Annotated in this window: 96 protein-coding genes, 3 pseudogenes and 1 riboswitch; of the genes and pseudogenes, 66 read left to right on the forward strand and 33 right to left on the reverse strand. The window is 65.6% G+C overall.

What is annotated here, in order from left to right; all coding sequences use genetic code 11:
• Window positions 1-147 (forward strand): transposase (locus tag HNE04_RS23385; RefSeq protein WP_172218143.1); only part of this gene is annotated, 147 nt, incomplete at its 5' end.
• A 169-nt stretch (window positions 148-316) separates the two neighbouring features.
• Here HNE04_RS23385 and phhA read toward each other — a convergent pair.
• The 4 genes from phhA to HNE04_RS23405 all read right to left on the reverse strand — a co-directional run bounded on the left by phhA (window position 317) and on the right by HNE04_RS23405 (window position 4308).
• Window positions 317-1144 carry a phenylalanine 4-monooxygenase gene (phhA, locus tag HNE04_RS23390; RefSeq protein WP_172224807.1) on the reverse strand — a complete coding sequence of 276 codons (828 nt, stop codon included), beginning with the start codon at window positions 1142-1144 and terminating at the stop codon, window positions 317-319.
• Between the two features lie 11 nt (window positions 1145-1155).
• Complete coding sequence (gene hppD / locus HNE04_RS23395) at window positions 1156-2274, reverse strand: 4-hydroxyphenylpyruvate dioxygenase (RefSeq protein ID WP_172224810.1); 1119 nt, start codon at window positions 2272-2274, stop codon at window positions 1156-1158.
• Window positions 2275-2407: 133 nt separating this feature from the next.
• Entirely contained in the window at window positions 2408-3376 is a 969-nt protein-coding gene (locus HNE04_RS23400) for a lipase secretion chaperone (protein WP_172224813.1), read from the reverse strand.
• Window positions 3373-4308, reverse strand: coding sequence for an esterase/lipase family protein (locus HNE04_RS23405; protein WP_172224816.1), 936 nt, complete (start codon window positions 4306-4308; stop codon window positions 3373-3375). The genes HNE04_RS23400 and HNE04_RS23405 overlap by 4 nt, the downstream gene beginning before the upstream one ends.
• A 127-nt stretch (window positions 4309-4435) precedes the next feature.
• On the opposite strand from HNE04_RS23405, the gene HNE04_RS23410 reads away from it, so the two are divergent.
• The 4 genes from HNE04_RS23410 (at window position 4436) to lnt (ending at window position 8258) form a co-directional block, all read left to right on the forward strand.
• Window positions 4436-4915 (forward strand): Lrp/AsnC family transcriptional regulator, encoded by a 480-nt coding sequence (locus tag HNE04_RS23410; RefSeq protein WP_207717702.1) that lies wholly within the window; start codon window positions 4436-4438, stop codon window positions 4913-4915.
• A 155-nt stretch (window positions 4916-5070) separates the two neighbouring features.
• Window positions 5071-5730, forward strand: coding sequence for a GNAT family N-acetyltransferase (locus HNE04_RS23415; protein ID WP_172224819.1), 660 nt, complete (start codon window positions 5071-5073; stop codon window positions 5728-5730).
• An 85-nt stretch (window positions 5731-5815) separates the two neighbouring features.
• A complete protein-coding gene (locus HNE04_RS23420; protein ID WP_172224822.1) occupies window positions 5816-6694 on the forward strand; it encodes an HlyC/CorC family transporter in 879 nt (292 codons plus the stop codon).
• Window positions 6695-6752: 58 nt separating this feature from the next.
• Complete coding sequence (gene lnt / locus HNE04_RS23425) at window positions 6753-8258, forward strand: apolipoprotein N-acyltransferase (protein WP_172225082.1); 1506 nt, start codon at window positions 6753-6755, stop codon at window positions 8256-8258.
• Here lnt and HNE04_RS23430 read toward each other — a convergent pair.
• Complete coding sequence (locus tag HNE04_RS23430; RefSeq protein WP_172224825.1) at window positions 8221-9138, reverse strand: LysR family transcriptional regulator; 918 nt, start codon at window positions 9136-9138, stop codon at window positions 8221-8223. The genes lnt and HNE04_RS23430 overlap by 38 nt on opposite strands.
• A 136-nt stretch (window positions 9139-9274) precedes the next feature.
• On the opposite strand from HNE04_RS23430, the gene HNE04_RS23435 reads away from it, so the two are divergent.
• From HNE04_RS23435 to HNE04_RS23465, 7 genes are all read left to right on the forward strand, one after another.
• A complete protein-coding gene (locus HNE04_RS23435; protein WP_172225084.1) occupies window positions 9275-10315 on the forward strand; it encodes a type II asparaginase in 1041 nt (346 codons plus the stop codon).
• A 42-nt stretch (window positions 10316-10357) separates the two neighbouring features.
• Window positions 10358-11263 carry a glycine--tRNA ligase subunit alpha gene (glyQ, locus tag HNE04_RS23440; protein ID WP_172224828.1) on the forward strand — a complete coding sequence of 302 codons (906 nt, stop codon included), beginning with the start codon at window positions 10358-10360 and terminating at the stop codon, window positions 11261-11263.
• Window positions 11264-11267: 4 nt separating this feature from the next.
• Complete coding sequence (gene glyS / locus HNE04_RS23445; protein WP_172224831.1) at window positions 11268-13370, forward strand: glycine--tRNA ligase subunit beta; 2103 nt, start codon at window positions 11268-11270, stop codon at window positions 13368-13370.
• Window positions 13371-13380: 10 nt separating this feature from the next.
• Complete coding sequence (gene gmhB / locus HNE04_RS23450; protein WP_172224834.1) at window positions 13381-13953, forward strand: D-glycero-beta-D-manno-heptose 1,7-bisphosphate 7-phosphatase; 573 nt, start codon at window positions 13381-13383, stop codon at window positions 13951-13953.
• A 4-nt stretch (window positions 13954-13957) separates the two neighbouring features.
• Window positions 13958-14725 carry a lysophospholipid acyltransferase family protein gene (locus HNE04_RS23455; RefSeq protein WP_172224837.1) on the forward strand — a complete coding sequence of 256 codons (768 nt, stop codon included), beginning with the start codon at window positions 13958-13960 and terminating at the stop codon, window positions 14723-14725.
• 11 nt (window positions 14726-14736) lie between these two features.
• A complete protein-coding gene (locus HNE04_RS23460) occupies window positions 14737-15663 on the forward strand; it encodes a M48 family metallopeptidase (RefSeq protein ID WP_172224871.1) in 927 nt (308 codons plus the stop codon).
• A 78-nt stretch (window positions 15664-15741) separates the two neighbouring features.
• Window positions 15742-19161: a PAS domain-containing protein gene (locus tag HNE04_RS23465; RefSeq protein WP_172224874.1), complete on the forward strand. Its 3420-nt coding sequence runs from the start codon at window positions 15742-15744 to the stop codon at window positions 19159-19161.
• Here the strand turns inward: HNE04_RS23465 and HNE04_RS23470 are convergent.
• Window positions 19158-20213 carry an MBL fold metallo-hydrolase gene (locus tag HNE04_RS23470; RefSeq protein WP_172224876.1) on the reverse strand — a complete coding sequence of 352 codons (1056 nt, stop codon included), beginning with the start codon at window positions 20211-20213 and terminating at the stop codon, window positions 19158-19160. The two genes, HNE04_RS23465 and HNE04_RS23470, sit on opposite strands and share 4 nt — an antisense overlap.
• A 113-nt stretch (window positions 20214-20326) precedes the next feature.
• On the opposite strand from HNE04_RS23470, the gene HNE04_RS23475 reads away from it, so the two are divergent.
• From HNE04_RS23475 to HNE04_RS23520, 10 genes are read left to right on the forward strand one after another with little or no spacing between them, the layout of a single operon-like run.
• Window positions 20327-20734: a MerR family transcriptional regulator gene (locus HNE04_RS23475; protein WP_172224879.1), complete on the forward strand. Its 408-nt coding sequence runs from the start codon at window positions 20327-20329 to the stop codon at window positions 20732-20734.
• A gap of 44 nt (window positions 20735-20778) precedes the next feature.
• Window positions 20779-21240 carry a PaaI family thioesterase gene (locus HNE04_RS23480; RefSeq protein WP_172224881.1) on the forward strand — a complete coding sequence of 154 codons (462 nt, stop codon included), beginning with the start codon at window positions 20779-20781 and terminating at the stop codon, window positions 21238-21240.
• A gap of 23 nt (window positions 21241-21263) precedes the next feature.
• On the forward strand, window positions 21264-22442 hold the full coding sequence (locus HNE04_RS23485) for an isovaleryl-CoA dehydrogenase (protein ID WP_172224884.1): 1179 nt from the start codon (window positions 21264-21266) through the stop codon (window positions 22440-22442).
• A 37-nt stretch (window positions 22443-22479) separates the two neighbouring features.
• Window positions 22480-23136 carry a carbonate dehydratase gene (gene can, locus HNE04_RS23490; protein WP_172224887.1) on the forward strand — a complete coding sequence of 219 codons (657 nt, stop codon included), beginning with the start codon at window positions 22480-22482 and terminating at the stop codon, window positions 23134-23136.
• Window positions 23137-23141: 5 nt separating this feature from the next.
• Window positions 23142-24974 (forward strand): bifunctional isocitrate dehydrogenase kinase/phosphatase, encoded by a 1833-nt coding sequence (aceK, locus tag HNE04_RS23495; RefSeq protein ID WP_172224890.1) that lies wholly within the window; start codon window positions 23142-23144, stop codon window positions 24972-24974.
• On the forward strand, window positions 24971-25468 hold the full coding sequence (locus tag HNE04_RS23500; protein WP_172224893.1) for a hypothetical protein: 498 nt from the start codon (window positions 24971-24973) through the stop codon (window positions 25466-25468). The genes aceK and HNE04_RS23500 overlap by 4 nt, the downstream gene beginning before the upstream one ends.
• A 12-nt stretch (window positions 25469-25480) precedes the next feature.
• Window positions 25481-26662, forward strand: coding sequence for an acetyl-CoA C-acyltransferase (locus HNE04_RS23505; protein ID WP_172224896.1), 1182 nt, complete (start codon window positions 25481-25483; stop codon window positions 26660-26662).
• Window positions 26662-27789 carry an acyl-CoA dehydrogenase family protein gene (locus HNE04_RS23510; protein WP_172224899.1) on the forward strand — a complete coding sequence of 376 codons (1128 nt, stop codon included), beginning with the start codon at window positions 26662-26664 and terminating at the stop codon, window positions 27787-27789. The genes HNE04_RS23505 and HNE04_RS23510 overlap by 1 nt, the downstream gene beginning before the upstream one ends.
• Window positions 27711-28094, forward strand: coding sequence for a YchJ family protein (locus HNE04_RS23515; protein ID WP_407926621.1), 384 nt, complete (start codon window positions 27711-27713; stop codon window positions 28092-28094). The genes HNE04_RS23510 and HNE04_RS23515 overlap by 79 nt, the downstream gene beginning before the upstream one ends.
• Window positions 28095-28096: 2 nt before the next feature.
• Complete coding sequence (locus tag HNE04_RS23520; RefSeq protein WP_172224902.1) at window positions 28097-28777, forward strand: HAD family hydrolase; 681 nt, start codon at window positions 28097-28099, stop codon at window positions 28775-28777.
• Window positions 28778-28786: 9 nt separating this feature from the next.
• Here the strand turns inward: HNE04_RS23520 and HNE04_RS23525 are convergent, their stop codons facing one another.
• On the reverse strand, window positions 28787-29194 hold the full coding sequence (locus tag HNE04_RS23525) for a hypothetical protein (RefSeq protein ID WP_172224905.1): 408 nt from the start codon (window positions 29192-29194) through the stop codon (window positions 28787-28789).
• Between the two features lie 69 nt (window positions 29195-29263).
• Window positions 29264-30037 (reverse strand): ferredoxin--NADP reductase, encoded by a 774-nt coding sequence (locus HNE04_RS23530; protein ID WP_172224908.1) that lies wholly within the window; start codon window positions 30035-30037, stop codon window positions 29264-29266.
• Between the two features lie 125 nt (window positions 30038-30162).
• Here HNE04_RS23530 and HNE04_RS23535 point away from each other — a divergent pair, with 125 nt between their 5' ends.
• Window positions 30163-30966, forward strand: coding sequence for a class I SAM-dependent methyltransferase (locus HNE04_RS23535; protein WP_172224911.1), 804 nt, complete (start codon window positions 30163-30165; stop codon window positions 30964-30966).
• Here HNE04_RS23535 and HNE04_RS23540 read toward each other — a convergent pair.
• Window positions 30926-31156, reverse strand: a complete 231-nt coding sequence (locus tag HNE04_RS23540; RefSeq protein WP_172224914.1) for a hypothetical protein — start codon at window positions 31154-31156, stop codon at window positions 30926-30928. The genes HNE04_RS23535 and HNE04_RS23540 overlap by 41 nt on opposite strands.
• Window positions 31157-31293: 137 nt before the next feature.
• On the opposite strand from HNE04_RS23540, the pseudogene HNE04_RS23545 reads away from it, so the two are divergent.
• A pseudogene (locus tag HNE04_RS23545) lies at window positions 31294-32586 on the forward strand (MFS transporter).
• A 10-nt stretch (window positions 32587-32596) separates the two neighbouring features.
• Here the strand turns inward: HNE04_RS23545 and HNE04_RS23550 are convergent.
• Window positions 32597-32932: a GYD domain-containing protein gene (locus HNE04_RS23550; protein WP_172224917.1), complete on the reverse strand. Its 336-nt coding sequence runs from the start codon at window positions 32930-32932 to the stop codon at window positions 32597-32599.
• 209 nt (window positions 32933-33141) lie between these two features.
• Between HNE04_RS23550 and HNE04_RS23555 the strand changes: the two genes are divergently transcribed.
• Together HNE04_RS23555 and HNE04_RS23560 are read left to right on the forward strand one after the other, a co-directional pair.
• Window positions 33142-33753: an LPXTG cell wall anchor domain-containing protein gene (locus tag HNE04_RS23555; protein WP_207717703.1), complete on the forward strand. Its 612-nt coding sequence runs from the start codon at window positions 33142-33144 to the stop codon at window positions 33751-33753.
• Complete coding sequence (locus HNE04_RS23560; RefSeq protein WP_172224920.1) at window positions 33750-34118, forward strand: hypothetical protein; 369 nt, start codon at window positions 33750-33752, stop codon at window positions 34116-34118. Before HNE04_RS23555 ends, HNE04_RS23560 begins: the two co-directional genes overlap by 4 nt.
• Here HNE04_RS23560 and HNE04_RS28365 read toward each other — a convergent pair.
• From HNE04_RS28365 to HNE04_RS23575, 4 genes and pseudogenes are all read right to left on the reverse strand, one after another.
• Entirely contained in the window at window positions 34000-34434 is a 435-nt protein-coding gene (locus HNE04_RS28365) for a hypothetical protein (protein ID WP_328700403.1), read from the reverse strand. The two genes, HNE04_RS23560 and HNE04_RS28365, sit on opposite strands and share 119 nt — an antisense overlap.
• A 109-nt stretch (window positions 34435-34543) precedes the next feature.
• A pseudogene (locus tag HNE04_RS28470) lies at window positions 34544-35122 on the reverse strand (DNA topoisomerase IB); the annotation flags it as partial.
• A 57-nt stretch (window positions 35123-35179) separates the two neighbouring features.
• Window positions 35180-36196 carry a hypothetical protein gene (locus tag HNE04_RS23570; RefSeq protein ID WP_172224923.1) on the reverse strand — a complete coding sequence of 339 codons (1017 nt, stop codon included), beginning with the start codon at window positions 36194-36196 and terminating at the stop codon, window positions 35180-35182.
• Between the two features lie 408 nt (window positions 36197-36604).
• Window positions 36605-37366, reverse strand: a complete 762-nt coding sequence (locus tag HNE04_RS23575) for a YecA/YgfB family protein (protein WP_172224926.1) — start codon at window positions 37364-37366, stop codon at window positions 36605-36607.
• Between the two features lie 101 nt (window positions 37367-37467).
• Here HNE04_RS23575 and HNE04_RS23580 point away from each other — a divergent pair, with 101 nt between their 5' ends.
• From HNE04_RS23580 to HNE04_RS23595, 4 genes are read left to right on the forward strand one after another with little or no spacing between them, the layout of a single operon-like run.
• Window positions 37468-37821, forward strand: a complete 354-nt coding sequence (locus HNE04_RS23580) for a hypothetical protein (protein WP_207717704.1) — start codon at window positions 37468-37470, stop codon at window positions 37819-37821.
• Window positions 37822-37852: 31 nt separating this feature from the next.
• Window positions 37853-39190 carry an acyclic terpene utilization AtuA family protein gene (locus tag HNE04_RS23585; RefSeq protein WP_172224929.1) on the forward strand — a complete coding sequence of 446 codons (1338 nt, stop codon included), beginning with the start codon at window positions 37853-37855 and terminating at the stop codon, window positions 39188-39190.
• Between the two features lies 1 nt (window position 39191).
• Window positions 39192-39518, forward strand: coding sequence for an AtuA-related protein (locus HNE04_RS23590; RefSeq protein ID WP_172224932.1), 327 nt, complete (start codon window positions 39192-39194; stop codon window positions 39516-39518).
• Between the two features lie 31 nt (window positions 39519-39549).
• Window positions 39550-40518, forward strand: coding sequence for a Bug family tripartite tricarboxylate transporter substrate binding protein (locus HNE04_RS23595; protein WP_172224934.1), 969 nt, complete (start codon window positions 39550-39552; stop codon window positions 40516-40518).
• Between the two features lie 27 nt (window positions 40519-40545).
• Here HNE04_RS23595 and HNE04_RS23600 read toward each other — a convergent pair whose 3' ends face one another.
• Entirely contained in the window at window positions 40546-41337 is a 792-nt protein-coding gene (locus HNE04_RS23600; protein WP_172224937.1) for a hydroxyacylglutathione hydrolase, read from the reverse strand.
• A 116-nt stretch (window positions 41338-41453) separates the two neighbouring features.
• Here HNE04_RS23600 and HNE04_RS23605 point away from each other — a divergent pair, with 116 nt between their 5' ends.
• Both HNE04_RS23605 and HNE04_RS23610 read left to right on the forward strand, forming a co-directional pair.
• On the forward strand, window positions 41454-42098 hold the full coding sequence (locus HNE04_RS23605; protein ID WP_172224940.1) for a 2OG-Fe(II) oxygenase family protein: 645 nt from the start codon (window positions 41454-41456) through the stop codon (window positions 42096-42098).
• 63 nt (window positions 42099-42161) lie between these two features.
• Window positions 42162-42479, forward strand: coding sequence for a hypothetical protein (locus tag HNE04_RS23610; protein WP_172224942.1), 318 nt, complete (start codon window positions 42162-42164; stop codon window positions 42477-42479).
• A gap of 32 nt (window positions 42480-42511) precedes the next feature.
• Here the strand turns inward: HNE04_RS23610 and HNE04_RS23615 are convergent, their stop codons facing one another.
• Entirely contained in the window at window positions 42512-42880 is a 369-nt protein-coding gene (locus HNE04_RS23615) for a DsrE family protein (protein WP_172224944.1), read from the reverse strand.
• A gap of 133 nt (window positions 42881-43013) precedes the next feature.
• On the opposite strand from HNE04_RS23615, the gene HNE04_RS23620 reads away from it, so the two are divergent.
• Window positions 43014-43973: an AraC family transcriptional regulator gene (locus tag HNE04_RS23620; RefSeq protein ID WP_172224946.1), complete on the forward strand. Its 960-nt coding sequence runs from the start codon at window positions 43014-43016 to the stop codon at window positions 43971-43973.
• On the opposite strand, the gene HNE04_RS23625 is transcribed toward HNE04_RS23620, so the two are convergent.
• Together HNE04_RS23625 and HNE04_RS23630 are read right to left on the reverse strand one after the other, a co-directional pair.
• Window positions 43965-44312, reverse strand: coding sequence for a hypothetical protein (locus HNE04_RS23625; RefSeq protein ID WP_172224948.1), 348 nt, complete (start codon window positions 44310-44312; stop codon window positions 43965-43967). The genes HNE04_RS23620 and HNE04_RS23625 overlap by 9 nt on opposite strands.
• A 111-nt stretch (window positions 44313-44423) precedes the next feature.
• Window positions 44424-44771 carry a hypothetical protein gene (locus tag HNE04_RS23630; protein ID WP_172224950.1) on the reverse strand — a complete coding sequence of 116 codons (348 nt, stop codon included), beginning with the start codon at window positions 44769-44771 and terminating at the stop codon, window positions 44424-44426.
• 93 nt (window positions 44772-44864) lie between these two features.
• Between HNE04_RS23630 and HNE04_RS23635 the strand changes: the two genes are divergently transcribed.
• On the forward strand, window positions 44865-45350 hold the full coding sequence (locus HNE04_RS23635; protein WP_172224952.1) for a Mut7-C RNAse domain-containing protein: 486 nt from the start codon (window positions 44865-44867) through the stop codon (window positions 45348-45350).
• A gap of 7 nt (window positions 45351-45357) precedes the next feature.
• On the opposite strand, the gene HNE04_RS23640 is transcribed toward HNE04_RS23635, so the two are convergent.
• Together HNE04_RS23640 and HNE04_RS23645 are read right to left on the reverse strand one after the other, a co-directional pair.
• The gene (locus HNE04_RS23640; protein WP_172224954.1) at window positions 45358-47412 is read right to left on the reverse strand and encodes a S8 family serine peptidase; all 2055 of its coding nucleotides are present in this window, start codon (window positions 47410-47412) and stop codon (window positions 45358-45360) included.
• Between the two features lie 104 nt (window positions 47413-47516).
• Window positions 47517-48566, reverse strand: coding sequence for an AraC family transcriptional regulator (locus HNE04_RS23645; protein WP_172224956.1), 1050 nt, complete (start codon window positions 48564-48566; stop codon window positions 47517-47519).
• A 110-nt stretch (window positions 48567-48676) separates the two neighbouring features.
• On the opposite strand from HNE04_RS23645, the gene HNE04_RS23650 reads away from it, so the two are divergent.
• From HNE04_RS23650 to HNE04_RS23695, 10 genes are all read left to right on the forward strand, one after another.
• A complete protein-coding gene (locus HNE04_RS23650) occupies window positions 48677-50284 on the forward strand; it encodes a carboxyl transferase domain-containing protein (protein WP_172224959.1) in 1608 nt (535 codons plus the stop codon).
• 85 nt (window positions 50285-50369) lie between these two features.
• Window positions 50370-51509 (forward strand): acyl-CoA dehydrogenase family protein, encoded by a 1140-nt coding sequence (locus tag HNE04_RS23655; protein ID WP_172224962.1) that lies wholly within the window; start codon window positions 50370-50372, stop codon window positions 51507-51509.
• A gap of 10 nt (window positions 51510-51519) precedes the next feature.
• Window positions 51520-52299: an enoyl-CoA hydratase/isomerase family protein gene (locus HNE04_RS23660; RefSeq protein ID WP_172224965.1), complete on the forward strand. Its 780-nt coding sequence runs from the start codon at window positions 51520-51522 to the stop codon at window positions 52297-52299.
• Window positions 52300-52308: 9 nt separating this feature from the next.
• On the forward strand, window positions 52309-52944 hold the full coding sequence (locus tag HNE04_RS23665) for a DUF4126 domain-containing protein (protein ID WP_172224968.1): 636 nt from the start codon (window positions 52309-52311) through the stop codon (window positions 52942-52944).
• Between the two features lie 7 nt (window positions 52945-52951).
• Window positions 52952-54940 carry an acetyl/propionyl/methylcrotonyl-CoA carboxylase subunit alpha gene (locus HNE04_RS23670; protein WP_172224971.1) on the forward strand — a complete coding sequence of 663 codons (1989 nt, stop codon included), beginning with the start codon at window positions 52952-52954 and terminating at the stop codon, window positions 54938-54940.
• Window positions 54941-54952: 12 nt separating this feature from the next.
• On the forward strand, window positions 54953-55873 hold the full coding sequence (locus HNE04_RS23675) for a 2-hydroxyacid dehydrogenase (RefSeq protein WP_172224974.1): 921 nt from the start codon (window positions 54953-54955) through the stop codon (window positions 55871-55873).
• A gap of 6 nt (window positions 55874-55879) precedes the next feature.
• Window positions 55880-56788: a hydroxymethylglutaryl-CoA lyase gene (locus HNE04_RS23680; RefSeq protein ID WP_172224977.1), complete on the forward strand. Its 909-nt coding sequence runs from the start codon at window positions 55880-55882 to the stop codon at window positions 56786-56788.
• A gap of 85 nt (window positions 56789-56873) precedes the next feature.
• Window positions 56874-57389: a YbaK/EbsC family protein gene (locus HNE04_RS23685; RefSeq protein WP_172225093.1), complete on the forward strand. Its 516-nt coding sequence runs from the start codon at window positions 56874-56876 to the stop codon at window positions 57387-57389.
• Window positions 57389-57619, forward strand: coding sequence for a DUF1289 domain-containing protein (locus HNE04_RS23690; RefSeq protein ID WP_172224980.1), 231 nt, complete (start codon window positions 57389-57391; stop codon window positions 57617-57619). The genes HNE04_RS23685 and HNE04_RS23690 overlap by 1 nt, the downstream gene beginning before the upstream one ends.
• Window positions 57616-58254: a 2-hydroxychromene-2-carboxylate isomerase gene (locus HNE04_RS23695; protein WP_172224982.1), complete on the forward strand. Its 639-nt coding sequence runs from the start codon at window positions 57616-57618 to the stop codon at window positions 58252-58254. The genes HNE04_RS23690 and HNE04_RS23695 overlap by 4 nt, the downstream gene beginning before the upstream one ends.
• 1 nt (window position 58255) lies before the next feature.
• Here the strand turns inward: HNE04_RS23695 and HNE04_RS23700 are convergent, their stop codons facing one another.
• The 5 genes from HNE04_RS23700 to HNE04_RS23720 form a co-directional block, all read right to left on the reverse strand.
• Window positions 58256-58756, reverse strand: a complete 501-nt coding sequence (locus tag HNE04_RS23700; RefSeq protein WP_172224985.1) for a pyridoxamine 5'-phosphate oxidase family protein — start codon at window positions 58754-58756, stop codon at window positions 58256-58258.
• Between the two features lie 107 nt (window positions 58757-58863).
• Complete coding sequence (locus tag HNE04_RS23705) at window positions 58864-60051, reverse strand: ATP-binding protein (protein ID WP_172224988.1); 1188 nt, start codon at window positions 60049-60051, stop codon at window positions 58864-58866.
• Window positions 60048-61607, reverse strand: coding sequence for a PAS domain S-box protein (locus tag HNE04_RS23710; RefSeq protein ID WP_172224991.1), 1560 nt, complete (start codon window positions 61605-61607; stop codon window positions 60048-60050). Before HNE04_RS23710 ends, HNE04_RS23705 begins: the two co-directional genes overlap by 4 nt.
• Window positions 61608-61617: 10 nt before the next feature.
• A complete protein-coding gene (locus tag HNE04_RS23715; RefSeq protein ID WP_172224994.1) occupies window positions 61618-64608 on the reverse strand; it encodes a PAS domain S-box protein in 2991 nt (996 codons plus the stop codon).
• Between the two features lie 4 nt (window positions 64609-64612).
• On the reverse strand, window positions 64613-65779 hold the full coding sequence (locus tag HNE04_RS23720; protein WP_172224997.1) for an FIST signal transduction protein: 1167 nt from the start codon (window positions 65777-65779) through the stop codon (window positions 64613-64615).
• 306 nt (window positions 65780-66085) lie between these two features.
• Here HNE04_RS23720 and HNE04_RS23725 point away from each other — a divergent pair, with 306 nt between their 5' ends.
• Together HNE04_RS23725 and HNE04_RS23730 are read left to right on the forward strand one after the other, a co-directional pair.
• Window positions 66086-67747: an MFS transporter gene (locus tag HNE04_RS23725; protein WP_172224999.1), complete on the forward strand. Its 1662-nt coding sequence runs from the start codon at window positions 66086-66088 to the stop codon at window positions 67745-67747.
• Between the two features lie 79 nt (window positions 67748-67826).
• The gene (locus HNE04_RS23730) at window positions 67827-67988 is read left to right on the forward strand and encodes a hypothetical protein (protein ID WP_172225002.1); all 162 of its coding nucleotides are present in this window, start codon (window positions 67827-67829) and stop codon (window positions 67986-67988) included.
• Between the two features lie 16 nt (window positions 67989-68004).
• On the opposite strand, the gene HNE04_RS23735 is transcribed toward HNE04_RS23730, so the two are convergent.
• Together HNE04_RS23735 and HNE04_RS23740 are read right to left on the reverse strand one after the other, a co-directional pair.
• Window positions 68005-69102: an ABC transporter substrate-binding protein gene (locus tag HNE04_RS23735; protein WP_172225096.1), complete on the reverse strand. Its 1098-nt coding sequence runs from the start codon at window positions 69100-69102 to the stop codon at window positions 68005-68007.
• 97 nt (window positions 69103-69199) lie between these two features.
• Window positions 69200-69511, reverse strand: a complete 312-nt coding sequence (locus tag HNE04_RS23740) for a hypothetical protein (protein WP_172225004.1) — start codon at window positions 69509-69511, stop codon at window positions 69200-69202.
• 230 nt (window positions 69512-69741) lie between these two features.
• Between HNE04_RS23740 and uvrA the strand changes: the two genes are divergently transcribed.
• From uvrA to HNE04_RS23755, 3 genes are all read left to right on the forward strand, one after another.
• The gene (uvrA, locus tag HNE04_RS23745; RefSeq protein WP_172225007.1) at window positions 69742-75480 is read left to right on the forward strand and encodes an excinuclease ABC subunit UvrA; all 5739 of its coding nucleotides are present in this window, start codon (window positions 69742-69744) and stop codon (window positions 75478-75480) included.
• A 125-nt stretch (window positions 75481-75605) separates the two neighbouring features.
• On the forward strand, window positions 75606-76100 hold the full coding sequence (locus HNE04_RS23750) for a hypothetical protein (protein ID WP_172225010.1): 495 nt from the start codon (window positions 75606-75608) through the stop codon (window positions 76098-76100).
• Window positions 76101-76114: 14 nt separating this feature from the next.
• Window positions 76115-77161, forward strand: coding sequence for a histone deacetylase family protein (locus tag HNE04_RS23755; RefSeq protein ID WP_172225013.1), 1047 nt, complete (start codon window positions 76115-76117; stop codon window positions 77159-77161).
• 19 nt (window positions 77162-77180) lie between these two features.
• Here the strand turns inward: HNE04_RS23755 and HNE04_RS23760 are convergent, their stop codons facing one another.
• Window positions 77181-77900: a FadR/GntR family transcriptional regulator gene (locus HNE04_RS23760; RefSeq protein WP_172225016.1), complete on the reverse strand. Its 720-nt coding sequence runs from the start codon at window positions 77898-77900 to the stop codon at window positions 77181-77183.
• Between the two features lie 131 nt (window positions 77901-78031).
• Here HNE04_RS23760 and HNE04_RS23765 point away from each other — a divergent pair, with 131 nt between their 5' ends.
• Window positions 78032-78994 (forward strand): Bug family tripartite tricarboxylate transporter substrate binding protein, encoded by a 963-nt coding sequence (locus HNE04_RS23765; protein ID WP_172225019.1) that lies wholly within the window; start codon window positions 78032-78034, stop codon window positions 78992-78994.
• 34 nt (window positions 78995-79028) lie between these two features.
• Window positions 79029-79784: a gamma-glutamyl-gamma-aminobutyrate hydrolase family protein gene (locus tag HNE04_RS23770; RefSeq protein ID WP_172225022.1), complete on the forward strand. Its 756-nt coding sequence runs from the start codon at window positions 79029-79031 to the stop codon at window positions 79782-79784.
• Between the two features lie 4 nt (window positions 79785-79788).
• Here the strand turns inward: HNE04_RS23770 and HNE04_RS23775 are convergent, their stop codons facing one another.
• From HNE04_RS23775 to HNE04_RS23785, 3 genes are all read right to left on the reverse strand, one after another.
• Window positions 79789-80577: an HAD-IIB family hydrolase gene (locus HNE04_RS23775; RefSeq protein WP_172225025.1), complete on the reverse strand. Its 789-nt coding sequence runs from the start codon at window positions 80575-80577 to the stop codon at window positions 79789-79791.
• 16 nt (window positions 80578-80593) lie between these two features.
• Window positions 80594-81850, reverse strand: coding sequence for a S41 family peptidase (locus HNE04_RS23780; protein WP_172225028.1), 1257 nt, complete (start codon window positions 81848-81850; stop codon window positions 80594-80596).
• 64 nt (window positions 81851-81914) lie between these two features.
• Window positions 81915-83537, reverse strand: coding sequence for a peptide chain release factor 3 (locus HNE04_RS23785; RefSeq protein ID WP_172225031.1), 1623 nt, complete (start codon window positions 83535-83537; stop codon window positions 81915-81917).
• Between the two features lie 238 nt (window positions 83538-83775).
• Here HNE04_RS23785 and HNE04_RS23790 point away from each other — a divergent pair, with 238 nt between their 5' ends.
• The 11 genes from HNE04_RS23790 (at window position 83776) to HNE04_RS23840 (ending at window position 94942) form a co-directional block, all read left to right on the forward strand.
• On the forward strand, window positions 83776-84465 hold the full coding sequence (locus tag HNE04_RS23790) for a GntR family transcriptional regulator (RefSeq protein ID WP_172225034.1): 690 nt from the start codon (window positions 83776-83778) through the stop codon (window positions 84463-84465).
• A 120-nt stretch (window positions 84466-84585) separates the two neighbouring features.
• On the forward strand, window positions 84586-85578 hold the full coding sequence (locus HNE04_RS23795) for a Bug family tripartite tricarboxylate transporter substrate binding protein (protein WP_172225037.1): 993 nt from the start codon (window positions 84586-84588) through the stop codon (window positions 85576-85578).
• A 7-nt stretch (window positions 85579-85585) separates the two neighbouring features.
• Complete coding sequence (locus HNE04_RS23800) at window positions 85586-86728, forward strand: mandelate racemase/muconate lactonizing enzyme family protein (RefSeq protein WP_172225040.1); 1143 nt, start codon at window positions 85586-85588, stop codon at window positions 86726-86728.
• 14 nt (window positions 86729-86742) lie between these two features.
• The gene (locus tag HNE04_RS23805) at window positions 86743-87639 is read left to right on the forward strand and encodes a fumarylacetoacetate hydrolase family protein (RefSeq protein ID WP_172225042.1); all 897 of its coding nucleotides are present in this window, start codon (window positions 86743-86745) and stop codon (window positions 87637-87639) included.
• Complete coding sequence (locus tag HNE04_RS23810) at window positions 87629-88585, forward strand: hydroxyacid dehydrogenase (RefSeq protein ID WP_172225045.1); 957 nt, start codon at window positions 87629-87631, stop codon at window positions 88583-88585. The genes HNE04_RS23805 and HNE04_RS23810 overlap by 11 nt, the downstream gene beginning before the upstream one ends.
• Before the next feature lie 46 nt (window positions 88586-88631).
• Window positions 88632-89774, forward strand: coding sequence for a mandelate racemase/muconate lactonizing enzyme family protein (locus HNE04_RS23815; protein ID WP_172225048.1), 1143 nt, complete (start codon window positions 88632-88634; stop codon window positions 89772-89774).
• A gap of 26 nt (window positions 89775-89800) precedes the next feature.
• Window positions 89801-90805, forward strand: coding sequence for a 2-hydroxyacid dehydrogenase (locus tag HNE04_RS23820; protein WP_172225051.1), 1005 nt, complete (start codon window positions 89801-89803; stop codon window positions 90803-90805).
• Window positions 90802-91695, forward strand: a complete 894-nt coding sequence (locus HNE04_RS23825) for an NAD(P)-dependent oxidoreductase (protein ID WP_172225054.1) — start codon at window positions 90802-90804, stop codon at window positions 91693-91695. Before HNE04_RS23820 ends, HNE04_RS23825 begins: the two co-directional genes overlap by 4 nt.
• Window positions 91692-92840 carry a mandelate racemase/muconate lactonizing enzyme family protein gene (locus HNE04_RS23830; protein ID WP_172225056.1) on the forward strand — a complete coding sequence of 383 codons (1149 nt, stop codon included), beginning with the start codon at window positions 91692-91694 and terminating at the stop codon, window positions 92838-92840. Before HNE04_RS23825 ends, HNE04_RS23830 begins: the two co-directional genes overlap by 4 nt.
• Window positions 92841-92861: 21 nt before the next feature.
• A complete protein-coding gene (locus HNE04_RS23835) occupies window positions 92862-93836 on the forward strand; it encodes a tripartite tricarboxylate transporter substrate binding protein (RefSeq protein WP_172225059.1) in 975 nt (324 codons plus the stop codon).
• Complete coding sequence (locus HNE04_RS23840; protein WP_172225062.1) at window positions 93833-94942, forward strand: mandelate racemase family protein; 1110 nt, start codon at window positions 93833-93835, stop codon at window positions 94940-94942. Before HNE04_RS23835 ends, HNE04_RS23840 begins: the two co-directional genes overlap by 4 nt.
• On the opposite strand, the gene HNE04_RS23845 is transcribed toward HNE04_RS23840, so the two are convergent.
• The gene (locus HNE04_RS23845) at window positions 94939-96027 is read right to left on the reverse strand and encodes an ATP-dependent DNA ligase (RefSeq protein ID WP_172225065.1); all 1089 of its coding nucleotides are present in this window, start codon (window positions 96025-96027) and stop codon (window positions 94939-94941) included. The two genes, HNE04_RS23840 and HNE04_RS23845, sit on opposite strands and share 4 nt — an antisense overlap.
• Before the next feature lie 83 nt (window positions 96028-96110).
• A riboswitch (S-adenosyl-L-homocysteine riboswitch) is annotated at window positions 96111-96178 on the forward strand.
• Window positions 96179-96269: 91 nt separating this feature from the next.
• Between HNE04_RS23845 and ahcY the strand changes: the two genes are divergently transcribed.
• Genes ahcY through metF form a run of 3 tightly spaced genes read left to right on the forward strand, consistent with a single transcriptional unit; the run spans window position 96270 to window position 99286 of the window.
• Entirely contained in the window at window positions 96270-97703 is a 1434-nt protein-coding gene (ahcY, locus tag HNE04_RS23850) for an adenosylhomocysteinase (RefSeq protein WP_172225068.1), read from the forward strand.
• 6 nt (window positions 97704-97709) lie between these two features.
• Window positions 97710-98462: a TlyA family RNA methyltransferase gene (locus tag HNE04_RS23855; RefSeq protein WP_172225070.1), complete on the forward strand. Its 753-nt coding sequence runs from the start codon at window positions 97710-97712 to the stop codon at window positions 98460-98462.
• Window positions 98459-99286: a methylenetetrahydrofolate reductase [NAD(P)H] gene (gene metF / locus HNE04_RS23860; RefSeq protein WP_172225073.1), complete on the forward strand. Its 828-nt coding sequence runs from the start codon at window positions 98459-98461 to the stop codon at window positions 99284-99286. The genes HNE04_RS23855 and metF overlap by 4 nt, the downstream gene beginning before the upstream one ends.
• 3 nt (window positions 99287-99289) lie before the next feature.
• Here the strand turns inward: metF and HNE04_RS23865 are convergent, their stop codons facing one another.
• The gene (locus HNE04_RS23865; RefSeq protein ID WP_172225076.1) at window positions 99290-99952 is read right to left on the reverse strand and encodes a LuxR C-terminal-related transcriptional regulator; all 663 of its coding nucleotides are present in this window, start codon (window positions 99950-99952) and stop codon (window positions 99290-99292) included.
• A 392-nt stretch (window positions 99953-100344) separates the two neighbouring features.
• Between HNE04_RS23865 and HNE04_RS23870 the strand changes: the two are divergent.
• A pseudogene (locus tag HNE04_RS23870) lies at window positions 100345-102110 on the forward strand (hypothetical protein); the annotation flags it as partial.

Genomic DNA, 102110 nt, shown 5'->3' on the forward strand with positions numbered 1-102110 from the left:
ATTGCCGAGCCACCCAACGGCTGGATCAAAAGCGTCTTGGGGTTCAGGCAGTTCAGCCTCAGGGGACTACACCGCGTGCAAGCCGAGTGGAAACTCGTTTGCATGGCGTTGAATCTGCGAAGGATGCGCAGCTTGCAACTGCCTTGAGGGGCCAGAACACCCGGCATCGTGCATTGCCGTTCGTCTGAGCGCGGGATGGCGGCTCTAATACCCCACAAAACAGCAAACTTGCTTGCCAGCGTGGATGCCGGGTCAACCCCGGGCATGACAACTACGCTCTGCCGCGCAGACTCCTAGCCGCCCGCCATTCGCTGCCTCAGGCCGTCGCGTCCGCTTCCAGTTCCGCCATTCCCTTCACCTTGGCATAGATCGGGGTGAAGTCCGGCGCTGTCTTGTCGAAAAGCTCCTGGAAGCTCTCGATCACGAAGTAGGTCTGCTGGTAGCTGTCGATCTTGTAGCGGGTGCGCATCACGCGCTCGATGTCCAGCGGCAGGCGCTGCGGCTCGGGGCTGTCCACCGCATGCTGCAGCTCGCCGGGCGAGCTCAGGATGCCGGCGCCATAAGCGCGCAGGCCGTCCTTCTGGCGGATCAGGCCAAACTCGATCGTGTACCAGTACAGCCGGCTGAGGAGTTCGCACGATTCGAGGCGGTGCGCCTTCAGGCCGCCCTTGCCGTACTCCTGCATGTGGTCGGCGAAGATCGGATTGAACAGCAGCGGCACGTGGCCGAACAGGTCGTGGAAGACGTCGGGCTCGACGATGTAGTCGAATTCCTCGGGCGTGCGGATCCAGTCGGTGACCGGGAACTTGCGGTTGGCCAGCAGCGTGAAGAACGGCACCTCCGGTATCAGCCCGGGCACCGCCACGATCTCCCAGCGTGTGGCCTTGTACAGGCGGTCGTTGATTTCGTCGAAATGCGGGATCCTGTCCTTCACGCCCAGCGTGGGCAGGGCCGTGAGGAACTCGTCGCAGGCCCGGCCCGGAACCAACGCCACCTGGCGCTCGTAGAGGCGGCGGTAGGTGTCGTGGTCGGCCTGCGTGTAGCCCGCGTAGTTCTGCGGGCAGGTGTAGTCGGCGCCTGCGCGGGAGTAATCTCCGCGCGGCGGCCGTTCGCTCGCTCCATATACAACCGGTTCAACTGCCATCGTCAGCTCCTTCAGGCCTTGTTCGTTTCGAGCACGCCGCGGCGCATCTGGTCCAGCTCCATGGTCTCGAAGAGGGCCTTGAAGTTGCCCTCGCCGAACCCGCTGTTGCCCTTGCGCTGGATGAACTCGAAGAAGATCGGGCCCAGCTGGTTCTCGCTGAAGATCTGCAACAGCAGTTCACCGGGCTTGCCGTCCACCAGGATGTTGCGCTGCTGCAGCCCCACCAGGTCTTCGCCATGGCCCGGGATGCGCTTTTCCAGCAGCTCGTAATAGGTTTCGCTGGTCGAGAGCAGCTTCACGCCGCTCATCTGCAACGCATCGACAGTGTCGTACAGATTGGTGGAGCCCATCGCGATGTGCTGGATGCCCTCGCCATGGTAGCGGTCCAGGTATTCCTGGATCTGGCCCGGCTTCTCGTTGCCTTCTTCGTTGATCGGGATGCGGATCTTGCCGCAGGGGCTGGTCATGGCTTTGCTCTTCACGCCGGTGGACTGGCCTTCGATGTCGAAGTAGCGCACCTCGCGGAAATTGAACAGGCGCTCATAGAAGTCGGCCCACTCGTTCATGCGGCCGCGATGCACGTTGTGCGTCAGGTGGTCGATGTAGGTCAGGCCATGGCCGGCAGGGTGCAGTTCGGCGCCGGACAGGGGCTCGAAGTCCACGTCGTAGAAGCCGATGTTGCCGATCTCGCCCTCTTTCGCGCCGTTCTTGCCGCGCCAGCGGTCGATGAAATAGATGATGGAGTCGCCGATGCCCTTGATCGCGGGAATGTTCAACTCGCCCGGGCCCGCAACGCCCGCGTAGCCCCAGGCGCCCAGCGAGATGGCGCGTTCATAGGCGGCCTTGGCATCGCGCACCCGGAAGGCGATGGCGCAGACACTCGGGCCGTGCAGGCGCGCGAACCGCTGCGCGAAGGAATCGGGCTCGGCGTTGATGATGAAGTTGATCTCGCCCTGGCGATACAGCAGCACGTTCTTGTGGCGGTGCCGGGCGATGGGCTTGAAACCCATGCGCTCGAACAGCTGGCCCATGGCCTTGGGATCGGGCGCGGCGTATTCGATGAATTCAAAACCATCCGTGCCCATGGGGTTGTCCCAGGCGGAAGTCGGGGCCGGCAGCGGTGCGGTCATGGTGTCTCCAGTTTGAGCATGCGTTGCCATGCACTGTAGAACCAGGATCGATCAGTTTTCCGCCGAAGTCGGGCAGAGCCAGCCGGAGCTGCGCAGGAAAGCTGCGTTTTCCGAAGGGCAGGCGCCGTCGAGCTTAGGGCCGCGTGGGAGTGGCTCGGGCTTGCCGGCGCAGGGCCAGCGCTGCCTCTACGCGCAGCTGCTCCTCTGTCGAGAACAGCTGCTGGCGCATGCGGTTGAGTTGCGCTGGAGGCTCGTTGCGCGCCTTGCCGGCCGAGTATTCGTCCAGGCGAGCCTGCCAGTCGCGCTCTTCCCGATCCAGCTGGGCCAGCTGCTGTGCGGCGGTATCGCCGTATTGGGCGCGCCGCTGGGCGTAGCGCTCCTGTTCGCTCGCGCCGGTGGCCTCGAACGCCGCGCTTTGCGATGCAACGGCGAGATGCGCCACGGCGTCGGCGCGGGTCGCGCGCTGGCTCTCGCTCAAATCGCGTTCGGCATCGCGCACGGCCGCGGCCTTTTGCTCGGCAGACAGATCCGGATTGCGCTCGATTTCGAGGCGAGCGACGGTGAAGCGATCCAGCTCCTCCTCCTGCGCGAACAGGGCCGCGCACTCATCCGCACGGAAATGCTTCTCGCGGACGAGCCGCCGGGCGTCCAGTACGCCACGCAATGCGGCGGGGTCGCCAGGATCGGACGGCGGCTTGATCGCGCCCACCGCCACGCGGTAGTCCACATAGCGGTCCAGCAGTTCCATGGCCTGCGAAAGCTCCGCCTCGGAAAAGTATTTGGGGGCCAGCGCCGCGAGCTGCTGCTTGAGGATGGCCGGGGTGGACGCTTCCCCGGCCTCCAGCACCAGATCCTCGAGCTTGAAACGCAAGCCGCTGGCCAGGAACGCGTTGCGCGCTTCTGCGGAGGGCTGGTTCAGCGCGCCACCGGTCGCAGCGATGAGCTGATCCGCTGTAGCCGATCCGGCAGGGCGCGCATTCTCGCCAGTGCGGTGCGCGCCTTGCGGCGCGACTCCGGCTTCCGGTTGGATGAACAGGGCCAGTCCCAACACCGCAAGCCCGGCGCAGGCTGCCAGCAGGGCAAGCGGCCCGCGACTGCTCATAGGCCGTATTGCTTCAGGCGGTTGGCGTGCTGGCGGTAAAGCGTCACCGGGTCCACCGAGAACCAGTCGCGCAGGCCGACGATCTGGTTGACTTCGTCCAGGTGGTTCTGGCGGTAGTCACCCAGATGCCTGCCCAGCCGCGATGAGCAGGCCGACACCAGGCCATCGTTGGCCTCGCCGAACACCAGGCTCAGGATGCCCAGCGGTCCGTCGCTCGCATCCAGGATGTTGGTGACCGGCTGGATGCCTGCCCACGAGTAGTAGCGCACACCATTGACCAGTTCGGCGCCGCTGCCGCAGCCGGCGGGCAATGCCTGCGGAAAGCGGTTGTTGAAGGCCTGCGACCCTGCCGTCGTGAGCGAGTCGAGTGCGGCCGTGGGCATTTGCGGATTGCCGGTTCCGCCGGAACCCAGATTGATCAGCGCCACGAATGCGGTGGCGGCGCCGTTCACGATGCTCTCGGACAAGGTGCCCGGCGGCAACGTGCCGCGCACGATGTCCGCGACCCGCGAGCCGCGGTTCACGCCACCTATGGACGTGACTGACGCTACCAGCTGCGGTGCGACGCCGGCCACGTAGCGGATGGTCGGTCCGCCCTGGGAATGGCCGATCAGGTTCACCTTGCTTGCGCCGGTGATCGCCATGATGTTCTTCACCTGGGTCAGCAACTGCTCGCCGCGCACTTCGTGGCTGTTGGCCGCGGAAACCTGCGCGACGAATACGCGCGCGCCGTCCTGGCGCAATGCCGACGGAATCCCGTAGAAGTAGTCCAGACCCAGGAAGGAGTCGAATCCGAATATGCCGTGCACCAGCACGATGGGATAGCGCGTCTGCGCATAGGTCTGCGCATGAGCCGTGGCCCCGAACAGCAAGAGGGAGGCGGCCAACAACAAGCTCAATCGGCGCAGCAGGTGCGCGAGGAATCGGGACATGGTTTCTCCTGAGGTTGAAAAAAGAACGAGCGTGCTTTTCTTCAAGGAGAATTCTTTCAATTAGCTGACATGTCGCCATCGGGACAAGCCCGGTACTGATGGGTACCAGCAGTAAAATTGCGAAATTATGGAGATCAACGCACTCGACAAGCTCGACAAGGCCATCTTGCGCCGCCTGCAACAGAACGGCCGGGAGACCTACGACGTGATCGGCGAGCAGGTGGGCCTGTCGTCGAGCGCCGTGCTGCGCCGCGTCAAACGACTGGAAGAGGCCGGGGTGATCGACCGTTACGTCGCCCTGGTCAACCCGGAAGCCGTTGGGCTGGGGCTCACGGCTTATCTCAACGTACGCCTCGAGAAACACACGGAAAGCCATAAGCGCAATCCGATGGACCTGTTTCGCGCCAGTGTGCAGACCTGGCCGGAGGTAGTGGAATGCGCGGCCTTGACCGGCGAAATGGACTATTTGCTGCGCGTCGTCGTGCAGGACATGGCCCACTACAGCCGATTCATCATGGACACGCTGCTCAAGCATCCGTCGGTGGAAGACTGCAAAACCAGCTTCGTGCTCGACCGCGTGAAGGCGACCACGGCAATTCCGGTGTAGCCCGAATGCCTTAGCTTGCTACGGATAAGGTAGCGAGTTATCCATCCTGGCCAAGGGAGAGATGGTTATTTGGAAAATTAGGTAGAACTACCTGCAATGTGGCTTTCCAGCCCCTCTTGGGTTGTCTCCCTAGTGAAAACCCTTAAATTGAACGCATGACTGAAACCTCCCAAGCCAGCAAGTCGGCACCAGTGGTGGTTCCCATCCGTTCACTGGGCCCCAGCCACCGCGAACGCATCGCCACGCACCTGATGGCGCTGGACGAACACGACCGCTATCTTCGCTTCGGCTATGCAGCCAATGACGAGCAGATCCGGCGCTATGTCGAAAGCCTGGACTTCGACCGCGACGAAATCTTCGGTGTCTATAACCGCCGCCTGGAGCTCATAGCCGTGGCGCACCTGGCCTTCTCCCAAAATCCGGCGCTGCCGTCGTGCGCAGAGTTCGGCGTCTCCGTGCTGACGAAGGCCCGGGGTCGCGGCTATGGCGCGCGCCTGTTCGAGCGAGCCGTGATGCACGCGCGCAATGAAGGCGTGGAGATGCTGTTCATTCACGCCTTGAGCGAGAACACCGCCATGATCAAGATCGCCCGTAACGCGGGCGCCACGCTCGAGCGCGCCGGATCGGAAACCGATGCCTACCTGCGCCTGCCGCCCGCCACGCTCGACAGCAGAATGAGCGAACTGGTGGAAGAGCAGCTGGCGTTGACCGACTACCGCCTGAAGGTCCAGGCCAAGAACTTCTGGGACTTCCTGGCCGGTGTGCAGGAGGTGCGCCAGGGCGTGCGCGACGCGCGCCACAAGTCCGGCGGTTGAGCCTGCGGGAGGCGGGCGCGGGCTGACACCCATTTCCGCTATCCTATTGGTCCCTCCACTACCGCACGTCCTGCACCCCAAGGCTGTGTCCGACCCGCACCCAGCGCGAGCTTCCCTCGAAAAGGAAGACAAGCGCACTTTCCTGCAGAAGATCGCCGAGTTCATCCACCCCGGACCGGACTCCAAGGCAGAGCTGATAGAGACACTGGCCGATGCCGAAGACAACGACATCATCGGCCCCGAATCACGGGTGATGCTCGAAGGGGTGATCCGCATGGCCGAATTGACCGCCGGCGACGTGATGGTGGCCGCGCCGCGGATGGACCTGCTCAATATCGACTCGCCGCATGACGACATCCTGGGCGTCGTCATCGACACCGCGCACTCGCGCTTTCCCGTGTACGAGGGCGACCGCGAGAACATCATCGGCATCCTGTTGGCCAAGGACCTGCTGAAGCTGCAGCGGGCGCCCGAGCTGAACATCCGCGCCCTGCTGCGCCCGGCGGTGTTCGTTCCGGAGACCAAAGGCCTGAACGACCTGCTGCGCGATTTTCGCGGCAACCGCAATCACCTGGCGATCGTCGTCGACGAATTCGGCCGGATCGCGGGCCTCATCACGATCGAGGACGTGCTCGAGCAGATCGTCGGCGAGATCGAGGACGAGTTCGACATCGCCGAGGACGAGGGCGACATCTTCGGCCTGGCCGACCGGACCTATCGCGTCAGCGGCGACACCGCCATCGAGCGCGTCAGCGAGGCGTTCGGCGTGAAGCTGGCCCCCACCGACGCCGAGCAGGAATTCGACACCATCGGCGGCCTGATCGCCCACGAAATGGGCCATGTGCCCAAGCGCGGCGAGCATCACGTTCTGGACGGCCTGAACTTCGTCGTGCTGCATACCAAGGGCGGCGCCGTGCGCTGGTTCAAGGTTTCGCCGGTCGCCCACGACGACCGCACGGGTTGAGGCCTTGAGGAGGCTGGCACCCTTCGCGCTTGCTTTGCTGGCGGGCCTGGCACAGGCCATGTCCATCGCGGCGCCGTGGAACGGCCAGCCGCAATGGTGGCTGCAGCTGCTCTCGCTCGCGACGCTGGCCGGGCTGGTGCAGCAGGCCGGGGGATTCAGGCGCGCCGCCCTTCTCGGCTGGGCCTTCGCCATCGCCTGGCTCGCGGGCACCTTCTGGTGGCTGTTCATATCCATGCACGTCTATGGCGGCCTGCCGGCCCCGCTGGCCGTTGTCGCCGTGCTGGCGCTGGCCGCTTTTCTGGGCGGCTACTACGCCGCGGCCTGTGCAGCTTTCGCCGCGTTGCGCGGCGGGGGCTTCGTTTTTCGGGCGGTGCTTTTCGCATCGCTCTGGCTTTTCGCCGAGCTGGCGCGCATCACATGGTTCACCGGCTTCCCCTGGGGTGCCGGCGGCTATGCCCATGTGGACGGACCGCTGTCGGCGCTCGCGCCGCAGGTGGGCGTTCACGGGATAGGTTTCGCGGCAGCGCTGCTGGCCTTCGCACTGTCCCTGGTGGCGCAAAGGGGTATCGCGCGATCCTGGCGCTACTGGGCGGCGCTGGCGGCTGCCGTGGGGCTGCTGGCTGCCTGCAACATGGCAGCCGTGCCGAAGGAGGCGCCGGCGACGCAGCCGCGCCTGTCGGTGGCGCTGCTCCAGGGCAACATTCCCCAGGACGAGAAATTCGAGGGCCGCACCGGCGTCCCTGAGGCACTGGACTGGTATGGCCGGCAACTCCAGGCCAGCACGGCCAACGTGGTCGTGGCGCCGGAGACGGCGCTACCGATGTTGCCCCGGCAATTGCCCGACGGCTATTTCGAGGCCCTGCGCGCGCGCTTCGCCCAGGGGCAGCAGGCGGCGCTGATCGGCATCCCCTTGGGCAGCTCCAAGGAGGGCTATACCAACTCGGTGATCGGCCTGAAGCCCGGCGCCGAGATCTACCAGTACCACAAGCACCACCTGGTCCCTTTCGGCGAATTCGTCCCGCCGCTGTTCAAGTGGTTCACGCAGATGATGAACATCCCGCTGGGCGACTTCAACCGCGGCGCGATCGGCCAGGCCTCATTCGAGTGGCAAGGACAGCGCCTGGCGCCCAACATTTGCTATGAAGACTTGTTCGGCGAAGAAATCGCGGCGCAGTTCGCCCACCCGGCGACCGCACCTACCATCCTCGTCAACGTCAGCAACATCGGCTGGTTCGGCAACACGGTCGCGATCGACCAGCACCTGCAGATCAGCCGCATGCGCGCGATCGAATTCGAGCGCCCCATGCTCCGCGCCACCAACACCGGCGCCACGGTGATCATCGACCATCGCGGCCAGGTGACCCATTCGCTGCCGCGCCACATCCGCGGTGTCCTGGCCGGAGAGGTGGAGGGGCGAAGCGCAATCACGCCTTACGCCTGGTGGGTGTCCAGGCTGGGGCTGTGGCCGTTCTGGCTATTCGCCATCGCAATCGTCGGCCTCGCCGCGTTGCGCGGCAGGAATGGCGTCAGGTCCGGAAAGCATTCCGCGCCATCGCCTGACTGAGAAGCGCCGGCAGCATCTCCAGCATGGCTGTGGCGTGCCGTCCTGGGGGTGTCGAACTGGCGTGGTAGGCATGCAGGGGGATGGGCGCCAGGTCCTGCAGTTCCACCGCCACCATCTGCGCGGGGTCGAGGTTGCTGGCCGTGAGGAAGTCGATCACCGTCCAGCCCATGCCCAGGCGCACCAGTTCCAGCGCCAGGCGCGAGGTCTGGACCTGCACGCCCAAAGCCTTGGTCACGCCCAGCTGCACAGCCAGCTCGTCGATGGCGCGGCGCATGGGATCGTCGCCCACCAACCGGATCATCGGCGTATTGGCCAGAAAACTCATCGGGTTGTTGCGGCGCACCCGCGCCGCCCGTTGCCAGATGTCTCGCGTCACGGCCAGATAGAGGCGCCCGCTGACCAGCATCCGGCTGGCAACCTGCGGATGCGGGTGCTCGTAGTAGCCGAGCGCGAAGTCCACGCTCCGGGTCATCAGCGCCGGGGCCATCTGGTCCTGGTTGATGGTGCGCACTTCCACGTCGATGCCGGGATGGCGTGAAGCGTGCTGTTCCAGCACCAGCGGCAGGAATTCGTGCGATATCGACGGTATCGCCGCCAGCCGGACCTGACCCTTGTCGGTCTGCCGCAGGTTGATCGCGATCTTGCGCAGCTCCTCCAGCTTGCCGTGGATGGCCGCCGACTCGGCGTACAGCACCATCGCCTCCGGCGTGGGCGACAGCGCGCCCTTGGCGCGCGTGAACAGCTTGTAGCCCAGCTGCAACTCGGTATGGGCGATGGTCTTGCTCACCGCCGACGGTGTGATGCAGACCAGGCGCGCGGCGGCGCTCATGTTGCCGGTCTGCATGACGGCCTGGAAGACTTCGAGTTGCCGGAGGTTCATGGGGATGAGGGGTGTGACTTTTGTTCACACCCCGCAGCCGATTATTCCGTACTCGGACGGCCGGTACTTTCCAACAATACGCCACCTCAAACCACTGGAGACCCCCGTGCTTGCTCAACGCAAATTCAAGAACCTGATGGCCGGCCTGGCGCTGGCCGCCTGGACCGTGCTGGCCGCCGCGCAAGGCGCCAAGCCCAACGTCGTGGTGCTTGCCACCGGCGGCACCATCGCCGGCGCGGGTGCTTCCGCCGCCAACAGCGCAACCTATGCCGCGGCGAAGGTGCCGGTGGATAAGTTGCTGGCCGGCCTGCCCGAGCTGGGCAACGTGGCCAACGTCAAGGGTGAACAGGTGTTCCAGATCGCCTCGGAGAGTTTCACCAACGACAACCTGATGAAGCTGGGCAGGCGCGTCTCGGTGCTGGTCAAGCAGCCTGACGTGGACGGTATCGTGGTCACGCACGGCACCGACACGCTGGAGGAAACCGCGTATTTCCTGAACCTGGTGATCCGCACCGACAAGCCCATCGTGGTGGTCGGCTCCATGCGCCCCGGCACGGCGCTGTCGGCCGACGGCGCGCTGAACCTGCTCAATGCGGTGACGGTGGCCGGCAGCAAGGACGCCATGGGCAAAGGCGTGCTCGTCACCATGAACGACGAGATCCAGAGCGGGCGCGACGTCACCAAGACCGTGAACATCAAGACCGATGCTTTCAAGAGCCAGTGGGGCCCGCTGGGGATGGTGGTCGAGGGCAGGAACTACTGGTTCCGCGCGCCGGTCAAGCGCCACACCGCGCAGTCGGAATTCAATATCGACGAGATGAGCGACCTGGCGCCGGTGGAGATCGTCTACAGCTACGGCAACGTCCCGCGCACCTCGTTCGATGCCAACGGCAAGAACGGCGTCAAGGCCCTGATCCACGGCGGCCCGGGCAATGGCTCGGTCGCCGACCGCATCGTTCCGGTGCTGCAGGACCTGCGCGGCCAGGGCGTGCAGATCATCCGATCTTCGCGCGTGCCCGACGGCTTCGTGCTGCGCAATGCCGAGCAGCCCGACGACAAGTACGACTGGGTCGTGGCCCACGACCTCAAGCCCCAGAAGGCGCGCATCCTGGCGGCCGTGGCCCTGACCAGGACCAATGACACCAAGGAACTGCAGCGGATTTTCTGGCAGTACTGACCCGCACCGTAAAATCGGCGGTTTGCCCCTTGCGCTCCGCCGATGTTGACCTTCCAGCAAATCATCCTGAAACTGCAGTCCTACTGGGACGCGCAGGGCTGCGCGCTGCTGCAGCCCCATGACATGGAAGTGGGCGCAGGGACCTCGCACACCGCGACATTCCTGCGCGCCCTGGGCCCCGAGCCCTGGAAGGCCGCCTATGTGCAGCCCAGCCGCCGCCCCAAGGACGGGCGCTACGGCGAGAACCCGAACCGCCTGCAGCACTATTACCAGTACCAGGTGGTGCTGAAGCCGGCGCCGGCCAACATCCTGGAGCTCTACCTGGGGTCCCTGGAGGCCCTGGGCTTCGATCTCAAGAAGAACGACATCCGTTTCGTCGAGGACGATTGGGAAAACCCCACGCTGGGCGCCTGGGGCCTGGGCTGGGAGGTCTGGCTCAACGGTATGGAAGTGACGCAGTTCACCTACTTCCAGCAGGTCGGCGGCATCGACTGCAAGCCGATCACCGGCGAAATCACCTACGGCCTGGAACGGCTGGCGATGTACTTGCAGAACGTGGACAACGTCTACAACCTGAAGTGGACCGAAGACCTGAGCTACGGCGACGTCTACCTGCAGAACGAAAAAGAGCAGTCGGCGTACAACTTCGAGCACAGCGACGCCGAATTCCTGTTCACGGCCTTCGGCGCGCACGAAAAACAGGCCAAATACCTGATGGAACAACAACTGGCGCTGCCTGCCTATGAGCAGGTGCTCAAGGCGGCCCACAGCTTCAACCTGCTGGACGCGCGCGGTGCGATCAGCGTTACGGAACGCGCGGCCTACATCGGCCGCATCCGCAATCTGGCCCGCGCGGTGGCGCAAAGCTACTACGAGAGCCGCGAGCGTCTGGGATTCCCGATGGCGCCGCGCGAATGGGTGGCCAACATGCAGAAGAAGGCGGCCTGACCCCATGGCACACCAGAATCTTCTTGTCGAGCTGTTCGTGGAAGAGCTGCCGCCCAAGGCGCTCAAGAAAATCGGCCAGGCCTTTGCCGGCGTGCTGTTCGACCAGCTCAAGGCGCAGGGCCTGGCTTCGGGCGAATCCGAGCTCACTTCGTTTGCATCGCCGCGGCGCCTGGCCGCACACGTCACGGTCGTGGCCTCGCAAGGCGCCGACAAGGCCGTGTCGCAAAAGCTCATGCCGGTGAGCGTGGGGATCGATGCTTCCGGCAACGCCACACCGGCCCTGCTGAAAAAGCTCCAGTCCCTGGGCGCCGATGCCTCGGCTGTGCCCGGCCTCAAGCGGGCCATGGACGGCAAGGCCGAAGCGCTGTTCTACGACAGCACCGTCAAGGGGGCGACGCTGGCCGAGGGCCTGCAAAAGGCCTTGAACGAAAGCCTGGCCAAGCTGCCCATTCCCAAGGTCATGACCTACCAGCTGGCCGACGGCTGGAGCGACGTGAAGTTCGTGCGTCCGGCCCATGGGCTGGTGGCCTTGCACGGCAGCGAGGTGGTGGCCATCGAAGCGTTGGGCCTGAAGGCCGGCAACACCACGCACGGCCACCGGTTCGAGGCGCCCGCCGATCCGGTCCGGCTGAAAGACGCCGACAGCTACGCAAGCGCGCTGGAGAAGGATGGCGCGGTGATCGCCAGCTTCGAGGCCCGCCGCGCCGAGATCGTGCGCCAGCTCGCCGATGCGGCTGCAAAGGTCGGCATTGCCCGCGCGATCGAGGACGAAGCCCTGCTCGATGAAGTCACAGCTTTGGTCGAGCGTCCCAACGTGCTGGTCTGCGAGTTCGAGAAGGAATTTCTCGAAGTCCCGCAGGAGTGCCTGATCCTCACGATGAAGGCCAACCAGAAGTATTTCCCGCTGCTCGACGGCCAGGGCAAACTGACCAACAAGTTCCTGGTGGTCAGCAACATCCGGCCGGCCGATGCGAGTGCCGTGGTGGGCGGCAACGAACGCGTGGTCCGCCCGCGCCTGGCCGACGCCAAATTCTTCTTCGACCAGGACCGCAAGAAAACGCTGGTGTCGCGGGTCGAAGGCCTGGCCAAGGTGGTTTATCACAACAAGCTGGGAACACAGGGCGAGCGGGTCGAGCGCGTGCGCAAGCTGGCTCAGGCGATCGGCGTCAAGCTGGGCGGCGAGGCGCTGGCGAAGCAGGCCGACCAGGCCGCGCAACTGGCCAAGGCGGACCTGTTGACCGACATGGTGGGCGAGTTCCCCGAGCTGCAGGGCATCATGGGCCGCTATTACGCCCTGAACGACGGCCTGGGCCATGAGGTCGCCGACGCGATCGAGGACCACTACAAGCCCCGGTTCGCCGGCGACGAGTTGCCGCGCAACCAGGTGGGGGTGGCCACCGCATTGGCCGACAAGCTGGAAACCATCGCCGGCCTGTTCGCCATCGGCCAACTCCCCACCGGCGACAAGGACCCGTTCGCGCTGCGCCGCCATGCGCTGGGCATCGTCCGCATGCTCATGGAAAAAGACCTGCCGCTGGCACTCGACGAGTTGCTGGGCCAGGCCGTGGCGCTGTTCCCGCAGGCCGATCCCAAGACCGGCGCCTTGTTGTCCGAATTCATCTACGAGCGTCTCGCCGGTTCGCTGCGCGAGCAAGGCTACAGCGCCCAGGAAGTCGACGCCGTGCTGGCGCTGCGTCCGCAGCGGCTGGGCGACGTGGCCAAGCGGCTGGCGGCGGTGCGCGCATTCGCCGCCTTGCCCGAGGCTCCGGCGCTGGCGGCAGCCAACAAGCGCATCGGCAATATCCTCAAGAAGGCCGAGAAGGCCGACGCCCACGTGAGCGAGGGCCTGCTCAAGGAAGAGGCCGAGAAGGCCCTGTATGCGATGACGCGCAAGGTCGCCCCGCAAGCCGGCGCCCAGTTCGAGGCCGGCGACTTCACCGGCTCGCTGCAGACGCTGGCTGCGTTGCGGGAGACCGTGGATGCCTTCTTCGACGGCGTGATGGTCAATGCCGAAGAGGCCGACCTGCGCCTGAACCGCCTGGGCCTGCTGGCCACGCTGCACCAGGCCATGAACCGCGTCGCCGACCTGTCGCGCCTGGCCGCATGATCGTCCTGCCATGAAGCTCGTCATCCTCGACCGCGACGGAACCATCAACGCCGACAGCGACCAGTTCATAAAGTCGCCCGAGGAGTGGACGCCGCTGCCCGGCGCGCTGGAAGCCATCGCCAGGCTTAACCATGCCGGCTGGCACACGGTGATCGCCTCCAACCAGTCCGGCCTGGGCCGTGGACTGTTCGACGTGGCATCGCTCAACGCCATGCACGCCAAGATGCACAAAATGCTGGCGGCCCAGGGCGGGCGCATCGACGCCGTGTTCTATTGCCCGCACAGCCCGGACGAGGGCTGCCAATGCCGCAAGCCCTTGCCGGGCCTGTTCGAGCAGATCGGTGAGCGCTTCGGCGTGGAACTCAAAGGCACGCCGGTCGTGGGCGACGGCCTGCGCGACCTGCAAGCCGGGGCGGCCGTGGGTTGCGAGCCGCACCTGGTGCTGACCGGCAAGGGCGCTGAATTCCGCGGCCGTCCGCTTCCGGACACTTACCCCGCGGACACCCGGGTCCATGAAGACCTGGCCGCGTTCGCCGAGTGGCTGATCGCCCGGCACGCCGCTGCGCCCAAGGCCGGTAGCTAAAAGCATGCCCCTTATTCGTTCGGTAGCTCATGCCCTCTGGATGCTGGTGACCGTGGTGCCCTGGGGCATCTACATGGTCACGGCTTCGCTCTGGTCCAACGGCACGCAGATGTGGTGGATGGCACACCGGTGGCTGAGCTGGGCCATCGGCGATATCGGGCGCGCGATCCTGGGCATCAAGGTGCGCGTCACCGGCTACGAGAACTTGCCGGTCGGTGAGACGAGCCCGGCAATCCTGCTGGTCAAGCACCAGTCCACCCTGGAAACCTTCCTCATTCCCACGCTGATGCCGCATCCGCTGGCCTACGTGTTCAAGAAGGAGCTGATCCTGGTGCCGTTTTTCGGTTGGGCCATGGGGCGCATGGACATGATCCACATCGATCGGAGCCTGCGCGCTCAGGCCTTCAACAAGGTGGTCGAGCAGGGCAAGCGGCTGCTGGCCCAGGGCATCTGGGTCATCATGTTCCCCGAGGGCACCCGCATCCCGCGCGGAGAGAAGGGCACCTACAAGAACGGCGGCTCGCGGCTTGCCATCGAGACCGGGGCGCCGGTGATACCGATTGCCGTCACGTCCGCCAGGGTCTGGCCGCGCAAGGCTTTCATCAAGCGGCCGGGCGTGGTCGACGTGTCCATCGGCAAGCCGATCCCCAGCCAGGGCCGCCAGCCCGATGAATTGATGCGCGAGGTCGAGGCCTGGATCGAAACCGAAATGCGAAGGCTGGACCCGGACGCTTACATTGATGCGGCCCACGAGCCGCGTCGCAGCAGCTAAACTCTCGCCCCATGCATCGGCTGCTGCAGCTCACTCTCGACTTCTTCGATTCCGCTCCGGCCGCTCCGCCCCAAGAGCCTGCTGCCCGCAAGCGCCGGGCCCCCGACACCACAGCCCGCCCACCTGCTATCTCGCAGCCGACCGAGCTGCTGGATCAGGTCCTGATTCCCGCGGCCTTCCGCCATCCGCGCGCCAACCGCGAGGTCGTGCTGGGCGATTCCGTGGTCGCTTTCGAGTTTCGCAGGGGCAAGCGCCGCAACATCGGCTTCATGGTCGGCCCCGAGGGGCTCACGGTCAGTGCGCCCAAGTGGGTGCCGCTTTACGAAATCGACGCCGCGGTGAAAAGCAAGGAGCCGTGGATCCTCAAGAAATTGGGCGATTCGCACGAGCGGCAACGGCGTGTCGAGTCGGCCCGCATCGAGTGGCGGGACGGCGCGACCTTTCCCTTCCTCGGCGAGCAGGTGATCCTGGTGCTGGATCCCCGCCATGCCTTCGATGAAGTCGGCGCGGTGCTCAATACCGATGGCGAGGCCTTGCCCGGCATGCCGCGCCACACGCTGCACGTGGGCTTGCCCAACACCGCCGATGCCGCGCAGATCCGCGACAGCGTACAGGCCTGGCTGATGCGGCAAGCCAAGCGCCTCTTCACCGAGCGGCTGGATCATTTCGCGCCCCAGCTTGGCGTGCAATGGCGCAAGCTGGTGCTTAGCAATGCCGGCACGCGCTGGGGCACGGCGCATTCGGACGGCCTGATCCGCCTGAACTGGCGCCTGATCCACTTCGGCCTGCCGGTGATCGACTACGTGGTGGCGCACGAACTGAGCCACCTGCGGGTGATGGACCACAGCCCCCGCTTCTGGGACACCGTGCGCACGGTCGTTCCGGACTACGCGCAATTGCGCGGGCAGCTCAAGGAACAGGCCCTGCCGCCCTGGTAGTTACGCGGCCCTGAGGGCAGGACGCGTACACTGCCCCATCGCAATGGCCACAGTGACTGACAAGGAGACGTGGGGCAGATGCAGCGCAGCTTGAGTCTGCAGGGGCGCCTCGCCATGCTGGTTGTGGCGGCCATCCTTCCGCTGGCCGCCCTCTCGGTCTGGTTCGCCGTGAGCGCCACGCAGGAGGCGACGAGCGACGCGCAGTCCCAGCTGAAATTTTCCGCCTCGCTGGTGGCTGCCCACCAGGATCGCATGGTGGAGTCGGCCCAGCAACTGCTTGCCGCCGTTGCCACCATGCCCGGACTGCGCGGCGCCGACGTTCAGCGCTGTGCCGGCTACTTCGAGGGCCTGCGAACCCTCTACCCCGTGTATTCCAACATAGGCATCCTGGACCTGCAAGGCAGGACGATATGCCATGCCAACCAGCGCAGCGGCAGCTTCGCCGCCGGAGACCGCAGCTATGTTCAAAGGGCGCTGTCCGAGCGGCGGCTGGTGATGGGCGAGGCGGTAGTCGGCCGTTCGTCCGGCAGATTGGCCATACCCTTTGCCCGGCCCATCATGGAAGGCGACGAGGTGGTCGCGGTGGCCTTCGCTGCGCTCGATCTAGGCCGGGCAGCCGACGCCTTGGCGCGACTGGATCTGCCGCAAGGCGCCAGCGTCGTGGTGTCCGATCGCCATGGCAAGGTGCTGATGGAACACCCGAAAAAGGCGGCACAGACCCTTCCAGCCAATCTGGCGTCGACGGTCGCGGAGGACGGCTCCGGCGAATTTCGCGACGCTGCCGGCCACGCGCGGATTTTCGGTTCCGCGTCCAGCCACCAGGTCAGCGGCGAGGGCTTCGTGGCGGTAGTGGCAATGGATCGCGCGCAGGTCACGTACGTCTCCTCGGTCAAACTGCGCAATGAGCTTCTGGTATTGGCCGTTACCCTGCTGGCCGGCGTCGCCGCCGCCTGGTGGGTCGGCGGGCGCGCCATCGTCAGGCCGGCCAACCAGATCCTGGGCGCGGTGCGGCGGCTCGAGCAGGGACTGCTGGACGCCCGCGTGCCTTTGCAGGCCGGACCGCCGCGCGGCGAATTCGCCCGCATCGGGGCTGCCTTCAATCTGATGGCCGAGTCCCTGCAGTTGCGGCAGGTCGACCTGCAGACTGAGTTGGGCCGCAGCCGCAGCGCCTATGCGGCCCTCGACCTCGTGCTCAACAGCATGCAGGAGGGCCTGCTGGCGGTGACCGAGGCCGGCCAATTCCTGATGTTCAACGAGGCCGCGGCCCGATTGTTTCCCCTCGCCACCCCGGCCCCGCCGCAGCAGTGGGCCCAGCACTTCGGCTTCTACCAGGCCGACGGCATCACGCCCTATGCAAACGAGGATCTGCCCCTGGTGCGTGCGGCCTTGGGCGAGAGCGGGCGCCAGCAGCTGCTGTTCGTGCGGAACGCCTTGGTGCCGCAAGGCCGGCTGCTGCAATGCAGCTGGCAGCCGATCCGCGGCGAGGGCGGCCTCAGCGGGGGACTGGTCGTCTTCACCGACGTGACCGAGCTGCAGCGGTTGCAGGCCGAGCAGGCAGCGCAATTCGCGCAGCTGCAGGAAACCCAGCGCAAGTTGATAGAAGCCCAGCGCATCGGCCGCGTCGGCAACTGGGAACTCGATCTGCGCAGCGGCAGGGTATGGTGGTCCGACGAGGTGTACGGCCTGTTCGGCGTCACCCGGGAGCAGTTCGAACCCACGCTCAACGGCTTCGCCCAATGGGTGCACCCGGACGACCGCGGCTTGCTGAAGCCGGCGCGCGATGCGGCGCTGCGCGACGGCGAGGTGGTGAACATGGAGTACCGGGTGGTCAAGCCGGACGGCGCCATCGCATGGTTCCAGGAGATCGCCGAGGCGCGCCGCAATGAACAGGGCGAGCCCATCTGGTTCGGCGGCGTGGTGCAGGACATCACCGCCCGCAAGAAGAATGAGCAAGCGCTTTTGCACAGCGAGCGCGAGTTGCACGACTACACCTTGATGCTGCAACGCGCCGCCGAGGCGGCCCAGGCGATCACCTCCCATCCCGCGCTGGAGGAAACCCTCCAGGAAGTGGCCGACCAGGCGCGCCGGGTCATCGGCACGCGGCAAGCCCTGGTCAGCCTGACCGGGAGAACCAGCGCGGATCCGGCCATGCGCCGGGCCAGCGGAGAGCCGGGCGACGGCAATGCCGGCCGACAGCTGATCGTGCCCCTGGCCAGCCGCAGCGGGCAGAACATCGGCCAGCTCGAGCTGTCGGGCAAGGAGCACGGCGACTTCACCCAGCGCGACGAGTATGTCGCGCTGGAGCTGGCGCAGCTCGCTTCCATTGCCATCGACAATGCCCGCTTGTTTACCCAGATTCGCGAGCTCAATGCCGGCCTGGAGACACGGATCGCAGCGCGCACCGCAGAACTCACGCGCCAGGAGCAGCTGTACCGCACCCTGGCCGAACAGGCGCCCGAGGTGATATGGAATTCCGACAGCGCCGGAAGGCTCACCTTTCTCAACCACGCCTGGTACGAGCTGGTCGGCGGCACGCCCGAGGACTGGATCGGCACCAGCGCCATGGCGGCCATCCACCCCGACGATCGCGCCGCGGTGGCAGCCAACTGGAATCGCAGTTGCGAAACAACGAGCACCTTGACGGGCGTGCGCCGCGTGAGGGCCAAGGACGGCAGCTATCACACGATGTCGTACAAGGCGGCCCCGGTTCTGGTCGATGGAAAAGTGGCTTTCTGGGTCGGCATAGACGCCGACATCACCGAGTTCAAGGCCATAGAGCGGGCCCTGCGCAGCTCCAACCAGGAGCTGGAAGCTTTCTCCTACTCCGTGTCGCACGACCTGCGCGCGCCCCTGGGCGCGATCGGGGGATTCAGCCGGGCGCTGGAACTCAAACTCGAGGGCCACCCCGATGACCGCGCTCGCCACTACCTGGCGCGCATCCAGGCCGGGGTGGGGAAGATGGAGCAGCTGATCGAATCGCTGCTGGCGCTGTCCAAGGTGGTGCGCGCGCCGCTGAACTACGGGGCGGTGGACCTGAGCGCCATGATGCGCGAAGTCGTCGAGGGGCTGCAGATGCAGCACCCCGAACGCGAGGTATCCGTCCGGGTCCAGGATGGGATGGTGGCCCAAGGCGATGCCCGCCTGCTGCGCATAGTGCTGGAGAACCTGGTGGGCAATGCCTGGAAGTTCACTTCGCGTTCCCAGGCAGCGCAAGTGGAAGTCGGCAAGCTCGAGGACAGCAATGTGTTCTTCGTGCGAGACAACGGCGTGGGCTTCGATATGGCCTATGCCGGCAAGCTTTTCGGCGCTTTCCAGCGGCTGCACACCGAAGCCGAGTTTCCGGGGACCGGCATTGGCCTGGCGACGGTGCGGCGCATCGTCGCGCGCCATCAGGGGCGGGTCTGGGCCGAGTCGCTGCTGGGCCAGGGCACGACCTTCTTTTTCGTGCTGTCGGAGTCCGCGCCGCCGCCCTGGCTGGCCGGCGACGCACCGGCCTAGGCCAGCGCGAAGCGGTAGACGCCGTCCGCGCCCAACAGGCGGCGCAGCTTGCCGGCGAACCACAGCGCATGCAGGTGGGCCACCGATTCGCCCATCGCGAAGGTTGTCTGGTGCAGATCGAGCTTGCGCTTGAACATGATGGGCAGCACGTCGGCGGCCGACTGCGGGGCTTTGGCGCAGGCTTCCACCACTTCGGCCAACCGGTCGCGGTGGTGCTCGTGCAGCTGGCGGATGCGCTCGTGCAGTCCGCGAAACGGCTTGCCGTGCGAGGGCAGGGTCAACGTGTCCTTGGGCAGTCCGGCGAATTTGTCGATGGAGTCGAGGAAGGCCTTGAGCGGGTTGGACTCCGGCTCCACGTCATAGACGCTCACGTTGGTCGATATGCGGGGCAGCATCATGTCGCCGCTGACCAGCACCCGGGTCTCGTCGCAATACAGCGCGATATGTTCCGGCGCGTGGCCGTAGCCGCTGATGCAGCGCCAGTCGCGCCCACCGATGCGCACGGTGTCGCCATCCTGCATGCGCCGGAACGTGCGCGGCACCTGCGGCACCATCCCGGGGTAGTAGTTGGTCCGGGCCCGGATCTTCTCCACCGACTCGGGGTCCGTCAGGCCGTGCGAGGCGAAGAAATTGGCCGCATGTTCGCCGCCGAAGCCTGTCGTGCTTTGTGAAGCGATGCGGGCCGCGTTGAAGTCGGTGGCGCTGATCCACAGCGGCGCCTTCCAGCGCTCGCACAGCCACCAGGCCAGACCGATGTGGTCGGGGTGCATATGGGTCACGATCACCCGCAGGATGGGCAGGCCTTCCAGCTGCGTGGCGAAGATCTGCTCCCACTGGGCCTTCGACTCGTCCCGGCTGATGCAGCAGTCGATCACGGTCCAGCCGGCACGGCCGTCGATCTCGTCGCGCAGCAGCCACAGGTTGATGTGATCCAGGGCGAATGGCAGGGCCATGCGGATCCACTTCACACCCGGGGCGACCTCCATGGTTTCGCCCTGGCCGGGCATGGCGTCACCAAACGGGTAGTCCAGCAGTTGTTCGAGGGCGTTCATCGGGGTCCTGTGATCAAAGGATTTGACGTTGACGTAAACGTCATATGTAATCCGATTGTAGGGATGGGGCGATGACCCTGCTGTCCCGTCCCGTACACACGAACTTATCTGTTATGGCCCTCACGACGTACACCATCAGCGACCTGGCGAAAGAGTTCGACCTCACCACGCGGGCCATGCGTTTCTACGAAGACATGGGTCTTCTGCAGCCCGAGCGCTCCGGCCCCGGGGGGCGCAACCGCATCTACAGCGCGCGCGATCGCACCCGCCTGAAGCTCACGCTGCGCGCCAAGCGGCTCGGGCTGTCCCTGACCGAGGCGCGGGAAATCATCGACATGTACGACAGCCCGCGGGATACCGGGCCGCAGCTGAGGAAGTTCCTGGCCGTGCTGGCTCAGCATCGCAAACAGCTGGAAGAGCAGATGGCCGACCTGCAGGCCAACCTGGATGAGGTCAAGGTGCACGAAAAAGAGGCGCGCGCCCTCTTGGCCAAGTCCGAGAAAACGCGGCAGGTGGCCTGACAGGGCATAATTGACGTTTACGTAAACGTCAACTCCAGTACACCATGGCCGGCCAGCGCTTCGAACCCAGGGATCCGGATTTCGCCGCGCGCGTGCGGGCGAGCTTCGAGCGCCAGGGCGCGATGAAAACCATAGGCGCGACGCTGGCCAGCGTCGAGGCGGGGCGGGTCGTGATCGAGCTGCCCTGGGCGCAGCCGCTGACCCAGCAGCACGGCTTCCTGCACGCCGGCATGGTGGCCACGGCGCTGGATTCGGCTTGCGGCTATGCCGGATTCAGCCTGATGCCGGCGGATGCCGCCGTGCTGACCATCGAGTACAAGATCAACCTGCTGGCCCCGGCGCAGGGCCAGCGCTTTCGCATGGAAGGCCTGGTCATCAAGCCGGGCCGCACCGTCACGGTGGCCGAGGGCAAGGCTTTTGCCATCGACGACGGCAAAGAGAAACTCATCGCCACGATGGGATGCACGCTGATGGCCGTGTTCGGCCGCGACGGCATCCAGCATTGACACCGCATCCAAGGAGACACAGCATGAACCTTCCAGGACTCGACTTCCAGCTGGGCGAAGACATAGACGCGCTGCGCGACGCCGTGCGCGAATTCGCGCAAGCGGAGATCGCCCCCCGTGCCACCGAGATCGACCGCAGCGACCAGTTCCCCATGGACCTGTGGCGCAAGATGGGCGAGGTCGGTGTGTTGGGCATCACGGTGTCCGAGGAATACGGCGGCGCCAACATGGGCTACCTGGCGCACATGATCGCCATGGAGGAAATCTCGCGCGCCTCGGCCTCGGTCGGCCTGTCGTACGGTGCGCACAGCAACCTGTGCGTCAACCAGATCAAGCGCAACGGCAGCGAGGCGCAGAAGAAGAAATACCTGCCCAAGCTGATTTCCGGCGAGCATGTCGGCGCCCTGGCCATGAGCGAGTCGGGCGCGGGCAGCGACGTCATTTCCATGAAGCTCAAGGCCGAAGACAAGGGTGGCTACTACCTCCTCAACGGCAACAAGTTCTGGATCACCAACGGCCCCGACGCCGACACCCTGGTGGTTTACGCCAAGACCGAGCCCGAACTGGGCGCCCGCGGCGTCACCGCTTTCCTGATCGAAAAGGGCATGAAGGGCTTCTCGATCGCGCAGAAGCTCGACAAGCTGGGCATGCGCGGTTCCCACACCGGCGAACTGGTGTTCCAGAACGTCGAAGTGCCAGCCGCCAACGTGCTGGGCAGCCTCAACGGCGGCGCCAAGGTACTGATGAGCGGCCTGGACTACGAGCGCGCCGTGCTCGCGGCCGGGCCCATCGGCATCATGCAGGCGGTGATGGACAACGTCATCCCCTACACCCACGACCGCAAGCAGTTCGGCCAGAGCATCGGCGAATTCCAGCTGGTCCAGGGGAAGGTCGCCGACATGTACACCGTACTGCAGGCCGGGCGGGCCTTCTGCTACACGGTGGGCAAGAACCTGGACATGCTGGGCTCGGATCACGTGCGCCAGGTCCGCAAGGACTGCGCCTCGGTCATCCTGTGGTGCGCCGAGAAGGCCACCTGGATGGCGGGCGAGGGCATCCAGATCTTCGGCGGCAACGGCTACATCAACGACTACCCCCTGGGGCGGCTGTGGCGGGACGCCAAGCTGTACGAAATCGGCGCCGGCACCAGCGAGATCCGGCGCATGCTGATAGGGCGGGAGCTGTTCGCCGAAACGATGTAGGCCACGTCCGGTGGCCGGGCAGGCGAAAATAGCGCTTATGACCTCATCGATCCAGGACCTCTTCACCCACAACCGCGCCTGGGCTGCCCAGATGGAGCGCGAGCGGCCGGGCTTTTTCACGGGCCTGACCAAGCAGCAGTCGCCCAAGTACATGTGGATCGGCTGTTCCGACAGCCGGGTGCCGGCCAACCAGATCACGGGGCTGGAACCGGGCGAGGTGTTCGTCCACCGGAACGTGGCGAATATCGTCGTGCATTCCGATCTCAATGCGCTGTCGGCCATCCAGTTCGCGGTGGAATTGCTCAAGGTCGAGCACGTCATGGTGGTCGGGCATTACGGCTGCAGCGGCGTGCAGGCTGCGCTCGACGCGGCCCGCATCGGCCTGGCGGACAACTGGATACGCCATATCCAGGATGTCCGGGACCGCCATCGCGGGCTGCTGGAGCAACTGGCCCCCGAGAAGCGGGCCAACGCCTTGTGCGAGCTGAACGTGGTCGAACAGGTCGTCAATGTCTGCGTCAGCACGGTGATGGTCGACGCCTGGGCCAAGGGCCAGAAAGTCAGCGTCCACGGCTGGGCTTTCGGCGTCAACGACGGCCTCTTGCAGGACCTGCGGATGACCGTGACCAGCACCGATGCGATCGAGCCGCTGTACCGGACCGCGGTCGAGCGCGTCCTGGCGGCCCGAAAGTAGAACGCGTGTTCCCGCAACGCCTCGATTCGCCGCTCGCCTACGACATCGCCAAGGCGATGATGGACGGCTTCAATCGCCACTACCGGCTGTTTCGCACCGAGTCGGCACGCGCCAAGCATCGCTTCGAGACCGCCGACTGGCACGGCCAGCAGCGGGCCCAGCGCGAGCGCATCGAGTTCTACGACCTGCGGGTGAAGGAAGCGTCGAGCCGGCTCGAAAAGGAATTCAAAGCCGGCGAGCAGCCGATGGAAGTCTGGCAGCAAGTCAAGCTCCACTACATCGGCCTGCTGATCGACCATCACCAGCCGGAGCTGGCCGAAACCTTCTTCAATTCGGTCACCACCAAGATCCTGCACCGCACCTATTTCCACAACGACTTCATCTTCGTGCGTCCGGCCGTGAGCACCGAGTACATAGAGAACGACGAGCCGGCGGCGATGCCGACGTACCGCGCCTACTACCCGACGCGCGAGAGCCTGGGCGACACCATCGTTCGCATCGTCGACAACTTCCAGCTGCAGCGGCCGTTCGAAGACTTGCAGCGCGACGCGCACTACGTGCTCGAAGCCATGGCCAGCCGGCTGAGCCATGTCAAGCTGCGCGCCAACTTCCAGATCCAGGTGCTGTCGGCTCTGTTCTATCGCAACAAGGGCGCCTACGTGGTCGGCAAGATAATCAACGGCTTCAACGAAGTCCCTTTCGCGCTGCCGATCCTGCACAACAAGCAGGGCACGCTGATCATCGACACCTGCCTGTTCGGCGAAGACGACATGCAGATGCTGTTCTCGTTCGCCCGGGCCTATTTCATGGTCGACATGGAGATCCCGTCGGCCTACGTGCAATTCTTGCGCTCGCTCATGCCGCGCAAGCCGCGAGCGGAAATCTACAACGCGCTGGGCCTGGCCAAGCAGGGCAAGACCCTGTTCTACCGCGACTTCCTCTACCACCTGAAGCATTCCAGCGACAAGTTCCGCATCGCCCCCGGCATCAAGGGCATGGTGATGCTGGTGTTCGACCTGCCCTCGTTCCCGTACGTGTTCAAGCTGATCAAGGACTACTACCCGCCGCAGAAGGACACCACGCGCGAGAAGATCAAGGGCAAGTACCTGATGGTCAAGCAGCACGACCGCGTCGGCCGCATGGCCGACTCCCTGGAGTACAGCGAGGTGGCCTTCGCGCGCGACCGCTTCGAGGACCAGTTGATCGAGGAAATCCGCAAGTTCGCTCCCAGCCAGCTGGAGATCAGCGACCGCGACGGCGATGGCAAGGAAGAGGTGATCATCAAGCACCTGTACATCGAGCGCCGGATGATCCCGCTGAACATCTACCTGCAGGAAGCCTTGGACGCCGGCAGCGCCGCGGGCAAGAACACCATCGGCGCGGAGCATGCGCAGGACCAGATCGAGCGCGCCGTCATCGAGTACGGCAATGCGATCAAGGACCTGGTGGCGGCCAACATCTTCCCGGGCGACATGCTGTGGAAGAATTTCGGCGTCACGCGCAACGGCAAGGTCGTGTTCTACGACTACGACGAGATCGAATACATCACCGACTGCCAATTCCGCAAGGTGCCGGAGGCGCGCAACGAGGAAGAGGAGATGTCGGGCGAGGTCTGGTACACGGTGGGGCCGCACGATGTCTTTCCCGAGACCTTCGGGCCCTTCCTGCTGGGCAACCCGGCCGTGCGCGAGGTGTTCATGAAGCATCACGCCGACCTGCTGGACGCCGCCTTCTGGCAGAGCCACAAGGAGCGCATCCAGGCCGGCCACGTGCACGACGTTTTTCCGTACGAGCGCGAGAAGCGCTTCGCGCGCAAACACAACCTGGTCCGCAAATGAGCGCCAGAGACGCCTGGGAACTCGCCAGCTTCGTGGTCACGGTGATCGCCTTGCCGTTCGCGATCGCCTTTTTCGCCTGGGAGCAAAGCAAGGAGCGCGACAACGAGGAAGAAGAGGGCTACCAGCTGCTCTCCAACGCCTACAACGATTTTCTCAAGGTCGTGCTCGGCAACCCCGACCTGCAATTGCGAACCAATGAGCCACTGGCAAATCCCACTCCGGAGCAGAACGAGCGCATGCTGGTGATCTTCGATATGCTGATGTCGCTGTTCGAACGTGCCTTCCTGGTGGCCTACAAGCCCAAGATGAGCGAGACCGAGGCCAGGCGCTGGAACAGCTGGGACGATTACATGCGCGAATGGTGCCGCCGTGAAGACTTTCACAACGCCTTGCCGCTGCTGTTGCGTGGCGAAGACCCCGAGTTCCAGAGTTACCTGCGCCGCATCGCCCAAGAGGAACGCGGCGCGCTGAATCAATTGAAACCAACGAGCTGAAAGGAGCTTTTCATGTCCGATTCCATCGTTATCGTCGGCGCCGCACGCACCCCCATGGGCGGTTTCCAGGGCGATTTCTCATCACTGGCAGCACACGACCTCGGCGGCGCAGCCATCAAGGCCGCGGTCGAGCGCGCCGGCATCCCCGGTGACGCCGTGGGCGAAGTGCTGTTCGGCAATTGCCTGATGGCCGGCCAGGGCCAGGCGCCCGCGCGCCAGGCGGCGTTCAAGGGCGGGTTGCCCAAGAGCGCGGGGGCCGTGACCATGTCCAAGATGTGCGGTTCCGGCATGAAGGCCGCGATGTTCGCGCACGACATGCTGCTGGCCGGCAGCCACGACGTGATCGTGGCCGGCGGCATGGAAAGCATGACCAACGCGCCGCACTTGTTGCTCAAGGGCCGCAGCGGCATCCGCATCGGCCATGACCGCATCTATGATCACATGATGCTCGACGGCCTGGAAGATGCCTACGAGCCCGGCCGTGCCATGGGCACCTTCGGCGAAGACTGCGCCGCCAAGTACAAGTTCACGCGCGAGGCGCAAGACGCCTTCGCCATGGCCAGCGTCCAGCGCGCCAAGACCGCGACCGAGTCGGGCGCCTTCGCCAAGGAGATCACGCCCGTCACGGTGAAAGGCCGTGCCGGCGAGGTGGTGGTATCCATCGACGAAGGCCCGGGCAAGATCAAGCTCGACAAGATCCCGACGCTCAAGCCCGCGTTCAAGAAGGACGGCACCATTACCGCCGCTTCCAGCTCCAGCATCAACGACGGCGCGGCGGCGCTGGTGATGATGAAGGAGTCGACCGCGACTCGCTTCGGCGGCAAGCCCATCGCCCGCATCGTCGGCCATGCCATGCACGCCCAGGAGCCCGGCTGGTTCACCACGGCGCCTGTCGGCGCCGTGAACAAGCTCCTGGCCAAGACCGGGTGGAAGGTGAGCGACGTCGATCTGTGGGAAGTCAACGAAGCCTTCGCCGTGGTACCCATGGCGCTGATGGCGGAACTCAAGGTCTCGCATGACATCGTCAACGTCAACGGCGGCGCCCTGGTGCTGGGCCACCCGATCGGCGCTTCCGGCGCCCGCATCATGGTCACGCTGATCCACGCGCTGAAGGCCCGCGGCGGCAAGCGCGGCATCGCCACGCTGTGCATCGGCGGTGGCGAGGGAACGGCCGTGGCGATCGAATTGCTGTAATGCTCCTCACCCAAGACCAGGAAATGGTTCGCGACGCGGTCCGCGCGTTCGCCAAGGAAGAACTCTGGCCCCACGCCCCGCGCTGGGACAAGGAGCACCATTTCCCGCGCGAGGCCCACAAGGGCCTGGCGGCGCTGGGCGCCTACGGCATCTGCGTTCCCGAGGAATTCGGCGGCGCCCATCTCGACTACGTGACCCTGGCGCTGGTGCTGGAAGAAATCGCCGCCGGCGACGGTGGCACGAGCACCGCGATCAGCGTCACCAACTGTCCCGTCAACGCCATCCTGATGCGCTACGGCAATGCCGCGCAGAAGAAGAAATGGCTGACCCGGCTGGCGCAAGGCGAGTTGCTGGGCGTGTTCTGCCTGACCGAGCCGCATGTGGGCAGCGACGCCTCGGCGCTGCGCACGACCGCCGCGAAAGACGGCGACGGCTATGTGATCAACGGCGTCAAGCAGTTCATCACCAGCGGCAAGAACGGCCACCTGGCCGTGGTGATCGCCGTGACCGACAAAGGCGCCGGCAAGAAAGGCATGAGCGCCTTCCTGGTGCCCACCGATGCGCCCGGCTATGTGGTGGCGCGGCTCGAAGACAAGATCGGCCAGCATTCCAGCGACACGGCGCAGATCAATTTCGACAACTGCCGTATCGCGGCCGATCACCTGATCGGCGAGGAGGGCGAGGGCTACAAGATCGCCTTGTCGGCGCTGGAGGGCGGGCGCATCGGCATCGCCGCGCAAAGCGTCGGCATGGCGCGCAGTGCCTTCGAAGTGGCGCTGGCGTATGCGAAAGAGCGCCAGAGCTTTGGCACGGCCATCATCAACCACCAGGCCGTGGGCTTTCGCCTGGCCGAGTGCGCGACGAAACTCGAAGCCGCGCGCCAGCTGATCTGGCATGCGGCCAGCCTGCGCGATGCCGGCCAGCCCTGCCTGAAGGAAGCGGCCATGGCCAAGCTGTTCGCCAGCGAGATGGCCGAAGAGGTGTGCAGCGCCGCCATCCAGACCCTGGGCGGTTACGGCTATGTCAGCGACTTCCCGGTGGAGCGCATCTGGCGCGACGTGCGTGTCTGCCAGATCTACGAAGGCACTTCCGACGTGCAGAAGATCATCATCCAGCGGGCGCTGTGATCGATTGGCCGGCGGACGCCGAGGCGCTGATGCGATCGCGCTACGACGCCTTCGTGGCGGGCGACGAGGCGTGGCTGCTGGCCACCTGGCATCCCTCCACCCGGCCGACCGAGGTACGTTTCGACTCCGGGGCGAAATGGCTGGGGCTGGAAGTGCGCCATCATCACGTGACCGATGAGGACCACGCGGAAGTCGAGTTCGTCGCCCGCTACCGCATCGCCGGCCGCGCCGTGCGCCTGCACGAGCGCAGCCGCTTCGTGCGTGAGCAGGGGCGCTGGTATTACCTGAATGGAGATATGCGTTGACGATGGAGCGATTCGATGCCGTGCTGTTCGACTGCGATGGCGTGCTGGTGGACAGCGAACCCATCACCAACGGCGTCTTGCGCGACATGCTGGAGGAACTCGGCTGGAAGCTCACGACGGCGGAATGCATGCGCATCTTCGTCGGCAAGGCCGTCAAGGACGAGCGTGCGCTGATCGAGGCGCACACCGGCCAGCCGCTGACCGAAGACTGGATGGTGCGCTTTCGCGAGCGCCGCAACGAAGGGCTGATCGCAGGCGTCAAGGCGATTTCCGGCGCGGTGCAGGCGGTGCGGCTGATTCACGAACGCGTGGAAGGGCGCATCGCCTGTGCCTCCGGCGCCGACCGCTTCAAGGTTGAATTGCAACTGGAAAAGTGCGGCTTGATGCCGTACTTCAAGGGCCGGGTTTTCAGCGGGCACGAGCTGCCGCGCTCCAAGCCCGCTCCGGATGTCTATCTGGCTGCGGCCGCGGCGCTGAATGTGGACCCCAGGCGCTGCGCGGTGGTGGAGGACACGACGACGGGCGTCACGGCCGGCCGCGCCGCTGGTGCCACGGTGTTCGGCTACAGCCCGCCCGAGCTGGGGCACGATGCGCCCCAGGCGCTGAAGGCGGCCGGGGCCATCTCGGTTTTCACCGACATGGCGGATCTGGCTGCGTTACTGGACTTCGACCAGAACCGCTGAAGCGGGGCTTCAGGTCGGCGACCCCGTGGCCGGTCTGCCCATTTGCTGCTGCCCGAACTGCAGGTAGGCGTACAGGACGCCAAACACCAGAAAGATCACCACGTTCAGCCAAGCAGTCGGCGGAATGCTGGCGTCCGTCAGTTGCCGGACGAGGGCGACGACCAGCCCGATCGCAAAAGCCAAGAACGAACCCAGGATCACGTGCCTGGCTTCCAGGGCGGAACCCCGGCTCGCCGTCCAATTCATCACCGCAAAGGCGATGAGGACCCCGCCGTACAGCATGGAGTTGTAGATGCCCGGCCCATTCATCGGTTCCGCCTTGTACAGGGCGATCAATCCGTTGGGTGCAAAAAGGAGCGCGAGGCCGAAAACCGCGGAGACGGCCGCGGCGCACTTCATGATGAGGGAGTGGTTCATGACATTTCCTTTCGGTGGCTTGCAAAGCGAACTCTGCGCCGTTTCCGGGGAAATGTCATCCCGACATCTTCACTGCTCGGCAAACGCCCGTTCGATCACGAAGTCGCCCGGCTTGGATGTATTGCCCTCGGCGAAGCCCTGGGCCTCCAGCATATGCTTCAGGTCCTTCAGCATGCCGGGGCTGCCGCAGATCATCACCCGGTCCTCGGCCTGGTTCAGCGGCGGGATGCCCAGGTCCTCGAACATCTTGCCGGTCTGCAGGAGGTCGGTCACCCGGCCCATGTTGCGGTAGGCCTCGCGCGTCACGGTGGGGTAGTAGCGCAGCTGGCTGCTCACCATGTCGCCCAGGATCTCGTGCGCGGGCAAGTGCTCGACCAGCAGGTCGTGGTAGGCCAGTTCGTCCTTCTGGCGCACGCCGTGCACCAGGATGATCTGCTCGAACTTTTCGTAGGTCTCGGGGTCATGCACGATGCTCATGAACGGCGCCAGGCCGGTGCCCGTGGACAAGAGGAACAGGCGCTTGCCCGGCAGCAGATAGTCGATCAGCAGCGTGCCGGTGGGCTTGCGGCCGACGATGACCGTGTCGCCGACCTTGATGTGCTGCAGGCGGGAGGTCAGGGGACCGTCGGGCACCTTGATGCTGAGGAACTCCAGGTGCTCTTCGTAATTGGCGCTGACGATGCTGTAGGCGCGCAGCAGTGGCTTGTCGTTGACGCGCAGGCCGATCATCGTGAAGTGGCCGTTGGAGAACCGCAGCGAGGGATCGCGCGTGGTCTTGAAGGTGAACAGGCGGTCGGTCCAGTGGTGGATCGAAAGGACACGTTCTTCGTTGAATGCACTCATGCTTGTGTTTCGCTATACGGTATCAAAATGGATGTGCGACAGTTCCCCACTCCCGTACGGAATGGCGCCTGGGACAGGACTATAGTCAATCCGCCGCTGGCAATGCGCTGGGGGCCGGAGAAACCATGGCAGAGGATAAGATCGTTTTCGAGGACGGCGCCGGCTACGAGCGAATGATGGGCAAATGGAGCCAGCTCGTCGGCGAGGTCTTTCTGGACTGGCTGGCGGCCCCCGCGGGCTGGCGCTGGGTCGACGTGGGCTGTGGCAACGGCGCCTTTACCGAGCTCCTGGTCGATCGTTGCGCGCCCTCCGAAGTGCAGGGCATCGACCCGGCGCAGGGCCAACTTGCCTTTGCCCGTACGCGCCCGGCGGCGCGCGTCGCGCAGTTCCACCAGGGCGACGCCGCGGCCCTGCCTTTCGCCGACGGGCACTTCGACGCCGCGGTCATGGCGCTGGTGATCTTTTTCGTTCCTGATCCAGCCCATGGCGTTGCCGAGATGGCTCGGGTGGTCCGCCCCGGCGGCCTCGTCGCGGCCTATGGCTGGGACATGCTGGGCGGCGGCTTCCCCCTGGACGCGCTGCGAACCGAGATGCGCGCGCTGGGCGTGATGCCGACGCTTCCGCCGAGCGTCGACGCGTCACGGATGGATGTCATGCGCCAGTTGTGGACTGGCGCGGGCCTGCGATCGATCGAGACGCGGGAGATCACCGTCCAACGGACCTTCGAGAACTTCGATGACTACTGGGCAACCAGCATGTTTTCGAGCAATGGCCCGAAAGTGATGGCCATGCCTGCTGGCGACAGGGAACTGCTCAAGCAAAGATTGCGCGCCCGACTGCCCATCGATGCTGCCGGCCGCATCACCCACGGTGCCCGCGCGAACGCGATCAAGGGCCGGGTCCCCCAGCCTTCGGATTCTTGTTCTTGACTACGCCGGCCTTTTTGGCGCCGCGGCCCGGGCGTTTCTGGTCGCCGGGCTCGGTGGCCTGGCCTCGGTCGCGTGGTGTTCCGTCCATCCCCACGTTCTCGGCCAAGCCTTCCTCGAAAGGCATGTCGGGCTCGACGTCGGGCAGATGGGTGTCGCCGGTCATCTTGGCGTTGTCCTTGGGATCGGGCATGGCGTCCTCCTGGATGAAAGGTGATTGAATGAGACAAATCTACGCCGTTTTTTGCGGCTGAGGCGCCGCGATGTCGATTCCAATCGTTGCCATTCGTCGTGTCGCTGAATCCCTCAACTTTCCCGAAAGGACGGCAAATGACAGAGAGCCACGAGAACCGCAAACGCTGGTGGGCGCTGCTGGTCTTATGCCTGGGCGTGCTGATGATCGTGCTGGACACCACCATCGTGAATGTGGCGCTGCCGTCGATCCGCACCGACCTGGGTTTCAGCGAGACTTCGCTGGTCTGGGTTATTAACGCCTACATGCTGACCTTCGGCGGCTTCCTGCTATTGGGCGGCCGGCTCGGCGACCTGTACGGCCACCGCAAGCTGTTCCTGGCCGGCATCGTGCTGTTCACGCTCGCCTCGCTGGCTTGCGGCCTGGCGCAATCGCAAGCCATGCTGGTGGCCGCCCGCGCCGTGCAGGGCCTGGGCGGCGCAGTGGTCTCCGCCGTGGCGCTTTCCCTCATCATGAATCTCTTTCCCGAGCCGGCGGGGCGGACCCGGGCCATGGGCGTGTACGGTTTCGTCTGTGCTGCCGGCGGCAGCATCGGCGTGCTGCTGGGAGGCCTCCTGACCGATTCGCTGGGCTGGCACTGGATATTCCTGGTGAACCTGCCGATCGGCATCGCGGTGCTGGCCCTGTGCCTGATGCTGATACCAGCCCATCGCGGACAGGCCGGCCAGCGCCTGGACGTCGGCGGCGCTTTCACGGTGACCACGTCCCTGATGCTCGCTGTCTATGCTGTCGTCAACGGCAACCAGGCCGGCTGGGGCTCGGCGCAGACGCTGGGCCTGCTGGCCGTGTCCGTCATCTTGCTCGCGCTGTTCCTCTTGATCGAGTCCCGCGTGCAGTCGCCGCTGATGCCCTTGAGCCTGTTCCGGCTGCGCAACGGGCCAGGCCCACCTGCATGGGGCTGTAGTTCAGCACCAGCTGCATGTAGAGCGCCGAAGTGAAGAACCAGGCAAACATCGCCGCCGCCCACAGCACACCGGCCACGTTGGCGGTTGCGACGCGACGGAAGCTTGCTGCTCGACATACTGCCCGGCATGCTGCTGCTGGGACTGGGCGCGGGCATTGCGCTCAACCCCATGCTGATGGCGGCGATGAGCGATGTCGACCCGGCCGATTCGGGCTTGGCGTCCGGCGTGGTCAACACCTCGTTCATGATGGGCGGCGCGCTCGGACTGGCCGTGCTGGCCAGTCTCGCGGCCGCGCGTACGGATGCCTTGCAGGCGGCGGGTGCGGCGCAGCCTGTGGCGCTCAACGCCGGATATCAGCTGGCGTTTGCAGTCGGTGCGCTGTTCGCGCTCGCGGCGGCGGGCCTGGGTGCCTGGCTGATGCGCGAACGTGTGAGCGCAACCGTTGCCACCGGTCCAGCCCGGTAGCGGGCGAGGCCTAGCTCTTTGCTTCTCCCGGTGCCCGGTACTTGATCGACGACGCCTTTTGCAGGGCCGACAGCGTTTCTTCAACGCTCAGCAGGACCGTCGTCTGCATGGAGCTGAGGGCTCCGCCGGCTCCGATGGCGAGCGCGGTGGCAGCCATCGAGGTGTTGTTCGGGGCTTCCCACAAGCAGTACCCGTCGTGCTCACCGAAGGCATACCAGAAGCCCTGCAGTTTGCCGCCGACGGATTCGATGTACTGGGTGGCGGCTACTCGGCGATCTTCGGGATTTTTGATGAGCTTCGCCCAAGTCGCGGGCGTGTAGCTGAAGCGGGTCAGGTAGAGCGGCATGGCGTTTCTCCTTCGCTTGTGGCCTGCCGGACACGATCGCCGGCAAGGCGTTTCAGTATGCGCCTGCGGGCCCCGGTTCACAACATCGCGGCAACGCGGGATCGGTCCTACAGCCCGCATCACACCGCCCTCTTGTTCATCAGCGTGTGCTCTGACATCTTCTCGTGGCAAGGGGATTAGCTTGAGGGGGTACCTAACCAGGAGACCCCATGGATACAAACCTCATTCTGATCGGTGTCGTGGTCCTTGTTCTGCTCGCGGCGGCCGGCTGGCTGCTGATGCGCAAGAAGGAATCGCAAACGCTGGAGAAACGGTTCGGGTCCGAATACAACCGCGCCGTCGAAGAACTCGGCAGCCGGCCAAAAGCTGAGGCTGAACTGAAGGCTCGCCAGAAGCGGGTGGAGCAGCTTCATATCGCCCCGCTGGCGCCGGCCGAAGCGCAGCGATTCAGCGAATCATGGCGCGCGTTGCAGGGACGCTTCGTGGACAACCCCAGGGGCGTGCTGTCCGACGCAGACCAGCTCGTTCGCGAGCTGATGCAAAAGCGCGGCTACCCGATGGGCGACTTCGATCGCCGCGCCGCGGATATTTCCGTGGACCATCCGGCCGTTGTCGACCACTACCGCGCTGCGCACGACATCGCGCTGCGCGATCGCCACGGCGATGTCGACACGGAGGGCATGCGCCAGGCGGTCATTCACTACCGGGCCCTGTTCGCCGAGTTGCTGGAGGTAGAGGAGCCCCAGCCTGTCCGCGCAAAGGAGACGGACAAGCCTGAGCAGCAGTCGCAGGATCAAAAGCACGTGGAGACGCAATCATGAGCAAAGAGCAGGACGAAAAGAGCTTTGGCACCGCAGACTTCGTGGCAGGCGCGCAGGCGCCCCAGCCGGCGGAACGCGAAATGGATAACGGGCAGCTGGCGGCGCTGTTCCCAGCCGAAACGGCGGAAGGCTTCCGCTCGAACTGGGATGCAGTGCAGATCGGCTTTGTCGATGACCCGAGGAAGGCCGTGCAGCAGGCAGACGAACTGGTTGCGAGCGTGATGAAGAGCCTGGCGGAAAGTTTTGCTAGCCAGCGCGCCAGCATCGAAGCGGACGTCGGCCAGAACGACCAGGCCTCGACCGAGAACCTGCGCGTGGCGCTGCGCCGCTACCGGTCGTTCTTCGATCGGCTGCTATCGCTTTGAGGCGAGGCTGTCCTTCAGCGCGTCGGAAAGCGTGCGGTTGAGGCGGGCCTCGAGCAGGCAGCACCGCCGCTTCCTCCGGCTTGAGGAAGGCGAGCTCATCGCGCAACTCGGCCTCGACCCTACCCTTGATCTCCAGCAGCAGGGTGCCCTCGGCGTACGCGGACAGGACTTCCGGGTGCACATAGCACTTGCGGCAGATCGTCGGCGTGTTGCCCAGGCGCGAGGCGACACGCTCGATCGCAGCGCGAATGTTCTTTTTCACGCCGGCTTGCGAATCGAAGCTCTCGAATTCGCGCAGCGCCAGCGCTGCCAGCACGGTACCGGCCCAGGTGCGGAAATCCTTGGCCGTGATGTCGCTGCCGGTGATTTTTCACGATCTTCGCCACGCGCCGGTCCTTCACCTGCAGCCGCCAGGTCTTGCCACTCTTGCCCTTGAACTGGAAGCGCAATTCCGAGCCATTCACTTTCACGTGCGGATTGCGCAACGTGGTGATGCCGTAGCTCCTGTTCGTTCGGGCGTAGTCGTCGTTGCCCACGCGGATCAAGGTCGTTTCCAGCAGGTGGACGACGGTGGCCAGCACCTTTTCGCGCGGCAGCCCGCGCAGGGCCATGTGCTCGGCGAGCTGGGCGCGAATCGCCGGCAGCGCGCGGGCGAATTCCATCATGTGCTCGTACTTCGTGCTCTCGCGGATTTCGCGAAACTGCGGGTGGTACTTGTACTGCTTGCGGCCCCTGGCGTCGCGCCCGGTCGCCTGGATGTGGCCGTTGGCCTTGGGGCAGATCCACACGTCGGTCCAGGCGGGCGGGATGGCGAGCTTGCGGATCCGCTCCAGCGTCGCCGTGTCACCAACGGCCTCGCCGTTCGCCTTCAGGTAGGCGAAGCCTTCCCCTTCCCGCCGGCGCTGGATGCCGCGCTGATCGTCGGATACATAGACCAGCCCTGCCGATTCCGCGGCATCCCGCGGATCGACGATGGCTGAGGCCTGCGCTGGCGACTCCTGCATCCGAGGAGTATCGGCCGCAAGCGGGAAGCCCAGCCGTAGGACAATCTCGACGCCTTACTACCAGCTCGCCGCCATCGAGTCGCGCGAGAAGCGCGGGTCGCGGGTGATCGACCCCAGGTCGACGAACTCCATGTCCGACATCTTGATCGCGCGCATCTGGGCGTTGGTGCGCAGATCCCACGCGGCGTTCGGTTCGCCCTGCACGTGGAAATCGGCGCCGTTGTCCGACACGTACAAGCCGTAGCGCTTGGCCGCCGTCGCCAATGCCTTGGCTTGCGTGGTCCAGTCGTCGGGAATCACGAAGTCGGCCTTGAGCCGCAGCAGTGCGCCGAACGGGATGGCGCCGGGGTTGTCGCCGCCGGCGGCAAAACGGCCGGGCCAGAGCGTCTCGATCGCCAGCGCCGCATCGCGGAAGTTGACGCGCAGGGCGTGCTTGATCTCGCCGGAGGAAGCCTCGGCTGCCTTCGCCAGCAGCGGCGTGATGGGCAAGCCCGCAGCATCGGCCGAGGCCCCGGTGTCGGGCCGCAGCGCCAGCGACTTCAGGTCCCACGCCGCCGTGAGGCTGGTGTACCACTGGCCCGACAGGTTGTAAGAGAAGAAGCTTTCCCACAGGCGGCAGGCGCCCTTTTCCACCACCAGCACGTGCTTGTCGCCGCAGCTGTTGGGGTCGTTGCACAAACCGTCTTCGCTCAGCAGCCTCGAGGCCACCGGGAAGGGGAAACGCCGTTGGTTGGTGGGCACGGCGCCGCAATTGCGGGTGATGTTGAAACCGCCATTGCCGTCGGACACTGCACAGTCGCTGTTGTCGGGATAACCCCGCTCCATGCTCACGCCCGAGGTGGAGAAGTCGTACGACACGACCGGCCAGTCCGTGGTGGCGGGGGTGCCGTCCACGATATTGATCGGCATGCCCCAGTACGAGCCGTAGTCCGCCTGGTTCTCGCTCACGCCCCAATCGGCGTGGAACGGCAAGTCGCGGCCTGCAAGATTGACCCAGTCGTTGCTCCTCGCGTGCGCCGGGAAGCGCGACACGTCGTCGATGCGCGTGTTGAAGATCGCGTTGGCCGGGAACATCTCGCAGTCGCCAAGCACGGGTGCCGATGACGACACAGGGGCGGGTGCGCTTCCGCTTCCGCCTGCGCCCCCCGACCCGGTGGTCGGTCCACCAGCTGTCTCGAAGGCTGAGGAGGGCAAGGCCTCGGAGGTGAAGCCGGTGGACCCGCCACCGCCTCCGCCACCGCAACCTGCTATGCCCACCAAAGCCGCGCTACATAGAAACCCTGTCAGACTGCGCCGTGTGTTGTTGTCGGTCAATTCGCACCTCTTGTTCAGCAAAGGCACGCATTGTGAGTACGAGGATGGGCTTTACAACCGTCACTGTCTGCAAGGCTGTAGTGCGTTACGTTACGTGCATACATCGCGCAGGTGACATAAGTCACGAACGCGTGGTTGCTGACCTAATTTCTCCTACATGGCCTGTTTTTACGCCCCGTGGCACTTCTTGTACTTCTTGCCGCTGCCGCAGGGACAGGGGTCGTTGCGGCCCGGTTCGGGCTGCTTGCGGACCGCCTCGGTGCGCGGGCCCAGGCTCTTCCATAGCTGGCGCAAGTCGTACACCGCCCAGATGGCCGCGCCGAAATCGTCCAGGCGCTGATCGCTGACGCTGGGCGGCCCATCCTCCGCGAACATCGAAATCGACGGCTTGCCGCGGTCATCCTCCGTCAGCGCCACGATGGCGCTGAGCGCGCCATCCAGCATCTGCGCGGCTTCGGCGTCGCGCGGGGGGAGCCAGTCCTCGGGCCAGGTTTCCACGGCATACATGAAGCCCAGGGCCCATACCTGGGCATAGGCGGGCAGCGCCGCGATGTCGGTGTCACCACGCTCCGGCTCGGGCAGGGCCAGTACCGCGCCGCGCGTGTCCAGCGTTTCCGGCTGATAGGTGCGCTCGTCGTCCAGCGTTTCGACCGGCGCGTCCAGAGCCGCAGCCACTTCCGCCCAGCGCCGGCGCCAGCGCCACACGAACTCCATGTGCGTTGCCGGCCGGAAGCCATCGCCCAGCAGCACCGGCCAATACTCGTCCGGAGCGATCGAGCGGCGCGAGCACACCAGGGCGGCCAGAAATCCTTCGCAAAATTCCCACTGGGGGATCTCTTCGTCGTGCTCGCGAAGGGCGTCGAGCTCGGCGTCCTGGGCGTCGAAATCCTCGGGGCCAAGCGGCGTGTCGGTGTCGGGGTTTGGGGTCATGGGAACCTTCGATTGTGCCCGCCGGAGCCGCATAAGGCAGAGCCGTACGACAGCCATCCACTATTTCCTACAACCGGCGTCACGCCGCTGCAGAAAACTGAATGCACCTGTTTACCACCGAGGGGGCCATCGTGGACAAACCGGCCTTTCACACCCTGCTGTATCGCTACTTCTTCTTCGACTGGCTGTTCAAGGACATGGGCACGGGCAATCTGTTCGAGCGCGCCGCGGCCGTACGCCACAACCGCGAGCAGGCCCGCTGGCTGCCCATCTATGTCCTGCGATGGCTGTGGTGGGGCCTCGGGTTCTACGCCCTGGGCAGCGTGGTCGAGCTGATCCTGGAGGCCACGACCCTGGCCACACTGTTTTATGTGATCGGTGGCTTGAGCGTGCCGTTCAACGTGGCCATCGCTGCCGCATGGATAGGGCTCAAGGGCCTGCACGGGCCGGTTTGAGCCGGCCCCTGTGTGGGTCAATAATGGGTAGATGAAATCTTATCGGATCGGCTCAGGGGCCGGCTATTCCGGCGACCGGATCGATCCTGCGCAGGACCTGGCCGAGCGCGGCGAACTCGATGCACTGGTTTTCGAATGCCTGGCTGAGCGCACGATTGCCCTGGCGCAACTGCGCCGGGCCCAGGACCCACTGCAGGGCTACGACCCGTTGCTGAAAGAGCGGATGCGCGCGGTGCTGCCCGCTTGCGTGAAGCGGAGGATCACGGTAATCACCAATATGGGTGCGGCGAATCCCCTTGCAGCCGGCGACGCGGTGCTGCAGGTCGCGCGCGAGCTCGGGCTCTCCCGCCTGCGGGTGGCCGTGGTGACGGGCGACGACGTGTTGCCCTGGATGCGTGAGCATGACGTGCCCCTGCTGGATTCAGATCAAACCGTTCGCAGCCTGGATGGCCGGCTCATATCGGCCAATGCTTATCTTGGCGCCGATGCCTTGCTGTCGGCGCTGCAATCGGGCGCCGATGTGGTGATCACCGGGCGGGTGGCCGATCCGGCGCTGTTCCTCGCGCCGCTGATGCAGCACTTCGGCTGGAAGGCCGACGACTGGCAGCGAATGGGGCAGGGGATCGTGGTCGGCCATCTGCTGGAGTGCGCGGCCCAGGTCAGTGGCGGCTACATTGCGGACCCGGGCTACGTGGACGTGCCCGAACTGGCGGAGGTCGGCTTCCCCCTGGCCGAGGTGAGCGCCGACGGCCAGATCGTCATCACCAAGCTGGCTGGCACGGGCGGGCGGATCGACCGGCTTACCTGCACCGCCCAGCTCCTCTACGAACTGGAAGACCCGAGCCGCTACCTGCAGCCGGACGTGGTGGCGGATTTTTCCGCCGTGCGACTGACCGAGCAGGGACGCGACCGCGTGCGTGTCGAGGGCGCCACCGGGCATCCGCGGCCTCACAGCCTGAAAGTGACGCTGGGCTACCGGGACGGATATATCGGCGAGGGTCAAATCTCTTATGCCGGGCCCGGTGCCCGCGCACGCGGCGAGTTGGCGCTGGCGGTACTGAAGCGGCGCCTGCAGCGGCTGGGGCTCGATGCGCTGGAGCATCGAGCCGAACTGATCGGCGTCAATGCCATGCATGGACCCGCACTGGGCGCGGATCGCGAGCCTTACGAGGTGCGGGTCCGTCTGGCGGTGCGCACCGCGACTCGCGCCCAGGCCGAGGAGGTGGGTCGGGAAGTGGAAGCCATGTACCTCAACGGCCCGGCGGGCGGTGGAGGCGTGACGCAGTCGGTCCGTGAAGTCGTCGCGGCTGCCTCGGCCCTGATTCCGCGCGATGCCGTCGGGCCGGAATGCCACATATTGGAGTTGTGAAATGAAGGTGCGCGACATCGCAACGGCCCGTTCGGGCGACAAGGGCAACCGGGCCACGCTCAGCGTGATTGCCCGCGACCCGGCGGACTACCCGCTCCTGGAACGCGTGCTGACGGCCGAGCGTGTGCAAGCCCATTACCGCGGCGTTGTGCACGGTTCGGTCCAGCGCTATCCGCTGCCTCATCTGGGCGCGGTGCATTTCGTCATGAACGATGCGCTGGGCGGTGGAGTGACCCGGTCATTGGCCCTGGATGCGCACGGCAAGACGTTGGGCTTCGCCATTCTCGATGTCTCCCTGGATGCCGATCCGCCCTACGATCTGCCCTAAACTTGTCGTACAAGTTCAACAGGAGATCCCGATGCGCCTTGCTTTCCGTTCCCTGGCCGTGCTGTTCGCTGCCGTGCTCGGCACTTCCGCCGCGCTGGCCCAGCCGTATCCGAACAAGACCATCAAGGCCGTCGTGCCTTTTGCCGCGGGCAGTGCCACGGACCAAATCGGGCGCGCATTCGCAGCCAAGATGCAGGAAACGCTGGGGCAAACCATCATTGTCGACAACAAGCCCGGCGTCAACGGCATGCTGGGCGCCGATGCCGTGGCCAAGTCGCCACCCGACGGCTACACCATCCTGATCGGGACCAACAGCACCAACGCCGCACTCAAGAGCTTGATGAAAAAGCTCCCCTATGACCAGGACACCGCCTTCGTGCCGGTGGCCTACATGGGTTCGGTGCCGCTGATCGTCGCCGTCAACAACGATGTGCCGGCCAAGACCTTGCGCGAGGTGGTCGATCTGGCCAAGGCCAAGCCGGACCATGTCACCTTTGCCAGTGCCAGCACCTCGCAGCTGGTGTCCACCGAAATGCTCGCCGGCATGGCGGGCATCAAGATGACCAACGTCCCCTACAAGAGCGGTCCGGCCGCCATGACCGACCTCATCGGCGGCCAGGTCATGCTGTTCACCGCGGACTTCGCAGTCATGCTGCCCCAGGTCAAGGCCGGCAAGATCCGCGGCCTGGCCGTGACGTCGACCAAGCGCTCGCCGGCGATTCCCGAGCTGCCCACGGTCAACGAAGCCTTGGGCCTGAAAGACTACGAGCTGATCGCCTACTTCGCCGTGTTTGTGCCGGCGGGCACCCCGCCCGACATAGTCGCCAAGCTCAACCAGGCGGTGAATGCGGCGGCGCAAAGCAAGGACATCCAGGAGAAGTTTGCGGCCATCGGTTTCGCGGTCGAACCCGGAACGCCCGAGGCATTGGCCCAGCGCAGCAAGCTGGAAGCCGCGAAGTGGGCGAAGGCGATCAAGGACGCGAAGATCGAGCCGCAATAGCGACTCGAGGGCCGGCCTGGTGCCGGCTCACCACTTGTTGCGCAGTTCCCGCAACTTGGTGAAAACCGTCTTCGCGTCGGGCTTGTCCGGCAGCTCGGGAAAGTCTTCGCGCAGGCGGGCGATCACACCTGGGCTGTCCAGCCGCATGAAAGTATTGATCCGCTTCTCGTCGGCGAGCGTCGTGACGGTCGACTTCGCCGGATCGTGGCCGGTCACCTCCGGCAGCATCGTTCGCGCCGCCGCGTTGCCCGGTTCGCGTGCCAAGGTGAATCGCAGGTTGTTCTCGATGTAGTCGTGGCCCGGGTAGACCAGGGTGTTGGGAGGCAACTTGCCCAGCTGCTCGACGAAGGTGGCATAGAGCGCCTCCACATTGCCGCCGTTATGCACGTTGCCGGCACCCGCGTTGAACAGCGTATCGCCCGAGAACAGGGCCGGCTGGTCGGTGTGCGAGCGCAGGCAGATATGGCACATCGTGTGACCCGGCGTGTCCATGCACTCGAGCTCGACGCGCTTGCCGACCTTGATCACGTCGCCGGCCTTGACGCCGCGGTCGACGCCCGGGATGAGCCTGGCGGCGCGATGGTGCGCGATCACCTTGGCGCCGGTGGCGGCCACCACGGCCGCGTTGCCGCCGATGTGGTCGTGGTGCTCGTGGGTGTTCAGGATCTGGGTGATTTGCCAGCCCTTGACCCGGGCGGTCGCCAGCGTCTTTTCATGGTCCAGCGGGTCGATCGCAAGGGCTTCCCCGGTGTCCGGGCAGGCCACCAGGTAGTTGAAGTTGCGCAGCGCGTTGCCGGTCCAGATTCGCTCGACAATCATTGGGACTCCTGTACGTGGGCGACTGCGGACGATTGTAGGTTCCTCGCTTCCGAGAACTCCGCCAGGGTCTTCAGGGTCCAATGATCTCGGGCTCGGTTCGCCCGCGGCGGTCACACATGGACAAAGACAGTCGTCGATGGTCGGAAGCGTCGGAGGTCATTTCGATGTTTCCCAGCTTTGTCTGGAAGACCAGGATCGAGCCGGGCTTGCGTGACGCCATGTGCTCGCCGATCCTGAAGGCGCTGGCCGACATGAGGCCAGACGCCCCCGCGCTCGAACCGGGCCAAGGCTGGCAATCGGCACAGGATCTCCATGAACACGAGACGATGCGGGAACTCGTTTCGTGCATCGAGCACTGTACGGCGAGCGTCCTGCGATTCCTGCGCATCGGGACCGAGGAGTGCGAGATCACAGGTTGCTGGGCCACCGTTCTGGCGCCCGGCGCATCCCACAAGCTGCACAGCCACCCCAACAATTTTCTGAGCGGCGTCTACTACGTTCGCACGGGCGAAGGCGCCGACACGATCAATTTTCACGATCCCCGGAAGCAGGCCAGTGTCATCCGGCCGCCGGTTGTCGAACTCACGGCGGAGAACACGGATCAAGTCGTGGTTCGCGTGAGCGATGGCACGCTGCTCTTGTTCCCTTCCTGGCTGGAGCACTCCGTCGATGCCAACAGGGGCAATGACGAGAGAATCAGCATCAGCTTCAATCTGATGTTCTCCTCGTTCGCGCAGCGGCTCAGCAAGCCGCTGTGGTAGGGGCGCCAGAAAGACCCCGCAATAGGGCTACACTCGAAGCGCGACGGATCCCGGGAGAACACCATGCCCGATATCGACCCTGAAAGTACCTTCCGCGGACTTCCCTTGACCGCGGAGCAAGACGCAGAAGTCAGGCACTACATAAAGAAGAAAGTGCAGCATGGCCAGCCGTGGGACACACCGGAGCTGGCGGCCATGCTTGAAGACATGCTGGAGCCCCCAGGCGACGTCGAAGAAGGACTCGACGCCACCGCTTCCGAAATGAAGGCGGCTGCAGAACGAGCGGCCGCTTCCGTCGACGAGGACATGGAGCCCATCGAGGCCAGTGAGGAGCGGAATGCCGCCATGGAATCCGAGGTTATGAAGGGGCCCAAGGTCTGAATCCCGGACGGCGTGGGGCGCAATAAATCGTTTCAGAAACTCAAGCTGGCCGCGCCCGCTTTGAGTTTCTCGTGGATGACGCTGGCGCCGGCGATGGTCACCCCCTCGATCAGGTCTTCCTGGGTGTAGCCGCGCGCCTTCACGCAGGGCGGGCAGGCGATGATGGTTCCGCCGCGGCCCATGAAGTCCTCCATCAGGGTCTTCAGCGGATCCAGCGGCGGCACATGCGTTATCTCGACGCTGCGGCGCCGGACCAGATCCACGGCCGAGCTGGTGAGAAAGGCGCAGACCTTGAGGCCGGAGGTGATGCCGCCGCAAGCGATGGTGAAGGCGACGGAGGAGAGCTCGTGGTCGGCTCCGCGGGTCATCAGGATGACAAGTTCTCGATTTTCCGGGGTCATGGGGTGCTCCTTCGCGTGGGCGTTGATAATTGCAACGGATTGATGATGCGCGCCAGGACGCGGGGAAAGCCTGTCCCGCCGTCCTGAATTGATGACCGAAACGCCGCTGCCGGGCTGACAGGGAGAATCGCCGATGGACGTGCTGTCCGATGTGCTGCAGATGATCCGCCTGGAGGGCGCACTGTTCCTCAACGGCGAATTCCATGAACCCTGGTGTGTGAGCGCGCCACGGGGCTCGGACTTCGCGAGCATTCTTTGCCCCGGGGCCGAGAATTTGGCCATTCTCCACATGGTGCTGGAAGGGCGCTGTTGGATACAGCTGCACGACGGCGAAGCGATGGCGCTGGAAGCCGGTGACGTGGTGGTGATGCCGCACGGCGACTCCCACCTCATCGGCAGTGGTTTGCGGCATGCGCCCATGGACCTCGACCATGTCGTGCAAGTCAAGCTACCTGATCTCAACCTCATTCGCTATGGCGGCGACGGCGATCGGACGGTGGTCGTGTGCGGCTGGTTCGCCTATGAGCGCGGGGCGTCCAATCCGCTCGCGGCGGCGCTTCCGAAGATTTTCCGTTCCCAGGTGCGGCAGCGTCCTTCCGGCGCCTGGATCGAGCAGTCGATCCGCTTTGCGCTGGGCGAAGCCGCTTCGGGCCGGCCCGGATCGACAGCCGTCGCGGCCAAGGTGGCCGAATCGCTGTTTGTCGAAGCGCTGCGCGGCTACATCGAAACGGTGCCTGCGCGGGAACGCGGCTGGCTGGCGGGCCTGCGCGACCCGCAGGTCGGGCGCTGCCTGGCCCTGATGCACGGCCAGCCCGCGCGCGACTGGTCGCTGGAGGCCTTGGCCCAGGAGGCCCACAGTTCGCGCAGCGTCCTGGCCGAGCGTTTCAGCGAGCTCGTGGGCATGCCGCCCATGCAATACCTGAAGCGCTGGCGGCTGGCCGTCGCGGCGCGCTTGCTGTGCAATGAGCGCAGCAGCATCATTCGCGTGGCCGAGGCCGTGGGCTACGAGTCGGAAGCATCGTTCAGCCGCGCATTCAAGACCGAGTACGGCGTTGCGCCCGGGCTCTGGCGCAGTGGCGCGGCGCTACGGTGATGCTGGCCGCAGGCACTTGCCGCGTGCGCTCTGGATCGCGGTGCTGTGTTTTTGCCGCAAGGCGGCCAGGCCGGCTGCCTTGGGTTGGGGTGGCGTGGGCTTGGCGATCGCCAGCAGCAACTGGGCGTGGCGCATCACCACCTGGACGAGGTCCTCGGAAAACTGCGGCAACGCCGCCATGAGATTGCGCAGGTTGTCGAAGTCGGCGTTGACCGCACGGTAGAGCTCGCGATCGAACCAGGAGCCCAGCAATTCATCCCAGCTGGCCTGGTAACGCTCCAGCGCCGCAGCGACAAGGAGTTCACGGACGTTCGAATTGGGGAAGTAGGTGTACTGCATGCCGCGAACTGTAAGGGTCAACGACAAACGATTCACGTCATCAACAAGACGTTACGCGCCGCAGCAGTAACCTCATCGTTCACGTCCAATGAAGCGACGAGGCCAGGAGTCTTACTTCTGCCTGGACTTCCAGTTGTTGTAAGCCTCATCCATGCGGACTTGACGAGCCTGGTCCTGCTGGGTTGCGCCCGGGGCGCCCATGCTGCGCGTGTCGTTGGTGGCCGACTTGTCGGTGCCCGTGGCCTTGGAGACCTTGTGGCCGGCACTGCGCATCTGGTCGCCCATACGGTGGAAGGCACGCTTGGTCTTGGCGCCCAGGCCCTCGCCCTTGGCTTGGGACCGGTTTTCGGCGACGACAGCGCCGCGCTTGCTGCTATCGGCAGAGCTTGTGGCGGCTTGCGCGGAGAAGGCCACGCCGCAGGCGAGCGCAACGACGGTGATCAAAGCTGGGATCTTCATTCGGTTCCCCTTGAGGAAAATAGGTGTCCTTTCATAACGAAACAGTCCCTGCTCGTGCTGTCGGACAAGCTTGCGGCCGCACGTAGGAATGCAATGGCCCAGACCACCACGCCTCGTTTCGCCGCCGATGCCATGCTTGGCCGGCTGGCGCGCTGGATGCGGGTGCTGGGCTTCGACACCACCTACGACGCTGAGCTTGCCGATCCCGACCTGGTGCGGCTGGCGAAAGACGAGGGACGGGTCCTGCTCACGCGCGACAGGCATCTATTACGGGAACTGCGGCCCCGGCTTGCTCACGAAATTCGCCAGGACGCACCGCTGGAGCAACTGCGGGAACTGGTCACTGCGCTGGATCTTGCGGCGCCGGCGGAGCTTTTCACTCGCTGCATGCTTTGCAACACCTTGCTGCCGCCGCCGCTCGACGAGGAAGCGGCGGAACGGCTGCTACCGCCCGGGGTGCGCGGAATCCCAGGACCGGTGCGGCGCTGCCCTGTATGCGGCAGGATCTATTGGCATGGATCGCATGTGCGCCGCATGCGGGACGCGTTGGAGCGGGCGGTGCCCGGCTGGCTCATTTAGAAAAACGTCAGGGCCTGGATGCCGTGGCACTGGTGGTGTGGTTGCTGCCCGGTTGATAGGTAATCGGCCCGATGACGTTGGTCACGGTAAAGGTCGTACTGGCCTTGCGTTTGGAGATGTTGCCGCTGGTCACGCTGCATTGCCCGTTCGTGGTGGTGCAGGAAGAAGTCCCGCTGAAGCCATCGCTCCAGGTGCCGCTGATCGTCGCGGCCGGCTGGGACAACCCTTCGCCGGTGTAGTGCAGCGTGATGGTGATCGTTGCCTTCCACCCGTTCTTCACGGCAGTACTGCTCGGGGTCATGGTTTCCACATGCACCGCTGGATTGCCGGCAACGGTGGCGAGCGGACCGGTCGAAAGGTCCAGAAAGAAACTCCCGCCCTTGCCCAGGTTGCCGCTGTCGCTGGCCGGAAAAACCTGGATCGTGTAGTTCCCCGCCACGGTGGGCATCGCATGCAGTGTTTCCTGGCGACCCATGGCTCCGCATTCGTTGCCGGCCAGGCAAGTGCTTTCGGCCAGCACCACGCCGTTGGGGTCCATCAGTCTGGCTTCGAGGTCCGGGTCCCACTGTTCCCCGAAACAGATGCCTAAGAGGAACAGCGTGCACTTGACCTGTCCGTTGATGGTGACGGCCGCGCCGATGGGAACGCCGAGGTCGGCGGCGGCTATCGGGAAGCTGTGAGTCCAGAGGCCGTGATCCGCCACGCTCGCCGAAATGCGCTGGTAGGCCGGAAATATGGTCGGCTCGTAACTTGCCACGCCCTTGCTCTTCGCCACGAAGGCGTAGCCGTCGATCAATCCAGCGCCCCAGTCGTTGTCCTTGCCGGGGGGGCCGCGGTCCTGCGCTGTCGATTCCAGGTTCTGGCGCACCTGCGTGGGTGACATGGGCCCCGCCTGCAGCCCCAGGGCGATCGTGCCGGCGACGAAGGGTGTCGCCATCGAGGTGCCGCTGTACGTGACGTAGCCGTTGACGGTACCGGCTTTCGCGGCCGTGATGCTATGGCCGGGCGCGCAGATGTCGGGCTTGATGCGGCCGTCCAGTGTCGGTCCGCGGCTGGAAAAGGGCGTCAGATAGATGCCGTCCGAGTGGTTGGGCGAGCCCGGCGGCGCCGAGCGGTCGGCACATGCCCCGACAGTGATGGCTTGGGCCGCTGCGCCGGGGGCGCCCACCGTACCCGGCGCATCGCCGGAATTGCCGGCGGCAACCACGACGACGACGCCGCTGGCCACGGCCGCGTTGGCGGCCCGGCTCAGCGCGTCATCGCCATCCGAGGCCGCCGCGGTGCCCAGGCTCATTGAAATGATGTGAACGCTTTGCGCCACGCACCATTCGATTCCGGCGATCACCTGGCTTTCCGAACCGGAGCCAGATGCATTCAGCACCTTGGCGGCATGGATGGCGACGCCCGGGGCCACGCCCCTGTAGCGGTCCGCGCCGGAGCCGCCCGTGCCGTCGCCGAACGCGATCGATGCCACGTGGGTGCCGTGACCGTTGTCGTCATAGGCCTCCGTCGCGCCATTGACCGCGTCATAAAAGGGAATCGCGGCGACGGTGTTCAACTGCTCGTGATTGCGGTCCACACCGGTATCGACGATGCAGCCCCGGATGCCGGTGCCGCTGACGCCGAAGCTCGCCCGGGCGGTATCGATGCCAAAGTCGGGCCGGGCGGCATCCAGCTTGATCGATACGGGCGCATCCTCCTCGATTCGAAACACCCCCGCTCGCTGGGTCAGCGCCCGGATCTGGGCCGCGGTCATCGTGGCCGCAAAGCCGTTGATGATCTTGAACTCGCGGTGGAGTGTGAAAGGGCCCACCGCCTGGCGGGCGGTTGCCGCATTGCCGGGCCCGTCGTGGGTAACGATGACCCGGAACAGGTCGCCCGGCCGGGCCGTCGCCAAGGATGCCTGCAAGCCGTCCGAAATGCGGTCGTTGTCGCGGTCGGCGAGGCGCCCAGGCCGGGCGGCACTGGGATCCGGCGGCGGTCGAGAAGAGTCGGGCAGCGTCGCTGCCGAGATGGCGCCAACAAACAACCACAGACCCCCCAGCACGGCGTAATTGCGCATTTGGCATCTCCTTCTTCCCGGGACCGCGCCACTGCAGACAGGCACAAGCTATAGGCTGACCCATCCGCCGGTGCAATACATCCAACGGTGTACCTGATCCATAGTCACATCCCGGCAGCAAGCCGAAACTCGGCCGGACTGGCCCCCGTCCACTGGCGGAACGCCCGAATGAAACTCTTCTCGTTGCGAAACCCCACCGCCGCCGCCACCTGTTTCACCGGCTTCCCGCTGCGGTAGAGCAATTCCTTCGCGCGTTCGCAGCGCACCTCGTCCTTCAACTCTTGCAGGCTCGCGCCTTCCTCCTTGAGCTGCCGGTGCAAAGTGCGTGCCGACATGTGCAGCAGCTCGGCAATACCCTCCGCGCTGTGCGTTTGCTCCGGATGCGCCGTCAGGGCCTGCCGCACCTGCTGCACCAGCAGCCGATCGCGCCGGTATTGCAGCACCGTGAGCGGCAGCGCGCGCTGCAGCATCTGCTTCAGCGCCTTCTCGTCGCGGCGCAGCGGCAGGGCCAGGTAGCGGGCATCGAAGCGAATCTCGGCGCGCGCGGCATCGAAGGTCGGCGGGCCGGGAAACATGAAGCGATACGCCTCGGCGTGCGGCGGCGCGGGAAAGGGGAAGCGCGCGGCCAGCAGTGGAATGCGCGAATCGATGTACCAGCTGGCCAGGCCGTGGATGTTGCGCAGCACGTGCACCAGGCAGAACTCGCGCGCCGCTTGCCCGTGGCGGCCCAGATCGGCACGTTCCTCGATGACGATGGCCGCGCCTGCAGCGCTTTCCAACAGCTCCAGGTGGATGTCCTGCGTCAGCAGTGCATGGTGCCGGCACCAGCGCTTCAGCGCGACGCCCAGGTCGGGCGAGGTCAGCGAGGCGCGTGCCAACATGCCGTAGCTGCCCCAGGGGAGTTTGCGGCTGAATGCGCCGAGGCCTTCGTCATCCAGCTCCTGCATGGCCGCGCCGGACAGAACCTCCATCTGATGCGCCGTGATACGGGCATCGATTTGCTGTAGTTTAGATGGCGTGATCTGTGCCAGTCCCAGGGCGTCGGCCGGGTTCTGTCCCTGGCGCTGGTAGGCCGCCACCATAACTCGGGCAAAGGCCATGGGTGTGGCGGCGGAAGGAGGGACCGCAGCTTGGCGGGAGGCGGCGCGTGGCATCCGCCAAGTCTGCAACACCATGGCAGGATTTGCAACCTTGCTGGCGACGGATGAGGCAGCGCGAACAGGGCCGCCGCGCTACGATGCCCGGAACCACGCGAGAACACGACATGCCCGCTTTGGAGACACAACTCAATCCCCGGTCCGCCGACTTCCAGGCCAACGCCGCCGCCATGCGCGCCCTGGTGGAAGACCTGAACGCCCAGATCGCCAGGGCCGCCGCCGGCGGCGGCGATATTCCCCGGGCCCGCCATGTGGCGCGGGGCAAGCTGCTGCCGCGCGACCGGGTCCAGATGCTGCTGGACCCCGGCACGCCGTTCCTGGAACTGGCGCCGCTCGCCGCGCACGGCATGTACAACGGGGATGCGCCCTGCGCCGGGGTGATCGCCGGCATTGGCCGTGTCAGCGGCATCGATTGCGTGATCGTCTGCAACGACGCCACGGTGAAAGGCGGCACCTACTACCCGATGACGGTGAAAAAGCACCTGCGGGCGCAGGAAGTGGCGCAGCAGAACCGCCTGCCCTGCATCTACCTGGTCGATTCGGGCGGCGCCAACCTGCCCAATCAGGACGAGGTGTTTCCCGATCGCGACCATTTCGGCCGTATCTTCTACAACCAGGCCAACCTCAGCGCGCAGGGCATCGCCCAGATCGCGGTGGTGATGGGTTCCTGCACGGCCGGCGGTGCCTATGTGCCGGCCATGAGCGACGAAACCATCATCGTCAAGAACCAGGGCACGATTTTCCTGGGCGGCCCGCCGTTGGTGAAGGCCGCGACCGGCGAAGTGGTGACCGCCGAGGACCTGGGCGGCGGCGACGTGCACACGCGCCTGTCGGGCGTCGCCGACCACCTGGCGCAAAACGACATGCATGCATTGGCGCTGGCGCGGCAGGCCGTGGCCACGCTGAACCGGGGCAAGGATGTGGCGGTGGAATTGCGCGAGCCCCGGCCGCCCAAGTTCGACACCAAGGAGCTGTACGGCGTGGTGCCGATCGACGTGCGCAAGCCGTACGACGTGCGCGAGATCATCGCCCGCATCGTCGACGGCTCCGAGTTCCACGAGTTCAAGCAGCGCTTCGGCATCACCCTCATCTGCGGCTTCGCCCATATCGAAGGCATGCCGGTGGGCATCATCGCCAACAACGGCATCCTGTTCAGCGAATCGGCGCAGAAGGGCGCGCACTTCATCGAGTTGTGCTGCCAGCGCAAGGTGCCGCTCATCTTCCTGCAGAACATCACCGGCTTCATGGTCGGCCGCAAGTACGAGAGCGAAGGCATCGCCCGCCATGGCGCCAAGATGGTGACGGCGGTGGCCACGGCCAGCGTGCCGAAGTTCACCGTGATCATCGGCGGCAGCTACGGCGCGGGCAACTACGGCATGTGTGGCCGCGCCTATTCGCCGCGCTTCCTCTGGATGTGGCCCAACGCCCGCATCTGCGTCATGGGCGGCGAGCAGGCTTCGTCAGTGCTGGCCACCGTGCGGCGCGATGCGATCGAGGCCAAGGGCGGCAGCTGGAGCACGGAGGAGGAAGCCGCTTTCAAGCAGCCGCTGCTCGACCAGTTCGCCGAGCAGTCGCATCCCTATTTTTCCAGCGCGCGGCTGTGGGACGACGGCGTGATCGATCCCGCCGACACGCGCCGGGTGCTGGCGCTGGGCCTGTCGGCCTCGCTCAACGCGCCCATCCCCGAGCCGAAGTTCGGCGTCTTCCGCATGTAAACATGGGCCCCCACGTTCACATTCGTTCTCTGCCCCCCGAGGGGGCGCATGCCTCCCTAGAGGCGGCTCGTCGGGAGGCATGATCATGTCCAATACTTCCATTTACGACAACCCCGACCACGAGCTGCTGCGCGACCAGGTCGCGAAGTTCATCGCCAAGGAAGTCGAGCCGCACGCCGCTGTCTGGGAAGAGCAGGGCTTCGTTCCGCGCGAGGTGCTGCGCCGCATGGGCCAGGCCGGCCTGTTCGGGTTGATGTACGAGGGCGCGTATGGCGGCGCGGAGGCCGACGCGCTCACCAACCTGGTGTTCGCAGAGGCCCTGTCGCAATCCACCTTCGCCGGTTTCATCATCACCGTGCTGGTCCACACCGACATGGCCAGCCCGCACCTGCATCACGCGGGCAATGCGGCGCAGAAGGAGAAGTACCTGCGCCGCGTGATTGCCGGCGAGCTGATCACGGCGGTGGGCATCACCGAGCCGGGCGCGGGTTCCGACGTGGCGGGCATCCGCACGACGGCCAAGCGCGAAGGGAATGAATGGGTGCTCAACGGCACCAAGATGTTCATCACCAACGGCGTCCACGCCGACCTGTATTTCATCGCCGCCAAGACCGGCACCGGCAAGCGCGACATGTCCATGTTTATCGTGGAAAAGGGCACGCCGGGCTTTTCCGTGGGGCGGGCGCTCAAGAAGACCGGCTGGCTGTCGTCGGATACCGCCGAGCTGATTCTCGACAACGTGCGCATCCCCGCCGGCAATCTGCTGGGCGAAGAGGGCCGGGGCTTCTATTCGGTGATGAAGAACTTCCAGACCGAGCGCATAGCGCTGGCTGCCATGGCCGTGGGCCACTGCCAGCAGGCGCTCAAGCTCACGCTGGACTATGTGCGGCAGCGCCAGGCCTTCGGCGAGGTGCTGTGGAGCCAGCAGACCATCCGCCAGCGCCTGTCGATGCTGGACGCCAAGACCCGTGCCGCGCGACAATTCATGTATCACTGTGCCTGGCGCGTCACGCAGGGCCACGACATCGTGCAGGATGTGTCGATGCTGAAGGCGCTCACCGGCGAGCTCGTCAATGAAGTGGTCCAGACCTGCCAGCAGTTCCACGGCGGCATGGGCTACATCCGCGAGACCGCTATAGAACGGCTCTGGCGCGATGCCCGGGTGCTGGCCATCGGCGGCGGCGCCACCGAAGTGATGCTGGAAGAAGTAGCCAAGCGCTACTGAAGGGATTTCCATGAAACACCTTGAACTGCGTTTCGAATCCGGGGTGGCGACCGTCACGCTCAATCGCCCGGAAGTGCGCAACGCATTCAGCGACGAGGTCATCACCGAGTTGACTGCAGTCTTCCTGGAACTGGCGGAGCGCGAAGAGGTTCGTTGCATCGTGCTGGCCGCCAACGGCACGGCATTCTGCGCCGGGGCCGACCTGAACTGGATGAAGCGCATGGCGGACTACGACCGTGCCGAGAACCTGGCCGACGCCGAAGCCTTGGCCCGGATGATGCGCGTCATCTACGAATGTCCCAAGCCCACCATCGCCCGCATCCAGGGCGACGTGTACGCGGGCGGCACCGGCCTGGTCGCGGCCTGCGACGTCGCGGTGTCGGTGGACACCGCCCAGTACTGCCTGAGCGAGGTGCGGCTGGGGCTGATCCCGGCGACCATCAGCCCCTACGTGATCCGCGCCATGGGTCCGCGCGCCGCCCATCGTTACTTCCTTACCGCCGAGCCCTTCGGCGCGGCCGAGGCCTTGCGCATCGGATTCGTGCACGAGGTGGTGGGGGCGCAGGAGCTCGATGCGAAGGTGGCCGCCATCGCGCAGACGCTGGTGAGGAACGGCCCCGCGGCGGTGAAGGCCTGCAAGCAGCTGCTGCACGACGTGGCGGGCCGGAAGATATCAACGGCGCTGATCACCATGACCGTGGAAGGCATCGCCGACATCCGCGTCAGCGACGAGGGCCGCGAAGGCGTGCAGTCGTTCCTGGAGAAACGCAAGCCCTCGTGGCTGCTCTAGGCCTGCAACATGGACGCCTTGCGCAATCTCGTCGACGCACCCCAGGTGCTGGCGCTGGCGGCTGCGCTCGGATGGGCCAGCGGCATCCGGTTGTACGCGGCGGTGCTGCTGGCCGGCGCGGCCGGCTACATGGGCTACATCGATTTGCCGCACGGCTTGAAGGTGCTGCAGCACCCGGCCGTGCTGGCGGCCAGCGGCTTCATGTGCTTCGTCGAATTCTTTGCCGACAAGATCCCGTTGCTGGACTCGCTGTGGGACACGGTTCATACGGTGATCCGCATCCCGGCGGGCGCGGCGCTGGCCGCTGCCGCCTTCGGCGCGGACAGTCAGGCGATGGCCTGGATGGCTGCGCTGCTGGGGGGCGGTTTGGCGGCCGCCAGCCACACCGCCAAGATGACCACGCGAGCGGCCGTGAACACCTCGCCCGAACCATTCTCCAATGTCGCGGTGTCGCTTTTCGAAGATGGGTTCGTCATCTTCATGCTGTGGCTGTCCGCCACGCACCCGGTGATCTTCGCCGTCGCCCTGGTCCTGACCCTGATCCTGGCCGTGGTGCTGATGGTGATGCTGATCAAGTTCCTGCGTGTCGTATTCCGCCGAGTGAACGATTTTTTCGCGGGCAAGCGCTCGCCCCAAGGAAGTTAGGACCCCAATGTTCAGAAAAATACTGATCGCGAACCGCGGCGAGATTGCCTGCCGCGTTGCCGCCACGGCCAGGCGCATGGGCGTGAAGACCGTTGCCGTGTATTCCGACGCCGACGCCCACGCCAAGCATGTGACGGTCTGCGACGAGGCGGTCCACATAGGCGGCAGCGCACCCAAGGAAAGCTACCTGCGCTGGGATCGCATCATCGAGGCGGCCAAAGCCACCGGCGCCCAGGCGGTGCACCCGGGTTACGGCTTCCTGAGCGAGAACGAAGAGTTTGCGCAGGCCTGCGCCGATGCCGGTCTGGTGTTCATCGGGCCGCCGCCCTCGGCCATCCAGGCCATGGGCCTGAAGGCCGAGTCCAAGCAGCTGATGGAGAAGGCCGGCGTGCCGCTGGTTCCGGGCTATCACGCAGCCAACCAGGATGCGGCCCTGCTGAAGAAAGAGGCTGGCCGTATCGGCTACCCGGTGCTGATCAAGGCCAGCGCGGGCGGCGGCGGTAAGGGCATGCGGGCCGTGGACAAGGCCGAAGACTTCGAGGCCGCGCTGGCTTCGTGCAAGCGCGAGGCGATCAACAGTTTCGGTGACGACGCGGTGCTGATCGAGAAATACGTGCAGCGCCCGCGCCATATCGAGATCCAGGTCTTCGGCGACAGCCAGGGCAACTACGTTTACCTGTTCGAGCGCGATTGCTCGGTGCAGCGGCGCCACCAGAAAGTCCTGGAAGAGGCGCCTGCGCCGGGCATGACGGAGGCCTTGCGCAGGCAGATGGGCGAGGCCGCGGTGGCGGCGGCGCGGGCCGTCAAGTACGTGGGCGCCGGTACGGTGGAGTTCATCGTCGAGCAGCGCGAAGGCGGCGAGATGAACTTCTTCTTCATGGAGATGAACACCCGGCTGCAGGTGGAGCATCCCGTGACCGAGGCCATCACCGGGCAGGACCTGGTGGAGTGGCAGCTGCGCGTGGCTTTCGGTGAATCGCTGCCCCTGAAGCAGGAGCAACTGCGCATCCACGGCCATGCCATCGAGGCGCGGATTTGCGCCGAGAACCCCGACAACAACTTCCTGCCGGCCACGGGCCACCTGCTGGTCTATCGCAAGCCGGCGTGCACAGCATTCGAAAGAGGCTTGACCCGCATCGACGACGGCGTGCGCGAAGGCGATGCCATCTCGCCTTTCTACGACTCCATGATCGCCAAGCTCATCGTGCATGGCGACACGCGCGAGCAGGCGCTGGCCCACTTGGACGAGGCGCTGGCGCAGACCCACATCGTGGGCCTGGCGACCAACGTGCAGTTCCTGCGCCACGTCGTGCGCAGCCGCTCGTTCGCCGAGGCCGATCTGGACACCGCATTGATCCAGCGCGAGCAGGCGGTGCTGTTCAACCAGGAGACGCTGGGATTGCCGCTGGCCGCGGCCGCCGCCATCGCCCAGGCCCTGGTGCAGGAAAAGACCCTCGAAGGTGCCGACCCGTTCAGCCGCCGTGACGGCTGGCGTTCGCATGGTCCGGCGGTGCGGCAGTTCCAGTTCGAGTTCCACGGTGAGCCCGCCAAGGCCGCGCTCACCTATCTGCATGACGGCGCGCTCAGCCTGACGGTGGGCAACGTTTCCGGCGCGTTGGCGTTCTCGGAGACGCCCCAGGGGCTGGATATCCATTTCGCCGGCCAGCGCCTGCTGGCGGCGGTCTATGCCCATGGCGAATCCGATCACGTCTTCAGCGAACGCGGCGCGACGCAGATCATGAATATCGACCTGCTGGCCCATGCCGGCGAAGCCGCTGCGGAAACCGGCCGGCTCACGGCGCCCATGCCCGGCAAGGTGGTCTCGTTCGCCGTCAAGGCCGGCGACCAAGTCAGCAAGGGCCAGGCGCTGGCCGTGCTGGAGGCGATGAAGATGGAGCACACCATCGCAGCACCGGCCGACGGGGTCGTCGCCGAGCTCATGTACGCCCCCGGGGACCAGGTTGCGGAAGGGGCCGAACTCCTGAAGATCGAATAGCAAAATACACCCATGCGTATCACCGTCTGCCTGACCGAGTCGAAACCCGCGCCCTGGCTCCAAGGCCTGCGGGCGGCGCTGCCCGAGGCCATCGTCGAAGAGTGGGCGCCCGGCGCGCCGCAAGCCGATCACGCCGTGGTCTGGGCGCCGCCGCAGCAGTTCCTGGACGAGCAGTCGCGGCTCAAGGGCATCTTCAATATAGGCGCGGGTGTGGACGCGCTGATGAAGCTGAAGCTGCCTGCCTCTGCCAAGGTGGTGCGCATCGATGACGGCGGCATGGCGGTGCAGATGGCCGAGTTCGTCTGCCATGCCCTGATCCGCCATTTCCGCGAGCTCGATTGCTACGAGGACGACGTTCGCCACGGTGCATGGTCGTATCGCCGGCCCCGCCAACGGGTGGAGTTTCCTGTGGGCATCATGGGCCTGGGCGTGCTGGGAGAACGGGTGGCGCAGGCCGTGGCGCATTTCGAGTTCCCGGTGCTGGGGTGGAGCCGCACGCCCAAGACCGTGCCGGGTGTGCGTTGCTACGCCGGCCAGGAGCAGTTCGACGCGTTCCAGGCTGCCACGCGGGTTCTGGTGTGCCTGTTGCCCCTGACGCCCGAAACCCAGGACATCATGAACGCGCGCAGCCTGTCGCGGCTGATGCCGGGCGGCTATGTGATCAATGTCGCGCGGGGAGCGCACCTGGTGGACGATGACCTGATCGCCCTGCTCGACAGCGGCCACCTGGCTGGGGCCGCGCTGGACGTGTTCCGCACCGAACCGCTGCCGGAGGGGCATCCGTTCTGGCGCCATCCCAAGATCACCGTCACGCCGCACACCTCGGCCCGTACCCTGCGCGAGGAGAGCATTGCGCAGATCACGGGGAAGATCCTGGCCCTGGAGCGGGGAGAACCCATCGCCGGTGTGGTTGACCCAACCCGTGGATACTGAAGTCCTATGAAACTGCCTACCAAAGTCAAACTGGTCGATGTGGGCCCGCGCGACGGCCTGCAGAACGAGAAGGAGCCGGTGCCGGCCGAGGTCAAGATCGGCCTGGTGCACCGCCTGCAGGACGCCGGGCTCAAGGAAATCGAGGTCACCAGCTTCGTCTCGCCCAAATGGGTGCCGCAGATGGCCGACAACGCCCAGGTCATGGCCGGCATCCAGCGCAAGCCGGGCGTTCGCTACTCGGTACTCACGCCCAACATGAAGGGTTTCGAAGCGGCGCTTGCCAGCAAGCCCGATGAGATCGTGGTGTTCGGCGCGGCCAGCGAAGCCTTCAGCCAGCGCAACATCAACTGCTCGATCGAGGAAAGCATAGAGCGCTTCGCGCCCGTCGTCGAGGCGGCCAGGGCCAAGGGCATCTACACCCGGGCCGCGATTTCATGCGCGGTGGGCTGCCCCTATGAAGGCGAGGTCGCGCCCGAACGCGTCGAGATGGTGGCGCGCCTGATGAAGCAGATCGGCGTGCAGCACGTCGGCGTGGCCGACACCATCGGCGTCGGCACGCCGGTCAAGATCCAGCGAGCCCTGGAAGCCGCACTCAAGCATTACGACATCGACGACATCTCCGGCCATTACCACGACACCTATGGCCAGGCGTTGGGCAACACGCTGGCATCCCTGGAGATGGGTGTGTGGCAGTTCGACACTTCTTCCGCCGGCCTGGGGGGCTGCCCCTATGCCAAGGGGGCCACCGGCAACGTGGCAACCGAAGACGTGGTGTATATGCTTCACGGGATGGGCATAGACACCGGCATCGACCTGGACAAGCTGATCGACGCGGGCAAGTACATCAGCGACTTCCTGCAACGCAAGCCGAATTCGCGGGCCGCCACGGCCATCTTGAACAAGAGGGCCGGTTGATGAGCGTCGCCGGGCCGCCCCAAGACGCGAAGGCCCCCTCGGGGGGCAGCGCAGTACACGAAGTGACAAGCGTGGGGGCTCCATGATGTGTGGGGCTGAAATGCATTCGTTGCCCGAAGGCGTGCAACGGGTGGCGCGCGCCCTGCAAGAAAAAGGCCATCCGCATTCGCCGCAGATGCTGGACGACGCCGCGCGCACCGCGCAGCAGGCCGCCGATGCGTTGGGCATCGCCGTTGGCCAGATCGCCAAGAGCATCATCTTCCGTCGCAAATCCGATGACGCGGCCGTGCTGGTGATCACCTCCGGCGACCGCCGTGTGGACGAGAAGAAAGTCGAGGCGCTGGTGGGCCAGGGCGGAAAGCTCGGCCGCGCCGATGCCGAGTTCGTGAAGAGCCGCACCGGTTACTCGATAGGCGGCGTATCGCCGCTGGCCCACGCCCAGCCGCCCGTGACCCTGATCGACCGCGAGTTGTTCCGCTTCGATGAGATCTGGGCGGCGGCGGGCCATCCGCACGGCGTGTTCAGGCTGCGGCCGCAAGACCTGGAGCGGCTCACCGGAGCGCCCGTGGCGGACGTGGTGCAGCACACGGAAGGCGGCTGATGGCTGCGATCGACCTGTTGGCCAAGCGCGCCCGCCTGGTAGGCGCGGGCTTGGCGGGCGACGTGCCTTCGCCCTGCATTTCCATCTGCAAGCTGGATTCGGCGACCGAATTCTGCGAGGGCTGTTTTCGAACGCTCGACGAGATTGCGGCCTGGGGACGGATGGACGACGAATCCAAGCGCGCGGTCTGGCAGCTGATTGCAGAGCGACTGGGGCAAAAGACGGCATGAAGCAGATCACCTTCTATCTGGATTTCGTCTCGCCCTATGCCTACCTGGCCTTCGAGAAGTTGCCCGATGCCCTCCAAGGTCTGAGCTACGCCGTGGAGTACAGACCGGTGCTCTTTGCCGGCCTGCTCAAGCACCTTGGACAGCTGGGCCCCGCCGAGATCGGGCCCAAGCGCGACTGGACCTACCGGCAGGTGGTCTGGCTGGGCCACAGCCTGGGGATTCCGCTGCAGATGCCCGCCGCGCATCCGTTCAACCCGCTGGCGTTGCTGCGGCTGGCGCTGGCCAGCGGCTCGCAAGGCGCGGCCAACCGCTATGTGTGCGAGACGATCTTTCGCCATGTCTGGCGCGGCGGAGCCGACGCCACGGAGGCGCAGCGCCTGGAAACGCTCAAGCAATCGCTCAATCCCGTGCGCGATCCGGCCAACGAGGACGTGAAGGCAGAACTCAAGGCCAACACCGACGAGGCGATCGCGCGCGGCCTGTTCGGCGTGCCTACCTTGGCCGTGGACGACAAGCTGTTCTGGGGCCTGGATGCCCTGCCCATGCTGCGCGCCTACCTCGAAGGCGATCCCTGGTTCAGCGGGGGCGATTGGGACGCTGCTGCGCAGTTGCCCGGCCGGCAGCGCACGAGGTAATTCAACTCACGTGCAGTTCGCGGTGTTCGCCCAGCTTGGGCGGTGCCCCTGAAACGGCGGCGCTGGCGATCTTGAGCAGCTGCCTCGTCTTGCTCTCCTTGATATTCCAGTACTCGGCGTGCCGGATCTCGACCTCGACGAGTTCCAGGTTGGGGTCTTCGGCGCCGCCCGGGAACCAGGCCTTTTCCAGGGCGTTGAACAGGCGCTTCTTGGTGGCCAGATCTTCGCTGATGCGCGCTTGTCCCGAGATGGAAACGTAGACATCCTTCTCTGGTTCGGAATACGTGACGCACACGGTGCCGTCGGCGAGCAGCCGCTGCCCGAGTTCCGTTTCCCTGGCTACGAAGAAGTACAGCGGATCGCCCGGTTCCAGCGAACGGTTCTGCGTGGTCAGCGGATGCGAATGCATCCTGCCGTCGGGATGCTTGTGGGTCAGCATGGCATAGCGGATGCCCTTGATCAGCTTCCAAAGGCTGTGCTGGAATGTTTCGTCTTGGCTCATGGTTTCCTTCCTGCTGCGGATGTAAGTCCGATGGTTGAAGCAGGGCAGGGCGCCGGCCATCGGCTGCAACCGCCGCCGGCTGTGGGCCTCGGCTGACAAGGCGGGAGCTAAAGAGGTAGCGTGAAGTAAAAAGTGGAGCCCGCATCCGGTGCGGACTCGGCCCAGACGCGGCCGCCATGCCGGCCGATGATCCGGCCAACCACGACCAGCCCCAGTCCGCTTCCGGTCAGTTCGCTGTCCCGCTGCAGGCGCTGGGGCATCTTGAACAGTTGCTCGGCGTAGGCCATGTCGAAGCCGCGCCCCTGGTCGCGCACAAAGAACGCGACCTGGCCTTGCGCGTCCTCGCGGCAGCCGACCTCGATGGTGGCCGGCTGCTGCGCGGGGGTGAACTTTCGCGCGTTGGCCAGCAAATGCCTCAGCGCGATCCGCACCTGGTTCCGGTCGGCATTGGCCCACAGGCCCTTGTGAATGTCGGCGACCACGGGACGCTGCGGATCGGCCGCGCGCATTTCATCCAGCAGTTCGCTGGCCAGGTCGCCAAGTTCGACTCGCTCCATGGTGAGCGGGGCGCGCGATACGCTCTCCAGGAAAAGCAGGTCGTCGATCAGCTGCTCGGCCAGCCCCGCGTTGGCCTCGATCCGTGAGAGGTAGTGCAGCGTCTTGCCGGCCGCCGAGCCAGCCAGGGCCCGGCCCAGCAGCTGGCTGAAGGATCGCATCGCGGTCAGCGGAGCGCGAAGGTCATGCGACAGGGAATGGGCGAAGGTTTCCAGTTGCTTGTGGGAACGATTCAGGGCTTCGATGTGCGACGCCGTCTGCCGGGCCAGATCCCACTTGGCCGTGAGTGTGCGGGCCAGTTGGCTGACTTCGATCAGATCGAACGGTTTCTTGACGACCAGCAGCCGGTCGCGCACGTCCAGCCGAGCCATGACGGATTCCCAGGGATGGTCGGAGTAGGCCGTGCAAATCACCACCTGCACCTGCGGATCGACTTCCCAGAGCCGCTCGATCGTCTCCACGCCGTCCCATCCCGGCGGCATCCGCATGTCGACGAAGGCCATGGCATAGGGGCGGCCGGATCGAAGCGCGGCTTCGGCCATCGCCACGCCCTCCCGTCCCTGGTAGGCCGAGTCCAGGTCGAAGCCGTGGCCGGCCGCTCGCACCGGCTGGCCAAACAGGGCCGTTTCGACCGCGTCGAGGTCCGCCCCCGGCCCGCGCGCCAGGATCTTGCGAAAGTCGCCGTGGATGGAACGGGTGTCGTCGATCAGCAGGATGCGGCGATTCGGCGACGCCGTCATGGCGTGGGCTCCACTGGTTCGAACGGCAACTCCAGGGTGAAGATCGCCCCGCGACCGGGGCCGTCGCTGTGGACCGACAGCGTGCCGCCCATTTCGGAGGCCGCCTGCGCGCAGCTGTTCAGGCCGAAACCGTGGCCGTGTTTTCGGGTGGTGAAGCCATGGGCGAACAGTCGGGTCCGGATGTCCTCGGAGATGCCTTCGCCTTCGTCCTTGACAGACACGCGCAAGCGGCTGCCGCCCGTTACGTGCGCGCTCACGGTGATCCGCCGCGCCTCCGAAGGCACGCCCTGCAGCGCGTCGCGGGCGTTGCCGATCAGGTTGACAAGGACCTGCAGAACCCGCGAGCGATCCAGCCTGGCGCGCGGAACGGCGCCTATATCCCGGACCACCGCCACCCGGTCGCGAGCCAGCGCCTCGGCATTCATGCGCAGGGCGTCCTCGACCAGGTCCGAGATACGCGCCGGCGCAACCACACCGGCCCTTCCCGCATAGGACTGCTGGGTGGTGACCACTTCCCTGATGTGATCGATGCTTCGGCTGAGGTGTCCCAGCTCTTCGCCCATGTCGTGCTGCTCCTGCAGCAGCGCCTGGGCGATGTCGCGCAAATAGCCTGGCAGCATCTGGCCCTTCTCGTCTCGCGTCAGGAAATCGCCCAGGTCGTCGGCGTGCTCATTCAGCATCTGCACGGCCAGGCGCAAGCCCTGGGCCCGCGAGGCGCCCAGCATTCCGCGCACCAGGCCGGCGGAGACAGTGACGCTGTTGAGGATGTTGCCGACGTTGTGCAGCACATTGGTGGCGACCTCCGCCATGCCGGCCCGGCGCGATGCTTCGATCAATTGCTTGTGCGCGGCATCCAGCTCCGCCTGCGCCAGCTTGCGTTCGGTGGTGTCGGTCACGATGCCGGTGTGGCAGACCAGTTTGTCCTCGCTGTCGCGCACCTGGAAGCCGCGCACCCGGATCCACCGCTGCTCGCCGTCGGGCCGCTCGATGCGGTACTCGACGTCCAGGCTGCGGGCGTCCTGGGTGAGGGCCGAGAAGGTACGCACCACATGTTCGCGATCCTCGGGCACGATGTAGTCGACCCACTTGTGGGGGCCGCCGTAAAGCGTCTTGGCCGGGCGCCCCCAGATCCGTTCGAAGGCCGGGCTCACGTAGCGAACCACCTTCATGTCCGGCGAGCGGATCCAGAACGCGTCGGTGATGTTGTTGGCCAGCACGCGAAACTGCGCGTCGCTTTCGCGCAAGGCGGTTTCCGTCTGCTTGCGCTCCGTGATGTCGCGGATGAGAACCAGTATCTCCTCGTCCGGCAAGGCGGTGAGGCGAACCTCGTGGTCGGTCTCCCGGCCGTTTTCCGCCGCGCGACGTTCGATCGTGACGGGCGCCCGCTGCGCCATGACTTGTTGGAGCGCGTCCGCCAGGTCGCAGGCGATGGCCTCGAGCGCTGGTTCGGCGCGCGCCGCAGCGTTCAGGTCGAGGATGGTGCCGCGCCGATCCAGCCGGTAGGCCGGATCGGGGATGGCGTCGAAGAGCGTACGGTCCTTCGGCAAGCTGTGCATTGGTCGCAGTTTAGCCGGGCGACGTCACATTCGGCTTGAGCCACTTGCCCAGCATGTCCCACAATTCCGCGGGCTCTATGGGCTTGGCCAGGAAATCGTTCATTCCGGCGGCCACGCACTTTTGCCGGTCTTGCGGCAAGACGTTGGCGGTGACGGCGATGATGGGCATGCCTCGATACCGGTCCATGGTCCTGATCGCGGTGGTGGCGGTGATGCCGTCCATCACCGGCATCTGCATGTCCATCAGCACCAGGTCGTAGTCGGTCTGCGCAATCCGGTCCAGGGCGATTTGCCCGTTGTCCGCCAGGTCGACCACGAAACCGGCGTCCTGCAACATGTCGCAGGCCACCAGCTGGTTGATGTCGTTGTCTTCCACCAGCAGGATGCGGGCTCCCCGCATCGCCGCCATGTCGGGCGCACCCGAGGAGGGGGCGCCCAGGCCCAGCCTGGCGGTGAACCAGAACGTGCTGCCGGCACCGGCCCGGCTCTGGGCGCCGGCCTGGCCGCCCATCAGCTCGGCCAGCTTCCGGGACATGGCCAGGCCCAGGCCGGTGCCGCCGAACTTTCGCGTGCTGGACATGTCGACCTGCTGGAAGCTCTGGAACAGCTGCCCCAGCTGTTGTTCGGTGAGGCCCATGCCGGTGTCCTCTACGGAAAAACGCAGCAGTACTGCATCGTGGGTGCGTTCAAGGAGCCGGGCGGATACGACGATCTTGCCGGCGTCGGTGAACTTCACGGCGTTATCGGCGAAGTTGAACAGGACCTGCCCCAGGCGCCGTGCATCGCCGAGGAGTTTGCGCGGCACGTCCGGGGCGACATCAAAAACCAGCTCCAATCCCTTGGCCTTGGCCTTGGTCTTGGCGCCCACTCGGCCCGCAAGGTCCGCCAGCAGCGCGTCGAGCTCCAAGTCGGCCTTCTCGATTTGGCAGTCGCCGCGCTCCATCTGGGAGAACTCGAGGATGCCCTCGATGATCTCCATCAAGTGCTGGCTCGCGCTCTGCACCTTGGTCAGGTAGTCGCGCTGGCGATCGTCGAGGTCGGTGCGCAGGGCCAGGTGCGACAGGCCGATGATCGCGTTCATCGGGGTCCTGATTTCATGGCTCATATTGGCCAGGAAATCGCTCTTGGCCTGACTGGCCACGTCGGCGATGTCCTTGGCCAGAGCGAGCTGCTTGTGTGCCGCTTCCAGCTCGGCCTGCGCCCGCCTGCGCTCCGTGATGTCCTGCGCCGTGCCCATGATCTGCCAGGCAGCCCCGTCCGGCCGGCGGGTGAAGACCGTGTCGCGCGCCCAGAGCCAGCGCCAGTCACCGCTCACGTGCTTCACGCGGTATTCGATATCCACGACGCGGCCGTCCGGCACCCGGGCAAAAGCGGCGACGTGCCGCTCTACCCGCTCCAGGTCTTCGGGATGAACGAACTGCGAGAGCACCTTGTTTCCCAGGGCCAGGATCTCGGCCTGCGAATGACCGATGAACTCGCTGAGGTTGCGGTTCGAATAAGTGCCGCTGCCGGTTTCCAGGTCCAGGACATAGATGATGCTGGTCGAATTCTGGGTGAGGCTTTCGGCGAAGTGCTTGCTTTCGCGCAGCTTTTCCTCCGCGGTCCTGCGTTCGATCGTGGCCCAGCAGCGCTCCACGACCTCCTGCACCATCGCCACCTCGGCCGGTGTCCAGTCGCGCGGCGTCGACTGATGCACCGCCATCATGGCGCGAAGGCCCCCTTCCCTGATCAACGGGCAGGTAATGATCGCCTTGATGCCGAGGGCGCGGAACATGCCCGCGCCTTGGTCCGGCCCCAGCTCCGCATCCACGTTGCGGAGGACCAGGGTCTGCCCGCCATGGAGCTTGGCCACGACTCGCGCGCCGAAGAGCGAGAGCTGGTAGTCGCCTACGCTGCTCGCGCAGCCATCGGTGTAGTCGTGCAGTATGGTGAGTTGATCGCTGTCGCTCTGCACGTCCGCGTAGGCGCAGCGGGAGGCGTCCAGGTGCTGGCCCAGCATCCGGGAAGTGACGGCCATGATCTGCGCCGGGTCGGCCAGCGAGCGCGTGGCCTCGCCCAGGTCGTTCAGGAAGCGAAAGTGTTCCTCGCTCACGCGCAAGGCTTGTTCCGTCTCCTTGCGGGCGGTGATGTCGCGCTGGATGGCCAGGAAATGCGTGACGTTTCCGGCCGAGTCGCGCAGGGGGGCCACCTGCGACTCCTGGTGGAACTCCGTGCCGTCCTTGCGGTAATTGATGGCCTCGCCGGCGCATGTTTCGCCCCGGCGCAGCGCCTCGTGCAGGCGTGCCAGTTCGGAACGATCCGGATTCTGGCCTTGCAGGAGGAGCGGCGATTTGCCGAGAACCTCCTCCGCGGTATAGCCCGTCATCCGCGTGAAAGCGGGATTGACGAAGATAATCACCGGCTCCGTCCCCTCCAGGCGCGCGTCCGTGATGACGATGGCATCGGTGGACTGTTCCACCGCCGACCCAAGCAGGCGAAGCGACTGCTTGCGCTCGGTGATGTTGCGGATGATGACGGCGATCTGCTTGTCCGGCAGTGGCACCAGCCGCGCTTCGTAGTGCGACTCCTGCCCGTGCAGCACCGCCGAATACGCGATGTCGACCGGAGAGTTGTCCGCGATGACCCGCTCGATAGCCCCCGAGAACTGCCTTGCCACGTCCGGGAGCGGAACTTTCTGCACCTGCTTGCCGATCAGATCGCGCCGCTTGAGCATCAGGTCGCCGGCGGCGCCCGACTTGATGTCGTGGATGGTTCCTTGATGGTCGATGCGCAACACCAGGTCGGGGATGGCCTGGAAGACGGCCCGCATTTCGGTGTTGGCGTCGAGCAGTTCCTGCGAACTCAGGTCGAGCGAGTGCTCGAGCATCGCGCGATCGGAGTCGAACTCCCGATACGCATCGTTGATCCGCTCGACGAAGGAGCGCCACTGCTCCGGTATTTCGAAAGGCTCGCCGAAGTGCCGCTTGAGCTGGCGCTTCAGCAGGCTGTGCGTCTGGCCCATCTTCCTAGCGCTCCGATAAGGCCGTGATGGTCATCGTCTGGTTGTGCAATTCGCATCGAGCTCCCGGCGTGAAGGGAGAGATTTCGCCATAGGAGTAGAAGCCGGCCAGCGCCACGCCGTCCCCCAGCACATCGCGCACGGCTTCCACTTCTTCCTCTATGCGTTGCTTGAGGACCAGCTTGCGGCCGACGCAGCTGATAAGGAGCGCCAGTTCGGCTTCGCCCGAACCCAGCGCCTGGCTGCTGGTGCGGGCCGCGCCGGTGGCGCCGTCGATCAACCGATCGAAGTTGGCCTTCATCAGGCGGGCGCACGCGCCTTCGGGAATGTCCCCGGCGAACGTCATGCTTTGCGCGCTTTCGTCGATCGACAGGATGGTGCGGACCACCGGCGTCTCGCCCGAGTCGGCGCGGATGCTCAAGGGGAACAGCAGCCCGGTCGCCGGCAGGCCCTTGGCATGCTCGCCGAGGTACTGCTTGTAGAGGCCGAGGGCAGACTGCCCATCCAGTTCATACAAGACATTGGCCTTCGATTTGGTGATGAGCCTCTCCGGGCCGAAGGAGTCCCAGCCGCCCAGGGAGCCGAAGCCCACCTTCAGCCTGCTGCCGTACAGGCCCAGCGTGGCGATGGTGTCCTTCTCAGGCGCGTCGTTCTGGAACACCAGCGTTTCGCCGAAGCTCGCACCGTCGCCGGCCAGCCCGCCGGTCAGCGTCACGCCCTCGGGCAGATGCTTCATCATGCCGGCGACGAACTCGCTGCCGTTCACTTTCAAGCCGTCGGAAAGCACGAGGACATGCGCCAGCTTTTCTTCCGCGCCGGTCGCCCGGTCGCGGACCGAGGGCGGCAATTTCTTTGCAATCCATTCGCCGGCCTGGTAGCTGTCCGGGGTCTGGCTCAGGTTGACCTGCACGCTGCGGAACTGCGTGTGCTCGAAATGCACCGCCGTCACGACCAGCGAGTCATCGGACACCTGGGTGCCGCAGATTTCCCCGGCGGTGGAACAGCCAAAAATGTGCGCGACGGGGTAGTCTTTGCGGATCGCGGCGACCAGGTGGGCCTGCCGCAGGACGGCGGTGGCGCCGAACACCAGCACCAATTGAGAGGACGCCAGCGGCCTGCCGGCAGACGGGACCCAGCCGTGCGCCTGCGTCCATTTTTTCTGTTCGATTTTCACGGGCGATCCTTAAGGAACTGAGATCAACCCCGTATGAGAACACCGGCACCGGAACGGCCCTTAGGGCATATCCTTCACTAAGCAAATTGCTTAAGCTCTGCAACCGGCTCATCGCGGGTTAACCCGGAGTCCGCAGCGCCGCACTCCGCATCGTGAAAAGCAGCTTGCGGGTTTCACCCTAAAGTGTCAGATCGCGTTCAGTTCCGTGAAAGGAGATGTTGGTTTCGCGTCAGAGCAGGGTCAGAGCCATATCCAAGAATTGCTTCACGTGTCCATGTCGGGCACTTCAACTCTTGGAGACAAACCATGGCGACTGTTCATCCCGCACCGCGGCCGATGACGGCGGAAGAAAAGAAGGTGATCTTCGCTTCTTCCCTGGGCACGGTATTTGAGTGGTACGACTTTTACCTCTACGGTTCGCTCGCAGCCATCATTGCGAAGCAGTTTTTCTCCGGACTCGATGCGGGCTCCGCCTTCATCTTCGCGCTGCTGGCTTTCGCCGCCGGCTTCATCGTCCGTCCTTTCGGCGCCATCTTCTTCGGCCGCCTGGGCGACATGATCGGCCGCAAGTACACGTTCCTGGTCACCATCCTGATCATGGGCCTGTCCACCTTCATCGTGGGCGTCCTTCCGACTTACGCCAGCATCGGCGTGGCCGCACCGGTCATCCTGATCGCGCTGCGCCTGCTGCAGGGCCTGGCCCTCGGCGGTGAGTACGGCGGTGCCGCCACCTACGTGGCCGAGCACTCGCCGCACGGCAAGCGCGGCGCCTACACGGCCTGGATCCAGACCACGGCGACGATGGGCCTGTTCCTGTCGCTGCTGGTGATCCTGGGCACGCGTACCGCAATGGGCGAAAGCGCGTTTGCCGATTGGGGCTGGCGCATTCCGTTCCTGGTCTCGATCTTCCTGCTGGCGATTTCCGTCTGGATCCGCCTGTCGATGAACGAGTCCCCCGCGTTCCAGAAGATGAAGGCCGAAGGCCGCACCTCCAAGGCGCCGCTGACCGAATCCTTCGGCCAGTGGAAGAACCTGAAGATCGTCATCCTGGCGCTGATCGGCCTGACCGCCGGCCAGGCCGTGGTCTGGTACTCGGGCCAGTTCTACGCGCTGTTCTTCATGACGCAAGCCCTGAAGGTAGACAATGCCACCGCGAACCTGATGGTCGCCGCTTCCCTGCTGATCGGCACGCCGTTCTTCATCGTGTTCGGCGCGCTGTCGGACAAGATCGGCCGCAAGCCCATCATCATGGCCGGTTGCCTGCTGGCCGCCATCACCTACTTCCCGGTATTCGGCGCGCTGACCAAGGCCGCCAACCCCGACCTGGCCGCCGCGCAAGCCAAGAACCAGGTGATCGTCACCGCTGACCCGGCCGAGTGCTCGTTCCAGTTCAACCCGACGGGTACCGTCAAGTTCACCAGCTCCTGCGACATCGCCAAGCAAGTACTGGCCGGCGCTTCGGTGAGCTACGACAACGCGGTCGCCGCTCCCGGCACCGCCGCATCCATCAAGATCGGCGAAACCGTGATCCCCGGCTACACCGCCAAGGGCCTGTCGGCCGATGAAGCCAAGAAGAAGGACGGCGAGTTCAAGAAGGCCGTGGCCGACACGCTGAAGACGGCCGGTTATCCGACCAAGGCCGACCCCGCCAAGATCAACAAGGTCATGGTCATCCTGATCCTGACTTACCTGGTGATCCTGGTGACCATGGTCTACGGCCCGATTGCCGCCATGCTGGTGGAAATGTTCCCGACCCGCATCCGCTACACCTCGATGAGCCTGCCCTACCACATCGGCAACGGCTGGTTCGGCGGCCTGCTGCCCACCACGGCCTTCGCGATCGTGGCGCAGACCGGCAACATGTACAACGGCCTGTGGTACCCCATCATCATCGCCGCCATGACCTTCGTCATCGGTACCTTGTTCATCAGGGAAACCAAGGACGTGGACATCTACGCCAAGGACTGAGCGAACTGTAGATCAGTGCATGAAGGGCCTCGGGGGACCGGGGTCCTTTGTAGATTGATTTGTTTTTCTGGAGACTGCTATGTGGAAGATCGCCGTTGGATTCGTTGTTTTTGCCGGCCTTGCGATGTTCGTGGTCATGAAGGGCGGGGACAACTTGGACATGGGAGGTGAGAAGCACGGCGCCGAGGCCGTGCACGCGCCGGCTCCCGCGGCGCCGGGCGCGGCTCCTGCAAAGCCTTGACGCGCCCGGGCGCGGTTCAGCGCTTGAACTTGCCGTCGTTGCCGATGATGGACAAGTCGGCGAAACCCAGGCCCGTGTGGTCCTCGGGTGAGTAGCTCACTTCCAGCCCTCCCAGATCGAACTTGCGCATGCCTTCCAGGGCCAGCTGGATTTTTTCCCGCGTGGGCTTCGGGCCGGCGCGGCGCAGGGCTTCCACCAGCACCTTGGCAGCCGCGAAGCCTTCCAGCATGGCCGGGCTCACTTCACCGCCCGACTTGGCTTTGGCGAGCTCCTGGGCTTCCTTGACCATCGGGTAGGCGATGGAACGTTCGTAGGGGAACACCTGGGCCACGATGACGCCGCGGGAATTCTCGCCCAGGCTTTTCACGAAGCCGCCGGAAGCGTTGTTGGACAGCGTGACGATCTGGGCGTTGGAGCCGGCTGCGCGGAACGCCTTCAGTCCATCCACCACCGCCTGGCCGGAGGCAATCATCATCACGGCCTGGACGTTGGCCTGGACGATCTTCGGGGTGATGGCGCTGAAATCGGGCTTGGCGCGGTTGAATTTTTCCAGCACGCTGGGTGTCAGGTTGGCTGCCGCCAGGCCCTTTTGCGCACCCGCCAGGCCGTCCGCCCCGAAACTGTCGTCAGCGAGCACGATGCCGATCCTGGTGATGCCCATTGACGCGAGGTGGGTGACCGCCTTTTCGGCTTCGCGCTGATACGTGGCGCGGACATTGAACACGTGCTTGAGCACGGGCTGGTGCAGCACCATGGCCCCGGTCGAGGGCCCGATCAGCGGAACCCCGTGCTTGTCCAGGATCGGGACGATGGCCTGGTTGTGCGGCGTGCCGCGCGTCAGGAACAGGGCCAGGACGTTTTTGTCCTCGACCAGCTTTTGTGCGTTTTCGGCGGCCAGCTTGGGATCGAACTTGTCGTCCATCGACACCAACTCGATCTTCTGACCATGAACACCGCCGCGGCCGTTGACCATTTCGATGTACAGCTTGGCCCCGTCGGTGGTTTCGCCAACCCCGGCCGCCACCGCCCCGGAAAATCCCGCCGTCTGCCCGATCACGATCTGCGCACCGGCGATGCCCGGGGACGCGGCCATCATCAGGGCCAACGCACCCATCCAAATTGACTTCCTCACGCCTGTCTCCTCTTGTTACAGCCCCGGGAGTGTAGGGCCCTCCGCGGTTGTGGGCCATTACGCAGGAAGACCACAAGCACTATCGGCGGACCAGCGCACTGGCTGGCAACCAGCCTTCGAATGCCTTGGACAGGGCGTTGAGGCGCCGCGCCGCCTCGAACTCGCAATGCTGGCGGGCCACCGCCTGATAGATGTCGCTGTGGATCAGCCAGAGTTGCTGCGGCGTTGCGGCCATGGCCAGTTGGCTGCGAATCCGCTCGGCCTGGGGCCGCGTGCAATCGGCGAGCGCCTCGATGCTGAGGCGGCGCAGCTCATCGACGCTGTGTAGCGCTGCGCGCGCCTGCGGTGAGTCGGATGACTCGCTGTTCAGCCACCTCATCAGGGCGCCCATGCTGCTTGCCCCTCAGCGCACAAGCGGGTAGCTGTACGCGGCCAGCGCGCACGCGGCTTGCAAACGATCCCAAGGCTTCATGTCAGCTTTCCTTCAGGGTTGGGAGCGGAAGTCTAGGCGGCGAAATCGAAGTCCCAAGTGTGGAAAGTACGTTGTGGAAAACCACATGACATGTCCTGACAGCGACTCATCCCTAGAATGTTCGGCCAACTCTAGAAATAAGCGTCTGTATGACCCAGGGACTGATCCGCATCCGCGGTGCCAGGCAACATAACCTCAAGAATCTCGATCTCGACCTGCGCACCGGTGAGTTGACGGTGGTGACCGGGCCCAGCGGCTCGGGCAAATCGAGCCTGGTGTTCGACACCTTGTACGCCGAAGGCCAGCGACGCTACGTCGAGACCTTCTCGGCCTACGCACGCCAGTTCCTCGATCGCATGGACAAGCCCGCGGTCGATCGCGTGGAAGGTGTGCCCCCGGCGATCGCCATCGACCAGACCAACCCGGTCCGCTCGTCGCGTTCCACGGTCGGCACCATGACCGAGCTCAATGACCACCTGAAGCTGCTGTTCGCGCGCGCCGGGCAGCTGTTCGACCGCAAGACAGCGCTGTTGGTGCGCCATGACACGCCGGAGACGATCTACGCCGAGCTGATGTCGCGTACCGAGGGCGCGGATCCGCGCCTGGTGGTCACGTTTCCGGTGGAACTGCCGGCCGGTACATCCGCCGAAGAACTCGAGCAGTGGCTGGCGGCCAGCGGTTTCACCCGAGTGCAGGCCGAGCGCGAAGTCTCTACGCCCACCGGCCCGCGCAAGGTGCTCGACGTGGTGGCCGACCGCTTCCGCCTGCACGCCACGGAAAAGTCGCGTGCCATCGAGGCGATCGAGGTCGCGCTCAAGCGCGGCACGGGCCGCATGTCCGTGTACGTCGCCGAAACCAGTCATTCCGGCCTTGAGCCGGAATCCACGTCCGCTCAAGTCTGGAAGTTCTCCACCGGCCTGCACTGCCCCGAGAGCGACCTGCGCTACGCCGACCCCATCCCCTCGATGTTCTCGTTCAATTCGGCGGTGGGCGCCTGCGAAACCTGCCGCGGCTTCGGGCGCGTCATCGGCGTCGACTATGGCCTGGTCATCCCCAACGACAAGCTGACGCTGCGCGCCGGCGCCATCAAGACCATACAGACGCCGGCCTGGGCCGAAGCGCAGGCCGACCTGATGCGGCACGCCGAGGCGGCCGGCGTGCCGCGCGATACGCCCTGGTACAAGCTCACCGCCGAACAGAAGGGCTGGGTGGTCAACGGCACGCCGGGCTACAAGGACGGCAACTGGAACAAGCAGTGGTACGGCATCAAGCGCTTCTTCGAGTACCTGGAGAGCAAGGCCTACAAGATGCACATCCGCGTGCTCTTGTCCAAATACCGCAGCTACACGCCTTGCGAGGTCTGCGCCGGCGCGCGGCTCAAGACCGACAGCCTGCTGTGGCGCATCGGCAGCAAGGAAGATGCGGATGCGGTGATGGAACCGTCCAAGCGATTCATGCCGGCGGGCGTGGACTGGACGCGCGAGCAGCTGGAGGCGCTGCCCGGCCTGTGCCTGCACGACCTGATGCTGATGCCGATCGACCGCCTGCGCAAGTTCTTCGATCGTGTCGAGCCCACGGCCGAGGCCCACGCGGGGCAGGGCGAGCTGCAGGCGCTCAAGCTGTTGTTCGAGGAAATCACCACCCGCCTCAAGTACCTGGTCGATGTCGGTATCGGCTATCTCACGCTGGACCGCCAGAGCCGCACCCTTTCCGGCGGCGAGGTGCAGCGCATCAACCTGACCACGGCGCTCGGCACCTCGCTGGTGAACACGCTGTTCGTGCTCGACGAGCCCAGTATCGGCCTGCACCCGCGCGACATGAACCGCATCACCGAGGCGATGAAGCGGCTGCGCGACGCCGGCAACACCCTGGTGGTGGTGGAGCACGACCCGGCGGTGATGCTGGCGGCCGACCGCATCATCGACATGGGCCCCGGGCCCGGCGAGCGCGGCGGACAGATCGTCTTCGACGGGACGACCCAGGATTTGCGCAACGCCGACACGCTGACCGGCGCCTACCTGGGCGCCCGCAAGCACGTGGGCATGGGCTTCAAGCGAGCCGTGACCGATGCCACGCCGCGCCTCATTCTCGAAGGCGCGCGCGAGCACAACCTCCAGAACCTGGCGGTGGAGTTCCCGCTGCAGCGCCTGGTGTGCGTGACCGGCGTGTCGGGCTCCGGCAAATCCAGCCTGATCCAGGACGTACTGGCGCCAGCCCTGGCGCGCCACTTCGGCAAGGCCACGGAGACGCCGGGCCTGCACGACCGGCTGCTCGGCGCCGATCACCTGAGCGATGTGGTGTTCGTCGACCAGTCCCCGATCGGCAAGACGGCCCGTTCCAATCCGGTGAGCTATGTCGGCGCCTGGGACGCGATCCGCGAGATCTTCGCCAACTCGGGGCTGGCCCGCCAGCGCGGCTACACCGGCTCCAAGTTCAGCTTCAACAACGGCGACGGGCGCTGCCCCACCTGCGGCGGCTCGGGCTTCGAGCACGTGGAGATGCAGTTCCTTTCGGACGTGTACCTGCGCTGCCCGGATTGCGATGGCAAGCGCTATCGCCCCGAAATCCTCGAAGTGACGATAGAGCGCCAGCCCATAGGCGCAACGCGCCCGCGCGCGCTGAACGTCGCGGACGTACTCGATCTCACCGTGAGCGAAGCCGCTTCCTTGTTTGCCAACGACCGCGACGTGATCCGGGCGCTGCAGCCCATCGTGGACGTGGGCCTGGAATACGTGAAATTGGGCCAGCCGGTGCCCACCCTATCCGGTGGCGAATCGCAGCGCCTGAAGCTGGCGGGCTTCCTGGCCCAGGCCGCCAAGAGCGCTACGTCCAGCCGGCAAGCCACCGCGACCCGCGGCGTGCTGTTCCTGTTCGATGAGCCGACCACAGGGCTGCACTTCGACGACATCGCCAAGCTCATGCGCGCGCTGCGCAAGCTGCTGGAAGGCGGCAGCTCCATTGTCATCATCGAGCACAACCTCGACGTGATACGCGCCGCCGACTGGCTGATCGACCTCGGCCCCGAAGGCGGCGACGCCGGCGGCCTGCTGGTGGCCGAGGGGCCGCCGGAAGAGGTCAAGCTGCACGCGACCTCGCACACGGCCAAGGCGCTGCGCGAGTACGACAGCACCCTGGGCCTGGGATCCCTGGTGGTCTCCGAGCGCAAGCTCGAGTGGCGGGCCGCCAGGCCCGAGGCGATCCAGATCGTCAACGCCCGCGAACACAACCTCAAGTCGCTCTCGGTCAACATCCCGCACAACAAGTTCAGTGTGGTGACCGGCGTCTCCGGCTCCGGCAAGTCCACGCTGGCCTTCGACATCCTGTTCAACGAAGGCCAGCGCAGGTACCTCGAGTCGCTGAACGCCTATGCGCGCAGCATCGTTCAGCCGGCGGGGCGGCCGGAAGTCGACGCGGTCTACGGCATCCCGCCGACCGTCGCGATCGAACAGCGGCTCTCGCGCGGCGGGCGCAAATCGACGGTGGGCACGACCACCGAGGTCTGGCATTTCCTGCGCCTGCTGTACGTCAAGCTGGGGGTGCAGCATTGCGTGAACGAAGGGGCCGAGGTGCGGCCGCAGACGCCGGACAGCATCGCCGCGCAGCTGATGAAGCGCTACAAGGGCCAGCACATCGGCCTGCTCGCGCCCCTGGTGATCAACCGCAAGGGCGTCTACACCGAGCTCGCCGACTGGGCCAGGCCACGCGGCCACACGCACCTGCGCGTGGACGGCAACTTCCTGCCCACCACCGGCTTTCCCCGCATCGACCGCTTCAAGGAGCACACCATCGAGTTGCCGGTGTGCGACCTGGATGTGACGCCGGCCAACGAGAACCTGCTGCGCGAAAAGCTCGCGGAGGCACTGGAGCACGGCAAGGGCGTGCTGCACGTGCTGGCGCCGCTGGACGGGCTCAAGGGCGCGATGATGTCCGGCCTCGGGTCGCACCATCACATCGGCAAGGTCGAGGTGTTCTCTACCCGGCGTGCCTGCCCGGTTTGCAGCACCAGCTATGCCGAGCTGGACCCGCGCCTGTTCTCCTACAACAGCAAGCACGGCTGGTGTCCCGATTGCGTGGGCACGGGCGTCAAGCTCACGCGCGAACAGCGCAAGGCCTACGACAACACGATCCGCGACGACGACAGCAAGGGCCGCGAGCAGACCTTCGCCGAGCCGGAAGTCGAAGACGTGGCCGATGAGGCCTGCCCGTCGTGCCAGGGCAGCCGCCTGAACCTGCAGGCCCGCAACGTCAAGTTCGACAAGACCGGCATCTCCGAGATCGCCGCGCTGTCGGTGGTGGACGTGCGGCGCTGGATCGAGAGCCTGCAGGTCAAGGGGGTGCTGAGCCTCCGCGAGGAGGGCATCGCCCGCGACCTGATCCCCGAGATCAGGAGCCGGCTCGAATTCCTGGAAGAAGTGGGCCTGGGCTACCTCACGCTGGACCGCGGGGCGCCCACGCTCTCCGGCGGCGAGGCGCAGCGCATCCGCCTTGCGGCGCAGCTCGGCTCCAATCTGCAGGGGGTCTGCTATGTGCTGGACGAGCCGACCATCGGCCTGCACGCGCGAGACAACCAGATCCTGCTCACCGCGCTGCACAAGCTCGGCGACAAGGGCAACACCCTGGTGGTGGTGGAGCACGATGAAGACACCATCCGCCGCGCCGATCACATCATCGACATCGGGCCCAGCGCCGGCAAGCGCGGCGGCCGTGTCGTCGCGCAAGGGTCGGCCCAGGACATCAGCGATGTCGCGGAGTCGGTGACGGGCCGCTACCTGCTGCATGCGATGAAGCACCCGGTGAAGGCGCGGCGTGAGGTCGATCGCAAGGCCGAACGGCTGGAACTGCGCGGCGCCGACCTGCACAACCTGCGGGACATCGATGTCGACGTGCCGCTGCGGCGCCTGGTCGCGGTGACCGGTGTGTCCGGTTCCGGCAAATCCACGCTGGCGCGCGACGTGCTGTTGAACAACGTGCAGGCAGTGGTGCAGCAGCGCTACACCAAGGCCGGCCGCGACGCGGACGCCGCGGGCAAGCACAAGGCCTGGGTCGGCTGCAAGGGCCTGGCCGGCTACCAGGTGATCGACCGCGTGCTGGAAGTGGACCAGACGCCCATCGGCAAGACCCCCCGTTCCTGTCCCGCCACCTACATTGGTTTCTGGGACACGATCCGCAAGCTCTTTGCCGACACCCTGGAAGCGCGCGCCCGCGGCTATGCGGCCGGGCGCTTCTCCTTCAACACCGGCGAAGGCCGCTGTCCCACCTGCGAAGGCCAGGGCCTGCGTACCATCGGGATGAGCTTCCTGCCCGACGTGAAAGTGCCGTGCGAGTCATGCCGCGGCGCGCGCTTCAATCCGGAAACGCTGGCGGTGACCTGGCGCGGCAAGAGCATCGGCGACGTGCTGCAGATGGAGGTGGACGAGGCCGTTGACTTCTTCGCGGCCATGCCCAACATCAGCCATCCGCTGCAGCTGCTCAAGGACGTGGGCCTGGGCTACCTCACCCTGGGGCAACCCTCGCCCACGCTTTCCGGCGGGGAGGCGCAGCGCATCAAGCTGGTGACGGAGCTGTCCAAGGTCCGCGACGACATCACGCGGCGCGGCCAGAAGCCGCCGCACACGCTCTATGTGCTCGACGAGCCGACCGTCGGCCTGCACATGGCCGACGTCGAAAAGCTGGTGCGCGTGCTGCACCGGCTGGTGGACGGCGGCCACAGCGTGGTGGTGATCGAGCACGACCTGGACGTGATCGCCGAAGCCGATTGGGTGATCGACCTGGGTCCCGAAGGCGGCAACGCCGGCGGCAAGGTGGTCGCCGCGGCCACACCGGAGGCGGTGGTGGCCAAGGGCACGCACACCGGCAAGGCGCTGGCGGGAGTGCTGGCCAGAACCTGAAGCCCCGTTCAGCTTGGGCGTGCGGCGAAAGACACTTCCTACGGAAAGGTCTGCTGCCCTCCGACGAAGGGGGGCGTGCGTGCTGCTTAGCCTGAGGTATCTGAATATCTGCCTGAGGTGGCGCTATGAACATCCTTTCTCGCAAACGCCTTTTTCCGGCCGTCGCGCTGGGCTTGCTCTTGTCCGGTTGCGGCGGCGGCAGTGATGAGCCTGATCGCACGCCCATCTCCGCGACGCTCACCATCACGGCGGCGACCAACGCTTCCCTGAACGGCATCTACACCACCAACACCGTGAGCCTGGCCGCCGTGGAAAAGATCAATCCGATCGGCAGCGAACCCGAGGTGTGCAGTTTCCGCTTCTCCGGCCTGGCGGGTCCCGGCGGCATGATGGATGGCGACATCCGCTACCTGCCGGGCACGCCCGTATTGCGGGTGGTGTTCGTTTCGATCAACGGACTCGAATTCAGCTCGCGAGATATCGCGAACGCGGCCGTCGACCGCACCGGCAACGAAGTCGATTTCACCGGCAAGGTGCTGACGGCTTCCACCGGCGTGGCCTCGACGATCACCCTGACCGGCAGCATGCCGATGCGGGGCAATCGGCCCGAAGGCTGCTGAAGCATACTTGGGGCGTGATCACTTTCTACAACGACAAGCACGCCCTCCATCACGGCAAAGTGGAGATGTTCCGCGGCGAGCTGGTGCCGTGCTTCGAGGTGCCGGCGCGCGCCGACTTCGTCCTGCAGGAGTTGACCTCGCGCAAGCTCGGCGACGTGAAGTCCGCTCCCGAGTTGCCCGACAGCGTGCTCACGCGGGTGCATTCGCCGCGCTACGTCGATTTCCTCAGCAAGGCCTGGGATGAGTGGGTCGCGCTGGATCCCGCCAACGCGCAGCGCGACGCGATACCTTCCTATTGGCCGGTGCGCACTTTCCGCTCGGACGTGCTGCCCGCCAGCTTCCCGGCGCGCATGGGCCTGTTCTCGTTCGACGCCGGCAGCCCGTTGACCTCGGGCACCTGGCGGGCTGCACGCGCCGGGGCTTTGTGCGCCGTGGCCGCCGCCCGGCGCGTCCTCGACGGCGAGCGCGCCGCCTTTGCGCTGACGCGGCCGCCGGGCCACCATGCCGGCGCCGATTTCTTCGGTGGTTACTGCTTCCTGAACAACGCGGCCCTCGCGGCCCAGGCGTTGCGCGATGGGGGCCTGGATCGCGTCGCGGTACTGGACATCGACTACCACCACGGCAACGGCACCCAAGCCATCTTCTACGAACGGTCGGACGTGTTCTTCGCCAGCGTCCATGGCGATCCGCACACCGAGTACCCGTATTACCTGGGCTATGCGGACGAACAGGGCGCGGGGAACGGCTTGGGCTTCAATCGCAACCTGCCGCTGGCGCGCGGCACCGGGTTCCCGGTTTGGCGCGAGGCCCTGGCCGAGGCCCTGCGCAGCATCGAAGCATTTGGCGCGCAGGCCCTGGTCGTGTCGCTTGGCGTGGACACGTTCGCCGGCGACCCGATCTCGGGTTTCGGCCTGCAGAGCCCCGACTACCTGCGGATCGGCGAAGACCTGGCGGCGGCCGGCCTGCCCACGGTCTTCGTCTTCGAGGGCGGCTATGCGGTCGCCGAGGTGGGCGTCAACGCCGTCAATGTGCTGGAGGGCTTCCAGCAGCGGGCGCGTTGAGCGCAGCGCGGCCTGCTCTCTACCTGTCCAGATGGCGGTCCAGCAGCCGGTTGCGAGCCTGATCGAGGTGGTAGCGCATCGCGATCGCGGCGCTGTCGCCGTCGCCCACGCGGATCGCATGGACGATGCGGTCGTGTTCGTCGAGCACGCGGTCGCGTCGCTGTTCGGAGGCCTCCCGCGTCAGCGACAAGGTGACGTCCATTCCGCCCTTGACCCGCCCCGACAACTGGTCCAGCGTTTCCACCAGCACGCCGTTGCCGGAGGCGACGGCGATGGCGTGATGAAAAGCGTAGTCGGCCTCCTTGGCGGCAACGCCCTGGCCGAACGCTTCGCCCAACGCCCGGCGGGCGTTTTCGATCATTTGGATATGCTCATCGGTGCGATTTCTCGCCGCGAGCTTGGCGGCCAGCTCTTCCAGCGCCATACGCAGCTCAATCACCTGCAGGACCTCGCGCAGGCTGTGCTGGCTGGTGAGTTCGGCAACCCGCCGGGATGGGCTGCGCTGCACGTAGGTGCCCGAGCCCTGGCGGGCAATGACCACCCCATCGGTCTGCAGCCTCTGCAGGGCCTCGCGCACTACCGGGCGCGAGACCGAAAAACGCTGCGCCAGCTGATGTTCGGTGGGCAGTCGATCACCCGCCGAAAACCGCCCATCCATGATCTCCTGCAGCAGCTGGTCGTAAATCGTCTCGGACAGGCGCGGCCGCTCGATGGGGGAGGGAAGGTCGATGGCGCTCATGCACGAGAGTTGTTCAGCCATTCTACAAAGCCGCAAGTTCTGCACTGCGAGCGGTCGCGGGTGGGTGACTCCGGATTGTGGCGAAGCCCGCTTGGCGCTCAAATCACGGGTTGACTTCCTGGAGGATTCCCATGCGCCGCCGCCAACTCGTGCAACTCGCAGCCGCCACAGTTGCAACTTCTTCGCTCAGCGCGTTCGCGCAAGCGTTCCCCGTCAGGCCGATCAAGCTCATCATTGCGTTCCCGGCCGGCGGCCCCACCGACATCACCATGCGCTCGCTGGCCGACAACGCTTCCAAAGTGCTGGGGCAGCCGGTCGTCATCGAGAACAAGCCCGGCGCCGGCGGCACCTTGCCGGCGCAGCAACTGCAGACCGCGCCGGCCGATGGCTATACGCTGGCGCAGATTCCGCTGGGCGTGTTCCGCCTGCCCTACACGACCAAGATCAACTGGGACCCGGTCAAGGACATCAGCTACGTCATCAACCTGACAGGCTATGCCTTCGGCATCGTCGTGCCGGCCGATTCGCCCCTCAAGAGCTGGACTCATTTCGTCGGCTGGGCCAAGGCCAACCCGGGCCGGCTCACCTATGGTTCCACCGGCACCCTCACCAGCCCCCACCTCACCACGGAACTGATCGCCCAGGAGCTGGGCATCCAGCTCCAGCATGTGCCCTACAAAGGCAGCGCCGACCTGGCGCAGGCCATCGTGGGCGGGCACATCATGGCGGCGGCCGACTCGACCGGGTTTGCGCCTTTGGTGGAGTCGGGCAAGCTGCGCGTGCTCAACACCTGGGGCGAGAAGCGGCTGCCGAGGTTTCCCGACGCCCCGACCCTCAAGGAGCTGGGCCTGAACATCGTGCAGGCATCGCCCTTCGGCATCGGCGCGCCCAAGGGAACGCCGCCTGCCGTGGTGAAGCGCCTGCACGATGCCTTCAAGAAGGCGATGGAAGAGCCAAGCTACGTGCAGACGCTGGCACGCTACGACATGCTGCCCATGTACATGAGCTCCACGGCGTATTCCAAGTTCGCGCAGGACACTTTCCTGAAGGAAAAGGCGCTGGTGGAAAAGCTGGGGCTGGCAAAAGCCCAGTAGCACGCCGCGCCCGCATCGGGTGCAAGATAGCGCCATGCGCGCGCAAAAACCTTTGGTGTGGCTGCCGGCCTGCCACCGCAACCTCGACCTGTCCGACCCGGGCGGCTACACGGTGCTGGCCGACCGCTATGCGGGCGCCGTCACGGCCCTGGGCCTGCAACCCGTGCTGTTCCCCATGGCCGGAGCAGCGGACGTGGCGCACCTCTTGCCCCTGGTCGACGGGGTATTGCTCACGGGCTCTCCCTCCAACGTGGAAGCCACCCGTTTCGGCAGTGAGGCTCTGGCGACGGACCTGCTGGATCCGCGCCGCGATGCCTTGACTATGGCGCTGGTGCGGGCCGCGATCGAATCCGCCACGCCGCTCTTCGGCGTCTGCCGCGGCTTGCAGGAAATGAACGTCGCGCTGGGCGGCAGCCTGCACCAGCAAGTGCACGCCGAGCCGGGCCTCATGGATCATCGCGAACCGGACGGTGAAGCGATCGAGGTGCAGTTTGCCACCCGCCATGAGGTCAAGCTGACGCCCGGCAGCGAGTTCGAGCAATGGGCGGGTGGAACCACCGTGCAGGTCAACTCGCTGCATGGGCAAGGCATCAAGCGGCTGGGCGAGGGCCTGGTGGCCGAGGCCGTGGCGCCCGATGGATTGGTGGAAGGCATCCGCGTGGCCGACGCGCCGGCTTTTGCCTTCGGCGTGCAATGGCACCCGGAGTGGCGATACGAGTCCAATCCCTTCTATGCCAGGACGCTGCAAGCCTTCGCGCGGGCCTGCGCCGAGCACCGCGAGGCGCGCTGAAGGGTCAGCGGGCGAGAATCGCTTGCGCCACCTGGGCGAAACCCGCGCCGCGCTCGGCCGGTGTGATGTACGCCGGCGGATGCGAGAGCTCGGCTTCGAAGCGGCGGATGTTGGCCACGCCGACGCTGTGGGGGAAATGTTCGAACATCAGCACGTCGTTGGTCGAGTCGCCGACATAGACCCAGCGGTCGATTTCTTCGTCCAGCTCACGCCCCAGCAATTCGCGAACGATCCAGCGCGCGCCCGACAGCTTGTTGTGGTCGCCGAACCAGCCGTTGATATGGATGGAGCTCACGGTGGCGTTCATGCCCTCGTCCTGCATGAGGCGAACGATCTGGGCCACGCGGGCCTGCGGTAGCTGCACGTATTCGCTGTGGTCGATGGCAATGTCGGTCTCGCGCCCGGCGCTGTCGCGGGACAGCGTGGCGCCCGGCACTTCGCGAACGATGCGCTGCGCCACCTGCCGCATGCGCACGAAATTGGCGGCGCGAACTTCCTGGTCCTGCTGGTAGAGCTTGCGCAGCGCGCCGGCCTGGGTCGATCGCGACAGCGCGACAGCGCCGTTCTCCGCCACGATGGCGTCCACCGGCCACCGCAGTGCGAAAGGTTCGCTCCAGCCCACCGGCCGGCCCGTGATGGGAATGACGTGGACGCCGGCTGCGCGCAGCGCGTCCAGCGCCAGCAGCGCGTCGGCGGTGACCTCGCCTTCGGTCGTCAGGGTATCGTCGATGTCGGTAAGGACACCGTGGATGGCCCGCCTCGATGCGGCCGGCCAGCTTGCCAGCGGCTTCATGCCCGGCAAGCCGCGGTCACTGCTTCTTGGGGCGCAGCACCAGGCGCCCGCCTATACCGGTTGGGGAACCCGCGCGCTGTGCGGAACGCAGCTCCAGCGCCTGCACGTTCCTGTTCGAGGTGGTGGCTGTTCCGGGCGGGCAGCTGCCGGTATCGGCGTGGCTCAGGGCCGCCTTCAGCAGTGGCTCATCCGGTTCGCCCAGCGTGGTGGCGGAGTCGTCGGCCACCGTGCAGGTAGGGGCGAAGCCCGTCGTGTAGTCGCCGAAATTCTTGGCGTTGTAGCCCTGGAACTCGATGGGGAAGAAGGCAAAGCCGCAGTTGTCCTTGCGTTGGAAGCCGTAGGGCTTGCCGCAAGTGGTTTCGCCCACCAGGACCACTTCCACGTCGACGCCGCGCAGGCCGTTGACGATGGACTCGCTGGCCGAACAGGTCAGGCCGGAACTGAGCACGTAGACGCGGGGCAGCGAAAGCTGGGGCAGCGCATGGCCGCGGGGATAGGTGAATTCGGGCGACTGCACGATGTTGGTGAAGCGGAACACCCCGGCCCGGGTTTCGGCTTCGCGCTTGTCGTTGTAACGCAGCTGCTCGAACACCCGCCCCTCTTTCTCGGGCCCGGTCACCATCGAAGCCGCGGTCTGGGCCACGTACAGGAAGCCCCCGGAGTTGTATCGCATGTCCAGCACGAGATCCTGCACCACCGAGGTCTTGAGGAATTCGAAGGCCGCGATCAGCGCATCCTGGGCGCCTACATGGTGATCGTTGAACAGCACGTAGCCGACCTTGCGGCCGGCCTGGCTGGTGACCACCTTGTGCAGCGGGACCGAGCCACCCGGCAGGTGCGTACTGAGCAGTGGCGTGAGATCGGCCTTGCGGGCCCCCTCGATGCGCTGGCTGGCCACTGCCGAGGCCTGCAAGGCGTCGGCCCCTTCGGTGGTCAGGACGGCGCTGAAACGGTCCTTGGGCAGGCCCGCCGCATCGGGAGTCCGCACCAGCAGCGCGTTCATGTAGGCGGTGATGCTGGTGTAGTCCGCCGCATTCACCGGGGGAATCTCGTTGTACCAGAGATACACCTCGTCGAGATAGCTGCGCAAGAAGGCCTTCTGGCCGTCCAGCGTGCATATGCCGGCCAGGCTCGAGGAGGGCGGCAGTGCGAGGTTCGAAGGCGCAACCGCTGGGCCACCCCCCCCTCCGCCGCCGCACCCGGCCAGCAGCAGCGCCACCGCGAAACCGGCGAGCGCGCCGCGGCTAAAGGGATTCCGGCATGAAAACAGCATGAAAAGGCGCTCCGTCTGGTCTGGCGCTCAATTGTGGGGCAATGCGGATTGCCTGTGGCCCCACTCAGTTATGCAAAGCCAGGCCTGCGTGCTCGCGCAGCAGATGGAAATGTATCTTTGGGAAACGTTCCTGCGCCAGCCGCACGTCGTAGGGCGAGGTGCACAGGAAGGCCAGCGCTTCGGCCGCGTCCAGCGCCATCCGTTGCGGATAGGCATCGGTGAAGGCGCGAAGCTCCGCCGGGGTGTCGGCCGTGATCCAGCGCGCGCCCGTGTACTGGCAGCCCTCCAGGCGGATGTCGGCGTCGTACTCCGATTTCAGCCGGTGCTGCACCACTTCGAACTGCAGCTGGCCCACGGCGCCCAGCAGCATGGGCCCGCCGATCTGCGGGCGAAAGACCTGGATCGCGCCTTCCTCACCGAGCTGCGCCAGCCCTTGCTGCAACTGCTTGGTGCGCAACGGATTCCTCAGGATCACCGTCATGAAGAGCTCGGGGGCGAAGAACGGCAGGCCGGTGAACTGCAGGTTGGCGCCATCGGTGATGGTGTCACCCAGCTGCACGCCGCCATGGGTGGTGAAGCCGATGATGTCGCCGGCGTAGGCCTCGTCCACCGCCTCGCGCCGCTGCGACAGGAAGGTGACGACCGAGGTGGGCCGCAGCTCCTTGGACGTGCGCTGCACCTTCAGCTTCATGCCGGGCGTGTACTTGCCCGAGGCCATGCGGACGAAGGCGATGCGGTCGCGGTGGTTGGCGTCCATGTTGGCCTGCACCTTGAACACCACCCCCGCGAAATCCTTGTCCTCGGGGTGGATCTCCTTGACCACCGGCTGCTTGTTGACGACCAGGTGGCTGACCCGGGGACCCGGCGAGGGCGCCAGGTCGACCAGCGCTTCCAGCACTTCCATCACCCCGAAATTGTTGACGCCGGAGCCGAAGAACACCGGGGTCTGCTTGCCGGCCAGAAAGGCCGCATGGTCCCAGGACGGCGAGGCGCCGATCGCCAGTTCCATGCTCTGCTCAGCCGTCTCGAATTCATGGCCGAAGCGCTTGAGAAGGTTCTCGCGGTCCGACAGCGGCACGGTCTCGAAATCGTGGGGCAGCCGCTCCGATCCCGACTCGAACACCGTCATGGCCTTGGTGCGCAGGTTCATGATGCCGCCGAAGCTCTTGCCCTGGCCGACCGGCCAGGTCATGGGCACGCAGGGCATGCCCAGTTCGCGCTCGACCTCGTCCAGGATGTCCAGCGGCTCGCGCACTTCGCGGTCCATCTTGTTGACGAACGTGATGATGGGCGTGTTGCGCTGGCGGCAGACTTCGATCAGTCTGCGGGTCTGCGCTTCAACGCCGTTGGCCGCGTCGATCACCATCAGGGCCGAATCAACCGCCGTGAGCACGCGGTAGGTGTCCTCGGAGAAGTCCTTGTGGCCGGGCGTGTCCAGCAGGTTGATGACGTGGTCGCGGTACAGCATCTGCATCACCGAGCTGGCCACGGAAATGCCGCGCTGCTTTTCGATCTCCATCCAGTCCGAGGTGGCGTGGCGCGAAGCCTTGCGCGCCTTCACCGAGCCGGCGATCTGGATCGCGCCGGAGAACAGCAACAGCTTTTCCGTCAGCGTGGTCTTGCCCGCGTCGGGGTGGGAAATGATGGCAAAGGTGCGGCGGCGCCGGGTTTCGGCCGTATACGACATGGTTCTTGGCAAAAGGGCGCGCCACGCCCCAAGCAGGGCTTGAGGAAATGACCGGGCCGGGGGAAAAGAAGGATTATCGCGGCTTGCGGGCCCCGCCGTGCGGCGCCGGCGGCGAGTTCTTCTTCCAGAAGCGGGATCCGCGTCAACCTGATCCACGTGCCGGCGACACTGCGCCCGAAACAGGAGGCGCTGGACCCGGACAGTGAACCGAAGTGAGCCGACGCGCGACAATGGCGCCATGAGCTTGCCCCGACTGAAGTCCATCGAACGCAGCACCCTCTGGGACCGCGCCTACTTCTCGCTCAAGTCCGCGCTGCTGGCCGGCCGCTTCGCGCCCGGCGAAAAGGTGGTGCTGCGGCAGGTGGCCGATGACCTGGGCATCAGCCTGACGCCGGTGCGCGACGCCGTCAATCGCCTGATCGCGGAAAAAGTGCTGGTGCGGGGCGGCCTCGGCCCGGCGGGCGCGGCGATGGTTCCGCTGCTCGACGCCGACCAGTTCAGCCAGCTGATGACGGTGCGCAGCAGCCTGGAGCCGATCGCCGCCGCGGCGGCCGCGACGCATGCGACCCCCGAGCAGCTCGATGCGGTCGAGGCGTTCCTGGTGGAGATGAAGCGCTCCGTCAAGGAGAACCGCACCGAGGAGTACCTGGACGCGCATTACCAGTTCCACTTCAGCATCTATGCGATGTGCCAGATGCCGATCGTCGAGGAGATCATCGAGAGTGCCTGGCTGCGTTGCGCGCCCACCCTCACGCTGGGGCTGCCGGAAAACATTCCCAGCCTCAAGCGCTATCAGTCGCACGTGGAAACGCTGGCCGCCCTGCGTCGCGGCGACGGCGAAACCGCCGCGGCCTCGATCCGCGCCGACATCGAAGGCGCGCGCAAGGACATCAGTGCGATGTTGCTTGAAATGGCCGCGCGCCCTTAAGTTTTAACTTCGATCCCTGGTCGAATCCGATGGCTGAGCCGTGGGGTTTTTGCTGAGCCGCGTCGATTGTTGTATGTTATAACATTACCTGTCGCACCCACCCACACACAGGAGAAACCGATGGTCTTGAAATCATCCGTCGCCACGTTCAGCGCCAAGCTGCTTGGCGCCGCGGCCTTGTTCGCAACCTGCCTTGCCGCCGTCGCGGCGGATCCGTTCCCCAGCAAGGAAATCCGCCTGATCGTGCCGTGGAATGCAGGCGGCTCCAACGACATCTCGGCCCGCGCGCTGTCCCAGATCGCCACTGAAGACGGCGTGAAGGTGATCGTGGAAAACGTTCCCGGTGCCACCGGCGCGATCGGCATGACCAAGGTCGCCAATGCCGAGCCGGACGGTTACACCATCGGCATGGGTACCAGCTCGACGCTCGCGCTGATCGCGCAGGGCCTCACCCCGCTGCGCAACGAGCAGTTCGCGCCGATCGCCCGGGTCACGGTCGACCCGCTGATCCTGCTGGTGCCCGCCAACAGCCAGCACGGCACGCTGGAAAGCTTCCTGGCGCACGTGAAGGCCAACCCGGGCAAGGTCTCGATCGGCATTCCCGGCAACAACAACCTCAACCACATCTTCGCGGTGATGGCGGGCCGCGCCGCCGGCGTCGAGACGCTGCCGGTGCCGTATACCGGCGGCTCCAAGGTAGTCGCCGACCTGGCCGGCAAGCAGATCGAGGCCGGTGTGCTCAAGCCCTCCGAGAGCAAGTCGCAGATCGACGGCGGCCTGGTCAAGGCGATCGCCGTGTTCGGCAATGAACGCATCAAGTCGATGCCGGACGTGCCGACCTTCAAGGAGAAGGGCTACAACATGTTCCCCTACGGGCCGCTGGTCCAGATGGCCTACATCGTTGCCCCGGCCGGAACGCCGCCGGCCGTCCGCGAAAAGCTCACGGCCATGTTCGGCAAGTGGATCCAGAGCGCCAAGTTCAAGGCCGCCTCGGAAGCGGGCGGTGCGGTCGTCGACAACGTCACCGGCGCGGCGCTCGGAACTGAAATCAACAATGTGCAGAAATCCCTGAACGAAGTCGGCAAGAAGGTCTTCGTCGCCGAAAAGAAATAAGCAAGCAATGAGTCCCATCAAGAAAGTCACCTGCCACGTGGTCGCCGCACCCGTGGAGCGCCCCTTCACGTCGTCGCGCGGCTGGTTGTACAAGACCCGCGGTTCCTGCATCGTCGAGATCGAGACCACCGACGGCATCACCGGCTGGGGCGAGTGCTACGGGCCCTCGGCGGTCGCCAAGGCCTACATCGAGACGCAATTCGCGCCGCGCATCATCGGCCGCGACGCGTTCGACGTGGAAGTGATCTGGGAAGACCTGTACAACCGGATCAAGGACTACGGCCCGCGCGGCATGGTGACCTCGGCGATGAGCGGCATCGACATCGCGCTGTGGGACATCATCGGCAAGGCCTGCAAGCAGCCGATCCACAAGCTGATCGGCGGTGCCCATCGCACCGAGGTGACCTCCTATGCCACCGGCCTGTACTTCATTGACATGGACCGCCTGATCGAGGAAGCCGTGGAAGAGGCGCGCGACTATGTCGAGCAGGGCTTCGTTGCCGTCAAGATGAAGATAGGCCTGGGCGATCCCAAGCTCGACATCCGGCGCGTCGCCGCGGTGCGCGAAGCCATCGGCGACAAGACTCGCCTGATGGTCGACGCCAACCACTGCTTCACGGTGCCGCAGGCGATCCGCATCGGCCGCGAGCTGGAGAAGCTCGACGTCGAGTGGTTCGAGGAGCCGATCTCGCCCGAAGACATCGACGGCTATGTCGAAGTGACGCGCGCGCTGGACATGGCCGTGGCCGGCGGCGAGAACGAAATGACCCGCTGGGGCTTCCGCGACCTGGTGGTGCGCAAGGCGATGGACATCATCCAGCCCGACGTCTGCGCGGCCGGCGGCATCAGCGAATGCCGCAAGATCGCGACGCTGGCCAGCGCCCATGGCGTCGAATGCGTGCCGCATGCCTGGGGCTCGGCCATCGGCCTGGCGGCCACGCTGCATTTTCTTGCCGCCTTGCCCGACCAACCGCCGAGCTACCGGCCGATGCCGCCGCTGCTCGAATTCGAGCAGTGCGAGAACCCGTTCCGCGATCACCTTTCGGTCGAGCCTATCGTGCAGCACCGCGGCAAGGTCCAGGTCCCGACCAAGCCCGGCCTGGGCATCGAGATCGACCGCTCCATCCTCGACCGCTACCGCGTCGCCTGAGGCGGCGGATCCAGATGCGCTTCGTTTCCTTCACCGGGGCTCAAGGTCGCCCCGTCGCCGGCGTATTGTGCGGCGATGACGTCGTAGACCTTTCGCACCGCGCCTGCAAGGCCCTGCTTTCCGGCACGCCGCCCTCGGTGCAGGCCTTTGTCGAACAGGGGCTGGATCGCTGGGCACGGCATTTCGCCGAGGCCCGGTTCGATGCCGATGCGGTGCGGCCGCTGTCACAGGTGCAGCTGCTGGCGCCGCTGCCGCGGCCGGGCAAGATCATCGGTGCCGCCTACAACTTCACCGACGCGCTGGCCGAACGCGGCATGGCGCATCCCCCCGAACCGGTCACCTTCGTGCGCCTGGGCAGCACGGTGATCGGGCCGGGCGCGCCCATCCTGCTGCCGCCGGACATCGGCAACGTCGGCTACGAGGCCGAGCTGGCCGTGGTGATCGGCAGGCGCGCGCTGCGGGTGGAGCGCGACCAGGCGATGAAATACGTGGCCGGCTATACCGCGCACAACGACATCAGCGCCAGCGACCTGATCAAGGGCGACGGCGGCAACTTCGTGCGCGGCAAGAACCTGCCGGCCTCGGCGCCGCTCGGCCCGTGGCTGGCCACCCCCGACGAAGTGCCCGACCCCTACGACGTCGGCATCCGGCTGGACATCGACGGCCGGGTGCTGCAGGACGGTTCCACCTCCACCATGCTGTTCAGGATCGCCGAACTGATCTCGTTCATTTCATACCGCATGCCGCTGGAGCCCGGCGACGTCATCGCCACCGGCACCCCCGCCGGCGTCGCGCCGATGCACCAGCCGCCCGGCTGGCTCACGCCTGGCACCACCGTTGCCATCGAACTCCAGGGTCTGGGCCGGCTGGCCAACCCGGTCCACAGGGGAGAGCCTTTCCTTGAACGCTAAGCCACGGGTCCTGCTGACCAACCCCATCCATCCCGAACTGCAGCCGGTGCTGGCGCAGCACTGCGAGGTGGTGCTTGCCCCGGACACCGCGCCGGCCACGATCGCGCGCCTGATCGCCGATGCCGATGCGCTGATGGTGCGGGCCCAGCTGGCGCCCGATGTGTTCGACCATGCGTCCAGGCTGCGCGCCGTGGTGCGTCACGGTGTGGGGCTGGACATGATCCCGGTCGAAGCGGCCACGGCACGCGGCATCCCGGTGGCCAACCTGCCGGGCTCCAACACGCAGGCGGTGGTGGAGTACTGCATTGCCGCGATGCTGCACCTGCGCCGCGGGCTCGCGACGATGGATGCCCGCCTGCGCAAAGACGGCTGGGCCGCATCGCGCCCGCTGGCCGATCGCGGCACCGAGCTCGGCGGCGGCACTTGCGGCATCGTCGGCGTCGGCGCCGTCGGGAGCCGGCTGGCCGAGGTGGCCCGGGGCCTCGGCATGCGGGTGGTCGGCCTTACGCGCCGGCCCGGCAGCCTGCCGCCCCATGTGCAGGCGGTGGACAAGCAGGCGCTGTTCGCGCAGTCCGACGTGGTCGTGCTGTGCTGCCCGCTGAATGAGCAGACGCGCGGCCTGGTCGATGCGGCCACCATCGCCGCCATGAAGCGCGATGCGATCCTGATCAACGTCGCGCGCGGCCCGGTGATCGATACCGCGGCCGTGGTAGACGCGCTGCGGGCCGGGCGACTGGGCGGCGCGGCGATGGACGTGCACGACAAGCAGCCGCTGACCGGGCAGGAGCCCGTGTTCGGCGCGCCCAACCTGCTGCTGACGCCGCATGTGGCCGGCATCACCGGCACCAGCATGCGCGCCATGAGCGAGGGCGCGATAGCCACGGTGCTGGCGCTGCTGCACGGCGAGCGGCCCCCCAACGTGGTCAACCCCGAAGTCTTCCGATAGTTCCCCCGATCACTCCCCCGACAACTCCCGAACCCCAGAGCGAACCATGCGCATTGCCGATATCCGGGCCGTCCCGATCTCCTTTCCCGTTCCCGCCGACAAGTCGGTTCGCCTGGGCATCGGCCGCAGCGTCAAGCGCGACTCGGTGCTGGTCCGGGTCGAAACCGACGAAGGCCATGTCGGCTGGGGCGAAGCCCATCACGGGCGTTGCCCCGGCGCCATCGCCAAGCTGATCGACACCACCATGCGCGGGCTGGTGCTGGGCTTCGAAGCCCATGACGTGGCTGGCGTCTGGGCCCGCGTCTACAAGATGCAACTGGCCAGCCACGGCATGGGCGCGGCCGCGGCGCTGGCCCTGAGCGGGCTGGACATGGCGCTTTGGGACCTGCGCAGCCAGGCCACCGGCTGGCCGCTGTACCGCCTGCTGGGCGGCTCGTCCAAGCCGATCAAGGCCTATGCCGGCGGCATCGCCCTGGGCTGGCAGGAGCCGGCGCTGCTCGCCGAAGAGGCGCTGCGCCACATCGCCGACGGCTACCGCGCGCTGAAGCTGCGCGTCGGCGACACGGCGGCCAAGGACATCGCCCGCGTGCGGGCCGTGCGTCAGGCGGTGGGCAACGAGATTGACATCCTGGTCGACGCCAACACCAACTACACCGTCGACGATGTGCGCAAAGTGATGCCGGCGTACGAGGAGTGCGCTGTCGGCTGGCTGGAGGAGCCGTTTCCGCCGCAGGACCGCCGCGCCTACGCGGTGGCGGCGTCCCTCGGCCGGGTGCCGCTGGCCGCTGGCGAGAACCACTACACGCGCTATGAGTTCGCGACCTTGCTCGAAGACGCGCATGTGCAGTTTGTGCAGCCCGACCTGTCGAAGACCGGTGGCGTGACCGAGGCCATGCGCATCGCCGCGATGGCGAGCGCGCACAAGCTGACCGTGAATCCGCACACCTCGGCCACGGCCATCAACATGGCCACGACCATCCACTTCCTGTGCGGCGTGGACAACCCCGGCTATTTCGAGGGCGACGTCACTTCGCTCAACCCGTTCCGCGACCACCTGGCTGACCGAGCGCCCTATGCGCTGGACAGCAACGGCTGCGTGACGCCGCACGAGGGCGTGGGCATCGGGCTGAAGATCGACCAGGCCTTCATCGCGGAGCATCCGCTGATCGAGGGACCTTGCTACGTCTAGCGCCAGGCGTTCCCACTCACCACTCCATGATGCAAAAGGCCTTTCTCTGCCGTCGATTCACAGCCGCGATCGAGGCCGAATTGCGCGAGCGTTTCGACCTGAGCCTCAACGAGGACGATGCCCTTCTGCCCCCTGTCGAGATCGCCCGTCGGGCCGCCGGCGCCGAAGTGCTGCTGGTGACGGCGACCGAGGTGGTCGACGCCGAGGTGATGCGCGCGCTGCAACCCGGGCTCAAGGCCATCGCGACCCTGTCGGTGGGCTACGACCATATCGACATGGCTGCGGCCCAGGCCATGGGAATCCAGGTTCTGCATACGCCCGACGTGTTGAGCAACGCCTGCGCCGAGATCGCCATGCTGCTGGTGCTGAATGCCTGCCGGCGCGGTTACGAGGCCGACCGCATGGTGCGCAGCGGCGCTTGGCCGGGCTGGGGTCCTACCCAGCTGCTGGGCCTGGGCTTGACCGGACGCCGTCTGGGAATTTTCGGCATGGGCCGGATTGGCCGGGCGATCGCGACGCGGGCCCGCGCCTTCGGGCTGGAGATCCATTACCACAACCGGACCAGGCTCGCGCCGGAACTGGAGCAGGGCGCCACCTATCACGACGCCCTGGACGGCCTGCTCGCCGCCAGCGAGATCTTCGTGGTCGCGGCACCCGGCGGGCCCGGGCTCGCGGGGATCATCGACCATGAGCGCATCGCGCGGATACCGGCCGGCGGCGTGCTGGTTAACATTTCGCGGGGCGACCTCATCAACGACGACGCCCTGATCGGTGCGCTGAAGTCGAAACACCTGTCCGCCGCCGGACTCGACGTGTTCGCGAACGAGCCGGCGATCGACCCGCGCTACCGTGCGCTGGACAACGTTTTCCTGACGCCTCACATCGGCAGCGCCACTCATGAGACGCGGAACGCCATGGGATGGCTTCTGATCCGCGGCCTCGAGGCGCTTGCCGACGGCAAAGTGCCTGAAAACCTTCTGTCTCCTCGCCGCAGCGAGGACATCCCCCACCCGCTACAAGGAAGAGCATGAAGAAAATCGGTATGGTCGGCATCGGCATGATGGGCCATGGGATCGCCAGCAACATCGTCAAGCACGGTTACCCGATGGTGCTGCTGGAGCACCCGGGCAACCAGCCGCTGGACGGGCTGATCGCGGCCGGCGCCACGACGGCCAAGAGCGCCGCCGCGCTGGCGGCGGCAGTCGACACCGTCATCCTGTGCGTCACCGGCACGCCGGAAGTCGAGAGCGTGCTGTTCAGCAAGGGCGGACTGCTGGAGGGCCTGAAGCCGGGCACCATCGTCATCGACTGCTCGACGGCGATCCCGTCGTCCACCGTCCGGATCGCGCAGGCGGTGGAAAAAGCCGGCGGCCGTTTCCTGGATGCGCCGATGACGCGCACCCCCAAGGAGGCCGCGGAAGGGCGCCTCAACCTGATCGTCGGCGGCGACCCCGCGCTGTTCGAGGAGTGCAAGCCGCTGCTGCAGTGCTATGCCGAGAACATCGCACTGGCCGGCCCGGTCGGCTCGGGCCACCGCCTCAAGCTGCTGCACAACTTCGTGTCGCTCGGGTTTTCCGCGGTGCTGGCGGAAGCCGCGGCCTGCGCCGAACGCTCGGGCATCGACGCCAAGGTTTTTTCCGAGATCCTGGCCAAGGGCGGCGGCGATGGCGTGGTGCTCAATCGCCTGCGCCCCTACATCGAATCGCGTGACGGTTCCGGCTTCCGTTTTTCCATCGCCAACGCGCTGAAGGACATGAGCTATTACACGACCATGGCGCAGGAAGCGGGCGCCGCGCACGGCACGGCCGAAGCGATCCGGCAGACCTACGAGGAGGCCGGCAAGAAGGGTACGCCCCAGTCGACCGTACCGGAACTCATCGATCTCCTGGCGAATGCCAAGCCGCGCGGAGCAGCCCAATGAAAATCACAGCCATCACCGCGGTGCCCCTGTCGTACCGCCTGCCGGAGGGCAAGACCGTGACCATGGGGGTCGGCAGCACGCTCAAGCGCGACGCGATCATCGTGCGCGTGGACACCTCCGAGGGCATCACCGGCTATGGCGAGGCGCACCCGGGCCGCAGCCCGGGCGCCGTCACCAGCGCGATCCGCAACACGCTGGCGCCGCTGCTGGTCGGAATGAAGGCGACCGATTGCGTCGGCGCCTGGCAGCGCGTGCACCGCATGCAGCTGTCCAGCCACGGCCTGGGCGCCGGCGCGGCGCTGGCGCTGTCGGGCATCGACATGGCGCTGTGGGACATCCGCGGCAAGGCGGCCAACATGCCGCTGTATGAATTGCTGGGCGGCAGCAAGCGGCGCATCCCCGCCTACGCCGGCGGCATCGCGCTGGGCTACCAGCCCAAGGAATCGCTGGCTGACGAGGCGGCGGAGTACATCGCGCGCGGCTACAAGGCGCTCAAGCTGCGCATCGGCGACACCGCGAAGGCCGACATCGAGCGCTTGCGGCATGTGCGCAAGGCCCTGGGCGACGACGTCGACATCCTGGCCGACGCCAACACCGCCTACACCATGGCCGACGCGCGCCGCGTGCTGCCGGTGCTGGCCGAGATCCAGGCCGGCTGGCTGGAAGAGCCGTTCGCCTGCAACGACTTCGCCTCCTACCGCGAAGCCGCCAAGATCACCCCGCTGGTGCCGATCGCCGCCGGCGAGAACCACTACACCCGCTTCGAGTTCGCCCAGCTACTGGAGGCCGGCGCGGTGCAGGTGTGGCAGCCGGACCTGTCCAAATGCGGCGGCATCACCGAGGGGCTTCGCATCGCGGCGATGGCCTCGGCCTGGCGCATTCCCATCAACGCGCACAGTTCGGCGACCGGGCTGAACCACGCGGCCACGCTGCATTTCCTGGCGGCCACCGAAAACTCGGGCTACTTCGAAGCCTGCGTCTCCAAATTCAATCCTTTCCGCGACATGTTCGGCACCACCTTCGAGATCGGTGCCGATGGCTGCGTGGAGCCTCCCGATGCCCCCGGCATCGGCCTCGAGGTGGACGAATCGATTTTCGAGAAGTACCCGCCCGTTGACGGGCCGGGTTATGTCGTCAAGTTCTAAGAAACATCCCAGGAGACAACGATGAGCATTTTGTCGAGAAGATCATTCACAGCCGTTTGCGTGGCATTGCTGGCCGCCGGCGCTGCCGTCGCCCAGACGTTTCCGGACCGCGCGGTCCGGATCGTGGTGCCGTATCCGCCGGGCGGTTTCAACGACACGCTGGCGCGCGTGTCGGCCGAGAAGCTGACGAAGACGTGGAACCAGCCCGTGGTGGTGGAGAACAAGCCCGGGGGCAACACGACGGTGGGCAACCTGTTCGTCGCCAAGGCGCCGGCGGATGGCTACACCATCCTGATCACGCCCCTGCCGTTCGCCGCGTTGCCGGGCCTGTACGGGTCGCAGCTGCCCTATGACGCGCTGAAGGACTTCACTCCGCTGGTCTGGGCCGGCAGCACCCAGAACGCGCTGGTGGTGCGCAACGACCTGCCCGTGAACAACGTGCAGGAGCTGCTGGACTACGCCAAGAAGAATCCGGGCAAGCTCAATTACGGCTCCACCGGGTCGGGTTCGTCGAATCATTTGTCGATGGAACTGCTGATGCGCATGACGGGCGCCAAGCTGGCGCACATCCCGTACAAGGGCAGCGCCCCCGCCACCATGGCCATGCTGGGCGGCGAGATCGATGCGTTGTTCGACAATGTGCCCAACGTGCTGCCCCACATCAAGGCGGGCAAGATGAAGGTCATCGCCGTGAGCGGCCTCGAGCGCTCGGTGCTGCTCCCGGCCGTCCCCACGGTGGCGGAGTCTGGGGTGCCCGGCTACGAGGTGAACGTCTGGTTCGGCATGCAGTTGCCCGCCGGCACGCCCAAGCCCATCGTCGACCGGATCAACCGCGACGTCGTGCAACTGCTGAAGGAACCTGACGTGATCAAGCGCTTCCGCGACCAGGGCGTGGAGGTGGTGGCCAGTTCCCCCACGGAATTCAGCCAGCTGGTCCAGAAGGAAGTCGTCAAGTGGACCCAGCTCATCCGCGACGCCAACATCCGGGTCGAATGAAAATCACCGACGTCACGCTGACGCTGTTCGGCTGGGACGACATCCCGGCCACCAGCTACGGCGCCCACACCGGACGCTTCTCCGGCGCAACCCGGCTCGGCCTGCTGGAGATCAGCACCGACCAGGGCATCGTCGGCCACGCCTTCCTGGGATCGGCTTTCTACGCGGCGGACATGGACGGCGCCAGCCTCATCCGCTACCTCAAGCCCATCCTGGTGGGCCAGAACCCGCTGGACCGGGAGCGCCTGTACAAGGCGATGTGGAAGCGCGTGCGCACCACCACCGTCCGCTCCATCGGGGCCGTGGACATCGCGCTGTGGGACATCGCGGGCAAGGCCGCCGGCCTGCCGATCCACCAGCTGCTGGGTTCCTTTCGCGACCGCGTGCCGGCCTACATCAGTTCGGCCGTGCTGGCCAGCCCGCAGGCCTATGCGGAGGAAGCGCAGCACTACAAGTCGCTCAAGCTGGCGGCCTACAAGATCCATCCGCCGCAGGCCTGGCGCGAGGACATCAAGGTCTGCGAAAAGGTGCGCGAGGCGGTGGGCGACGACTACCTGCTGATGCTCGATTCGGTCTGGAGCTACGACTACGCGGCGGCGCTGCGCGTGGGCCAGGCCATTCAGGACCTGGGCTACTACTGGTATGAAGATCCGCTGGCGGATGCCGACATCTACAACTACCTCGAATTGCGCAAGAAGCTGCACATTCCGATCATGGCCACCGAGTACCCGGCCGGCGGCCTGGATTCGTATGCGCCCTGGATCAAGGAGAGGGCGACGGATTTCCTGCGCGGCGACGTTGCCGTGAAGGGCGGCATCACCACGCTAGTCAAGGCTGCCCACCTCGCGGAAGCCTTTCACCTGAACTATGAACTGCATCACGGCGGCAACTCGCTCAACAACTTCGCCAATCTGCACGTGATCATGGCGATCCAGAACACGGAGTTCTTCGAAGTCCTGCTGCCTTCGGAATCGCAGAAATACGGCCTGGTCCAGGACATCGAAATCGACGGCGACGGTATGGTCCACGCACCGACCGGACCGGGCCTCGGCGCGCAGATCGACTTCGAGCTGATCGCGCGCAAGAAGGTCGGGGTGCTGGCCTAGCCGGTGCGCCCCCCGGGCCGGAACACCTTCTCCAACTCGAAAGGCGTCGTGACTTCGAGCTGGTCGTAACGGCAATCCTGCGGCGGCTTGTCCGGGCGCCAGCGCAGGAAGACGGCGGCATGGCGGAAGCGGTCGCCCTGCATATGGTCGTATTTCACTTCGCAGACACGTTCGGGCCGCAGCGCTTCCCAGGACAAGTCCTTGCCCCCGCTCCAGCGGCTCTGCGCGCCGGGCATCCGGTTCGCGTCGTCGGTGGCGCTGGCCCAGTCGCGCCAGGGATGGTCCTGCAACGCGTTCTTGCGCAGCGGCGCCAGCTCATCAGCCAGCTGCCGGCGCATGGCGATGGTGAAAGACGACGTGACGCCCACGTGCTGCAACATGCCGACCTCGTTGTACAGGCCCAGCAGCAGCGAGCCCACGGCGTCCTTGCTGTCGCGGTACCAGCGAAAGCCGGCGACCACGCAGTCGGCCGTCCGGACGTGCTTGATCTTGAGCATGGTGCGCTTGCCCGGCTGGTAGGTCGCGGCTTCGGGCTTGGCGATCACGCCATCCAGGCCGGCGCCCTCGAAGCGCTTGAGCCAATCCTCGGCCTCCGAGCGGTCGCGCGTCATGGGCGTGAGGTACACCGGCTTGGGGATCTGGCCCAGCAGCCGCTCCAGCCGGATGCGCCGCTCCGCCTGGGGCAGCTCCATCGTCGAACGCCCGCCCGCTGCCAGCAGATCGAAGGCCACGAAGGATGCCGGTGTTTCGCTGGCCAGCTTGGCCACGCGCGAGGAGGCCGGGTGCAGGCGCTGCTGCAAGGCGTCGAAGTCCAGCCCGCGGGCGCCGGCGACGACGATCTCGCCGTCGATGACGCAGCCCTTGGGCAGCGACTGCGCAAGCGCCCGCTCGAGTTCGGGGAAGTAGCGATTCAAAGGTTTGAGATCCCGGCTCTGGATGTAGACCTCGTCGCCATTGCGAAAGACGATGGCGCGAAAGCCGTCCCATTTGGGCTCGAACAGGAAGCCCTCCTGCTGCGGAAGCTCATCCGCGATCTTCGCGAGCATGGGCTCTATCGGTGGGGTCGTCGTGGGGGTGGCAGCCATCCCGCGTTGTAACAGCCGCCCCCAAGACGTGGCTGACGGCGGCCTTCGCTTTGCGAGGTCATCCGATTTCCCTATAATTGCGGCCATCCGAGGAGCGTTGCAGCGCCACAAGGCGTGAGGCTCGGATTCATCGCAACGACGCTCACCCACTGTTCCGTGAGGTGAGCACTGCCGCAGGCACCCCGCCATCAGGCCGCCAGCTTTACCCGGACAGTGGTCCCGAAATTTGTTTTGGAGCCACCATGAACGCCGTTCTCAAATCCGCCTCTAGCCACGACTGCGCCATCGCCGACCTGTCCCTGGCCGCCTGGGGCAAGAAGGAAATCCGCATCGCGGAAACCGAAATGCCCGGCCTAATGGCCATCCGCGCCGAATACGCCCAGAGCCAGCCCCTGAAGGGCGCCCGCATCACCGGCTCGCTGCACATGACGATCCAGACCGCCGTGCTGATCGAAACCCTGCAGGCCCTGGGTGCCCAGGTGCGCTGGGCTTCCTGCAACATCTTCTCGACGCAGGACCACGCCGCTGCCGCCATCGCTGCCGCGGGCACGCCGGTGTTCGCCATCAAGGGCGAGTCGCTGGCCGACTACTGGGACTACACCCACCGCATCTTCGAATTCGGCCCCAAGGGCTCTGAAGGCGAAGGCCCCAACATGATCCTGGACGACGGCGGCGACGCCACGCTGTTGATGCACCTGGGCCAGAAGGCCGAGAAGGACGCCTCGCTGATCGGCAACCCGCAGAGCGAGGAAGAGCGCTGCCTGTTCGCCAGCATCAAGGCCAAGCTGGCCGAAGACCCGACCTGGTACACCCGCAAGGCCGCCAAGATCATCGGCGTGACCGAAGAGACCACCACCGGCGTGCACCGCCTGAACGAGATGAGCGCCAAGGGCACGCTGCTGTTCCGCGCGATCAACGTCAACGACTCCGTCACCAAGAGCAAGTTCGACAACCTCTATGGTTGCCGCGAATCGCTGGTGGACGGCATCAAGCGCGCCACCGACGTGATGATCGCCGGCAAGGTCGCCGTGGTCGCGGGTTATGGCGATGTGGGCAAGGGCTCGGCCCAGGCGCTGCGCGCGTTGTCGGCCCAGGTGTGGGTCACCGAGATCGACCCGATCAACGCCTTGCAGGCCGCGATGGAAGGCTACCGCATCGTGACCATGGAGTACGCAGCCGACAAGGGCGACATCTTCGTGACCACCACCGGCAACAAGAACGTCATCACGCACGACCACATGGCGAAGATGAAGGACCAGGCCATCGTCTGCAACATCGGCCACTTCGACAACGAGATCGACGTCGCGTCGCTCGAGAAGTACGAATGGGACGAGATCAAGCCCCAGGTCGACCACGTGATCTTCCCCGATGGCAAGCGCATCATCCTGCTGGCCAAGGGCCGCCTGGTGAACCTGGGCTGCGGCACCGGCCACCCCAGCTACGTGATGTCGTCGAGCTTCGCCAACCAGACCATCGCGCAGATCGAGCTGTTCACCAAGCCCGATGCCTACCAGCCGGGCAAGGTTTACGTGCTGCCCAAGCACCTCGACGAAAAGGTGGCCCGCCTGCAGCTGTCCAAGCTGGGTGCGCAGCTGACGGTGCTGACGGACGAGCAGGCGGCGTACATCGGGGTCGACAAGAACGGCCCGTACAAGCCCGACACCTACCGCTATTGAGCGATGATGCGCGCCGACCAACTGCTCGTTGAACGAGGCCTGGCGAGTTCGCGCTCGCAGGCCCAGCGCCTGATCGCCTCGGGCGTGCGCTGGCTCGATCGCGGGGGCTGGAAGGCCGTGGGCAAGAACGGCGACGAGTTGCCGCCCGAGGCCGAGATCGAATTGCTCGACCTCGCCGAGGCGCGCTACGTTTCGCGCGGCGGCCTCAAGCTCGAAGGCGCCTTGAAGGCCAGCAGCGTCCAGGTCGCCGGCAAGGTCTGCCTGGACGTGGGCCAGTCCACCGGCGGCTTCTCCGATTGCCTGCTGCAACTCGGCGCCGCCCGCGTGGTGGGCGTCGATGTGGGGCAGGGGCAATTGCACGACAAGCTGCGCCACGACCCGCGCGTGATCGCGATCGAGAAACTCAACGCGCGCGAGTTGTCCTCCGAACAGGTGGGTGACGAGTTCGACTTCGTGACGGGCGACCTCTCCTTTATTTCATCGACGCTGGTGCTGCCGGCATTGGTGCCATTGCTCAAGGTTGGTGGTGACCTGCTGATGCTGATCAAGCCGCAGTTCGAGTTGCAGCCGGGCCAGGTTGGCAAGCGCGGCATCGTCACCGACCCGGCGCTCTATGCCGTGGTCGAGCAGCGCTTGCGCGACTGCTGCGCCTCGCTTGGCTTGCAGGTGCGGGGCTGGTACGACAGCCCGGTGGCCGGGGGCGACGGCAACCGCGAATTTTTCGTGTACGCAATCAAAGAACAAGAAGGCACAGCATGAACCTTCCGATCAGCCTGGAATTCTTCCCGCCCAAGACGCCCGAAGGCGCGGCCAAGCTGCGCATCGCCCGCCAGTCGCTTTATGAACTCAAGCCCGAGTTCTGCTCGGTGACTTACGGTGCCGGTGGTTCGACGCAGGAAGGCACTTTCGGCACGGTCTCCGAAATCCTGGCCGAAGGTGTCGATGCCGCCGCGCATTTCTCCTGCGTGGGAGCCACGCACGACAAGGTGCGGCAGGAACTGGCCCAACTCAAGGCTATGGGGGTCAAGCGCCTGGTGGCGCTGCGCGGCGACCTGCCGAGCGGGTACGGCATGGGCGGCGAGTTTCATTACGCGAGCGACCTGGTGGCCTTCATCCGCGCCGAAACCGGTAACGACTTCCGCATCGAGGTCGCCTGCTACCCCGAGATCCATCCGCAGGCCCGCTCGGCCGAGGCCGACCTGCAGGCCTATGCGATCAAAGTGCGCGCGGGCGCCGATTCCGCGATCACCCAGTACTTCTACAACGCCGATGCCTATTTCCGATTCGTCGAGGAAGCGGATCGGCTGGGCCTGCATGTTCCGGTGGTGCCGGGCGTCATGCCGATCACCAACTCCTCCCAGCTCATGCGTTTTTCCGACGCCTGCGGCGCCGAGATTCCGCGTTGGATCCGCCTGCGGCTGCAAGGCTTCGGCGACGACAGCGCCTCGATCAAGTCCTTTGGCCTGGACGTGGTGACGGCGCTCTGCGAACAACTGCAGGCGGGGGGTGCGCCCGGCATCCATTTCTACACGATGAACCAGGCGGCCGCCACGGTCGAGATCTGCAAGCGGCTGGGCTGGTGACGCTTACTTCATCGGCGTCCAGCTTGCCTGGGCGCGCGCCTCGGGCTGGGCGAGGAACGCCTTGAAGCGGCCGCTGCGATTGAGCTTCACGTAGACGCGATGCAGATGCGTCTTCACGGTCTTGTCGCTGATTTCCAGCTGGCGGCCGATTTCCTTGTTGCTCATGCCGCAACCTATGAGGTGGAGGATCTCTTCTTCGCGCGGGGTCAGCCTGTGCTCCTCGACCTCGTTCGCGCTAGTTGAACGGCAAACCTGGCTTTGCAGCGCCTGCAGCAGCGCCATCCGCCCGTACCAGGCGTCACCGTGGAAAACCGAATGCACGGCCTTGGCCAACAACCACGGTGGACTGGATTTAAGAACGCAGCCACTCGCTCCCTGTTGGATCGACTCGATGATCAGGTCGTCAGTACAGGTGTCGTAGAGCATCAACGTGCGGGTGAATCGGCTGACTCGACCGACCAGGGAAACGAGCTGGTGGGTGCTTTCGCCAGCCAGCGAATTTTCCAGCAAAAGCACGTCGGGCTGCATTCGAGACGCACTTTCAAGCACATGTTCAAGATCGGCAAGCTCACTGTTGATGCCTGTCGGGTCTTGCTGTTCGAGCCCACTGTGCATGGCATGGGCGAGGCGGCTATCGCCACACGCGATCAGAAGATTGATGGCCATCGTTCCCTCTCGAATCCAGGGTATTCGTTTGCAATTCGTGTGAGTTTTAAGCAGCGTACCAGAGGCTTACCAATGACAAAAGTGGTCTCAGCGGGACAGCAGCAAAAAAAAAACTGGGTAGTCCGTTCGGTGGTGCTCGGCAATCACTGCTCGACGTTCGATGTGGGAGCTCCTGGTACTCCATGAGGTGTATTTGCGGTGCCCGCTGCGATGTCTATTGTCAAAGGCCATCCCATACACGATCGGACAACCAATCACGCGGAGCAGTTATGCGCGTCAAGACCGGCGCGAGTCTGACTGCCGAGAGTGGCGCCTATGCCACGCACCAGTTGATGATCACCGCCCAACGGTCAGGGCCTTGATGACCGGGTGTTTTGCAGGAGTAGTACACCATGGCAATCACTATCACCGGAACACTGGTAATCGACGAGACGTCGGGCACGCAAAACCCCGCCGACACCAGCGACAGCAGCGGCAACGACATCGCCGGCGGCGCCGGCGTCTTGCCATCTGAATTCGATGCGGCACTGACCGCGCTAGGCCTGTCGGGCGGCTCGGCGACGGGCGTTGCGGTGAGTGGCGCCACTGCCGACAACTCGACCGGCACCGCCATGATCACCGGCCTGCCGGCAGACCTCACCGACGTGAGCTTTACCGATTCTGCCGGTGCTGCGCTCGATGGAGATGACAGCGGCCTCATGACCACCGACGGGACAAAGGTCTTCCTGTACACCTATTCAGGCGACAACAACGTGCTGCTCGGCGTCAAGGGCGATGACAACGGCACGCCGAACGATCCTTCGGATGACCTGCCGGTAGCACCGACGGCTGCGGGCGCCGTCATCGTTTTCGCCGCGTATCTGGACACTCAGACGGCCGGCGCGGGCGACGCAGGGGCGACGGGTGCCAAGGTCTGGGTGACGCAGTTCGAGTCGATGTTCAATCTCGTCCCGGGTTCGTCAGCAGCCGCCCACGACGACCCGGTGCAGCCGGACGAGGTGATCTATGTCACGGTCTCCTCGTTGAGCACGTTCTCCTTGGAGGGCGCGCCCTCGGGCCAGAACCTGTTCCTGATGTACGGAGATCCGAACGACAGCACAAACGACGCAATCGTCGTGACCGCTTCGGATGCCGCGACCGGCGGTACCGTCAATACCGGCCAGGCCGGTGGCGGCACGACCATTGGCAACTTCAATCAAATGCTGGATGCGGGCGAGGCCCTGACCTTTACCTTCGTGACCGGTGCCAACACCGGCTTTACCGTGCCCGACCTCACCCAGACCGAGGCGGATAGCGAGGGCAATATTCTGTTCGGGGGCGTCAAGAATGCGACGGCGGCGTCTTTCAAGGTGGTGCAAACGCAGCCGGGTAGCAAGGCGGGCACCTTGACGTTCGAATGCTTCACGACCGCCGCTGAACCGGGTGTCGGCTTCATCGCCGGCTATGGCAACGATGGCCATGTGGACGTTGACTCGGTGGTGATCAAGAACGCCGCCGGCACCGTGATCGAGAATTCCGATGGATCGGTCAATACCGCGGGCCTCAGTATTGCGATCACCGGCGGCGTTGTCACGATCGTCGGCGTCAAGGCCGGCTACACGATCGAATACACGACCGTCGGCAACCACCAACGCGTGGAGATCGGGAACAGCAGCGCAACCGGCAAGGGACCGAACGGCGCCGACTTCGACATTGGCGACTTCCAGCTGACCAGCACCCTCGTCACGCCCACCCTGCTGGACGTCCTGGAGTTCCAGGATGACGGTCCGAGCGTGGCCTTCGGCAACATCATCGGCACCGGCAGCATCAACCCGCAGTACGGCAACTGGACCTCCAACGCCGGAACCGACGGCATCGCCCCAGGGGTCACGGGACTGGACATCAATGTGACGGGATTCACGATCGTGCGGCCCAACAGCACGACCGCCACCGGGACGGCCACGTTAGAGCCACTGGCAGGGTCACCGAATGCGAGCGGCGACTTCCTTTTCAGCGGAACGCTCAGCGCTGACTTCGACAACAACCCAGGCACGACCGACGCGCCGATTAATTACTTCCTGACGGCATTGGCCAACGGCACCTACAAGCTGGACCTTGTCGAAGGATTTGTCTCCACCACGAGCACCGTGTCGACGATCGATGGATTGACTGCCGGCGG

It is taken from the genome of Caenimonas soli, assembly GCF_013155545.1.
GTDB classification, from domain to species: Bacteria; Pseudomonadota; Gammaproteobacteria; order Burkholderiales; family Burkholderiaceae_C; genus Ramlibacter; species Ramlibacter soli.

Bases quoted from the DNA above. Each gene is read 5' to 3' on its own strand.
- HNE04_RS23655 (WP_172224962.1), top strand. From the start codon at position 50,370: ATGTCCAATACTTCCATTTACGACAACCCCGACCACGAGCTGCTGCGC.
- HNE04_RS23645 (WP_172224956.1), bottom strand. From the start codon at position 48,566: ATGCCACGCGCCGCCTCCCGCCAAGCTGCGGTCCCTCCTTCCGCCGCC.
- HNE04_RS23710 (WP_172224991.1), bottom strand. From the start codon at position 61,607: ATGCACAGCTTGCCGAAGGACCGTACGCTCTTCGACGCCATCCCCGAT.
- HNE04_RS23500 (WP_172224893.1), top strand. From the start codon at position 24,971: ATGAGCGCCAGAGACGCCTGGGAACTCGCCAGCTTCGTGGTCACGGTG.
- HNE04_RS23705 (WP_172224988.1), bottom strand. From the start codon at position 60,051: ATGACGGCGTCGCCGAATCGCCGCATCCTGCTGATCGACGACACCCGT.
- HNE04_RS23550 (WP_172224917.1), bottom strand. From the start codon at position 32,932: ATGCCGCTCTACCTGACCCGCTTCAGCTACACGCCCGCGACTTGGGCG.
- ahcY (WP_172225068.1), top strand. From the start codon at position 96,270: ATGAACGCCGTTCTCAAATCCGCCTCTAGCCACGACTGCGCCATCGCC.
- HNE04_RS23665 (WP_172224968.1), top strand. From the start codon at position 52,309: ATGGACGCCTTGCGCAATCTCGTCGACGCACCCCAGGTGCTGGCGCTG.
- HNE04_RS23815 (WP_172225048.1), top strand. From the start codon at position 88,632: ATGCGCATTGCCGATATCCGGGCCGTCCCGATCTCCTTTCCCGTTCCC.
- HNE04_RS23630 (WP_172224950.1), bottom strand. From the start codon at position 44,771: ATGAAGATCCCAGCTTTGATCACCGTCGTTGCGCTCGCCTGCGGCGTG.
- HNE04_RS23415 (WP_172224819.1), top strand. From the start codon at position 5,071: ATGACTGAAACCTCCCAAGCCAGCAAGTCGGCACCAGTGGTGGTTCCC.
- HNE04_RS23855 (WP_172225070.1), top strand. From the start codon at position 97,710: ATGCGCGCCGACCAACTGCTCGTTGAACGAGGCCTGGCGAGTTCGCGC.
- uvrA (WP_172225007.1), top strand. From the start codon at position 69,742: ATGACCCAGGGACTGATCCGCATCCGCGGTGCCAGGCAACATAACCTC.
- HNE04_RS23585 (WP_172224929.1), top strand. From the start codon at position 37,853: ATGAAATCTTATCGGATCGGCTCAGGGGCCGGCTATTCCGGCGACCGG.
- HNE04_RS23485 (WP_172224884.1), top strand. From the start codon at position 21,264: ATGAACCTTCCAGGACTCGACTTCCAGCTGGGCGAAGACATAGACGCG.
- HNE04_RS23580 (WP_207717704.1), top strand. From the start codon at position 37,468: ATGCACCTGTTTACCACCGAGGGGGCCATCGTGGACAAACCGGCCTTT.
- HNE04_RS23795 (WP_172225037.1), top strand. From the start codon at position 84,586: ATGGTCTTGAAATCATCCGTCGCCACGTTCAGCGCCAAGCTGCTTGGC.
- HNE04_RS23775 (WP_172225025.1), bottom strand. From the start codon at position 80,577: ATGAAGCCGCTGGCAAGCTGGCCGGCCGCATCGAGGCGGGCCATCCAC.
- HNE04_RS23460 (WP_172224871.1), top strand. From the start codon at position 14,737: ATGCATCGGCTGCTGCAGCTCACTCTCGACTTCTTCGATTCCGCTCCG.
- HNE04_RS23475 (WP_172224879.1), top strand. From the start codon at position 20,327: ATGGCCCTCACGACGTACACCATCAGCGACCTGGCGAAAGAGTTCGAC.
- HNE04_RS23700 (WP_172224985.1), bottom strand. From the start codon at position 58,756: ATGAGCCAAGACGAAACATTCCAGCACAGCCTTTGGAAGCTGATCAAG.
- HNE04_RS23780 (WP_172225028.1), bottom strand. From the start codon at position 81,850: ATGCTGTTTTCATGCCGGAATCCCTTTAGCCGCGGCGCGCTCGCCGGT.
- HNE04_RS23535 (WP_172224911.1), top strand. From the start codon at position 30,163: ATGGCAGAGGATAAGATCGTTTTCGAGGACGGCGCCGGCTACGAGCGA.
- HNE04_RS23760 (WP_172225016.1), bottom strand. From the start codon at position 77,900: ATGAGCGCCATCGACCTTCCCTCCCCCATCGAGCGGCCGCGCCTGTCC.
- HNE04_RS23690 (WP_172224980.1), top strand. From the start codon at position 57,389: ATGGCTGCGATCGACCTGTTGGCCAAGCGCGCCCGCCTGGTAGGCGCG.
- HNE04_RS23605 (WP_172224940.1), top strand. From the start codon at position 41,454: ATGGACAAAGACAGTCGTCGATGGTCGGAAGCGTCGGAGGTCATTTCG.
- HNE04_RS23455 (WP_172224837.1), top strand. From the start codon at position 13,958: ATGCCCCTTATTCGTTCGGTAGCTCATGCCCTCTGGATGCTGGTGACC.
- HNE04_RS23595 (WP_172224934.1), top strand. From the start codon at position 39,550: ATGCGCCTTGCTTTCCGTTCCCTGGCCGTGCTGTTCGCTGCCGTGCTC.
- HNE04_RS23470 (WP_172224876.1), bottom strand. From the start codon at position 20,213: ATGAACGCCCTCGAACAACTGCTGGACTACCCGTTTGGTGACGCCATG.
- HNE04_RS23790 (WP_172225034.1), top strand. From the start codon at position 83,776: ATGAGCTTGCCCCGACTGAAGTCCATCGAACGCAGCACCCTCTGGGAC.
- HNE04_RS23600 (WP_172224937.1), bottom strand. From the start codon at position 41,337: ATGATTGTCGAGCGAATCTGGACCGGCAACGCGCTGCGCAACTTCAAC.
- HNE04_RS23610 (WP_172224942.1), top strand. From the start codon at position 42,162: ATGCCCGATATCGACCCTGAAAGTACCTTCCGCGGACTTCCCTTGACC.
- HNE04_RS23560 (WP_172224920.1), top strand. From the start codon at position 33,750: ATGAGCAAAGAGCAGGACGAAAAGAGCTTTGGCACCGCAGACTTCGTG.
- HNE04_RS23840 (WP_172225062.1), top strand. From the start codon at position 93,833: ATGAAAATCACCGACGTCACGCTGACGCTGTTCGGCTGGGACGACATC.
- HNE04_RS23835 (WP_172225059.1), top strand. From the start codon at position 92,862: ATGAGCATTTTGTCGAGAAGATCATTCACAGCCGTTTGCGTGGCATTG.
- HNE04_RS23570 (WP_172224923.1), bottom strand. From the start codon at position 36,196: ATGTTCCCGGCCAACGCGATCTTCAACACGCGCATCGACGACGTGTCG.
- HNE04_RS23685 (WP_172225093.1), top strand. From the start codon at position 56,874: ATGTGTGGGGCTGAAATGCATTCGTTGCCCGAAGGCGTGCAACGGGTG.
- HNE04_RS23865 (WP_172225076.1), bottom strand. From the start codon at position 99,952: ATGGCCATCAATCTTCTGATCGCGTGTGGCGATAGCCGCCTCGCCCAT.
- HNE04_RS23845 (WP_172225065.1), bottom strand. From the start codon at position 96,027: ATGGCTGCCACCCCCACGACGACCCCACCGATAGAGCCCATGCTCGCG.
- HNE04_RS23525 (WP_172224905.1), bottom strand. From the start codon at position 29,194: ATGAACCACTCCCTCATCATGAAGTGCGCCGCGGCCGTCTCCGCGGTT.
- HNE04_RS23785 (WP_172225031.1), bottom strand. From the start codon at position 83,537: ATGTCGTATACGGCCGAAACCCGGCGCCGCCGCACCTTTGCCATCATT.
- HNE04_RS23735 (WP_172225096.1), bottom strand. From the start codon at position 69,102: ATGGGTGCGTTGGCCCTGATGATGGCCGCGTCCCCGGGCATCGCCGGT.
- HNE04_RS23540 (WP_172224914.1), bottom strand. From the start codon at position 31,156: ATGCCCGATCCCAAGGACAACGCCAAGATGACCGGCGACACCCATCTG.
- HNE04_RS23465 (WP_172224874.1), top strand. From the start codon at position 15,742: ATGCAGCGCAGCTTGAGTCTGCAGGGGCGCCTCGCCATGCTGGTTGTG.
- HNE04_RS23555 (WP_207717703.1), top strand. From the start codon at position 33,142: ATGGATACAAACCTCATTCTGATCGGTGTCGTGGTCCTTGTTCTGCTC.
- HNE04_RS23400 (WP_172224813.1), bottom strand. From the start codon at position 3,376: ATGAGCAGTCGCGGGCCGCTTGCCCTGCTGGCAGCCTGCGCCGGGCTT.
- HNE04_RS23660 (WP_172224965.1), top strand. From the start codon at position 51,520: ATGAAACACCTTGAACTGCGTTTCGAATCCGGGGTGGCGACCGTCACG.
- lnt (WP_172225082.1), top strand. From the start codon at position 6,753: ATGTCCATCGCGGCGCCGTGGAACGGCCAGCCGCAATGGTGGCTGCAG.
- HNE04_RS23765 (WP_172225019.1), top strand. From the start codon at position 78,032: ATGCGCCGCCGCCAACTCGTGCAACTCGCAGCCGCCACAGTTGCAACT.
- HNE04_RS23620 (WP_172224946.1), top strand. From the start codon at position 43,014: ATGGACGTGCTGTCCGATGTGCTGCAGATGATCCGCCTGGAGGGCGCA.
- HNE04_RS23805 (WP_172225042.1), top strand. From the start codon at position 86,743: ATGCGCTTCGTTTCCTTCACCGGGGCTCAAGGTCGCCCCGTCGCCGGC.
- HNE04_RS23430 (WP_172224825.1), bottom strand. From the start codon at position 9,138: ATGAACCTCCGGCAACTCGAAGTCTTCCAGGCCGTCATGCAGACCGGC.
- HNE04_RS23740 (WP_172225004.1), bottom strand. From the start codon at position 69,511: ATGGGCGCCCTGATGAGGTGGCTGAACAGCGAGTCATCCGACTCACCG.
- HNE04_RS23435 (WP_172225084.1), top strand. From the start codon at position 9,275: ATGGCCGGCCTGGCGCTGGCCGCCTGGACCGTGCTGGCCGCCGCGCAA.
- glyQ (WP_172224828.1), top strand. From the start codon at position 10,358: ATGTTGACCTTCCAGCAAATCATCCTGAAACTGCAGTCCTACTGGGAC.
- HNE04_RS23680 (WP_172224977.1), top strand. From the start codon at position 55,880: ATGAAACTGCCTACCAAAGTCAAACTGGTCGATGTGGGCCCGCGCGAC.
- HNE04_RS23695 (WP_172224982.1), top strand. From the start codon at position 57,616: ATGAAGCAGATCACCTTCTATCTGGATTTCGTCTCGCCCTATGCCTAC.
- HNE04_RS23825 (WP_172225054.1), top strand. From the start codon at position 90,802: ATGAAGAAAATCGGTATGGTCGGCATCGGCATGATGGGCCATGGGATC.
- HNE04_RS23650 (WP_172224959.1), top strand. From the start codon at position 48,677: ATGCCCGCTTTGGAGACACAACTCAATCCCCGGTCCGCCGACTTCCAG.
- HNE04_RS23670 (WP_172224971.1), top strand. From the start codon at position 52,952: ATGTTCAGAAAAATACTGATCGCGAACCGCGGCGAGATTGCCTGCCGC.
- HNE04_RS23640 (WP_172224954.1), bottom strand. From the start codon at position 47,412: ATGCGCAATTACGCCGTGCTGGGGGGTCTGTGGTTGTTTGTTGGCGCC.
- hppD (WP_172224810.1), bottom strand. From the start codon at position 2,274: ATGACCGCACCGCTGCCGGCCCCGACTTCCGCCTGGGACAACCCCATG.
- HNE04_RS23615 (WP_172224944.1), bottom strand. From the start codon at position 42,880: ATGACCCCGGAAAATCGAGAACTTGTCATCCTGATGACCCGCGGAGCC.
- HNE04_RS23530 (WP_172224908.1), bottom strand. From the start codon at position 30,037: ATGAGTGCATTCAACGAAGAACGTGTCCTTTCGATCCACCACTGGACC.
- HNE04_RS23505 (WP_172224896.1), top strand. From the start codon at position 25,481: ATGTCCGATTCCATCGTTATCGTCGGCGCCGCACGCACCCCCATGGGC.
- HNE04_RS23770 (WP_172225022.1), top strand. From the start codon at position 79,029: ATGCGCGCGCAAAAACCTTTGGTGTGGCTGCCGGCCTGCCACCGCAAC.
- HNE04_RS23625 (WP_172224948.1), bottom strand. From the start codon at position 44,312: ATGCAGTACACCTACTTCCCCAATTCGAACGTCCGTGAACTCCTTGTC.
- HNE04_RS23830 (WP_172225056.1), top strand. From the start codon at position 91,692: ATGAAAATCACAGCCATCACCGCGGTGCCCCTGTCGTACCGCCTGCCG.
- HNE04_RS23575 (WP_172224926.1), bottom strand. From the start codon at position 37,366: ATGACCCCAAACCCCGACACCGACACGCCGCTTGGCCCCGAGGATTTC.
- HNE04_RS23405 (WP_172224816.1), bottom strand. From the start codon at position 4,308: ATGTCCCGATTCCTCGCGCACCTGCTGCGCCGATTGAGCTTGTTGTTG.
- HNE04_RS23820 (WP_172225051.1), top strand. From the start codon at position 89,801: ATGATGCAAAAGGCCTTTCTCTGCCGTCGATTCACAGCCGCGATCGAG.
- HNE04_RS23510 (WP_172224899.1), top strand. From the start codon at position 26,662: ATGCTCCTCACCCAAGACCAGGAAATGGTTCGCGACGCGGTCCGCGCG.
- HNE04_RS23725 (WP_172224999.1), top strand. From the start codon at position 66,086: ATGGCGACTGTTCATCCCGCACCGCGGCCGATGACGGCGGAAGAAAAG.
- HNE04_RS23730 (WP_172225002.1), top strand. From the start codon at position 67,827: ATGTGGAAGATCGCCGTTGGATTCGTTGTTTTTGCCGGCCTTGCGATG.
- HNE04_RS23480 (WP_172224881.1), top strand. From the start codon at position 20,779: ATGGCCGGCCAGCGCTTCGAACCCAGGGATCCGGATTTCGCCGCGCGC.
- glyS (WP_172224831.1), top strand. From the start codon at position 11,268: ATGGCACACCAGAATCTTCTTGTCGAGCTGTTCGTGGAAGAGCTGCCG.
- metF (WP_172225073.1), top strand. From the start codon at position 98,459: ATGAACCTTCCGATCAGCCTGGAATTCTTCCCGCCCAAGACGCCCGAA.
- gmhB (WP_172224834.1), top strand. From the start codon at position 13,381: ATGAAGCTCGTCATCCTCGACCGCGACGGAACCATCAACGCCGACAGC.
- HNE04_RS23410 (WP_207717702.1), top strand. From the start codon at position 4,436: ATGGAGATCAACGCACTCGACAAGCTCGACAAGGCCATCTTGCGCCGC.
- phhA (WP_172224807.1), bottom strand. From the start codon at position 1,144: ATGGCAGTTGAACCGGTTGTATATGGAGCGAGCGAACGGCCGCCGCGC.
- HNE04_RS23590 (WP_172224932.1), top strand. From the start codon at position 39,192: ATGAAGGTGCGCGACATCGCAACGGCCCGTTCGGGCGACAAGGGCAAC.
- HNE04_RS23520 (WP_172224902.1), top strand. From the start codon at position 28,097: ATGGAGCGATTCGATGCCGTGCTGTTCGACTGCGATGGCGTGCTGGTG.
- HNE04_RS23635 (WP_172224952.1), top strand. From the start codon at position 44,865: ATGGCCCAGACCACCACGCCTCGTTTCGCCGCCGATGCCATGCTTGGC.
- HNE04_RS23715 (WP_172224994.1), bottom strand. From the start codon at position 64,608: ATGGGCCAGACGCACAGCCTGCTGAAGCGCCAGCTCAAGCGGCACTTC.
- HNE04_RS23675 (WP_172224974.1), top strand. From the start codon at position 54,953: ATGCGTATCACCGTCTGCCTGACCGAGTCGAAACCCGCGCCCTGGCTC.
- HNE04_RS23750 (WP_172225010.1), top strand. From the start codon at position 75,606: ATGAACATCCTTTCTCGCAAACGCCTTTTTCCGGCCGTCGCGCTGGGC.
- can (WP_172224887.1), top strand. From the start codon at position 22,480: ATGACCTCATCGATCCAGGACCTCTTCACCCACAACCGCGCCTGGGCT.
- HNE04_RS23800 (WP_172225040.1), top strand. From the start codon at position 85,586: ATGAGTCCCATCAAGAAAGTCACCTGCCACGTGGTCGCCGCACCCGTG.